At 31.6% G+C, this 115,343-nt stretch carries 113 protein-coding genes and 1 tRNA gene (2 of these 114 cut by a window edge); 49 read left to right on the top strand and 65 right to left on the bottom strand.

Going from position 1 to position 115,343, the window contains the following annotated elements:
* The 6 genes from G4D72_RS00755 to G4D72_RS00730 all read right to left on the bottom strand — a co-directional run.
* Window positions 1–473, bottom strand: partial view of a prolyl oligopeptidase family serine peptidase gene (locus G4D72_RS00755; protein WP_166075669.1) — the 5' end (the start) only. It extends 1,633 nt beyond the left edge of the window; only the first 473 of its 2,106 coding nucleotides appear in the window; its start codon is at window positions 471–473; its stop codon lies beyond the left edge, outside the window.
* 66 nt (window positions 474–539) lie between these two features.
* Window positions 540–1,100 carry a type 1 periplasmic binding fold superfamily protein gene (locus G4D72_RS00750; RefSeq protein ID WP_166075668.1) on the bottom strand — a complete coding sequence of 187 codons (561 nt, stop codon included), beginning with the start codon at window positions 1,098–1,100 and terminating at the stop codon, window positions 540–542.
* A gap of 8 nt (window positions 1,101–1,108) precedes the next feature.
* Window positions 1,109–3,487: a TonB-dependent receptor gene (locus G4D72_RS00745; protein WP_166075667.1), complete on the bottom strand. Its 2,379-nt coding sequence runs from the start codon at window positions 3,485–3,487 to the stop codon at window positions 1,109–1,111.
* Window positions 3,488–3,544: 57 nt separating this feature from the next.
* A complete protein-coding gene (locus G4D72_RS00740; protein ID WP_166075666.1) occupies window positions 3,545–3,883 on the bottom strand; it encodes a hypothetical protein in 339 nt (112 codons plus the stop codon).
* 85 nt (window positions 3,884–3,968) lie between these two features.
* The gene (locus tag G4D72_RS00735) at window positions 3,969–4,958 is read right to left on the bottom strand and encodes an aspartate-semialdehyde dehydrogenase (protein ID WP_166075665.1); all 990 of its coding nucleotides are present in this window, start codon (window positions 4,956–4,958) and stop codon (window positions 3,969–3,971) included.
* A gap of 140 nt (window positions 4,959–5,098) precedes the next feature.
* Complete coding sequence (locus tag G4D72_RS00730; protein WP_166075664.1) at window positions 5,099–6,094, bottom strand: TlpA family protein disulfide reductase; 996 nt, start codon at window positions 6,092–6,094, stop codon at window positions 5,099–5,101.
* A gap of 134 nt (window positions 6,095–6,228) precedes the next feature.
* Here G4D72_RS00730 and aspS point away from each other — a divergent pair, with 134 nt between their 5' ends.
* The 16 genes from aspS (at window position 6,229) to G4D72_RS00650 (ending at window position 21,295) form a co-directional block, all read left to right on the top strand.
* On the top strand, window positions 6,229–7,983 hold the full coding sequence (gene aspS, locus G4D72_RS00725; protein WP_166075663.1) for an aspartate--tRNA ligase: 1,755 nt from the start codon (window positions 6,229–6,231) through the stop codon (window positions 7,981–7,983).
* Between the two features lie 72 nt (window positions 7,984–8,055).
* Window positions 8,056–8,256: a cold-shock protein gene (locus G4D72_RS00720; RefSeq protein WP_091310371.1), complete on the top strand. Its 201-nt coding sequence runs from the start codon at window positions 8,056–8,058 to the stop codon at window positions 8,254–8,256.
* A 175-nt stretch (window positions 8,257–8,431) separates the two neighbouring features.
* Window positions 8,432–8,797: an NADH-quinone oxidoreductase subunit A gene (locus tag G4D72_RS00715; protein ID WP_166075662.1), complete on the top strand. Its 366-nt coding sequence runs from the start codon at window positions 8,432–8,434 to the stop codon at window positions 8,795–8,797.
* Between the two features lie 16 nt (window positions 8,798–8,813).
* A complete protein-coding gene (locus G4D72_RS00710) occupies window positions 8,814–9,362 on the top strand; it encodes an NADH-quinone oxidoreductase subunit B (RefSeq protein ID WP_166075661.1) in 549 nt (182 codons plus the stop codon).
* Window positions 9,363–9,364: 2 nt separating this feature from the next.
* Entirely contained in the window at window positions 9,365–9,892 is a 528-nt protein-coding gene (locus G4D72_RS00705; RefSeq protein ID WP_166075660.1) for an NADH-quinone oxidoreductase subunit C, read from the top strand.
* A 1-nt stretch (window position 9,893) separates the two neighbouring features.
* Window positions 9,894–11,132: an NADH-quinone oxidoreductase subunit D gene (locus tag G4D72_RS00700; RefSeq protein ID WP_166075659.1), complete on the top strand. Its 1,239-nt coding sequence runs from the start codon at window positions 9,894–9,896 to the stop codon at window positions 11,130–11,132.
* 93 nt (window positions 11,133–11,225) lie between these two features.
* Window positions 11,226–11,756, top strand: coding sequence for an NADH-quinone oxidoreductase subunit NuoE family protein (locus G4D72_RS00695; protein ID WP_166075658.1), 531 nt, complete (start codon window positions 11,226–11,228; stop codon window positions 11,754–11,756).
* Between the two features lie 4 nt (window positions 11,757–11,760).
* Window positions 11,761–13,125: an NADH-quinone oxidoreductase subunit NuoF gene (gene nuoF, locus G4D72_RS00690; RefSeq protein ID WP_166075657.1), complete on the top strand. Its 1,365-nt coding sequence runs from the start codon at window positions 11,761–11,763 to the stop codon at window positions 13,123–13,125.
* Between the two features lie 44 nt (window positions 13,126–13,169).
* Window positions 13,170–14,189, top strand: coding sequence for a 2Fe-2S iron-sulfur cluster-binding protein (locus G4D72_RS00685; RefSeq protein WP_166075656.1), 1,020 nt, complete (start codon window positions 13,170–13,172; stop codon window positions 14,187–14,189).
* Window positions 14,189–15,220: an NADH-quinone oxidoreductase subunit NuoH gene (gene nuoH / locus G4D72_RS00680; protein ID WP_166075655.1), complete on the top strand. Its 1,032-nt coding sequence runs from the start codon at window positions 14,189–14,191 to the stop codon at window positions 15,218–15,220. Before G4D72_RS00685 ends, nuoH begins: the two co-directional genes overlap by 1 nt.
* Before the next feature lie 7 nt (window positions 15,221–15,227).
* The gene (locus G4D72_RS00675; RefSeq protein WP_166075654.1) at window positions 15,228–15,773 is read left to right on the top strand and encodes a NuoI/complex I 23 kDa subunit family protein; all 546 of its coding nucleotides are present in this window, start codon (window positions 15,228–15,230) and stop codon (window positions 15,771–15,773) included.
* 2 nt (window positions 15,774–15,775) lie between these two features.
* Window positions 15,776–16,279 carry an NADH-quinone oxidoreductase subunit J family protein gene (locus G4D72_RS00670; RefSeq protein ID WP_166075653.1) on the top strand — a complete coding sequence of 168 codons (504 nt, stop codon included), beginning with the start codon at window positions 15,776–15,778 and terminating at the stop codon, window positions 16,277–16,279.
* Complete coding sequence (nuoK, locus tag G4D72_RS00665; protein ID WP_091310402.1) at window positions 16,279–16,599, top strand: NADH-quinone oxidoreductase subunit NuoK; 321 nt, start codon at window positions 16,279–16,281, stop codon at window positions 16,597–16,599. Before G4D72_RS00670 ends, nuoK begins: the two co-directional genes overlap by 1 nt.
* Window positions 16,600–16,606: 7 nt before the next feature.
* Window positions 16,607–18,484 carry an NADH-quinone oxidoreductase subunit L gene (nuoL, locus tag G4D72_RS00660; protein WP_166075652.1) on the top strand — a complete coding sequence of 626 codons (1,878 nt, stop codon included), beginning with the start codon at window positions 16,607–16,609 and terminating at the stop codon, window positions 18,482–18,484.
* Window positions 18,484–19,914, top strand: coding sequence for a complex I subunit 4 family protein (locus G4D72_RS00655; RefSeq protein ID WP_166075651.1), 1,431 nt, complete (start codon window positions 18,484–18,486; stop codon window positions 19,912–19,914). Before nuoL ends, G4D72_RS00655 begins: the two co-directional genes overlap by 1 nt.
* 13 nt (window positions 19,915–19,927) lie before the next feature.
* A complete protein-coding gene (locus G4D72_RS00650) occupies window positions 19,928–21,295 on the top strand; it encodes an NADH-quinone oxidoreductase subunit N (RefSeq protein WP_166075650.1) in 1,368 nt (455 codons plus the stop codon).
* Between the two features lie 75 nt (window positions 21,296–21,370).
* Here the strand turns inward: G4D72_RS00650 and G4D72_RS00645 are convergent, their stop codons facing one another.
* The 11 genes from G4D72_RS00645 to G4D72_RS00595 all read right to left on the bottom strand — a co-directional run bounded on the left by G4D72_RS00645 (window position 21,371) and on the right by G4D72_RS00595 (window position 38,106).
* Window positions 21,371–26,215, bottom strand: coding sequence for a choice-of-anchor D domain-containing protein (locus tag G4D72_RS00645; RefSeq protein ID WP_166075649.1), 4,845 nt, complete (start codon window positions 26,213–26,215; stop codon window positions 21,371–21,373).
* A gap of 379 nt (window positions 26,216–26,594) precedes the next feature.
* Window positions 26,595–27,743 carry a beta-ketoacyl synthase N-terminal-like domain-containing protein gene (locus G4D72_RS00640; protein WP_166075648.1) on the bottom strand — a complete coding sequence of 383 codons (1,149 nt, stop codon included), beginning with the start codon at window positions 27,741–27,743 and terminating at the stop codon, window positions 26,595–26,597.
* On the bottom strand, window positions 27,737–29,014 hold the full coding sequence (bioA, locus tag G4D72_RS00635) for an adenosylmethionine--8-amino-7-oxononanoate transaminase (protein ID WP_166075647.1): 1,278 nt from the start codon (window positions 29,012–29,014) through the stop codon (window positions 27,737–27,739). The genes G4D72_RS00640 and bioA overlap by 7 nt, the downstream gene beginning before the upstream one ends.
* A gap of 228 nt (window positions 29,015–29,242) precedes the next feature.
* Window positions 29,243–29,863, bottom strand: a complete 621-nt coding sequence (bioD, locus tag G4D72_RS00630) for a dethiobiotin synthase (protein ID WP_166075646.1) — start codon at window positions 29,861–29,863, stop codon at window positions 29,243–29,245.
* A gap of 89 nt (window positions 29,864–29,952) precedes the next feature.
* The gene (locus G4D72_RS00625) at window positions 29,953–30,360 is read right to left on the bottom strand and encodes a putative signal transducing protein (RefSeq protein ID WP_166075645.1); all 408 of its coding nucleotides are present in this window, start codon (window positions 30,358–30,360) and stop codon (window positions 29,953–29,955) included.
* A 7-nt stretch (window positions 30,361–30,367) separates the two neighbouring features.
* On the bottom strand, window positions 30,368–31,519 hold the full coding sequence (locus G4D72_RS00620; RefSeq protein ID WP_166075644.1) for an aminotransferase class I/II-fold pyridoxal phosphate-dependent enzyme: 1,152 nt from the start codon (window positions 31,517–31,519) through the stop codon (window positions 30,368–30,370).
* 68 nt (window positions 31,520–31,587) lie between these two features.
* Entirely contained in the window at window positions 31,588–31,869 is a 282-nt protein-coding gene (locus tag G4D72_RS00615; RefSeq protein ID WP_166075643.1) for a F0F1 ATP synthase subunit epsilon, read from the bottom strand.
* 74 nt (window positions 31,870–31,943) lie between these two features.
* Window positions 31,944–33,455, bottom strand: coding sequence for a F0F1 ATP synthase subunit beta (gene atpD, locus G4D72_RS00610; RefSeq protein ID WP_166075642.1), 1,512 nt, complete (start codon window positions 33,453–33,455; stop codon window positions 31,944–31,946).
* Window positions 33,456–33,607: 152 nt separating this feature from the next.
* Window positions 33,608–35,455 carry a glutamine--fructose-6-phosphate transaminase (isomerizing) gene (glmS, locus tag G4D72_RS00605; RefSeq protein WP_166075641.1) on the bottom strand — a complete coding sequence of 616 codons (1,848 nt, stop codon included), beginning with the start codon at window positions 35,453–35,455 and terminating at the stop codon, window positions 33,608–33,610.
* A 12-nt stretch (window positions 35,456–35,467) separates the two neighbouring features.
* Window positions 35,468–37,294 (bottom strand): DUF4270 domain-containing protein, encoded by a 1,827-nt coding sequence (locus G4D72_RS00600; protein ID WP_166075640.1) that lies wholly within the window; start codon window positions 37,292–37,294, stop codon window positions 35,468–35,470.
* Window positions 37,295–37,299: 5 nt separating this feature from the next.
* A complete protein-coding gene (locus tag G4D72_RS00595; protein ID WP_166075639.1) occupies window positions 37,300–38,106 on the bottom strand; it encodes a glycogen/starch synthase in 807 nt (268 codons plus the stop codon).
* Between the two features lie 96 nt (window positions 38,107–38,202).
* On the opposite strand from G4D72_RS00595, the gene panC reads away from it, so the two are divergent.
* The 5 genes from panC to radA are packed head-to-tail and all read left to right on the top strand — an operon-like array spanning window position 38,203 to window position 43,032.
* On the top strand, window positions 38,203–39,051 hold the full coding sequence (panC, locus tag G4D72_RS00590; RefSeq protein ID WP_166075638.1) for a pantoate--beta-alanine ligase: 849 nt from the start codon (window positions 38,203–38,205) through the stop codon (window positions 39,049–39,051).
* Window positions 39,052–39,087: 36 nt separating this feature from the next.
* Complete coding sequence (panD, locus tag G4D72_RS00585) at window positions 39,088–39,438, top strand: aspartate 1-decarboxylase (protein ID WP_166075636.1); 351 nt, start codon at window positions 39,088–39,090, stop codon at window positions 39,436–39,438.
* A gap of 38 nt (window positions 39,439–39,476) precedes the next feature.
* Window positions 39,477–40,400, top strand: coding sequence for a lysylphosphatidylglycerol synthase transmembrane domain-containing protein (locus G4D72_RS00580; protein WP_317165216.1), 924 nt, complete (start codon window positions 39,477–39,479; stop codon window positions 40,398–40,400).
* Between the two features lie 38 nt (window positions 40,401–40,438).
* Window positions 40,439–41,644 carry an alpha/beta hydrolase gene (locus G4D72_RS00575; RefSeq protein WP_166075635.1) on the top strand — a complete coding sequence of 402 codons (1,206 nt, stop codon included), beginning with the start codon at window positions 40,439–40,441 and terminating at the stop codon, window positions 41,642–41,644.
* Window positions 41,645–41,670: 26 nt separating this feature from the next.
* On the top strand, window positions 41,671–43,032 hold the full coding sequence (radA, locus tag G4D72_RS00570) for a DNA repair protein RadA (RefSeq protein WP_166075634.1): 1,362 nt from the start codon (window positions 41,671–41,673) through the stop codon (window positions 43,030–43,032).
* A 57-nt stretch (window positions 43,033–43,089) separates the two neighbouring features.
* Here radA and G4D72_RS00565 read toward each other — a convergent pair whose 3' ends face one another.
* Together G4D72_RS00565 and G4D72_RS00560 are read right to left on the bottom strand one after the other, a co-directional pair.
* Entirely contained in the window at window positions 43,090–44,808 is a 1,719-nt protein-coding gene (locus G4D72_RS00565; protein ID WP_166075633.1) for a hypothetical protein, read from the bottom strand.
* 12 nt (window positions 44,809–44,820) lie between these two features.
* The gene (locus G4D72_RS00560; RefSeq protein ID WP_166075632.1) at window positions 44,821–45,294 is read right to left on the bottom strand and encodes a T9SS type A sorting domain-containing protein; all 474 of its coding nucleotides are present in this window, start codon (window positions 45,292–45,294) and stop codon (window positions 44,821–44,823) included.
* A 194-nt stretch (window positions 45,295–45,488) separates the two neighbouring features.
* On the opposite strand from G4D72_RS00560, the gene G4D72_RS00555 reads away from it, so the two are divergent.
* From G4D72_RS00555 to G4D72_RS00530, 6 genes are all read left to right on the top strand, one after another.
* Window positions 45,489–46,004: a hypothetical protein gene (locus G4D72_RS00555; RefSeq protein ID WP_166075631.1), complete on the top strand. Its 516-nt coding sequence runs from the start codon at window positions 45,489–45,491 to the stop codon at window positions 46,002–46,004.
* Window positions 46,005–46,094: 90 nt separating this feature from the next.
* Entirely contained in the window at window positions 46,095–46,853 is a 759-nt protein-coding gene (locus tag G4D72_RS00550) for a hypothetical protein (protein ID WP_166075630.1), read from the top strand.
* A gap of 16 nt (window positions 46,854–46,869) precedes the next feature.
* Window positions 46,870–48,012 (top strand): vWA domain-containing protein, encoded by a 1,143-nt coding sequence (locus G4D72_RS00545; RefSeq protein WP_166075629.1) that lies wholly within the window; start codon window positions 46,870–46,872, stop codon window positions 48,010–48,012.
* A 4-nt stretch (window positions 48,013–48,016) separates the two neighbouring features.
* A complete protein-coding gene (locus G4D72_RS00540) occupies window positions 48,017–49,840 on the top strand; it encodes a DUF4139 domain-containing protein (RefSeq protein WP_166075628.1) in 1,824 nt (607 codons plus the stop codon).
* A gap of 88 nt (window positions 49,841–49,928) precedes the next feature.
* The gene (locus tag G4D72_RS00535) at window positions 49,929–50,318 is read left to right on the top strand and encodes a cupin domain-containing protein (protein ID WP_166075627.1); all 390 of its coding nucleotides are present in this window, start codon (window positions 49,929–49,931) and stop codon (window positions 50,316–50,318) included.
* Between the two features lie 91 nt (window positions 50,319–50,409).
* The gene (locus G4D72_RS00530) at window positions 50,410–51,789 is read left to right on the top strand and encodes a PQQ-dependent sugar dehydrogenase (RefSeq protein ID WP_235922415.1); all 1,380 of its coding nucleotides are present in this window, start codon (window positions 50,410–50,412) and stop codon (window positions 51,787–51,789) included.
* Window positions 51,790–51,791: 2 nt separating this feature from the next.
* On the opposite strand, the gene G4D72_RS00525 is transcribed toward G4D72_RS00530, so the two are convergent.
* The 4 genes from G4D72_RS00525 to G4D72_RS00510 all read right to left on the bottom strand — a co-directional run bounded on the left by G4D72_RS00525 (window position 51,792) and on the right by G4D72_RS00510 (window position 55,445).
* Window positions 51,792–52,829: an aldo/keto reductase gene (locus G4D72_RS00525; RefSeq protein WP_166075626.1), complete on the bottom strand. Its 1,038-nt coding sequence runs from the start codon at window positions 52,827–52,829 to the stop codon at window positions 51,792–51,794.
* A 77-nt stretch (window positions 52,830–52,906) separates the two neighbouring features.
* The gene (locus tag G4D72_RS00520; RefSeq protein WP_166075625.1) at window positions 52,907–53,362 is read right to left on the bottom strand and encodes a DUF1569 domain-containing protein; all 456 of its coding nucleotides are present in this window, start codon (window positions 53,360–53,362) and stop codon (window positions 52,907–52,909) included.
* Window positions 53,363–53,429: 67 nt separating this feature from the next.
* Window positions 53,430–54,395 carry an OmpA family protein gene (locus G4D72_RS00515; RefSeq protein ID WP_166075624.1) on the bottom strand — a complete coding sequence of 322 codons (966 nt, stop codon included), beginning with the start codon at window positions 54,393–54,395 and terminating at the stop codon, window positions 53,430–53,432.
* A gap of 288 nt (window positions 54,396–54,683) precedes the next feature.
* The gene (locus tag G4D72_RS00510) at window positions 54,684–55,445 is read right to left on the bottom strand and encodes an exodeoxyribonuclease III (protein ID WP_166075623.1); all 762 of its coding nucleotides are present in this window, start codon (window positions 55,443–55,445) and stop codon (window positions 54,684–54,686) included.
* 182 nt (window positions 55,446–55,627) lie between these two features.
* Here G4D72_RS00510 and G4D72_RS00505 point away from each other — a divergent pair, with 182 nt between their 5' ends.
* Window positions 55,628–57,433, top strand: a complete 1,806-nt coding sequence (locus G4D72_RS00505) for a GNAT family N-acyltransferase (RefSeq protein ID WP_166075622.1) — start codon at window positions 55,628–55,630, stop codon at window positions 57,431–57,433.
* 180 nt (window positions 57,434–57,613) lie between these two features.
* Here the strand turns inward: G4D72_RS00505 and G4D72_RS00500 are convergent, their stop codons facing one another.
* The 26 genes from G4D72_RS00500 to G4D72_RS00375 form a co-directional block, all read right to left on the bottom strand.
* Entirely contained in the window at window positions 57,614–58,075 is a 462-nt protein-coding gene (locus G4D72_RS00500; RefSeq protein ID WP_317165215.1) for a DUF2752 domain-containing protein, read from the bottom strand.
* A complete protein-coding gene (locus G4D72_RS00495; protein ID WP_166075621.1) occupies window positions 58,050–58,436 on the bottom strand; it encodes a DUF4234 domain-containing protein in 387 nt (128 codons plus the stop codon). The genes G4D72_RS00500 and G4D72_RS00495 overlap by 26 nt, the downstream gene beginning before the upstream one ends.
* Window positions 58,437–58,490: 54 nt before the next feature.
* Window positions 58,491–59,444 (bottom strand): 2-hydroxyacid dehydrogenase, encoded by a 954-nt coding sequence (locus tag G4D72_RS00490; RefSeq protein ID WP_166075620.1) that lies wholly within the window; start codon window positions 59,442–59,444, stop codon window positions 58,491–58,493.
* 179 nt (window positions 59,445–59,623) lie between these two features.
* Window positions 59,624–60,331, bottom strand: coding sequence for a DUF2490 domain-containing protein (locus tag G4D72_RS00485; RefSeq protein WP_207784830.1), 708 nt, complete (start codon window positions 60,329–60,331; stop codon window positions 59,624–59,626).
* Between the two features lie 43 nt (window positions 60,332–60,374).
* Entirely contained in the window at window positions 60,375–61,145 is a 771-nt protein-coding gene (locus G4D72_RS00480; RefSeq protein ID WP_207784829.1) for a carbonic anhydrase, read from the bottom strand.
* Window positions 61,146–61,317: 172 nt separating this feature from the next.
* The gene (dusB, locus tag G4D72_RS00475; protein WP_166075618.1) at window positions 61,318–62,319 is read right to left on the bottom strand and encodes a tRNA dihydrouridine synthase DusB; all 1,002 of its coding nucleotides are present in this window, start codon (window positions 62,317–62,319) and stop codon (window positions 61,318–61,320) included.
* A gap of 389 nt (window positions 62,320–62,708) precedes the next feature.
* Complete coding sequence (locus G4D72_RS00470) at window positions 62,709–63,974, bottom strand: murein hydrolase activator EnvC family protein (protein WP_166075617.1); 1,266 nt, start codon at window positions 63,972–63,974, stop codon at window positions 62,709–62,711.
* A gap of 21 nt (window positions 63,975–63,995) precedes the next feature.
* The gene (locus tag G4D72_RS00465) at window positions 63,996–64,775 is read right to left on the bottom strand and encodes a DUF4292 domain-containing protein (RefSeq protein WP_166075615.1); all 780 of its coding nucleotides are present in this window, start codon (window positions 64,773–64,775) and stop codon (window positions 63,996–63,998) included.
* A gap of 59 nt (window positions 64,776–64,834) precedes the next feature.
* Window positions 64,835–66,148, bottom strand: a complete 1,314-nt coding sequence (locus G4D72_RS00460) for a tetratricopeptide repeat protein (protein WP_166075614.1) — start codon at window positions 66,146–66,148, stop codon at window positions 64,835–64,837.
* Window positions 66,149–66,255: 107 nt separating this feature from the next.
* On the bottom strand, window positions 66,256–67,266 hold the full coding sequence (locus G4D72_RS00455; protein ID WP_166075612.1) for a sugar phosphate nucleotidyltransferase: 1,011 nt from the start codon (window positions 67,264–67,266) through the stop codon (window positions 66,256–66,258).
* A gap of 118 nt (window positions 67,267–67,384) precedes the next feature.
* A complete protein-coding gene (gene dut, locus G4D72_RS00450; RefSeq protein ID WP_166075611.1) occupies window positions 67,385–67,819 on the bottom strand; it encodes a dUTP diphosphatase in 435 nt (144 codons plus the stop codon).
* 55 nt (window positions 67,820–67,874) lie between these two features.
* The gene (locus G4D72_RS00445) at window positions 67,875–69,350 is read right to left on the bottom strand and encodes a lipopolysaccharide biosynthesis protein (protein WP_166075610.1); all 1,476 of its coding nucleotides are present in this window, start codon (window positions 69,348–69,350) and stop codon (window positions 67,875–67,877) included.
* Window positions 69,351–69,379: 29 nt separating this feature from the next.
* Window positions 69,380–69,820: a hypothetical protein gene (locus tag G4D72_RS00440; protein ID WP_166075609.1), complete on the bottom strand. Its 441-nt coding sequence runs from the start codon at window positions 69,818–69,820 to the stop codon at window positions 69,380–69,382.
* 2 nt (window positions 69,821–69,822) lie between these two features.
* Window positions 69,823–70,248: a GNAT family N-acetyltransferase gene (locus G4D72_RS00435; RefSeq protein WP_166075608.1), complete on the bottom strand. Its 426-nt coding sequence runs from the start codon at window positions 70,246–70,248 to the stop codon at window positions 69,823–69,825.
* On the bottom strand, window positions 70,248–72,593 hold the full coding sequence (locus G4D72_RS00430; protein ID WP_166075607.1) for a S9 family peptidase: 2,346 nt from the start codon (window positions 72,591–72,593) through the stop codon (window positions 70,248–70,250). Before G4D72_RS00430 ends, G4D72_RS00435 begins: the two co-directional genes overlap by 1 nt.
* Window positions 72,594–72,779: 186 nt before the next feature.
* Window positions 72,780–73,637, bottom strand: a complete 858-nt coding sequence (gene atpG / locus G4D72_RS00425; protein WP_166075605.1) for an ATP synthase F1 subunit gamma — start codon at window positions 73,635–73,637, stop codon at window positions 72,780–72,782.
* 78 nt (window positions 73,638–73,715) lie between these two features.
* Window positions 73,716–75,290 carry a F0F1 ATP synthase subunit alpha gene (gene atpA / locus G4D72_RS00420; RefSeq protein ID WP_166075604.1) on the bottom strand — a complete coding sequence of 525 codons (1,575 nt, stop codon included), beginning with the start codon at window positions 75,288–75,290 and terminating at the stop codon, window positions 73,716–73,718.
* A 25-nt stretch (window positions 75,291–75,315) separates the two neighbouring features.
* A complete protein-coding gene (gene atpH / locus G4D72_RS00415; RefSeq protein WP_166075603.1) occupies window positions 75,316–75,843 on the bottom strand; it encodes an ATP synthase F1 subunit delta in 528 nt (175 codons plus the stop codon).
* A 9-nt stretch (window positions 75,844–75,852) separates the two neighbouring features.
* Complete coding sequence (locus G4D72_RS00410; protein ID WP_166075602.1) at window positions 75,853–76,353, bottom strand: F0F1 ATP synthase subunit B; 501 nt, start codon at window positions 76,351–76,353, stop codon at window positions 75,853–75,855.
* 80 nt (window positions 76,354–76,433) lie between these two features.
* Entirely contained in the window at window positions 76,434–76,631 is a 198-nt protein-coding gene (gene atpE / locus G4D72_RS00405) for an ATP synthase F0 subunit C (RefSeq protein WP_014082777.1), read from the bottom strand.
* A 37-nt stretch (window positions 76,632–76,668) separates the two neighbouring features.
* A complete protein-coding gene (gene atpB / locus G4D72_RS00400; RefSeq protein ID WP_166075601.1) occupies window positions 76,669–77,814 on the bottom strand; it encodes a F0F1 ATP synthase subunit A in 1,146 nt (381 codons plus the stop codon).
* 384 nt (window positions 77,815–78,198) lie between these two features.
* Window positions 78,199–78,417: an AtpZ/AtpI family protein gene (locus G4D72_RS00395; RefSeq protein ID WP_166075600.1), complete on the bottom strand. Its 219-nt coding sequence runs from the start codon at window positions 78,415–78,417 to the stop codon at window positions 78,199–78,201.
* 33 nt (window positions 78,418–78,450) lie between these two features.
* Window positions 78,451–78,807, bottom strand: a complete 357-nt coding sequence (locus G4D72_RS00390) for a bactofilin family protein (protein WP_166075599.1) — start codon at window positions 78,805–78,807, stop codon at window positions 78,451–78,453.
* A 2-nt stretch (window positions 78,808–78,809) separates the two neighbouring features.
* Window positions 78,810–81,500, bottom strand: coding sequence for a type IX secretion system periplasmic lipoprotein PorW/SprE (gene porW, locus G4D72_RS00385; protein WP_166075598.1), 2,691 nt, complete (start codon window positions 81,498–81,500; stop codon window positions 78,810–78,812).
* A 100-nt stretch (window positions 81,501–81,600) separates the two neighbouring features.
* Complete coding sequence (mfd, locus tag G4D72_RS00380) at window positions 81,601–84,954, bottom strand: transcription-repair coupling factor (RefSeq protein ID WP_166075597.1); 3,354 nt, start codon at window positions 84,952–84,954, stop codon at window positions 81,601–81,603.
* A 76-nt stretch (window positions 84,955–85,030) separates the two neighbouring features.
* On the bottom strand, window positions 85,031–85,570 hold the full coding sequence (locus tag G4D72_RS00375) for a hypothetical protein (RefSeq protein WP_166075596.1): 540 nt from the start codon (window positions 85,568–85,570) through the stop codon (window positions 85,031–85,033).
* A 427-nt stretch (window positions 85,571–85,997) separates the two neighbouring features.
* On the opposite strand from G4D72_RS00375, the gene G4D72_RS00370 reads away from it, so the two are divergent.
* Window positions 85,998–86,951 carry an NAD-dependent epimerase/dehydratase family protein gene (locus G4D72_RS00370; protein WP_166075595.1) on the top strand — a complete coding sequence of 318 codons (954 nt, stop codon included), beginning with the start codon at window positions 85,998–86,000 and terminating at the stop codon, window positions 86,949–86,951.
* A 50-nt stretch (window positions 86,952–87,001) separates the two neighbouring features.
* Here G4D72_RS00370 and G4D72_RS00365 read toward each other — a convergent pair whose 3' ends face one another.
* The 5 genes from G4D72_RS00365 to rbfA all read right to left on the bottom strand — a co-directional run bounded on the left by G4D72_RS00365 (window position 87,002) and on the right by rbfA (window position 90,235).
* Window positions 87,002–87,592 carry a globin family protein gene (locus G4D72_RS00365; RefSeq protein WP_166075594.1) on the bottom strand — a complete coding sequence of 197 codons (591 nt, stop codon included), beginning with the start codon at window positions 87,590–87,592 and terminating at the stop codon, window positions 87,002–87,004.
* Window positions 87,593–87,610: 18 nt separating this feature from the next.
* Window positions 87,611–88,039 (bottom strand): hypothetical protein, encoded by a 429-nt coding sequence (locus G4D72_RS00360; protein ID WP_166075593.1) that lies wholly within the window; start codon window positions 88,037–88,039, stop codon window positions 87,611–87,613.
* A gap of 87 nt (window positions 88,040–88,126) precedes the next feature.
* Window positions 88,127–88,642 carry a nuclear transport factor 2 family protein gene (locus G4D72_RS00355; RefSeq protein WP_166076076.1) on the bottom strand — a complete coding sequence of 172 codons (516 nt, stop codon included), beginning with the start codon at window positions 88,640–88,642 and terminating at the stop codon, window positions 88,127–88,129.
* Window positions 88,642–89,841, bottom strand: a complete 1,200-nt coding sequence (locus tag G4D72_RS00350) for an ABC transporter permease (RefSeq protein WP_166075592.1) — start codon at window positions 89,839–89,841, stop codon at window positions 88,642–88,644. Before G4D72_RS00350 ends, G4D72_RS00355 begins: the two co-directional genes overlap by 1 nt.
* 1 nt (window position 89,842) lies before the next feature.
* Window positions 89,843–90,235 (bottom strand): 30S ribosome-binding factor RbfA, encoded by a 393-nt coding sequence (gene rbfA, locus G4D72_RS00345; protein ID WP_166075591.1) that lies wholly within the window; start codon window positions 90,233–90,235, stop codon window positions 89,843–89,845.
* 83 nt (window positions 90,236–90,318) lie between these two features.
* Between rbfA and mce the strand changes: the two genes are divergently transcribed.
* The 4 genes from mce (at window position 90,319) to G4D72_RS00325 (ending at window position 92,477) form a co-directional block, all read left to right on the top strand.
* Window positions 90,319–90,723: a methylmalonyl-CoA epimerase gene (mce, locus tag G4D72_RS00340; protein ID WP_166075590.1), complete on the top strand. Its 405-nt coding sequence runs from the start codon at window positions 90,319–90,321 to the stop codon at window positions 90,721–90,723.
* Window positions 90,724–90,809: 86 nt separating this feature from the next.
* Window positions 90,810–90,883 (top strand) — tRNA-Ile (locus G4D72_RS00335).
* A gap of 91 nt (window positions 90,884–90,974) precedes the next feature.
* Complete coding sequence (locus tag G4D72_RS00330; RefSeq protein WP_166075589.1) at window positions 90,975–91,184, top strand: hypothetical protein; 210 nt, start codon at window positions 90,975–90,977, stop codon at window positions 91,182–91,184.
* A 30-nt stretch (window positions 91,185–91,214) separates the two neighbouring features.
* Window positions 91,215–92,477, top strand: a complete 1,263-nt coding sequence (locus G4D72_RS00325) for a YCF48-related protein (RefSeq protein WP_166075588.1) — start codon at window positions 91,215–91,217, stop codon at window positions 92,475–92,477.
* A 1-nt stretch (window position 92,478) separates the two neighbouring features.
* Here G4D72_RS00325 and G4D72_RS00320 read toward each other — a convergent pair whose 3' ends face one another.
* Complete coding sequence (locus G4D72_RS00320) at window positions 92,479–93,069, bottom strand: riboflavin synthase (RefSeq protein ID WP_166075587.1); 591 nt, start codon at window positions 93,067–93,069, stop codon at window positions 92,479–92,481.
* A 46-nt stretch (window positions 93,070–93,115) separates the two neighbouring features.
* Between G4D72_RS00320 and pdxA the strand changes: the two genes are divergently transcribed.
* The 6 genes from pdxA (at window position 93,116) to accC (ending at window position 98,118) form a co-directional block, all read left to right on the top strand.
* Window positions 93,116–94,165, top strand: coding sequence for a 4-hydroxythreonine-4-phosphate dehydrogenase PdxA (gene pdxA, locus G4D72_RS00315; protein ID WP_166075585.1), 1,050 nt, complete (start codon window positions 93,116–93,118; stop codon window positions 94,163–94,165).
* Window positions 94,166–94,249: 84 nt separating this feature from the next.
* On the top strand, window positions 94,250–94,789 hold the full coding sequence (locus G4D72_RS00310) for a YceD family protein (protein ID WP_166075584.1): 540 nt from the start codon (window positions 94,250–94,252) through the stop codon (window positions 94,787–94,789).
* Between the two features lie 6 nt (window positions 94,790–94,795).
* Window positions 94,796–94,990, top strand: a complete 195-nt coding sequence (rpmF, locus tag G4D72_RS00305; protein ID WP_166075583.1) for a 50S ribosomal protein L32 — start codon at window positions 94,796–94,798, stop codon at window positions 94,988–94,990.
* Window positions 94,991–95,139: 149 nt separating this feature from the next.
* Window positions 95,140–96,129 (top strand): beta-ketoacyl-ACP synthase III, encoded by a 990-nt coding sequence (locus tag G4D72_RS00300; RefSeq protein ID WP_166075582.1) that lies wholly within the window; start codon window positions 95,140–95,142, stop codon window positions 96,127–96,129.
* Between the two features lie 32 nt (window positions 96,130–96,161).
* Window positions 96,162–96,653: an acetyl-CoA carboxylase biotin carboxyl carrier protein gene (accB, locus tag G4D72_RS00295; RefSeq protein ID WP_166075581.1), complete on the top strand. Its 492-nt coding sequence runs from the start codon at window positions 96,162–96,164 to the stop codon at window positions 96,651–96,653.
* 112 nt (window positions 96,654–96,765) lie between these two features.
* Window positions 96,766–98,118, top strand: a complete 1,353-nt coding sequence (gene accC / locus G4D72_RS00290) for an acetyl-CoA carboxylase biotin carboxylase subunit (RefSeq protein ID WP_166075580.1) — start codon at window positions 96,766–96,768, stop codon at window positions 98,116–98,118.
* A 44-nt stretch (window positions 98,119–98,162) separates the two neighbouring features.
* Here the strand turns inward: accC and G4D72_RS00285 are convergent, their stop codons facing one another.
* The 3 genes from G4D72_RS00285 to G4D72_RS00275 are packed head-to-tail and all read right to left on the bottom strand — an operon-like array spanning window position 98,163 to window position 99,850.
* The gene (locus tag G4D72_RS00285; protein WP_166075579.1) at window positions 98,163–98,990 is read right to left on the bottom strand and encodes a Rossmann-fold NAD(P)-binding domain-containing protein; all 828 of its coding nucleotides are present in this window, start codon (window positions 98,988–98,990) and stop codon (window positions 98,163–98,165) included.
* Window positions 98,991–99,338: a hypothetical protein gene (locus G4D72_RS00280; RefSeq protein ID WP_166075578.1), complete on the bottom strand. Its 348-nt coding sequence runs from the start codon at window positions 99,336–99,338 to the stop codon at window positions 98,991–98,993. It lies immediately after the preceding gene.
* Window positions 99,339–99,355: 17 nt separating this feature from the next.
* Complete coding sequence (locus G4D72_RS00275; protein WP_166075577.1) at window positions 99,356–99,850, bottom strand: DUF6265 family protein; 495 nt, start codon at window positions 99,848–99,850, stop codon at window positions 99,356–99,358.
* Between the two features lie 285 nt (window positions 99,851–100,135).
* Between G4D72_RS00275 and G4D72_RS00270 the strand changes: the two genes are divergently transcribed.
* The 3 genes from G4D72_RS00270 to G4D72_RS00260 are packed head-to-tail and all read left to right on the top strand — an operon-like array spanning window position 100,136 to window position 101,265.
* A complete protein-coding gene (locus tag G4D72_RS00270) occupies window positions 100,136–100,462 on the top strand; it encodes a single-stranded DNA-binding protein (protein WP_166075576.1) in 327 nt (108 codons plus the stop codon).
* Window positions 100,463–100,499: 37 nt separating this feature from the next.
* Entirely contained in the window at window positions 100,500–100,823 is a 324-nt protein-coding gene (locus G4D72_RS00265) for a single-stranded DNA-binding protein (protein ID WP_166075575.1), read from the top strand.
* Between the two features lie 7 nt (window positions 100,824–100,830).
* Window positions 100,831–101,265 carry an HRDC domain-containing protein gene (locus G4D72_RS00260; protein WP_166075574.1) on the top strand — a complete coding sequence of 145 codons (435 nt, stop codon included), beginning with the start codon at window positions 100,831–100,833 and terminating at the stop codon, window positions 101,263–101,265.
* Between the two features lie 46 nt (window positions 101,266–101,311).
* On the opposite strand, the gene G4D72_RS00255 is transcribed toward G4D72_RS00260, so the two are convergent.
* The 3 genes from G4D72_RS00255 to metG are packed head-to-tail and all read right to left on the bottom strand — an operon-like array spanning window position 101,312 to window position 104,693.
* Window positions 101,312–101,935, bottom strand: a complete 624-nt coding sequence (locus tag G4D72_RS00255) for a chloramphenicol acetyltransferase (protein ID WP_166075573.1) — start codon at window positions 101,933–101,935, stop codon at window positions 101,312–101,314.
* A 6-nt stretch (window positions 101,936–101,941) separates the two neighbouring features.
* Window positions 101,942–102,625, bottom strand: coding sequence for an HAD family hydrolase (locus tag G4D72_RS00250; protein ID WP_166075572.1), 684 nt, complete (start codon window positions 102,623–102,625; stop codon window positions 101,942–101,944).
* A gap of 10 nt (window positions 102,626–102,635) precedes the next feature.
* Entirely contained in the window at window positions 102,636–104,693 is a 2,058-nt protein-coding gene (gene metG, locus G4D72_RS00245) for a methionine--tRNA ligase (RefSeq protein ID WP_166075571.1), read from the bottom strand.
* Window positions 104,694–104,853: 160 nt separating this feature from the next.
* On the opposite strand from metG, the gene G4D72_RS00240 reads away from it, so the two are divergent.
* From G4D72_RS00240 to G4D72_RS00230, 3 genes are read left to right on the top strand one after another with little or no spacing between them, the layout of a single operon-like run.
* A complete protein-coding gene (locus G4D72_RS00240; RefSeq protein ID WP_166075570.1) occupies window positions 104,854–105,750 on the top strand; it encodes a S66 peptidase family protein in 897 nt (298 codons plus the stop codon).
* Window positions 105,751–105,791: 41 nt separating this feature from the next.
* Window positions 105,792–106,157 (top strand): YraN family protein, encoded by a 366-nt coding sequence (locus G4D72_RS00235; protein WP_166075569.1) that lies wholly within the window; start codon window positions 105,792–105,794, stop codon window positions 106,155–106,157.
* Between the two features lie 58 nt (window positions 106,158–106,215).
* Window positions 106,216–106,872, top strand: coding sequence for an aspartate kinase (locus G4D72_RS00230; protein WP_166075568.1), 657 nt, complete (start codon window positions 106,216–106,218; stop codon window positions 106,870–106,872).
* 8 nt (window positions 106,873–106,880) lie between these two features.
* Here the strand turns inward: G4D72_RS00230 and G4D72_RS00225 are convergent, their stop codons facing one another.
* The 4 genes from G4D72_RS00225 to G4D72_RS00210 form a co-directional block, all read right to left on the bottom strand.
* Window positions 106,881–108,011 (bottom strand): hypothetical protein, encoded by a 1,131-nt coding sequence (locus G4D72_RS00225; RefSeq protein WP_166075567.1) that lies wholly within the window; start codon window positions 108,009–108,011, stop codon window positions 106,881–106,883.
* Between the two features lie 4 nt (window positions 108,012–108,015).
* Entirely contained in the window at window positions 108,016–108,462 is a 447-nt protein-coding gene (locus G4D72_RS00220) for a hypothetical protein (RefSeq protein WP_166075566.1), read from the bottom strand.
* Between the two features lie 202 nt (window positions 108,463–108,664).
* Entirely contained in the window at window positions 108,665–109,390 is a 726-nt protein-coding gene (locus G4D72_RS00215; RefSeq protein ID WP_166075565.1) for a hypothetical protein, read from the bottom strand.
* A gap of 86 nt (window positions 109,391–109,476) precedes the next feature.
* Window positions 109,477–110,037, bottom strand: a complete 561-nt coding sequence (locus tag G4D72_RS00210) for a hypothetical protein (RefSeq protein WP_166075564.1) — start codon at window positions 110,035–110,037, stop codon at window positions 109,477–109,479.
* Window positions 110,038–110,436: 399 nt separating this feature from the next.
* On the opposite strand from G4D72_RS00210, the gene G4D72_RS00205 reads away from it, so the two are divergent.
* The 4 genes from G4D72_RS00205 to G4D72_RS00190 form a co-directional block, all read left to right on the top strand.
* Window positions 110,437–112,128: a helix-turn-helix domain-containing protein gene (locus tag G4D72_RS00205; RefSeq protein WP_166075563.1), complete on the top strand. Its 1,692-nt coding sequence runs from the start codon at window positions 110,437–110,439 to the stop codon at window positions 112,126–112,128.
* A 112-nt stretch (window positions 112,129–112,240) separates the two neighbouring features.
* Window positions 112,241–112,444 carry a hypothetical protein gene (locus G4D72_RS00200; RefSeq protein WP_166075562.1) on the top strand — a complete coding sequence of 68 codons (204 nt, stop codon included), beginning with the start codon at window positions 112,241–112,243 and terminating at the stop codon, window positions 112,442–112,444.
* 23 nt (window positions 112,445–112,467) lie between these two features.
* On the top strand, window positions 112,468–114,141 hold the full coding sequence (locus tag G4D72_RS00195) for a S8 family serine peptidase (protein ID WP_166075561.1): 1,674 nt from the start codon (window positions 112,468–112,470) through the stop codon (window positions 114,139–114,141).
* Window positions 114,122–115,343, top strand: partial view of a lantibiotic dehydratase family protein gene (locus tag G4D72_RS00190; RefSeq protein ID WP_166075560.1) — the 5' portion only. 995 nt of this gene lie beyond the right edge of the window; only the first 1,222 of its 2,217 coding nucleotides appear in the window; the start codon lies at window positions 114,122–114,124; its stop codon lies off the right edge, out of view. The genes G4D72_RS00195 and G4D72_RS00190 overlap by 20 nt, the downstream gene beginning before the upstream one ends.

Here is a 115,343-nt window from a genome sequence, read left to right as displayed (position 1 = left end):
TACGCCAAAATACTTCCATCTTTAGTAAAATTTAAACCGGCTAATGAGGTAGAACCATCTTTAGAAAAAGTGTTAGGATCTAAAAAAACTTCATCTTTTTGACCTTTTTTCCCTTTTTTGTAAAGAATAGATTGGTTTTGTAACCCATCATTTTTATAATAATACGTTTCAGTACCTTCTTCAAATGGAGCAGAAATTTTTTCGTAATTGAACAATTTAGTCAATCTATCTTTCAAATCTTGACGATAAGGAATTTTATCTAAATAATTGTAAGTGGTTTGATTTTGTGCAGCTACCCATGCTTCTGTTTCAGGGCTTCTGTCATTTTCCAGCCAACGATATACATCATTTACTTCTGTTCCAAAATATACATCTTTTTGATCAATTTTTTTTGTAACAGGATAGTTAATTTTATTTTGGGCATGCATTAAAAAAGAACTAGTTAAAGTTGTAAATAAGATAATTTTTTTCATAAGTGTTTGTTTTCTACAAATATAAAAAATCCCGAATAAATTCGGGATTTTTTTATCGAATAAGAATTACTGAATTGTTACAGGGAAAGTAACTTCTGCATCAGTACTTCCGCCTGCATTAGCAATGTTTCCAGAAGCCACACCATTTGCAGATTTATTTGGTAGATGTCTTAATGTTACAACTAAATTTCCAGACCCAACAGCGTTAGTTTGATAGGTAATCGCTAAACCAACTGGTTGGCTGTTTGAATCAACATCTGTATAAGAGATTGTCCCTAAACCTGAAGTCAACTGATAAAAAATTTGATGATCTTCATCTTCTGCTAAAATTTCAGCTGTGATGTTATCTGCTGGATTTACACTTTCATTTAAAAATTCTACTGAACCTGTGTAAGTGGTGTTTGCCAGTAAATTTCCAACAACAGTAACAACTGGAGCATTTGGTCCGTCTCCATCTAAATCTTTAGATTGTAACACAACAGAATTACTCCCATTAGTTAAAGTTACTTTTACAGTTGTAATTAATTCTTCTTCATTAGTAACTGGCGGCGCAACTGTATCGTCGTCGTTACATGAAATTACTAATAATCCTAATAAAGCTAAACTGATATTTTTTAAATTTTTCATAATTTGTTTTAATAATTAAATTTTATTTGTAATTGAAAATTTCTACCCATTTCGTCAACAAAAAAACGTTGTCTATTTAGGTAATCTCTATACGCTTCGTTTGTTAAATTATCGATACTAAATGCGATAACTAAATTGGTTTTTTTAGACGTTTCGAATTGTAACTCCGAATAAAAATGCCATAAGTTGTAGCCTTTTGGTGCTTCGCTAATAGGAATCTCAACCGCAACCAATTGGTTATTTTGAATGATATTTGCCGAAAAATTATAATTAGGAAATTGATTTTGAGTAAAAACCCATTCATTTTTAACTTCCGCTTTAAAATTGTACCAGTTTTTTTCATGCCATTTGAAACCATTCATAATTTTTAAAGGCGGCACATCTATTAAATGTTTTTGGTTTGATGTATCCCATCCATTCACATAAGCAGTACCTAAATTATACGACCCTTTTTTAAAAACAACAGCATTAAAAGCAATATCTATTCCAGATAAAACAGCATTGGTTTGCTGAAAAGACCAAACAGGAAATGCACCTCTAATTGTAGTTTCAAAACCAATAGGCTTTAAAAAAATAAAATCGTTGATAAAATTTAGATACGGATGAATTTCAAAACCAGTTTGCTGCCAAGATTTTGTCACTGTTGAGGCTATTTTAAACGATTTTTCTTGCTGAATTCTCAAATCGCCTAATTCAATTTGTCCGTTAGAATGGTGTAAACCATCGCTAAACAATTCAGAAACATTCGGATTTCTAGATGCTAAGTTCACGTTAAAATACCAAACATAATCGTGATGAAACGTTTTCTTAAATCCAATATTTCCTGAGAAATTAACATAATTAAATTTTGGTTTTGTGAAATACTGATTGCCAACTTCACTTTGAATAAAAGCGCTAAATGCTTCATTATAGTTGCGTTCATTCCATCTTGATTTTAAATAATATTTTGACGCTTCAATAGTACTGAAATCTAGTCTTCCACCTAACTCAAAAACTAACGATTCATTGAAATTATAGTTAGAAACTCCATAAAAACCTATTTCGTTTTTAGAAAAAGTTGGAATTAAAGGGCGAACACCTGTAAACGGATTGGCTTCATTGTTTTGCAAAAATAAATTCACTCCATTTTTAAGTTCAAATTTCCCTTTTTGAGTTTGAAAATCTACTTTAAAAATGTGTGTTTTCAAATCTAAATCTAAAGCCGCATTGGTATTCTGACTGTTTCTTCTTACATCAAATTCTTTTCTGTTATTCCATTGAAAAGAATACACTACCTCTAAACTTGAAAAATCAGTTAAAGAAATATGATCTTGAACCTTCAAAAAATGATGTGTAGCTTCTTGTTTTGGATGCGCTAAATTATAGGTAAAATCCTCAATAACTGCGGGTTGAAAATTCACAATAGCATTATACAAATCGTTAGTATTACCGATATGTGACGCTTTTAAAATTCCAACTTGAGAATTGTATAAACTGTAATAAGTAGACAAATTATGCTTGGCAAGTTGATACGACAATCCTCCAGAAAAATTTTGTTCTCTATTTCCCGAATTACTCAAAACATAATTTCTTGTTTCTCTGTCTCCAAAATACTTCAAGGAAGCATTAAAATTCCAATTTAAACCTTTTTCTTTAGCTCGAAACAAGCTAGTAGCCGCACTTCCTCCTCTTCCATTCGAATTTAGAGAAAGCATAGTTTTTCCAATTAGTGTATCTACTCGAATAAGATTTGGTTCTAACAATACTACACCGCCAATGGCATCACCTCCATATTGTAAGGCGGAAGCACCTTTTATAACCTTAATTTTTTGAATGGAATTGATGTCAATATTTGGAGCATGTTCGATACCCCATTGTTGATCTTCAATACGAATTCCCTGATTTAAAGTCACCACTCTATTACTGTGCAAACCATTAATAATAGGTTTTACAATTGAATTTCCGGTTTTTAAAGCACTTACACCCGCAATTTCTTTTAAAACATCACCTAAATTTTGACTACCATATCTTTCAATTGTACTTTTTGAAATCACATTTTCTTTTTGCGATTTGGTGACATTTGAATTTTTCGATTGTATGGCAACTTCTTCAATTTGAGTTTCGTTTATAATCATAACTGCATTGATTATCAAATTGCTTTTTAAGAAATACTTTTGTTTATAGGGTAAGTATCCTGAAAAAGAAAATTCAATAACATGGTTTCCTTCCTTCAAATTATAAATGGTGTAATTACCATTTACATCTGTAGAAGTGGTTTTGCCGTGGGTGTGTACATGAATGTTTTCCATTGGTTCGTTAAACGTATTTACAACTTTACCAGAAACTTGAAACTGAGAGTATGCAAATAGAGTAACCAAACCAAATAAAAAGCTAAAAATAAATCGCATTTTAATAGTTTAAATTTACAAACAAGCCCGTATAGAAAGGCTTTTATTTTAAAAATATTAAACTAAAGGTGGACCTCGATGTGAGAAACATAAAAATTCCTTTTCTTTTACAATTGATTCGTAAATATTAGAAAAATGGAAATTATGTTGAGGATTTATAAAGTCAAAAGTGAAAATTTCTGTAGAAAGAAAAGCTGCAAATTCGAAATCACAGACCGGACAATCTTCATGATTATCTTGTGACAAATACGTTTTCGAGGTATTTACAACAGTTAATTCATCATGAAATTGGTGAGATTTTTCGAAAAACACGTGCAACGATTGGTAGCAGAAAGCAAAAAGAATTGCAATCGCTAGAGTAACATTAAGTAGTATTTGTCTTTTACGAACAATCATTTTGCGAAAATACTAATTAAATCATCATTGTAAAATAAAAAATAAAAAAAAGAGCTTTTTTAAAGCTCTTTTATGTTTTGTTTAACTAAACTAAGTTTTGTGCTACTAAATACTCTGCAATTTGCACGGTATTAGTTGCTGCACCTTTTCGTAAGTTATCTGCAACTATCCAAAGGTTTAACGTGTTAGGTTGACTTCCATCTCTACGAATTCGCCCTACAAAAACATCATCTTTACCTTCTGCATAAAAAGGCATTGGATAGGTAAAAGTATCTAAATTATCCTGAACAGTAATACCTGGTGAGTTGTGTAAAATTGAACGCACTTCATTAACATCAAAATCGTTGTAAAACTCTACATTCACCGCTTCACTATGACCGCCAACAACCGGAATCCTTACTGCGGTAGCGGTAACACCGATAGTTTTATCGTTTAAGATTTTTTGCGTTTCACGAACCAATTTCATTTCTTCTTTAGTGTAATCGTTTTCTTCAAACACATCACATTGTGGAATCGCATTTCTATGAATTTGGTATTTATAAGCCATTTCGCCTTTAATACCTGCATATTCATTTTCTAATTGTTGCACACCTTTTACACCAGTCCCTGTAATAGATTGGTAAGTAGAAACAATAATACGTTTGATTTTATATTTTTTATGTAACGGTGCTAAAGCCATCACTAATTGAATGGTTGAACAATTAGCATTTGGAATAATTTTATCTTCTTTCGTTAAAATATCAGCATTTATTTCAGGAACTACTAATTTCTTAGTTTCATCCATTCTCCAAGCGGAAGAATTATCAATAACTGTTGTTCCGGCAGCAGCAAATTTTGGTGCCCAAGCTAAAGAAGTTTCTCCACCTGCAGAAAATAACGCTACATCTGCTTTCATATCTACAGCAGTTTGTAAACCAACTACTTTGTACTTTTTCCCATTGAACTCAACTTCTTTACCAACAGATTTCTCAGAGGCAACAGGAATTAATTCCGTAACCGGAAAATTTCTTTCTTTTAATACTTGAAGCATTACTTCTCCCACCATTCCAGTGGCTCCAACAACGGCTACTTTCATTTGATTTATGATTATTTTTGAGGTAATAAATTATTTATTTTACTAGGCAAAAATATAAAACTTATTGATAACAATTTTCACAAAAAAAGTTAATAAAATAAAAAAACTGCCCGAAAGCAGCCTTTTTATTTTTGTGTAAGTTATTTAACTAATGAGTCTAGCAAAGTTACTAATTCAGGAGAAGAAGGTCTTGGCGCATCTGCATTTACAATTTTACCTTCTGGACTTATTAAAATGAATCTTGGAATTCCATTAATTTTATATCCTTGTACGAAATCAGATTTCCAATCTTTATCTGCTAATAATTGAATGCCACCTAAGTTTTTTTCAGTAACAAATTTGTTCCATTTTTCTTTGTCTTTCATCACATCAATAGAAATACTTACAAACTCTATATTTTTTCCGTGATAAGCCGCTTCTGTTTTTTGCAAGAAAGGAATTTCCTGACGACATGGACCACACCAAGTTGCCCACACATCAACATATACATACTTCCCTTTTAAACTTTCTAAAGACGTAAAACCACCTTTATGATTTTCGTAATTGAAAGATGGTGAAACTGTTCCATTTAATTTTTTCATTTCGAAAGCAGCGGCTAAGTAATCAACCATACCTTTCATATCTTTCTCAACGATAGATTTGTATTTAGTTACAAATCCTGCCTCTAAATTTTTTGGCATTGAAGCAAAAACGCCTTCTTTAAACTTTGCAACTTCAGCATTCAAAACTTCTAAATTCTCGGCTTTAAGCATGGGTTCAAACTTTGTCTGATCGGCTTGTTTTAATGTCTCTGCTGCTAAAAAAGTATTTTCATTAGCACCTTTTCCTTTAAATTTTATAGTATTATCAAAGTCTTTATAATCTAAAGCTATTTGTAAATCTGAAGTGTTTGTTAGGTATAAGTCTGCATACTGCTCCTCAACTTCTAGTTTGTACATACCATCTGTAACATTAAAAGTAGCATTGAAATTCCCTTTTTTATCAGCTACAATCATTTGGCTAAAACCTCTAGCTTTAACATAAATGGTATCGGTTGGTTTATTTACAATTTTAGCTGAAAATTTAGCTTGAGCATTTGCTGACAATGAAAAAATACCCGCTACTATTAAAGATGTTAATGTTTTGTTTGATGTCATTTTTTTAAATTTAAAATACAAAGCGTAAATATAAAAGATTTAAAAATATAAATGACTAAAAAATTGTTAAGATTATTGAGTATTAAACTTAATAAAATTTAAATTTATTATACTTTTGCAAAAAATAAAAAATAATGTTTAGAAGTTTTACTTGTGGCGAATTAAATGCTACACATATTAATCAGGAAGTTACCTTAGCCGGTTGGGTGCAAAAAACACGTGATAAAGGATTTATGATTTGGGTGGATTTGCGTGACCGTTATGGAATTACACAATTAATTTTAGACGAAACCAGAACAGACAAAGCCATATTCGAAAAAGCAAAGTCTTTAGGCCGTGAATTTGTTATTCAGGTAAAAGGAACGGTAATTGAGCGTGAATCTAAAAATAAAAATATCCCAACTGGTGATATTGAAATTTTAGTTTCTGAGTTATCTATCTTAAATGACTCACAAACACCACCTTTCACCATTGAAGATGAAACGGATGGCGGGGAAGACATCAGAATGAAATACCGTTATTTAGACATTCGTAGAAATCCTGTTAAAAACAGTTTATTATTTCGTCATAAAGTAACACAAGAAGTTAGAAACTATTTATCGAACCAAGGTTTTTGTGAAGTAGAAACACCTTATTTAATTAAATCTACACCAGAAGGCGCACGTGATTTTGTAGTGCCAAGTAGAATGAATGAAGGTCAATTTTACGCGTTACCACAATCGCCTCAAACTTTCAAACAACTACTAATGGTTGGTGGAATGGATAAATATTTCCAAATTGTGAAATGTTTCCGTGATGAAGATTTACGTGCGGATAGACAACCCGAATTTACACAAATTGACTGCGAAATGGCTTTCGTAGAACAAGAAGATATTTTGAATCAGTTTGAAGGCTTAACCCGTCATTTATTAAAAGAAGTAAAAGGTATTGAAGTAGAAAAATTCCCAAGAATTACTTACGAATATGCCATGAAAACTTACGGTAATGACAAACCAGATATTCGTTTTGGAATGGAATTTGGTGAGTTAAACGAAGTAACCAAACATAAGGATTTCCCAGTTTTTAATGCCGCAGAATTTGTAGTAGGAATTGCTGCTCCTGGTTGTGCCTCTTACACCAGAAAAGAAATTGATGCTTTAATTGACTGGGTAAAACGTCCTCAAATCGGAGCAACTGGAATGATTTATTGTAAATATGAGTTAGACGGAAGTTTAAAATCATCTGTAGATAAATTTTTCGACCAGGATGACTTAAAAAAATGGGCTGAAATTACAGGCGCAAAGCCAGGCGATATGATTTTTGTGTTATGTGGAAATACTGATAAAACCAGAACGCAACTTTCTGCTTTACGTATGGAATTAGCTACTCGTTTAGGCTTAAGAAATCCAGAAGTTTTTGCCCCACTTTGGGTTTTAGATTTCCCGTTACTAGAATGGGATGAAGAAACGGAAAGATATCACGCAATGCATCACCCCTTCACATCTCCAAAACCAGAAGACATGCATTTAATCGCTACCGAACCAGGTAAAATTAGAGCTAATGCATACGATATGGTTTTAAACGGAAATGAAATTGGTGGAGGTTCTATTCGTATTCACGACAGAGATTTACAAGCTAGAATGTTCGAATTATTAGGTTTCTCTAAAGAAGAAGCAGAAAATCAATTCGGATTCTTAATGAATGCTTTCCAATATGGTGCCCCACCACATGGAGGTTTAGCATTTGGGTTAGACAGATTGGTTGCTATTTTAGGCGGACAAGAAACCATAAGAGATTTTATTGCGTTCCCTAAAAATAATTCTGGAAGAGACGTCATGATTGATGCTCCTTCGCAGATTGATGACAAACAACTAGAAGAATTAAGCATTAAGTTAAATATCACAAAATAAAAACACTATTTTCTTGCTTGTGTCGAATAAATGTATATATTTGCTCATTATTAATAATTAAATACGCATATAATGCAAACAGGAACAGTAAAATTCTTCAATGAAACTAAAGGTTTTGGTTTCATCACTAACGAAGATACAGGTAAGGACATTTTTGTTCACGCTACAGGAATCAAGGTTGAAAACTTAAACGAAGGAGACCGTGTTAGTTACGAAGAAGAAGAAGGAAGAAAAGGAATTGTAGCAACAAATGTTGTAATATTAAACGATTAATTTATTACCGTCTAAAAACGCTCCCATAAAGGAGCGTTTTTTTTGTGCTATTTTTTTATTTAGAATGATTATAAATGTATTCATTTTAATAAAAATACAATTCTTAATAGAGTTTAAATTTTGATAATACGGCAATACAAATTATTTTTGTAGCTATTTTCAAATTAAGACTAAAATGCAAAATTCTCAAATCGATTTTATTCCAATTTTAATGCAAGTTTTACTTGCAGTAGGGTTTGTTGCTTTAACCATATTTGGCTCAAGTCTTTTAGGCCCTAAAAGATCTTCTGCAAACAAAGATAAAAGTTTTGAATGCGGAATTGAATCTGTAGGAAACGCACGTATTCCTTTCTCAGTAAAATACTTTTTAGTAGCTATTTTGTTTGTACTTTTTGATGTTGAAGTTATTTTCATGTACCCATGGGCAGTAAACTTCAAAGATTTAGGTGCAGATGGATTAATTAAGATGATTATTTTTATGACTCTATTACTAATTGGTTTCTTCTATGTAATTAAGAAGAAAGCATTAGTTTGGGAATAACAACACATTGGAACATATGAAAAAGAATAAAGTAAATATGGTAGACGCTCCTGAAGGGCATGCTGGTGAAGGTTTCTTCGCAACGAAACTAGATCAAGTAGTTGGTTTAGCTCGCGCCAATTCATTATGGCCCTTGCCATTTGCTACTTCATGTTGTGGGATTGAATTTATGGCAACAATGGCTTCTCATTACGATTTAGCTCGTTTTGGTTCTGAACGTGTGAGTTTTTCTCCTCGTCAAGCCGATATGTTATTAGTAATGGGAACGATTTCAAAAAAAATGGCGCCAATTTTACGTCAAGTTTACGAACAAATGTCAGAACCGCGTTGGGTTATTGCTGTTGGAGCTTGTGCTTCTTCAGGCGGTATTTTTGACACGTATTCTGTGTTACAAGGAATTGATAAAGTAATTCCTGTTGATGTTTATGTGCCAGGTTGCCCACCACGTCCAGAACAAATTGTTGATGGCGTAATGCAATTACAAGAACTAGTGAAAAGTGAATCTCAAAGAAGAAGACATTCTGAAGAATACAAAGAATTGTTGGCTTCCTATAACATAGAATAATAATGGCTTTAGAATCATTAGACATACAAAACAAGTTGCAACAAACTTTTGGTGAACATGTAAAGTATTTCAGAACGGAGTACGATATGTTTGTTTTAGAAGCGAATGCAGATGTAGTGTATAACGTAATAAAATTTTTAAAAGAAGAACCTTCTTTAAACTTTAATTTTCTAACTGATGTTTGTGGGATTCATTATCCAGATAGTGAGGTGAACGAACAATATTGTGTTGTTTATCATTTACACAATTGGTTTGAAAACAAAAGAATTAGAGTTAAAACTTTTTTAAACGGTACTACTCCTGAAGTAAAATCTATCACATCTTTATATAAGTGTGCCGATTGGATGGAAAGAGAAACATACGATTTTTTCGGCATTCAATTCAATGGTCATCCAAATTTAGTTAGAATTTTAAATATGGATGAAATGGTTTCTTTCCCTATGAGAAAACAATTCCCAATGGAAGATTCAGGAAGAACAGATAAAGACGACCGTTTCTTTGGTAGAACTGTTAACAATACAACAATTTAACATGGGAAAAGTAACACTAGCAGCAGATCACAGATATTATAAATATATCGAAGAACGTCACAATGAAGACGGAAGTGAATTAGCAATTTTAAACTTAGGACCCACTCACCCTGCCACTCACGGAATTTTTCAAAACATCTTATTAATGGATGGAGAAAGAATTTTAGATGCAGAACCTACAATCGGATACATTCATAGAGCCTTTGAAAAAATTGCAGAAAACCGTCCGTTTTATCAAATTACACCACTTACAGACCGTATGAATTATTGTTCCTCACCAATTAACAATATGGCTTGGTGGATGACAATTGAAAAATTATTAAATATAGAAGTTCCTAAACGCGCACAATATTTACGTGTTATCGTTATGGAATTAGCCAGAATAACCGACCATTTAATTTGCAATTCTATCTTAGGAGTAGATACAGGTGCCTACACAGGTTTCTTATATGTATTCCAATTCCGTGAAAAAGTTTACGAAATTTACGAAGAAATTTGTGGAGCTCGTTTAACTACTAACATGGGAAGAATTGGCGGTTTCGAAAGAGATTGGTCTCCAAGAGCTTTTGAATTATTAGATACTTTCTTAAAAGATTTCCCTGTTGCATGGAAAGAATTTGAAGATTTATTTACTAGAAATAGAATTTTTATTGACAGAACTGTCAATGTTGGCGCTATTTCCGCAGAAGACGCTATGGCTTATGGATTTACAGGTCCTAACTTAAGAGCAGCTGGTATTGATTACGATGTTCGTGTAGCACAACCATATTCTTCATACGAAGATTTCGAATTTAATGTTCCTGTAGGAAAATCTGGAGATACTTACGACAGATTTTGTGTTAGAAATCAAGAAGTTTGGGAAAGTTTAAGTATTATTCGTCAGGCTTTAGATAAAATGCCTGAAGGGAATGTATATCATGCTGATGTTCCAGATTATTATCTTCCTCCAAAAGAAGACGTATACAATAATATGGAAGCTTTAATTTATCACTTTAAAATTGTAATGGGAGAAGTTCCAGTTCCAGTTGCTGAAGTATATCACCCAGTAGAAGGTGGTAATGGTGAATTAGGATTCTATTTGGTTACAGATGGAAGTAGAACGCCTTACAGATTACATTTCAGAAGACCTTGTTTCATTTATTACCAAGCGTATCCAGAAATGATTAAAGGCGCAATGCTTTCTGACGCGATTGTTATTTTATCAAGTCTTAACGTAATCGCAGGTGAATTAGACGCATAATATTGTATAAGATATATTGAATAAATGTATAATGAGATCCGTATAATGTAAACCAACATACAATTTACATTATACAATATACAAAAAAGAAAAATGGAAATATCAAATATCAAACAAGAGATAAATATAACTGAAGCGTTAATGACTCGTATTAACGAATTAATCAGTCATTATCCTGCAGATAAAAAGAAATCGGCTTTAATTCCAGTTTTACACGAAGTTCAAGACGCTCATGACAATTGGTTAAGTGTTGAATTACAACAAAAAGTAGCTGAAATCTTAGACATTCTTCCAATTGAAGTATACGAAGTAGTTACTTTCTATACTATGTTTAATACGAAACCTGTAGCCAAATACATGTTCGAATTTTGCAGAACATCATGTTGTGCCACTCGTGGTGTAGAAGATTTAATGGATTACGCTTGTTCTAAATTAGGGGTTAAAGAAGGAGAAATAACTTCAGACGGATTATTTCAAGTAGTTGGAGTAGAATGTTTAGGCGCTTGTGGTTATGCTCCAATGTTGCAATTAGGCGATTTTTATCATGAAAAACTATCAAAAGATTCTTTTGACAAATTGATAGAAGATTGCAAAGCTGAAAAAATAACTTTACACGATAAATAATATCATGGGAAAGAAAATATTATTAGACAAAATCAATATTCCAGGAATTAAAACCTATGAAGTATACCGCGAAAATGGCGGTTATAAATCAGTTGAAAAAGCGTTAACCATGCAACCAGACGATATTACTGAAGAGGTAAAAACTTCAGGACTTCGCGGTCGTGGCGGTGCAGGATTCCCAGTTGGAATGAAATGGAGTTTTATCGATAAAAAGTCGGGAAAACCTCGTCATTTAGTTTGTAATGCAGACGAATCTGAACCAGGTACTTTCAAAGACCGTTATTTAATGGAATTTATTCCTCACCTTCTAATTGAAGGAATGATCACTTCTAGTTTCGCACTAGGTTGTAACCTTTCTTACATATATATTAGAGGGGAATACATGTGGGTTTTCAAAATTTTAGAAAAAGCCATTAAAGAAGCATATGCCGCTGGTTGGTTAGGAAAAAATATCAAAGGTTCGGGTTACGATTTAGATTTATATGTTCATGTTGGCGCAGGAGCTTATATCTGTGGAGAAGAAACGGCTTTAATTGAATCTTTAGAAGGTAAAAGAGGAAATCCTCGTATCAAACCACCATTTCCTGCGATTTCAGGATTATGGGCTAACCCAACTGTGGTAAATAATGTAGAATCTATTGCCGCTGTGCCTTGGATTGTACTAAATGGAGGAGCTGAATATGCCAAAATTGGTTTAGAACGTTCTACAGGAACTAAATTAATTTCTGCCTCTGGACATATTAAAAACCCAGGAGTATACGAAATTGAAATGGGTATTACTGTTGAAGAATTCATGAATTCTGACGAATACTGTGGCGGTATGATTGACGACAGACCTTTAAAGGCTTTAGTTCCAGGAGGTTCATCGGTGCCAATTTTACCTGCACATTTAATATACAAAACTGCTGCCGGAACAGACCGATTAATGACTTACGAATCATTATCTGATGGAGGTTTCGCAACAGGTTCGATGTTAGGTTCTGGAGGTTTCATCGTATATAATGATACAACCTGTATCGTTAGAAATACTTGGAATTTCTCAAGATTCTACCACCATGAAAGTTGCGGACAATGTACACCTTGTCGTGAAGGAACAGGTTGGTTAGAAAAAATCTTATGGAGAATTGAAAACGGCCAAGGTCGTGAAGAAGATATCGATTTACTATGGAACATTCAATCTAAAATTGAAGGAAACACCATTTGCCCTTTAGGTGATGCTGCTTCTTGGCCTGTAGCTGCTGCAATACGTCACTTCAGAGAAGAATTTGAATACCATGTAAGATTCCCTGAAAAAATTAAAGATAGAAACCATTTTGTGAACGAACCTTTTGAAAAAGTACGTCACTTAATTGGAAAACAAACTGTTTAATAAAAACTCAAAAATGATTCCGCTAAGAATCAAACATTTATAACATGAAAGTAACCATAGACGGACAAAGCGTTGAAGTAGAACCAGGAACAACGATCCTGCAAGCTGCACGTATGATTGGAGGCGATTTAGTGCCACCAGCCATGTGTTATTATTCTAAATTAAAAGGAAGCGGTGGAAAATGTCGTTGCTGTTTAGTCGAAGTGGCTAAAGGTAGCGATGCCGACCCAAGACCTATGCCAAAATTAATGGCATCTTGTGTAACAGGATGTATGGATGGTATGGAAGTGAATAGTAAAAATTCAGAAAGAGTAACTGAAGCCAGAAAATCAGTAACAGAATTTTTATTAATCAACCACCCTTTAGATTGTCCAGTTTGTGATCAGGCTGGAGAATGTAATTTACAAGATTTAAGTTTCGAACACGGAAAATCAGAAACACGTTTCATTGAAGAAAAAAGAACTTTTGAACCAGAAAACATTGGTGATAAAATTCAATTACACATGAACCGTTGTATTTTATGCCAACGTTGTACAACTTTAGCTGATCAACTAACTGACAAAAGAGTTCACGGTGTTTTAAACCGAGGTGATCATGCACAAATTTCAACTTGTGTATCTGCGGCAATCGACAATGAATTTTCTGGAAATATGATTGATGTTTGTCCTGTTGGGGCATTAACAGACAAAACTTTCCGATTTAAAAGTAGAGTTTGGTTTAATAAACCTTTCAATGCACACAGAGATTGTGACAAATGTTGTGGAAAAACTACGGTTTGGATGTTCGGAAACGAAATTCAAAGAGTTACAGGAAGAAAAGATCAATATGGTGAAGTAGAAGAATTCATTTGCAACACCTGTCGTTTCGATAAAAAAGAAGTATCGGATTGGACAATTGAAGGTCCGAAAGTATTCAATAAAGATTCTGTAATCAATCAAAACAATTACAAACGTCCATTAGAGAAAGTAATTATTGAAACAGAGAAAAACATACTTTTAGGTCGCGATGAAGATCGTGTTAAAATTAGTATGTCTGGTGTACCATTAAAAAATAGTAATAAGTAATGGATAGCGTATTTATCATAGAAAAAAGTATAATTATCGTAGCGGTATTTGCTCTAACTATGCTTATGGCGATGTATTCGACTTGGGCAGAACGTAAAGTAGCTGCATTTTTACAAGATCGTGTGGGACCAAACCGTGCAGGTTGGGGTGGATTATTGCAACCACTTGCCGATGGAGCAAAATTATTTACTAAAGAAGAATTTTTTCCTAATACACCGAATAAATTTTTATTTATTTTAGGTCCAGCTATTGCCATGAGTACAGCATTAATTACAAGTGCAGTAATTCCATGGGGAGATCAAATTGAAGTTTTTGGGAGAAAAGTAGCCTTACAAGCTACAGATATTGATGTATCCATTTTATATATATTTGGAGTTTTATCAATTGGAGTATACGGAATAATGATTGGTGCATGGGCATCAAATAATAAATATTCTTTAATGTCTGCTGTGCGTGCTTCTTCACAAATGATTTCTTATGAAGTAGCTATGGGATTAGCGATGATATCTATTTTAATGATGTCGGGTTCATTATCTTTAAAAGACATTACAGTAATGCAAGCCAATGATGGATGGAATATCTTTTACCAACCACTTGCCTTCCTAATTTTCTTAATTTGTTCTTTCGCAGAAACAAATAGAACGCCTTTCGATTTAGCAGAATGTGAATCAGAATTAATTGGTGGTTATCATACCGAATATTCTTCAATGAAAATGGGATTCTATTTATTTGCTGAATATGCCAATATGTTTATATCATCAACGATTTTAGCAGTTGTATTCTTAGGTGGGTATCACTTCCCTGGAATGGCATGGGTAAATGAAAATTGGGGAATTAACATTGGAGCTTTGTTAGGTTTCTTAACTTTATTTGCAAAAATATGTTTCTTTATCTTTTTCTACATGTGGGTAAGATGGACGATTCCACGTTTCAGATACGATCAATTGATGCATTTAGGTTGGAAAATATTAATCCCGTTAGCGGTTATTAATATTATTATAACAGGAATTGTAATGGTTCTATTTAATTAATAAAGAAATGTCAATACAACAAATATCATTATCAGGAAGAAAAATGCAAGTTTCCAATAAGGAAATGTCATTTTTAGAACGAATTTACGTTTGGACGATTCTGAAAGGTTTATGGACCACTTTAAAACATTTGTTTAAAAGAAAAGTGACCATTAAATATCCAGAAGAAGTACGTGAAATGAGCAAAGTAGCTCGTTTACAACACATGTTAATGCGCGATGACCAAGGTAGAGAAAGATGCACCGCATGCGGATTGTGTGCTTTATCTTGTCCGGCCGAAGCTATTACCATGAAAGCAGCAGAACGTAAACCAGAAGAAAAAAATCTATACAGAGAAGAAAAATATGCAGAAATATATGAGATAAATATGTTGCGTTGCATTTTCTGTGGCTTATGTGAAGAAGCATGTCCGAAAGAAGCTATTTACTTAACAACTTCTAAAAAAATTGTTGCTTCAGGATACAAGAGAGAAAGCTTTATTTATGGAAAAGACAAATTGGTTATGCCTTTAGACATGGCTATTAAAAACACCCAATCTAATACAATACAGTAATTATGTTAGAAATAGTATTTTATATATTATCAGCCATAACACTGGGAACTGCTTTCTTAACAGTTGTTAGTAAAAACGCCATTCACAGTGCAATTTATTTGGTCATTTGCTTTTTTGCCTTAGCAGGACATTACCTATTATTTAATTCACAATTTTTAGCTATCGTTCATATAATTGTATATGCTGGAGCGATTATGGTATTGTTGTTATTTACCTTAATGTTAATGAATTTAGATAATGATGATGAAACTAAAAAACCATTATTTGCCAAATTGGCCGCAGTTTTTTCTGCTGGTATTTTAGGTTTAGTATTAATTGCTGCCTTACGTAAAGCACAACCAGAAAATATTGAATATGTGAATTCTGGAGTTGATTATCAATCTATAAAAGTATTAGGTAAAGTTTTACTTAACGAATATCAAGTTCCATTTGAATTTGCTTCTATCCTACTTTTAGTATCTATGATTGGTGCGGTATTAATTTCTAAAAAAGAAGAAAAAATATAATTATGAACATATTAGAACACGTTGGTATCGAAAACTATCTTACACTTTCAGCATTGCTGTTTTGTATTGGTGCGTTTGGTCTTTTATACAGAAGAAATGCCATAATCATGTTTATGTCTATTGAAATTATGCTAAATGCAGTAAACTTACTTTTAGTGGCTTTTTCTTCTTATCATGAAGATCCATCAGGGCAAGTGTTTGTATTTTTCACAATGGCAGTTGCCGCAGCAGAAGTAGCTGTTGGTTTGGCCATATTAGTTTCGGTATTTAGAAATATTGGGAATATTGACATCGATAATTTAAAAAATCTAAAAGGATAATTCTGAAATGAATACTACTATATTACTCTTATTATTTGCACCTCTTGCTGGGTTCTTAATTACACTTTTCTTTGGAAAAAAGTTAGGAAAAACAGTTTCTGGCGCAATTGGAACAGCTGCTGTTGCTATCTCATTTTTATGTACACTTAGCTTATTTTCACAGATTAATGCTGGTGAAACTATTGCTACTTTCAAACTTGCAGATTGGTTTTCAATCGGAAACATAAAAATAAATTTCTCTTTCTTATTCGATCAATTATCTGTTTTATGGTTATTGTTTGTAACAGGAATTGGATCTTTAATTCACTTATACTCTATCAGTTATATGCATGAAGACGAAAATATGCACAAATTTTTCTCTTATTTAAATTTGTTTGTATTCTTCATGATTGCATTAGTGGCAGGAAGCAACTTATTAATCATGTTCATTGGTTGGGAAGGCGTTGGATTATGTTCTTACTTACTAATCGGATTTTGGTATAAAAACCAAGATTATAATGATGCCGCAAAAAAAGCCTTCATTATGAACCGTATTGGTGATTTAGGTTTCTTAATTGGGATTTTTATCTTAGGTTTCCATTTTCAAACTTTAGAATTTTTAGAAATCAAAGCCTTATTAGGAAAAGATCTTATTACACCTAGCCTTTTATCAATCGCAGCTTTATGTTTATTCATTGGCGCTTGTGGAAAATCGGCACAATTACCTTTAGCTACTTGGTTACCAGACGCAATGGCTGGACCAACACCAGTTTCTGCCTTAATTCACGCGGCAACGATGGTAACAGCTGGTATTTTTATGATTACAAGAATGAATTTCTTATTTGATTTAACACCAGAAATTCAAAATGTTATTGCTATAGTTGGTGCGATCACTGCCATCGTAGCGGCATCAATTGGTTTAGTTCAAAACGATATCAAAAAAGTTTTAGCCTATTCTACAGTTTCGCAATTAGGATTAATGTTTTTAGCCTTAGGATTAGGCGCTTATGAAGTAGCCGTATTTCACGTAATTACTCACGCTTTCTTTAAAGCTTGTTTGTTCTTAGGTTCAGGTTCTGTAATTCATGCTTTACATGGAGAACAAGACATGAGAAACATGGGTGGTTTAAGAAAAGTAATGCCAATTACTTTCTGGACGATGATGATTTCAACCCTAGCGATTTCAGGAATTTTTCCTTTCTCAGGATTCTGGTCAAAAGACGAAATATTAATGACAGCTTTCCATGCAAATATTCCATTATGGGTTATAGGTTCGATAGCTTCAATAATGACAGCTTTCTATATGTTCCGTCTGATGTATTTAACATTCTTCAACGACTTTAGAGGAACGGAAGAACAAAAACATCATTTACATGAAAGTCCAGCTTTAATTACCATTCCATTAGTAATTTTAGCTGCTCTAGCTGCTATCGGTGGAGCCATTAGCTTACCAGGAAACAGTTGGTTAAACCATTATTTAGCTCCCTTATTCAAAAAACATGAAGCACATCATTTAGATGGACAAGCTTATATGTTAATGGCAATTGCAACAGTTGGTGCTTTAGTCGGAATTGGTATTGCTTATGCTAAATATTTGAAGAAAAAAGAAATTCCAGTAGCTGATTCTGAAGTACAAGGCTTACATAAAGTTTTATCGGACAAATATTATTTAGATGAAATTTATATGGCAACAATTGTGAAACCAATTTATATGATTTCCAATTTTGCTAAAAAATATGTGGAGAAATTCATTTCAAAAGCAGTTATTGGTTTAGGTGGTGCCACTTATGCATTATCTATAAAAGGAAAGAAAATTCAAAACGGTAATATTGGTGTGTATTTATTTGCATTCATATTCGGAATGGTTGGGTTTTTAGTTTATGTATTTGTAATTCGAGTAAAATAATGGATATTAGTATCGTTTTAATTGTATTATTAGTTGGCGCTTTAGTCACCTATTTATCTGGAAATAAATTCGCTTCTAAAACAGCTTTAATTTCAAGTATTGCCGCTTTTGGAGCAACAATAATTAGCTTAAACGCATTTCAAAATGGTGAAGATTTAGATGTAAACTTACCTTGGATTTCACAACTTAATATAAACTTCGCCTTACATGTTGATGGTTTATCTTTAGTAATGTTGGTGTTAACTACAGGATTATTACCATTAATTATTTTATCTGGATTTATCACCAAATTCGAAAATTCAAAATCAATTTATGCGTTGATGTTGTTTATGGGATTTGCAATGGCAGGAACCTTTTTAGCATCTGACGGGTTTTTATATTATATCTTTTGGGAGATTGCTTTAATTCCGATTTATTTCATTGCTTTAAATTGGGGTAATGGTGATGTTGAAGAACGTAAAAAAGCCATATTAAAATTCTTTATTTACACTTTTGCTGGTTCGTTATTTATGCTTTTGGCATTTATTTATTTGTACACTAAAGGTGGAAGTTTTGATATTACTAAATTGTATGCTTTACAATTAACCACAACAGAGAAAACCTATTTATTTATTGCTTTCTTTTTAGCATATGCGATTAAAATTCCTTTAATACCATTCCATACTTGGCAAGCGAATACATATAGCAAAGCACCAGCAGTTGGTACAATGTTATTATCTGGAATTATGTTAAAAATGGGATTGTACAGTGTTTTAAGATGGCAATTACCATTAACTGATGAAGTAGCAAAAGCTCATGTTCCATATATTGTTGGGATTTCTATAGCTGGAGTTATTTATGGAGCAATAGTTACTTTAAAACAAAAGAATCTTAAAAAATTCTTAGCCTATTCTTCATTGTCTCACGTTGGTTTAATTGCAGCAGGTTTATACTCTTTAACTTTCGAAGGATTTCAAGGTGCAGTATTGCAAATGCTTTCACACGGAATTGTAATTGTGGGATTGTTCTATGTTGTAGAATTAATATACAGCAGATATAACACGTATGAAATTAAAGAAATGGGTGGAATTAGAATTCAAGACACTTATTTCGCATCGTTGTTTATGATTATTATGTTGGCTTCAGTGGCATTACCAACAACTTTTAACTTTATTGGTGAATTCAATTTACTATACAGTTTATTCAAAGTAAATATTTGGTATGCTGTACTAGCAGGAACTACGATTATTTTGGGAGCATTTTATATGTTAAGAATGTTTCAGAAAGTAATGTTAGGTGGCGAAACAAAATCATTTAAAAAAATATCAAAACAAGAAAGTATTGTTTTAATAATTGTGGTAGGATTAACTATTTTCTTCGGATTATTCCCTCAACCAATTATCGATTTAATTACGCCAAGTTTACAATCAATTTTAACACAAATTAAATAATAATCATCATAAAATGACTACATTAATTGCAATAATAGGAATCGGTATATTTTGTTTATTAGCAGAAATAATGAATCTAAAAAAGATTATTATTCCTGTATCAATAGTGGCATTATTGACATTATTTAGTGTAAACTTAGCCGGTGAGTTACCTGAAATAACTGGTTATGAATCGATGATAATAAGCGATAAATTTGCCAAATACTTTTCAAGTTTATTTATAGTATTAACGGCTCTTTTAATTTTAATGAGCGCACCGAGCTATAAAAACAGTTCTAAATTATCTGACTTCATATCCATAAAAGTATTTATGCTTTCTGGCGCAGTAGCTATGGTAAGTTTTAGTAACATGGCAATGTTCTTTTTAGGAATCGAAGTGCTATCTATAGGTTTATACATTTTAGCAGGAAGCGACAGGTTAAACATCAAAAGTAACGAAGCAGGTATGAAATATTTCCTTATGGGTTCTTTCGCATCAGGAATTTTATTATTCGGAATTACAATGCTTTACGGAGCAACTGGAACTTTCGATGTAGGAACACTATATGAAGCCTCTATTTCAGCAAGTACAGAATTTTGGTTTTACATTGGTGTGATATTAATTACTATAGGAATGTTATTCAAAGTAGCTGCTACACCAATGCACTTTTGGGCACCTGATGTTTATGAAGGTTCTCCAACTCAAGTTACTGCAATTATGAGTACTCTGGCTAAAGTTGCAGCCATGGCTTCTTTTTTCAAGTTAATTACAATTTTAAACAGTACTATGGAGCACCGTTATACTGAAGTTATGATTGTGGTGGTTATTGCAACTATGCTTTTCGGAAATATAATGGCATTACGTCAGAAGAAAATTAAAAGAGTTATCGCATATTCTGGTATTTCTCATACTGGTTTTATGTTAATGACTCTACTTAATATCAATGCTGCAGAAAATAATTTATTGTTTTATGCTACTTCATATGCTATTGCTGGTTTAGCAGCATTTTCAGTAATTTTATTTGTAATAAAAAATGAAGATAACGATCAAATAGAAAACTTTAACGGTTTAGGAAAATCTAATCCATTAATGGCTTTTATCATGACAATCGCTTTATTATCTATGGCTGGAATTCCGATTTTAGCTGGATTTTTTGCTAAGTTTTTCTTATTAAATCAAATCATTACAAGCGGATTTATTGGTTTAGCTATTGTTGCTATAATTAATTCTATGATTGCAGTATTCTATTATTTCAAAATTGTAGTTGCAATGTATACAAAAGAACCAACTTATGGTAAAGAATTTGCCAACCATTCTGAATATTATATTGTAGGAATTGTTGCCACTGTTTTATTAGTTCTTATTGGTCTGTTTCCAGATGCAATTATGAATCTTATATAATTTATACTAGAAAATATAAAAAATCCCAACTTTTAAAATAGAAGTTGGGATTTTTTGTAGTGGTCAATTTAACATTTAATCTATACTAATTTTATGAGTTATACTTCCGTTAGTTGTAGTAACTTTTACAACATAAACTCCGGAACTAAAAGTATTCATTGGTATTTGCATATTGCTTTGCTCTTCGTTTCTAACATCCCAAAGATTTACTACTTGTCCAACCATATTGTATAAAGTTACGGTTGTTATTTGGCTGTTTCCAGTTGGATTTGAAATTTTAAATACTTTTTCAGTAGCATGATAGAAAACATCAAGTTCCAACGTATTAGTTTGCTCTAATGCTGAAGTTTCAACTAGATTTGTTCCAGTCGCTACAATACCATTTCTATTATTAAAAGTTAAATAGAATCGATTGTTATGTTCACCAGCAACTAATTTAACTCTAAAAGGCTGATTTTTAATATTATGATGCAAGCCTGTAAGATTATCAAAAATGAAAACTTTTCGGTTTAAGTCGAAATTTTCAACACCATCTAAAAGCAATTCAACAATACCTGTTTGGTCTACTTTGACCGAAATAGGATGTCTTTTGTATTCATCAAAAAAACCAACTCCTTGAATAATTAAATTCGTATTATTACATGAAAAATACATGTCGCTTGGTTGATTGTCAATATGTAAACCATCGTAACCTGCATCTATTCCGTCAGAGGCTTTTTCATTCATAAAACCAAGTAAAATTTGTCTGTGAAAGTTGTTAGCAGAATTAAAACCTATACGTATTTTGGCAAAATTATGTGTTATAAAAGTATCATCAGAATTAGTACTATTATTCGGATTTGATTCTGTAATTGGATTAGTAACTTTAAACATTTCGAAGGATGACGGAGCGTCTTCTTTTACAAATATTCTTTGCGAATTATTAAACGTAATATTTCCTCCTGAACTACTTCCAAAAACGAAAAAAGCTTGACCTACAGGGATAAATCGTTGTGCTAATTTAGTATTTCCACCTAAACCACTAATTCCAGGAGGAGCAATTGGCGGTGTACCTCCAACTTTTGTATATGCGGCATAGCCACCTTGATATCCTTGCAAAATATGAGTATTATTAACCGCTGCATGTTCCCAAAAATATAAAGTACCATTAGTAGCACCAAACGGACCCGCTAATGAACTAACATTGTCGTCTATAAACTTATCGGCATCTAGAGCAGATGCATATGGATTTCCACTTAAATTTAAATTATTTGCCGAAATAGGATTTGTTATAGGGCCGTTATATGGTTTTCCGATAAATGTATAATTTTGTTTTGGAGTAATAGCACCACTTCCTTTCATAGTGAATCCTTGTGAAGGACTTAATGCCCCGGTTTCTAATACTTGTGTCCAATTGGCATAATTACCTGAAATATTTTGAAATTTGTATATCCAAAAACGCGCTATACTAATTGGATTTGTTGGAGATCCATTATAACCAGCCACCCAATTAATGGCTGTGGGACTTGCCACATTTGTGCCGTCTCGCATTACAGTTGCTACCGTATAATTACTATTATTTACACTTGAATTAATTGGACCCACAGGCGAAGACCAATAATTGTAATTGAACAAATTTGAAGATCCTTGTTGGTCTCTTTCGATCCAACCTTCACTTGTAGGTTCAAGATCGCTAAGAGTAGTTTGTAGCAATTGAGAACGACCAGATAAATCGATACTTCCGTTTAACAACAAATACCAATCGTTTTGTAATTTCGTATCGTTATTCATAAAAATAGAAGCACCCGAATTTATTAGTAATCCTAAATCGGTAGAATTTGAAGTTTCGGTAATAGTATGAGATACATTAACAATAGACCAATCGTAATCCATGGCATCCATTCCTCTAATTTCTTTAGTTGGGCTGTTAATTGCTGTAGCAAAATCCCCATTTCTTTCTGTTAAAAAAGGCAATGGTGCTTGTTGTATATTTATCACTTTATGATTAAATATTTTTGTTCCAGTTAAGTCTATAGCTGGCGTAGTTAAATCGTCGATAATATCATCTTTGTATACATCCATTCTGTAGTATCTAATTAAATTAGAAAAAGGGAGCACGCCGATATCTTTGGGAATAATTTCTCCACGAACTTGTGAAGCGTTATCTTTAATTTCCTGATAAACCATTCTTTGTAGTTGCGTGTTGGATAACCCTATGTTAAACACACGCACTTCGTCTAATTTTCCTCTGAAAAACTCAGTGTTACTGGTAGGATTTTTTCCTAAAGTCAATAAAGATACATCTGGTGCGATATTACCCGCTAAAGCTTGTGAAGCAACTTGCAATCCGTTTAAATAAAGTCTCACACTTCCTCCAGAATAAATTGCAGCTACATGATACCACTGATTGGTGTTTAAAGCAGTATTAAAAGTAACAGTCGTACCGTTAACAGTTGCTTGTAACCTTCTTATATTTGATATTTTTAATTGGAAATTATTTTGTCCAATTATCACACCATCTGTATTAAATCCGTTGGCTAAATTAATCCAAGACATTAATGTAGCTGATGACAAACCACCTAAAACAGCTGTACTTTGTGCGTAATCGTTTCTACCATCAAATTCTAGTAAGAGCTTTCTATTTAAATCTCTTGGCGATCCAAAATAAGCAATGTTCGTATCAAAAGCATCTAAAATTCCATCTTTATCTATATCTGTATTTCCATCGATTATTCCATCGTTATTGGCATCTAAAGCAGCATAAAGCGTAGTTGAAATATCAAAGATTCCATTACTTGTAACGTCTAAATAATTTGGAAATAAATCGCCATCCGTGTCTAATACAAAATCTAAAAAGGGTGCAATAATAGAACCTTGATCTAAATTACCGTAACTATTTAAACCATAATCGTATGCATCTAAAATACCATCTCCATAACCTTCAACTACACCATCACCGTTAGTATCTTTACTTCTAAACGTTTCTGTATCTGCACCATCACCTTTTCCATCGCCAGTAATATCTCCATCACCATTAATAAAACCAGGAATTGCATTGGTATTTCCTGCACCAGATTCGTCAACATCAAAAACAGTATCGTTGTCTGAATCTAAATCCATATAATTTGGAGCACCATCACCATCAAAATCGGGAGTAATTAATAACCCTTCAGCAGCATCGTGTAAACCATTTATATTGGCATCTATCCAAGCTACATCCATTTTACCTTTACCATTACTTAAATTTCCTAAACCCACTTCAATAATATCTTCAATACCATCATTATCAGAATCTAAATCGAAAACATCGGCCACTCCATCTAAATCTAAATCACATAAAGCTTGTGTAATTAAGATATCATCTAACGCCAAATCGTTTCCTAAACCACCTGTTTCATTATTGATAAAAATTACATTAAAAGCATCTACATTTAAATTTAAACTTGCCGTAAATTGGTACCAATCGCCCGCCAAATTTCCAGCAGTAGTTGGTGCGATATTACCCGTACTAATTGAAGTTAAAAGATTATTATTTACATCTCTAAATTCAACTCTAACGTTAGGTCTTAAACGCGTAGCAATACCTGGAGCATCAGTTCTGTCCAAATTTAAAACCCAAAAACTATATGTAATTGGAATATTTGGCAAAGCACCAGTAATTGAAGCAGTATAAAAAATACCTGGAGTATAAGAAGCATTAAAAATGGCCATTCTCCCATTTGGATCGCCAGTATGATCACCTCCTAAATGCCAATAAGCGGCAGCCCAAGAGGCGATTTGTGAAGTAGAAAAAACACCATATTCTCCATCATTTAGATCGATAGAACTTAACGTAGGACAAGCAACAGTATTTGCAGCTCCAACCCCGTTTTCATAGCAATAGGTTGTAATAGCATTATAAGTTGTATTGATTGTAGTTCTTAGACCAGCTCCAAAAGTTTCATTTAAAAACTTATAATTGACTTTAGGACCGTTAGCATTATTACAATTTGTTTCCTCAATAGCATCGCGAATTCCGTCGTTATCATCATCGATATCGATATTATCAAAAACACCATCGTTGTCACTGTCAAAAAAGGTTTGTATACAAACGCCAGATAAAGAAAAGAGAAATGGATTTTCGTCTGAATCATTGTTTACAAAAGATAGAATTGCCGTTTTGGTTCCAATTATTGAGGGATTAAAAGTTACAGTAAAAGAAGTTGAACCACCTGGAGCTACAGAAGATGCTGGAGCTGTTGTGATGGAAAAATCACCAGGATTAGCTCCAGAAAAAATAATTCCACCTAAATTTAAGGTAGCAAATCCAGAATTACTTACTACATATGTTCTAGATACAGCCGCTCCTACTCCTGTTGTACCAAAATCAGTAAAATCTATTATAGACGGAGTAACATCTCCATTTACAATAGAATTTGCGTTACCTTGTACATCGATTTCTGGTTGAGAAATTGCAGTTCCTCTAATAGCATATACATAAGTTAAAACTCCTGCATTATTTGTATATCTTACAGTAACTGTAGCATTTTTAACTCCTACTGGTCCTAGTGGAGTAAAACGTACAACTAAATTTGGAGAAAAAACAGTACCTAAACCATTTAATGTATTTCCAGAATTGGGACCAGAAATAATGGAAAACTGGGCAGCATCTACTCCACTGATCACTACAGATGGATTAGCGAAAGTGATACGCCTTGAAGCATTAGTACCTCCAGTTCCAGAATTTCTTAATACAAATGTATTGTTTTGAAAAGAGCCAATATTTACATTTCCAAAATCTGTAAAATCAGTTAAACTTGGAGTAACATCTCCATTAGCAATTGGCAATGCATTTCCCAAAATGACTAAATTTGCATTTTGAGAATAACTTGTAACAGTAAAAATAAAAAAACTAATTATTAGAAATAGTTTTTTAGGTATAGTAGTAATTTTTTTTTTCATAATCTGAGGCGATTTGAGATTAAACTTAGGTCATTGCATTCATATTATTTTAGTGTTATTGAATAGTTAATTAAATGTATTTTTTTTGAAATTTATTCAAATATTATGTTAAAAGTATAAATTATATTCTAACTAAAAAACTTTAATATGTTAAATTGATAATATCATATTAATTTAAATGAATTTATAACAATTAAAATATTTTTTGTTAAGATTTTATATATTAATTTTTTTAATTAGGAAAACATCGCCCATCTGACATAAAAAACCGACACAAAACACTTAACAAGCAGATAACATATAAAAAAGAAGATTTTGTAAGAAATAAACTTACAAGTAAAGATTATTCCTAAAATAAAAAAGAAGTACTACTAAAAGACTACAACTCTACTAATACAGAAACTGCATTTCCGCCGAATCCTACTGCATTTACTAATATTTTATTAGGAATGTTAGAATTCGAATTTTTATAGAATGGAGTGGCTACAAAATGTTGTTTTTGCAACATTAAAATGGCTAATTCAATACTTAATAATCCTGAAGTTGCAAACGTATGCCCTACTTTCCATTTATTAGAAGTCAACAATGGTAAATGATTTCCAAAAACGGTTTTAATAGCCTCGAATTCGGTTGCATCACCTTGAATTGTTCCGGGTGCGTGCATGACAATTGCATCGATATCCTTGAGATCATTTGAACCGATTGCCATTTGCATCGATTTTTGAAAACATTTTGCATCAGCTGATATAGAAGTACTGCTTGATAAAACTTCTGTAGCATAACCTATTCCAATAATTTTTGCAATGGCATTTTTGGAAGAAAGTGACAAAGACAAACATGCTGCCGCTTCACCCAAAACCATAGTATTGCTAGTTTTCTGAAAATCTAAACTTCTGTTGGCTAAAACGTTTTCCTCTGTTGAGTATACTTTTAAAGCTGATAATTGGCTTAGTGTAAAGGGAGTTAAAGGCGCTTCACTAGCACCTACTAAAAAAGTTTCCGACATGCCCGATTGCAACCAAGCTATACCATTTAAAAGAGAATGCAAACCTGTGGAACAAGTGATTGAGTGAGAAATCTCAGGACCTTCAGATTGTAAATCGTGAGACACCCAACTAGAAATATTTCCTAAAGTTGTAGAAGGTGATGTGAATGTAGACACCATTCCATCGTTTATAAAATCAGCATGATGTTTTTCAAATAAAATTGTAGCACCACGAGAAGAACCAAAATTGATTCCAATATTTTTGTCCGTAAAACCACTATTTTTAAAACAAGTTCTTGCGACCAAAATAGCCATTACAACTGACTTGTCTAAATGTTTATATTTAGTATCAGATAATATTATTTCATCTAGAAGTTGATTTTCTTTTTTAGAAAACTCAGCAACCCAATAGTTTTTACTATTCGCATTAAGCTTATTAAACAAAGAATTTTCATGTAAATAATTATTCCAAATTTCTTCAGAAGTAGTTCCTAAAGCAGAAATAGAAGTAACAGAATGAATATAAACAGGTTGTTTTAACATGAAATCTCGTTTATGGCTTGTTCGATTGTAGAATAAATTTGTTGCAAACTTTCGTTAGAAATTATATAGGAAGGTAAAATATAAATAGTATTTCCTACTGGTCTTAAAATCACACCTTTATTTATAAAATAATTATAAAACTGGTTGCGTAAATCGCTATAATAGTCTTGTTTTTCGGAAACTTGAATTTCAAGAGCAAAAATTACACCTAAAACGCGTGTTGTTTTTACTTTAGAATGTTGTTGAATATGCTTTTCAAATTGAAGATGAGAAGCCTGAATTCTATGGATATTTTCTAAAGTGGTTGGGTTTTTTAATAATTCTATGCTCGCCAAAGCTGCTGCACAACCTGTTGGATTCGCTGTAAACGTATGCCCATGAAACAAGGCGTGACTTTTATTATCGCTAACAAAACCATCAAAAATAGCTTGAGTAAACGTTGTAATGGCCATCGGAATCGTTCCACCGGTAAGTGCTTTACTCAAACACATCATATCCGGTAAATTTTTCAGATAATTAGAGGCAAAAAGTTTTCCTGTTTTTCCGAAACCTGTCATCACTTCATCAGCAATAGTAAATACCGCATTTTGTTTACAAATGGCAATCAATGCATCTAATTCCGAAGCTTCATACATCACCATTCCTGCCGCACCTAAAACTAAGGGTTCGAAAATAAAGGCTGCGACTTCATTTTCAGCAATAGCTTTTTGCAAAGCAACTTTCGAACTTTCTTCATTGCCTTTTGTCGGAACTGGAATTCGAATTACATTTATTAGTGCATCTTGAAACGCTTCTGTAAACAAACCAATACCACTTACTGCCATCGCACCAAACGTATCGCCATGAAAAGCATCTTCAAAAGCAATAATGGTATTTTTTTTAATTCCTTTATTATAATGATACTGAAAAGACGCTTTAATAGCTACTTCTACAGCTGTTGACCCATTATCAGAATAAAAAAACTTTCTCTGATTCGCAGGTAAAATCTCTATTAATTTCTCCGCTAATTCTACTACAACATTATGAGTAAAACCACCAAACAACACGTGTTCTAAAGTAGTTAATTGTTTGTAAATCGCCTCCGCAATAAAGGCATTACTATGTCCGAACGGATTGACCCACCAAGAGGCAATTGCATCAATATATTGTTTGCCGTTTTCGTCCCACAAAAATTCGTCATTTCCTTTTACAATTGCTGGAAAATGCGAAAATATTTTATGTTGTGTATAAGGATGCCAGTTGTATAAAGCGTCTTTTTCTGAAAGTGTCATGGTTATGGTGACTAGTAATTAATAGTTAGTCGAGGATACAAAGATAAGCAAACATTTTTATCGGGCATTCCCTCGTTGTAGAACAATGAATTATAAATCATATAAATTTAAACAACGAGGTCGTGTGTTCCGTTATATCTTTTTTCCCTTTCTTATTCCCAACAAAAAAAAGGATGCCACTTCACCCACTAATGCAAAAGTAGCATTCAAAAGATCATCCAATAAAAATTAACCGAATAACTCTAAATTTTCTCGAAACAAATCGGCGTAATAGGTAATTACATTTTGGTCGAAATACGGTTCGTTGTTAATTCTCCCAATCATTGGAACATTAGTCTTACTTAAAATGATACTTTCAGTAGCTTTATTTTCATCACCAGAAAAAATAATCCCAGCTACATTTAAATTTCTAGATTTTAAAGCCTCTAAAGTTAATAACGTATGATTGATACTTCCCAAATAATGACGAGAAACTACAACGACTTTATAATCGGGTTGAATTAAATCGATCACACAATCTGTATCGTTTAAAGGAACAAAAACACCTCCAGCACCTTCTACTACTAAATGGTTTGTGGTTTCTGGAGTACAAATTTTTTGTATATCGATTGAAATTCCATCAATTTCTGCTGCTAAATGTGGACTTGCAGGAGTATGTAACGCATAAGCATTTTTATGAAATTTAGTTTTAGCGTTAGAAATATACTTTTCTACTTTATGAGAATCCGATTGCTCTAAATCTCCAGCCTGAATAGGTTTCCAATAATCAGCTTGTAAAGCTTCAACAATTATAGATGAGGCAATGGTTTTTCCTACATCTGTTCCAATTCCTGTTATAAATAGTTTCATATATAATATTTAACCACAAAGTTCGCAAAGAAATCGCAAGGTTCACAAAGAATTGGTCTTAATATTTTGTGAAATTTTGCTTGCTAAAATTAAAATTCAAAAGCACAATTTTCGCACTTGTATTTTTGCTTGGCAAATAAAGGCATAGACAAAGTAAGTAGACCGTACATAAAAGCTAAAAACGATTTCACATCTTTAATACTAGTTACCATACTGATAGTTGTAGCGCCACAATTCGGACAAGTTAGCAACTCACCTTTATCATTAACAGAATATTCAGGAATAGCTGCCAAAATTTGCTTGGCCTTCATAACATCTTCCGATTTTACAAACAATTTCACACCACCAACTGCATTACTTAATAAAGGATCGGTATTTATCGTATTTTCATTTTGCAAAAAAACTTCTACGCCTTCTGATTCCAATTTCCCTTTAAACAAATACGCTTCAGAAGTATATTGATAATTGGCAATTTGATTAAACTTTACACTTTCCATAAATGATTTATTTAAATACTAAGGTACTCAATTCTGTTAAAACCTCTTGCATTTCTTTTTCCGAATTAAAAGAATGCAAACAAAAGCGTAATCTTTCTTGCCCTTCAGGAACAGTTGGTGAAAGTATTGCTTTTACTTCAAAACCTTTCTCTTGTAGTTGAGCAGCAATTTGTTTCACTTTATTATTTCCTGGAATTATAGCAGAATGAATTGCCGATTTACTATATACAAACATCGACTTTAAACCTAACAATTGCTTTTGTTGATTAAAAATACTTATAACATCTTTTAATTTTTGAAGTTCAGCAGACGAATTCAAATTTTGATATGCGATTAAAATCGTAGCTACTGCATGCGGCGAAAGTCCAGTCGTATAGATAAAACTTCTTGCGAAATTTACCAAATATGCTTTTAAACTTGCACTCCCTAATATTGCAGCACCATGACAACCTAAGCCTTTTCCGTAAGTCATTATTCGAGCGAAAATTTTATTTTGAAGTTGATGCGATTGTACCAATCCTTCACCTTTATCACCAAAAACACCTAAAGCATGGGCTTCATCAACTACTAAAAGCCCCTTAAATTTATCAGACACACTCACTAAAGTTTCCATATTTGGAGCGTCGCCATCCATTGAAAAAACAGATTCTGTAACAATGTAAATAGTTGGAGGATGTGAGTTAGCAAGTGTTAGTTTTTGAAGTAATCTTTCTAAATCTTCATAATCGTTATGATGAAATTTATATGATTTGGCGTGACTCATTTGAATACCATCGCGTATAGAGGCGTGACATAATTCGTCATAAAGTATAATATCATTTCGTTGTGGCACTGCACTAAAAAATCCCACATTGGCATCGTAACCTGAATTAAAAATTAAAGCCGCTTCTGAGTGATGAAACTCGGAAATATAGTTTTCTGCAACAGCATACAGATCATGATTTCCTGAAATTAATCGAGAACCTGTGGCACCGTTTATTTTAATGTTATGATCCACTAAATATTGGTGAGTGGCATCGAATATGTCTTCATTTTTTGCGAAACCTAAATAATCATTAGATGAAAAATCGATATTGTTTTTAGAAATTGGTAAAACACGTAAAGCATTTGCCTCTTCACGAAGTAGTAATTTTTGCTGAAGATTTTGTGGAAGTTTCATAAAGTAAAAATAAAAAAATCCCGATAAGAAAACACTTATCGGGATTGTTATTTTAATAAAAAACTGAATTAGTCGGCTAAAACAATTACTTTATTGTTATTCATTTCTATAGTACCAGAGTTAATAGCTAACCAATACGTTTGCTCGTTTACTTTCGTAAATTTTGCTTCATTGGCTTTATCAATATTAAAACTTGTAGCATTGATTTTTACATTTCCTTTTTGTAAAATGGAAACCACTGCCGCGTGATTGTTTAACATTTGAAATTCTCCATTAATTCCTGGAACCGATACTGATGTAACTTCTCCTGAGAATAAGGTAGCTTCTGGTGATACTATTTCTAAAATCATAATTTTATTAGTTTTCAGTCTCAGTTATAAGTCTCAGTTACTGCTAACTGATACTGTATACTGAATACTTATTATTACGCTTCTGCTAACATTTTTTCTCCAGCTTCGATAGCTTCTTGGATACTTCCTTTAAGGTTAAAAGCAGATTCTGGTAAACGGTCTAATTCACCATCCATAATCATGTTAAATCCTTTGATAGTGTCTTTAATATCTACTAAAACACCTGGAATTCCTGTAAACTGTTCTGCTACGTGGAAAGGTTGAGATAAGAAACGTTGTACTTTACGAGCACGAGATACGACTAATTTATCTTCTTCAGATAATTCTTCCATACCTAAAATCGCGATAATATCTTGTAATTGTTTGTAACGTTGTAAAATTTCTTTTACTCTTTGTGCACAATCATAATGATCATCACCTAAAATTTCAGGAGTTAAGATACGAGAAGTAGAATCTAATGGATCTACTGCTGGATAAATACCCAACTCGGCAATTTTACGAGATAATACTGTTGTTGCATCTAAGTGAGCGAACGTTGTTGCTGGTGCTGGGTCAGTTAAGTCATCCGCAGGTACGTAAACCGCTTGTACAGATGTAATAGATCCTTTTTTAGTCGAAGTAATACGCTCTTGCATCGCACCCATTTCAGTTGCTAAAGTTGGTTGGTAACCTACTGCAGAAGGCATACGCCCTAAAAGTGCAGATACTTCAGAACCTGCTTGTGTAAAACGGAAAATGTTATCAACGAAAAAAAGTACGTCCTTACCTTGTCCAGTTCCAGCTCCATCACGGAAATATTCTGCAATAGATAATCCTGATAAAGCTACACGAGCACGAGCACCTGGTGGCTCATTCATTTGTCCGAAAACGAAAGTAGCTTTAGACTCTCTCATCCCTGGCATATCTACTTTAGATAAATCCCATCCTCCATTTTCCATAGAGTGCATGAAATCATCACCATATTTAATAATACCTGACTCTAACATCTCACGAAGTAAGTCATTTCCTTCACGCGTTCTTTCTCCTACTCCTGCGAATACAGAAAGACCACCGTGACCTTTTGCGATATTGTTAATTAATTCTTGAATCAATACTGTTTTACCTACTCCAGCACCTCCGAATAAACCAATTTTACCTCCTTTTGCATAAGGCTCAATTAAGTCAATTACTTTAATACCTGTAAATAAAACTTCAGAAGAAGTTGCTAAATCTTCAAATTTTGGTGCCGCACGGTGTATAGACATTCCATTATCTCCGTCTTTAGGCAATTCACCTAAGCCATCGATAGCATCACCAATAACATTGAATAAACGACCATAAACATCTGGTCCAATTGGCATTTTGATTGGATTTCCTGTTCCAACCACTTCAGTACCTCTTGATAAACCATCAGAAGAATCCATTGAGATAGTACGAACTGTATTTTCCCCAATGTGAGATTGTACTTCTAATACTAATTTAGTACCGTCTTTTTTAGTAATTTCTAATGAATCATAAATTTTTGGAAGTTCGCCGTTAGTAGTGTCAAACACTACATCTACAACTGGTCCAATAATTTGTGCAACTTTCCCTGTAACTTTAGACATTGCTTATGTATTTATTTAATAGCTATTTATTAATGAAAAAAACATACTTTTTTCAGAGTGAAAAGATAGTTTTTTTAGATGCAATTATGCAATATATTTTTTGAATTTTTTTCAATAAAAAAGCGAAATAGTAATTATTTCGCTTTTTTATGTTATTCTACAGTAACTGATTTTGCCAAATTCCTAGGCTGATCTACATTACAACCTCTTAATACTGCAATATGATAAGACAATAATTGCAATGGTATTGTAGTTAATAATGGCGTTAAGGCTTCAGAAGTTTCCGGAATTTCAATTACGTGGTCTGCCAACGCTTTAACTTGAATATCACCTTTAGTTACAACAGCGATAATTTTTCCACTTCTTGATTTTATTTCTTGAATATTACTCACTACTTTGTCGTAATGTCCTTTATTTGGTGCAATTACAATAACTGGCATTTGCTCGTCAATTAATGCGATTGGCCCATGTTTCATCTCAGCAGCTGGATAACCTTCTGCATGAATGTATGAAATTTCTTTTAATTTCAACGCGCCTTCTAATGCTACTGGAAAATTATATCCTCTTCCTAAATATAATGCATTAGGTACATTTTTATAAATATCAGCGATCGTTTTAGCAACATCATTAGTTTGTAAAGCTTCCTGAACTTTTTCTGGAATCATTTCTAATTCTAACAAATAACGTTGGTAATCCGTGTGATTCATCGTTCCTTTCGCTTTTGCTAAACGTAAAGCTAAAAGCGTAAGAATTGTAATTTGAGTAGTAAATGCTTTGGTAGACGCTACACCAATTTCTGGACCAGCATGAGTGTAAGCTCCGGCATCCGTTTCTCTAGAAATTGAAGACCCTACCACATTACATACTCCAAAAACAAACGCTCCGTTTTCCTTAGCTAATTTTATGGCTGCTAAAGTATCTGCTGTTTCACCAGATTGAGAAATAGCAATTACCACATCATCTTTATTAATAATTGGATTTCTATATCTGAATTCTGATGCGTACTCAACTTCAACAGGAATCCTTGCAAATTCTTCAATTATATATTCCGCCACTAAACCAGCATGCCATGAAGTTCCACAAGCAATAATTAAAATTCGTTTGGCGTTAGTGAATTTTTCTAAATTATCTTCTACACCAGACATCTGAATAATGCCTTTGTTTGCTAACAATCTACCTCTATATGTATCTTTAATTACGTTTGGTTGTTCGTAAATTTCTTTCAACATAAAATGTTCGTAACCACCTTTTTCAATTTGCTCTAAATTCATTTGTAATTCTTGAACATAAGGATCAACTAAAGAATCATCTTTAATTTTACGAACTTTCATTGGTTTATTCAAACGAATAACAGCCATTTCTTCATCTTCTAAATAAATAGCATTTGAAGTAAATTCTATAAATGGAGAAGCGTCTGACGCTACAAAATATTCTTCTTCACCAATACCAATTGCCAATGGCGAACCTAAACGCGCACAAACAATTTCATCTGGTTTATTTACATCAAAAACCACAATTGCATAGGCTCCAACCACTTGGTTTAAGGCAACTTGAACTGCTTTTCCTAATTTTAAATTATCTGTCTTCTGAACATCTTCAATTAAGTTAATCAAAACTTCTGTATCTGTGTCCGAATGAAAAACATACCCTCTTTTAATTAATTCTTTTTTTAATGGTTCATAATTTTCAATAATTCCATTATGTACAATGGCTAATTTTCCAGAGTTAGAAAAATGCGGATGCGAATTTACATCATTAGGCACCCCATGTGTTGCCCAACGTGTATGTCCAAAACCAATATGTCCTTCTGTAGATATTTCTTTCGCTACTTTCTCTTCTAAATCGGAAACTTTTCCTTTAGTTTTACAAAGTTTTAAATCTTTACCATCATATAAAACAAGACCAGCACTATCGTAACCACGATATTCTAATCTTTTTAATCCTTTAATTATAATTGGATATGCGTCTCTATGACCAATATAACCTACGATTCCACACATATATATAAGAGTTTAGTTTGGTTTTGTAAAATGAATTGTTAATTTTAATTTTTTATCTGCTTCTGATGGTAAAGAAGGATTAGTTCCATACAATACCACACCTTGTTGCGCAATAATTGAAGATGCCGGGAAAAATTTAATATCATCTTCAGTATTAGAAGGTGTATTACTAATATCTAAAGGATTTTTATAGTAAAAATTACCTGTAATTGAAATGTTTTCTGTAATACACAAACCTAGTCTCACATTTTTATTAATATTAACATTACTACTATTAATAAGATTGTTAATATGTTGAGAAATTCTTATTTTATATTTAACGGCTTTCCTATCAGCAGTTTCGTCTCTTTGTACAATTCCATCAAAAATAAGCTTATTTCTTTTACTATTTGAAGAAGTACTAGCATCAAAAGCATAATCTACCAATACCTTTTGGTTAGTAGCATCAAATAAATATAATCTTTCTGCCTCTTGGTATTTAGAATTACCGATCATTTTAGACTTATCTACATAAAATTCCAAATAAGCATCATTAATTAGCCATCCTTTAAGCCTTAATTCTTCTAATTCATCTGGTACCTGATTAGACCCAGGAACGAAAACTCCATTAATAATTTGTTTTACATCTGTATCGCCAAAAACATCCATATAAACTACAGAGCCTTTTCCACCTTTTATATACAATCTTTCATTCTGACCGAATATTGGGCTAGAAGAATTAGTAAAATCATTCGCAGGATTAGACAAACCTGTATTGTAATCACCTGCATAAGTGTAGTCTTGTAACGAAACCGTATTACTTGATGCGTTTGTTCCTAAGCTTAACAAAAGCGTTTTAGAAGTTGCCGTGGTTGCACCTGCATCAATCGAACTGTAATTAATGTTAAGTTTTGCATTGTTAAAATTAAGCATAGCCATTGCGCCTTGTTGCCCAGGTAATTGTTCCATTTTGAAATACAAACCCTTAAAGTATTGTTTAAAATTGTTATTATTAAACAAGTTTGTACTTGAAGCTTCTAAAATAGTTTTCTTAAAGAAAGCTTTGTTTAGTGTTAAATAAATTCCTGGTGACAAACGCTCTTTCACAACTCGTAAAGCAATAGCACTCGGGCTATCCGATTGATCTGCTAAAGGAACATCATTTACGTCAACAAATTGTAAAATACCTAATGTAGTATTAAATTTTTGTTTGTAAATTACAATTTCAGCATTGTTAAAAAAGAATTGGTCGTTTTCAGCAGTATTTGGACTATCATTTAATCTTGTCCCATTGGCTGTTGAATTACCAGCACCATCATGACCTCGTTTCTGATTTTCGATTAAATTACCCATATCTGAATAGTATTTTGCCATCTCATCTTGGTTTGCACCTCCAAAAGAACTTAAAAAATAACCATTTTCATAGACATTCAATCTCATTTTGCTGATTTTTCCTGTTTCATTTTTAGAGTATATAGAATCTAATGTATATTCTCTAGAACCATCATTATTAGTAGTTTTTACAGTACTAAAATATGGCACATACAACGTAACATTTTCTACCTGAACATTTGTTCCAAATGTTGGCTTTTCTGTTCCTAAAGCAACTTGAGTAACAAAATTTGCCTTAGTTTCTCCGAAATACGGATTGTCGTAAAAACCAAGTGGATTTATAGGTAAATTATTAGTTTGAACTTCTCCTGTTCGAACAGAATATGCTTTTAAACCTTGTACTTCGTACGTGTCAAAATCAAAATGTTCATTACCAACTAAATCGGCTCCAATTGTATTAAAATCTTGATCACAAGAAATAAAAAACACGGAAACGGTTGCAAATAAAAGTGCTATTTTCTTTTTCATTATTGTTATTCTACTTTATTTTTTAAAAACTCTAAATATGCTTCTTTAAACATTTCTTTCGGTGTGAAAGGTAAAAAAGGTTTTTTCGAAGTTTCTATATATTTTGTTAAATCTGACGACAAGTCATTTGAAGCAATAATAATTCCATCTGAATGATCAATTGTTGCTTTCATTAAATTATTAAAAACCGGTTCTTTATAAATGGAAATTGCCGATTCTGGTAAATTATCATAAGCTAATTTAGTTATCATTTCTTTATCTAACGCACCTTCAAAATCGGTTGCATAAACAGAAGTAATAATTTTAGTATCTTCAAAAATACCTTCGTCTTTATAATAATGTTTCAAATAAACAGGAAGCAATGAAGCCAACCAACCATGAACATGAATAATATCTGGTACCCAATTTAATTTTTTAACTGTTTCAACAACGCCTTTTGCAAAGAAAATGGCTCTTTCATCATTATCAGGATACAAAACACCTTCTTCGTCAGAAAAAGTGGCTTTTCTTTTAAAATATTCATCATTATCTATAAAATAAACCTGAATTCTTTCTTTGGGTATGGATGCTACTTTAATAATCAAAGGCATATCCATATCATTCACTACCAAATTCATCCCAGAAAGTCGAATTACTTCGTGTAATTGATGTCTGCGTTCGTTAATATTCCCATATCTAGGCATAAAAATTCTTATCTGCCCCCCAACTTCGTTAATCATTTTTGGCAGTTCATAAGAATGTAATGACACTTCATTTTCAGCTAAATAAGGCACTACTTCAGATGATACATATAATATCCTCTTGTCATTCATAAAAAAAATGTTATATTTTTGTTTAATATGCAAAATTATAAAAATTTATGGACTTATCTACTAAAATAGTAAGTTTGCACTTTATTATATTATCCTATGTACGTTTTTCAAACACAAAAAGAACTTCAACACGAGCTAAACAAAGTAGAAAATAAATCTAAAAACATTGGTTTTGTTCCTACTATGGGCGCTTTACACAAAGGACACCTTTCGTTATTAGAGCAATCTTTATCTCAAAACGAAATTACTGTTTTAAGTATTTTTGTTAATCCCACGCAATTTAATAATGCAGAAGATTTAAAAAAATACCCAAGAACTTTAGAAAAAGATGTTGAATTAGTTGAAAAATTAAACAAAAATATTCTCATTTACGCACCAAGTGTATCTGACATTTACGAAGGAAACACCATTTCTACAGCGTTCAACTACGATGGACTTGAAAATCAAATGGAAGGCAAACACCGTCCTGGTCATTTTGATGGGGTCGGTACGATTGTAAAAAAACTTTTCGAAATTGTACAACCTACAAATGCTTATTTTGGAGAAAAAGACTTCCAACAACTTCAAATTGTAAGAAAGTTAGTTGCGAAACATAAAATTCCTGTTACTATTGTCGGTTGCAAAATTTTCAGAGAAACAAGTGGTTTAGCGATGAGTAGCAGAAATGAAAGACTTTCTGAAAGCGCAAGAAAAGAATCTAAACTAATATATGAAATACTTTCTCGAGCTAAAGAAAAATTTGAAACTAAATCGGCAAATGAAACAGTTTTATTTGTGGAAAATGAATTTAAAAAACATCCCAATTTCACCTTAGAATACTTCGAAATCGCTGCAGAAGACACACTTTTAACCTGCAAAAGAAAAATTAAGAATAAAAAATACAGAGCTTTTATTGCCGTATTTATTGAAAATATTCGTTTAATTGACACTATTTCGTTAAAATAAATTATTATTTTTGTGTGAAATAATTAACTTTGCAAAATGCAAATACAAGTAGTAAAATCTAAGATACACAGAGTTTCTGTTACTGGAGCCGATTTAAATTATATTGGAAGTATTACAATAGACGAAGCTTTATTGGAAGCAGCAAATATTGTAGAAGGTGAAAAAGTAGCTATTGTTAACGTTAATAACGGAGAACGATTAGAAACCTACGCCATCAAAGGCCCAAGAAACACTGGAGAAATTACATTAAATGGGCCTGCTGCCAGAAAAGTTCACCGTGGCGACATCATCATCATAATCGCTTATGGAATTATTGACTTTGAAGAAGCTAAAACATTCAAACCTTGTTTGGTTTTCCCTAATGAAAAAGACAATTCTTTAACGTAGTTTTGAAGGCGAGTTTAAGTAAAATTGCCTCGTTATTTGTGCCGTTACTTCTAGGTTTCGGACTAATATATTATCAATACACTACCTTATCTGAGGAAGAACTCTATAAAATAAAATCGTGTTTTGAACAAGCCGATTATTTTTATATTTATCTTTCGCTGTTTATTGCTTTGTTCGGCTATTGGGCTCGTGCTTATCGTTGGAAGTACTCTTTATTACATTTAGGTTATCAAACCGATTTTAAAAATGATTTAATGTCTGTTTGTGTTTCCTATTTTATGAATTTAACGATTCCAAGATCTGGAGAAATAACAAGAGCAGCCTTACTAAAAAAATACGAAAATGTTCCATTTGACAAAGGTTTTGGAACTATAGTAGCCGAAAGAATTGTTGATTTGCTTATCTTTTTTCTGTTTGTAGGATTAGCTTTTATCCTTCAATTTGAAAAATTATATGGCTTTATTAAAGAGAAAATCGCCTTCGAAAAAATTATGCTTTATGCTGGTGTTGGAATTATTTTTTCCCTACTATTTCTTTTAATTTGGATTTATGCAGAATGGAACATCATAAAAAAATTAAAAAATAAATTATCAGGCTTGATAGAAGGCATGCTAAGCATCTTAAAAATGAAAGACAAATGGAAATATATTTTCTTTTCTTTCTTTATTTGGCTTTCTTACTTATTAATGTTCTACGTAACCATATTTGCCTTACCAGAAACTACAAATATTAGTTTTGACATTGTAATTATGGGTTTTATCTTTGGAAGTTTAGCAGTCGGTTTTACCAATGGTGGATTAGGAGCTTATCCATTGGCCATCGCAATGATTTTTTCTATTTATGGAATTTCAAATGATATTGGAACAGCATTTGGTTGGTTGATTTGGACTTCACAAACTATTTTAACCATTTTACTTGGTTTATTATCTTACGCTTTTTTACCACTATACAATAAAAAATAATTAGTATATTGCTGCTTTATTTACAAAACCAATAACACATGAAAATTAAAGCTCTCCTACTATTTATAATGGTTTCGCTTGCTACTTTTGCTCAAAAAGTAGATGAAAAAATTCAGTCTAAAAAACTCAATGAAGAAAGAACTTTTTCAATCATACTCCCAGCATCTTATGAAAGTAATCCTGAAAAAAAATATCCAGTTTTAGTACTTTTAGATGGTGAATATTTAGCAGATCCTTTTTCAGGAATATTGAAATACGGAAACTATTGGGATGATCTACCGGAAATGATTATTGTAGCCATAAATCAAAATTACGGTGAAGCACGTTTTAACGATAGTAATTTTGGAGAAGAAGGCTTACCTAAAGATTCAGGGGCAAAATTTTTCGAATTTATCGGTTTCGAATTGTTACCCTATGTACAACAAAAATATAGAACTTTACCTTTTAGAATCATTGCCGGACACGATACAACTGCAGGGTTTTTGAATTTTTACATCTATAAAGACGACCCTATTTTTAATGCATTTATTTCTCTTTCACCTGAAATGGCACCATCGATGGAAGAAAGAATTGCTGAAAGATTATCAAAAATTCAACAACCTATTTTTTATTACCAAGCAACTTCAAAAGCTGATTTGGAGGAAATTCAAGAGAACACTAAAAAGTTAGACGATTTTGTTAAAGAAATAAAAAATCCAAATGTAACTTACAGATACGATGTGTTTCAAAATACTTCACATTACTCTTTAGTTGCAGAGGCTATTCCAAGTGCTTTTTACTTCATTTTTAAGGGTTACCAACCGATTTCAAAATTAGAATTCAATGAAAAAATTTTAAAACTAGAAAGCGGATATGCGCAATATTTAATAGACAAATACGATTATATCGAGAAAAAAATCGGATTAAAAATGCAACCAAGATATTCTGATTTTAAAGCTATTGAAGCAGCCATCATGAAAAACAAAGCGTACTCAGATTTAGAAATTTTGGGTGATTATGCCGACAAACAATATCCTAAAACTATGTTAGGAACTTACCACAGAGGGTTATACTTTGAAAAAATCGGACAATATAAAAGAGCAGCTAAAGAATATCAGAACGCTTATACCAAATCTGAAATTGGTGACTTAACAAAAAACTATATTCTAGATCGTGCAGAAGCCTTAAAATCTAAAAAAGAAGTAGAAGTAAAAGAAGAAAAACCAGCGGAAACTCCGGCAGAAGAACCAAAAAAAGACGAGTAACCCTCAAATTAATCCAACAAAAATAAATGGCTAAACTAAAAACTTCTTTCTTTTGTCAAAGTTGTGGCACTAACTATGCAAAATGGTTAGGACAATGTACTTCTTGTAAACAGTGGAATACCATTGTAGAAGAAATTATTCAAAAAGAAGAAAAACAAGCCTGGCGAAGCGCTTCATCTGAAGCAAAAAAAGTGGCCAAACCTTTGAAAATTAATGAAATTTCGACATCAGAGGAAGTAAGAATGAACACCACTGATGGCGAATTAAACCGCGTATTAGGTGGTGGTTTAGTTCCAGGTTCTTTAACACTTTTAGGTGGCGAACCTGGTATTGGAAAAAGTACGCTTTTATTACAAATTTCATTAAAATTACCTTATAAAACGTTATATGTTTCTGGAGAAGAAAGTCAGAAACAAATAAAAATGCGTGCCGAAAGAATTACGGGTCAAACGGATAATTGTTTCATTTTAACCGAAACCAAAACTCAAAATATTTTTCGTCAAATTGAAGAAATTGAGCCAGAAGTGGTAATTATTGATTCGATTCAGACCTTACATACCGAATACATAGAATCTTCAGCAGGAAGTATTTCTCAAATTAGAGAATGTACTGCCGAACTGATAAAATTCGCTAAAGAAACCAATGTTCCTGTAATTCTAATTGGTCATATTACCAAAGACGGAACTATTGCAGGTCCGAAAATTTTAGAACATATGGTCGATACCGTTTTACAATTTGAAGGCGACCGAAATCATGTATACAGAATTTTAAGAGCGTTAAAAAACCGATTTGGTTCTACAGCCGAATTAGGTATTTATGAAATGTTAGGCAACGGATTAAGAGAAGTTTCAAACCCGTCTGAAATATTAATTTCTAATAAAGACAATTATTTATCTGGAACCGCAATTGCTACTACAATAGAAGGCATGCGACCGTTAATGATAGAAATTCAGGCCCTTGTTTCTACAGCCGTTTATGGTACACCTCAACGCAGTACTACGGGTTATAATCTGAAAAGATTGAACATGATTTTAGCCGTTTTAGAAAAACGCGCAGGCTTCCGTTTAGGTGCGAAAGATGTATTTTTAAATATCACTGGCGGAATCAATGTTGATGATCCTGCGATTGACTTAGCGGTTGTAGCAGCCATTTTATCCTCTAACGAAGACATTACGATTGATAAAGATTTTTGTTTTGCTGGCGAAGTAGGTTTAACTGGCGAAATACGTCCAGTGAATAAAGTCGAACAACGCATTCATGAAGCAGAAAAATTAGGTTTTTCAACCATTTTCGTATCGAAACACAATAAAATCAATCCAAAAGATTTTAAAATTGATGTACGAATGGTAAGCAAAATTGAAGATTTAGTGGAACAATTGTTTGGGTAAAATAAAAAGGAGACTAACTAATAGTTACTCTCCTTTTGTCTATAAAATAAATGATTATTACTTAACTTCTTTACTTGTTCGCACTACTTTAGATAAACTCTCTGGCATAGTTCCAAACTGAATGCTATTTCCATTCCACCAAATTCCTGTTCCTTTACTTTGTAAATTTGATCCGTCATTAAATAATACTTGTTGAATATTTTTGTCGAAATTTTTATCCTCAACCATTTTTGTTGCAGCATCTAAACGACTATCAATTCTATTCCCTACTGATATCCATGAAATTGCTACATCACTATTTCCATTATTCAATTCTTTTACAGTAAATCCATTTTTATCTATTGAAGCGATATATATTCCATTACAATTTCCTTTTGGTGAAACCGTAACTTCTGGTTCTTCACCCAATAATTTTTTATATGAATCATTGAATGCAATATAAACTTCACCATTCACTAACTGCGCCTTCCCTTTAGCATATATTGTTGATTCTGTACTAGTTACTGAATAAACAGCCGTTTTAGTTTGATCCACATTTTCAACCAATTCGATATTTTTACCTAGAGTATAAACATTTCCAGAATTGTATGAAGAAAATAAATCTCCTGCATTAATTTGACCAATAACATTTCCTTTAGTCATAGAACCAATCATACCAAAAAATCCACCTCCAACTCCTTGAGTTAAATTATTTGCTAATCGCCCAGTTCCACTGTTAAAAGCATTAGAACCATATACTCCATAAGTAACAGTACTAGCAGCTTTGTATCCTAAAGACCCCCAATAATTACCATAAATTTCTCCACCAACTACTCCTCCTGTACGAGAAAAGTCATTATAATTCCATCCTCCTACACCAAATGAATAATCATCGCCCCAAAATGACATACCTGTTAGTCCTGTATTACTTCCATTTTGTCCATAGCTAGCTCCCACATTTTGATTATTTCGATCACGATATCCGTATATAGTTGACTGACCATCCCCGTTTGCTGTCAATTGTTGACGATATACAAATAATTGAGAATTCGATTGAACAGGATAGTTGATACTTACTGAAGTTCCATTATCTTGAATCATCGAGTTACCTATAACACCAGCCGGTCCATTAACAAATTTAGTGTGATAGTTGGTATTACCAGTTCCTGTAGCACCTGTAGCACCTGATACAGTTAAATTTCCAGAAGCATCAGTTAAAACGACACGAGTTCCTAATCCAGCCAAAGAAGAGACACGTTCGTTTGTAGTTACAGAAGTACCAACAACAGTATGCGTGTTCGTTACATTATCCCAAGTATTATTAACGCTACCTGAAGCTACACCTGAATTATTAAAAGTTATTTGAGTATCTGTACCTGCAGCTGCTGAAGACCCTGCTTTTACAGCATATAAAGCATAAGGAACACTCAAAATTTGCGCTGTACCTGTAATACTGTATGATGTGCCTCCTGTAGGATCAGTTTCTGTTTTAATGAAATAAGGCCCCGCTGTCCAATCTAAAGTTGCCAAAGAACCCGAAACCACAGATCCTCCACCTACATTTAGTGTCAACAACCCATTTCCATTTGTATTACTAACATGAGTTTCAACATAAACTGCCGAACCTGATACTGAACCTTGTAAAACACTTATTCGCATACCAACTGAAGCATTTGCTACAATTGCATCTGACGCGTTTCTTATGACTGCTTGGTATGAAAAACCTTGTGGAGCTTGTCCAAATGAGACAAATCCAATTAAAAGAAGTATTAAAAATAAATTTTTGCTTTTTTTCATAATAGTTTTAATTTAGTTGTTTTTGATTATTTTAAAAGTTTTAATTAACTTCCCACCATCTAACATATTTAAAAAATAAGTTGCAGAAGCTAAGTCAGACACATTAATAATAGTTTCATTATTAGTAAGTTTTCCATTTCTTACTAACTTACCAGTAACATCAAACATTAAATAAGTAATTTGATTTAATTCCTCGTATTTGTCTAATGTTAAAGTAATTGAATGAATTGCTGGATTTGGAAATAAACCAATCTGATAATCCAACATAAATTGTTCACTAGATAAGGTGTAAATTTCAATTGGCTGCTGAACCCCTTGTGACATTTTTCCATTAGTCCCTGAAATTTCAGTTACAGCAATTTGTCCAAAAGTAAAACTCACTGATCCACCAGGACCGGAACCATTACCTCCCGAAAAAACAATATCTTTTTGTGCGAAACCGATACTGCTAAAAAGCAGAATCAAATAAATAATTTTTTTTTTCATATAATTAGTTTTTATTTGTTTCAAATTTAAAAAAAATATCTTTTTGAGTAATAATTTTTTTATTAATAAATTATTAATTTAACATTTTTTAATTTAACATCTATTTTTTAGGTTGTTTTTTTTGAATATAATTTAAACAATATGACATTTTGTAATTATTAATTATCTGAAAAATTATTTTTTTATCAATAAAAATGAAAACCAAAGCAGAAATAGTTCAAATTCTTCAATCTTATCACGAATTAGGACAAACAGAAGCTGCCGCTTTATTTCTATTAGAAGAGTTCGACATCAAACATCCCAACTTTAAAGGCATCGAATTCAGAGAAAAAGCCGAGCCTAATTTCATTTTGTTCACTGCTGAAGGTGAAATTGGTGATTCTCAAATTATTAGAATTCCAGAAAATACATTCGAATTTCCATTTGAATTAATCATTAATCTTTTGGCACACGAAATGGTTCATGTAATTCAGAAATCTGCCGAATATAAAATTCTAGACCGAAACGAACGAGAATGGCAAGCCTATTACGAAATGTGTTTCCATGAAATCTTTCCAAAAGTACCAAATGCTTCTAAATTTCAGAGAAAATTTTTTGCAAACAAAGCTCTCGAATATTACAACCGAATGGAAAAAGATGGTGAATTACAAAAAAAATATTCCCGTCAAAAACTTGAAATTGAGCAGTTTATTGAAAACTTAGAAAAATAAATCCCAACCTTTCCAACCTTTTTCATAATTACATCATCTATATAAATATGACATATATACGATGGCTGTTTCAACTTAAAAAAAGTAATTATGAAAAAACAATTTTCTTTAGAAATACAAAACCCATGCACTGCCAAATTTAGCGAAATGACTCCCAATACAAATGGTTCATTTTGTAAATCATGTGCAAAAAATGTCATCGATTTAAGTTACAAAACAAATTCTGAAATTGCCAAAATTTTAGCGAATTCCAAAGACACTTCTATTTGTGCACGTTTAAAAACCTCTCAATTAGAACAGGTTTTCGAACATAACGAAACTTCAAAATTAAAGACATTAAAATATACAACTGCCATTGCTGCTTCTGTTTTGTTGACTACAAATGTAGTTGCTCAAGAAAAAGAACCTGCAAAAACGGAAGTAGATGCAAAAAGTAATCAAGGTTTTAAAGTTGGCAAAATAGCATATAAAGAACAAACGATAAAAATCTTATCATTTAACATTAAAGGAAAACTTTTAGATCATAAAACCAAAAAACCAATTTCTGAAAAATTATATCCAAACTTAACTATCTTCATCAATGGAGCTTCGAAAAACATGAAAATTAATCCAAAAACAGGAGAATTTGAAGTTCCTGTTTTACTGAATGAAAACACTAAAGAAATAAGTGTTAGCATTAGTACAGATTCCAAAAACTATACCAATACGTTTCAAATTGATTTAAAAAACATCAAAAACAACACCTTAGCTCTAAACATCTACATCAATCCAGAAAAAGAATTACAAAATTATATGATTATGGGCGGTTTAGGTATTATTAATCAAACACATAAAAAAAACAATTCCTAATTTTAAAATGGTACTTATGAAAAAAATATTTTTAAACATTTGTCTGTTATTGACAACTTTTAGCCTAATGAGCTTTAATAGTGTTGCAGCAACTAAAGCTTCAAAAATTGAAGAAAACACAAAAATTCAGGTCGCTATTTTACTTGACACATCAGGTAGTATGGATGGTTTAATTGAACAAGCCAAATCGCGATTGTGGAATATTGTGAACACTCTTACAACTTTAAAATATTCTGGTAAAACGCCAACCATTGAAATTGCTTTGTACGAATATGGCAACGACGGAATTGCAGCAGAAAAAAACTACATCCGACAAGTTGCACCTTTAACAACAGATTTAGATTTAATTTCTGAAAAATTATTTTCCTTAAGAACAAATGGTGGATCAGAATATTGTGGCGCTGTAATAAGCGATGCGACTAAAGAATTAAAATGGGACGACGGAAAAAACAACATGAAATTGGTGTATATCTGTGGCAATGAAGGCTTCAACCAAGGACCAATTCAATATAAAGAAGCGATTAGTGAGGCTTTAAAAAAAGGGATTTATATCCATACGATTTTCTGTGGCAATCAAAATGATGGCATACAATTATTATGGAAAGATGGCGCTGATGTAGCACAAGGAAAATATTTCAACATCAATAGCAATGAAACCATAAGATATATTGTAACACCTTACGACGTTAGAATAAACGAATTGAACATCAAAATTAATGCAACATATATTGGATACGGCGCAGAAGGAGAAATGAAAAAAATGAACCAAGCGGTACAAGATAAAAATGCAGAAAGTATTTCTGTAGCTAATATTACAGAAAGAGCTGTGAGTAAATCAAAAGCCGTTTACACCAATACCAATTGGGATTTAGTGGATAGAGTTAAAGCAGATTCAACTGCGCTTTTGAAAATAAAACCCGAAGAATTACCCGAAGAATTAAAAGGGAAATCGGCAACAGAAATTAAAACAATTGTAGCTGAAAAAACAAAAGAAAGAGAAACCATTCAGAAAGAAATTTCCGAATTAGCCAAACAACGTCAAGCGTATATAGACGCTGAAGCAAAAAAAGAAAATACGAAAGACGATTTAGGAAACGCCATTAGCAATTCAATTATCGAGTTAGCCAAAACAAAAAATTATACTCAAGAAAAAAAATAAAAACATGAAAAAACTACTTCTAACCATAACTTTATTGGTAACTGCTATTTCACTAGCACAAAAACCGATTTTTACTTCGGCAAAAACTAAAGCGGCAACTGTATATTTTTCTGGAGCCGAATTGTTTCAAACCACATCCGTTAATTTACCCGTTGGAACTAGCGAAATCGTTATAAAAAACGTGGCTGATTACTTAAACGAAGGAACCATTCAAATCGGCGCTCCAAGTAGTGTTACCGTTTTATCTACTCAGTTTACACAAAATTACATTTCAGAATATGAAATTGACGAAAGTAATCCGACCATTAAACGCGTTCGTGACAGTATTGCTTTTGTTCAAAAAGAAATTAAGAAAATACAAATTGACAAGTATTCGCATCAACAAACTATAGAAATGTTGGATCAAAACAAAGCAGTTGGTGGTGCCAATTCTGGTCTAAATGTAACAGAATTAATGAAACTAGTCGAGTATTATAAAGCCAAAAGAACGGAATTAGACAATGCCATTGTTATTTTAGAAGAGAAAGAATCGAAATGGAACAAAACACTTACCGATTTAAATAACAAATTGGTGATCAATACCCAAAAAGAAGATAAATCATCTAAAGGAAAATTAATTTTACAGGTGATGAATGAAGTGGCTGGAATCGTAAATTTAGATGTGACGTATATTACTAACTCCGCTTCTTGGCAACCCTTTTACGATTTACGTGCGGAAAATATCAACTCGCCAATTAACTTAATGTACAAAGCCAAAGTTATGCAAAGCACAGGAATTGATTGGAAAAAAGTCAAACTAACCCTTTCCAGTGGCAATCCAAATCAAAACAATGTGGCGCCATTGTTACAAGCATGGTTTTTGAGATATGAAAACAGATTTAAAGAGTTTGATAACAGACCTAACGCGTCTACTATAAATACACTTCAAGGAGAGCTAGCTGGTTTAAATATTACTTCTGCAAACGGTCAACCAGGAGCTAATCAAAAAGTGATAATTCGCGGTGTTGGTACCAACAATGCTGATATTGACCCATTATATGTGATTAATGGTTTCCCAACAAATGCTGATGATTTTAAAAAACTATCTCCAAATAGTATTAAATCTGTATCCGTTTTAAAAGATGCAAATGCAATTGCTCAATACGGAAATCGTGGGTCAAATGGCGTAATTCTTATTTCAACAAAAAACATGGACGATTATACTACAATCGAAGAGCAAGAACTAAACGTTTCTTTCGATATTGATATTCCCTACGACATTTTGTCAAACGGAAAAGCGCATAGTGTGGCGTTGAAAGATTTAAAATTGCCTGCCACTTACAAATATTACGCTGTACCTAAAGCAGAAAATGAAGCCTTTTTATTAGCCGAATTGAACGATTATTCTAAGTATAATTTATTACCTGGTGAAGCAAATATCATTTTCGAAGGCATGTATGTAGGCAAAACCGTAATCAATCCTAACCAAACACAAGACACGTTAAATTTAAGCATGGGAAGAGATAAAAAAATCTCTATCAAACGTGAAAAAGTGGTAGATAAATCGGGAACGAAATTTTTATCTTCTTATAAAGAACAAACTTTTACCTATGACATTACTGTTCGAAACAATAAAAAAGAAGAAATTAACATGTTGCTAAAAGATCAATATCCGTTAAGTTCTGATAAAGAAATGACGGTAGAGCTTTTAGAAAAAGACGGCGCTAAAGCGAATGAAGAAACAGGTGTTTTAACTTGGGAAATCAAACTAAAACCCAACGAAACCAAGAAATACAGAATTAGTTATAAAGTAAAATATCCTAAAGATAAAGTGATTGGAAATCTTTAGTTAAGTCAATTGTTATGCATGTTTCTTTAAACCCAATAAGTTTTACTACTTGTTGGGTTTTTTATTACTTTTGAATAAAACTAAATCTATGAACCAGCCTTTTATTATTCCAACCATAACCACTAACGAAAATGGGATTTCTGTTTTTGAAAATATAGACTTTTCGGCACAACAACGCGGCGGTTTATTTTTAACCGAACAAATTGGTTCGAAAAACTTCAGAATACGAAAAAGTGAAGTTGGTTATGCCACTGATTTTCATTTAGCTGGTGATGCTACTTTTATTATCATCCAAAAAGGAAGTTTAAAAATTGAATTGCAAAACGGCGAGTATAAAATATTCAATATTGGAGATTGCTTCATTGCGAAAGATAATTTACCTGAAAACATAGAATTTGATGCTAAAATCCACGGACACAAAGCCCGTGTGGTTGGTAACGAGTCGCTTCAAGCTATTCATATAAAATTAAATTTATAAACTCATCAAAAAAAACATAACTATATGATTTTAAAATAATTACATAACAAGTTGTTGGAATTTTTGATTATTTTTACTAAAACTAAAAACTATGTCAGTTATGAAAACAACTATTTCAATTATCTTGCTTTTTCTTTTCAATTTGACTTTTGCTCAAACCTTAAGTCTTCAATCTTTTAGTACAGGTTTCACTTCACCAGTTGAAATTACACACGCTGGAGATTCCCGTTTATTTGTGGTTGAACAAACGGGTAGAATTAAAATTCTAAATTCAAATGGATCGGTAAACGCTACTCCTTTTTTAAATATTTCTTCTTTAATTAGTACAAATGCCTTTGAGCGAGGCTTATTAGGATTGGCCTTTCATCCAAATTATGCTACAAATGGTTTTTTCTTTGTGAATTATACCAATACAGCTGGAAATACTGTAATTGCAAGATATTCCGTGTCTGCAAATCCGAATGTTGCCAATACAACAGGTACCATTTTACTTACCGTAAACCAACCCTTCGACAATCATAATGGTGGAAGTTTAAAATTTGGACCAGACGGATACTTATATATCGGCATGGGCGACGGCGGTAGTGGCGGCGACCCCGGAAATAGAGCCCAAAATATCAATGAAAATTTAGGAAAAATGTTACGAATTGATGTCAATTCAACCGTTGCGCCATTTTATACGAATCCACCAACCAATCCTTATGTTGGTATAGCAGGCAATGATGAAATCTGGGCAATTGGACTAAGAAATCCATGGAAATTTACATTCGATAAATTGACTGGCGATTTATGGATTGCCGATGTAGGCCAAAGTGCATTTGAAGAAGTGAATAAAGTAGCACCAACTTTGGCGAATGTAAATTATGGTTGGCGTTGTTTTGAAGCCAATTCAGTATACAATAACGCTGGAAATTGCGCTACGATTACTGGCACTACTGCTCCATTAGTGGCTGTGAATCATACTACCGGAGCTTGTTCTATAACAGGTGGTTATGTATATCGAGGTACAACCTATCCCAATTTAGTAGGAAAATATTTGTTTTCCGATTATTGTTTGGGTAAAATTGGAATTACAACCTCAACAGGAACCACAACATATAGCGCAACGTTTCCTGGAAATTTCGCGAGTTTTGGAGAAGATGTTACAGGAGAATTATACATTTCAGATATCACCAGTGGAACCATTTACAAAATAGTTGACACATCATTAAGCCATGAAAGTTTCGATAAAAATTTGTTTACGATTTACCCAAATCCAGCAAAAAACATACTTTTTATAGATACATCACAATCGAATTATCCCACAAAAGTTGAAATTTACGATGTCAATGGAAAATTAGTTTTACAACAAGAAACCGAAAAAATTATTCAAAATAAAATTGATATTAGTCCACTTTCCAAAGGCTTATACTTCGTTACAATACAAAATGAAAGTAATGAATATTCGCAATATAAATTAGTAGTCGAATAAGTTTATGGTGCAGGATTAGGAATTAATTCCTGAATTTTATTAATTTCTTCTAAAACCGCATCAGTTAACATCACATCAAATGCATTGATATTTTCTTCTAATTGGTCGATAGTTGTGGCGCCAATTATCGTGGAAGAAACAAACTCTTGGTGGTTGACAAAGGCAATTGCCATTTCGGTTAGGGTTAAACCTAAACTATGCGCTAAATCTTGATATAATTTTGTGGCTTTGTAGCAGTTTTCATTCGTGTATCGTACAAAATTCGGAAACATTTTCATTCGGGAATTTTCAGGCATTCCGTTTAAGTATTTCCCAGATAAAAATCCGAAACCTAATGGCGAATAGGCCAATAAACCTACATTTTCTCGCATTCCAATTTCTGATAAACCCACTTCATATAGCCTGTTTAATAACGAAAATGGATTTTGAATCGTTGCAATTCTAGGCAAATTATGCTTCTCACTTTCATTTAAAAATTTCATTACGCCCCAAGGATTTTCGTTAGAAACACCAATATGTTTGATTTTCCCTTCTTTAATTAATCCATCAAAAATGGTTAATACTTCGAAAATATTTTCTTTCCAATTCGTATCAATTTTCTCTAAACCTCTTTTTTGAAACATGTTCATCACTCGTTCTGGCCAATGCGTTTGATACAAATCGATATAATCCGTTTGGAGGTTTTTCAAACTTAATTCGACAGCTTCCGTAATACTTTTCTTAGAGAAATCAAGTGGTTGACGAATGTATGTCATACCTCTATTGGGTCCTGCAATTTTTGTAGCTACTACTAAATCGTCACGTTTGTGTTTGTTTTTGGCTAACCAAGTTCCGATATAACGTTCTGTACTTCCAAAAATGTGTTCGTTCCCACCAATAGGATACATTTCTGCCGTATCAATAAAATTAATACCACGTTCTACTGCATAATCTAATTGAAAATGTGCTTCAGCCTCAGTATTTTGATTACCGAAGGTCATGGTTCCTAAACAGACTTTACTAACTTTTAAATGAGTATTTGGAAGGGTTGTGAATTTCATTATAGTGAACTATTTTTTTTGAATGGCGAAGTTACGAAGTTTAGTAAAAAGAAGGATTGTAGTTGAATAGATTTTATTTATTTCAAGATATCTTCAATAATTTTTAAATGATGTTTCGTATGAATGCATAAGAATTTTTCCGTTTGTTTTTTACTTAAATCACCAAAATAAGGATGTTTGAAAAATAATTTATCAGAAAAAGTGGGAAGTTTTGAAACATTATTTATTGCTAAATCGATTTTTAATTTCAATTCTTCTGAAGTGGCCACTTCAATGGGCGTTACAATTTTTGGAGCTCTTGCTTTTCCTCTAGGAATTTTTTTAAACGTAAGAATTAAAAACTTTAGAAAATTAAATTTGGATTGAAATTCAGATGGGTTTGAAATTTCTAATTGTTTAATCACGCCATTTATCACCATTAAACAATGGTCTATTTGCCAGCCAATAGTGCTTTTGGAAACGTTAGTATTGGTTTTGTCTAAATTAGGAAGATGTTTTTCTAACTGCAGAAGATGATTGTGAAGTGCGTTCATGATGGTTTGATTTAAAAAAACCTAACAACTTGAAAATTGTTAGGTTTAAATTATATTAATTAGAAAATTACATTTCATTTAACAATTTAGACAATTCGTCTAATTTTGGTGTTAAAATAATTTCAATTCTACGATTTTTTGCTTTTCCTTCAGCAGAATCGTTGCTTAATAAGGGTGCAAATTCACTTCTTCCTGCAGCAGTTAAATTCGCTTTATTTACTTTTGGATTAGCCGTTAAAATGTTTACAATTGAAGTCGCACGTTTTGTTGACAAATCCCAATTGCTTTCTATTCCACCTGCTAAAGTACCTGTAATTTTATCGTTATCGGTATGCCCTTCAATTAAAACAGATAAATCTGGATTGTCCCCTAAAACTTTACCAACTAAATCAACTGCTTTTTTACCTTCACTTCCAACTGTATAACTTCCAGATTCGAAAAGTAATTTATTTTCCATAGAAACATAAACTTTTCCATCTTTTTCTGTTACGGTTAATCCTTTTCCTTCAAACGCTTTTAACGATTTAGACAAGGTTTCTTTTAATTTTTTCATAGCCGCTTCTTTGTCGGCCATAATTTTTTCTAATTCTGCTAATCGAGTTGATGATTTTAACAAATCAGCTTTCAATTTGTTTAGTTTATCTTGCTCAGCATTCATCGCTTTTTGTTTGGCTTCTAATTCTGCTAACAATTCACGATTTTTTTTAATATTCGCATCCAACGCTTCATTACTATCTTTTTCAAGTGCCGCGTAAGACGATTTTAAATTGTCTAAACTCTTTTTTGTTGCAGCATAATCGGCAGCTAGTTTATCACGTTCCGCTTTTAATTTTTCGGCTTCGGATTTATACTTTTCTAAATCCGTTTTTAACGTTCCATTTTCTGTTTTTAAACCATCATTTTCATCCGCTAATGTGTTACGCTCTTTTTTTAGTTCGGCAAACTTGTTTTCTAAATCTTGATAGATTTTTTTAGAAACACATGAAGTACTCACGGTTAATACCAATACGGCTAGGGCTACTCTTCTTATCATGTTATAAATATTGTAAATATATGATTCCGCTGGAATCTGGTTTGTGAATAATTCTTTTTATTTATAAATGTTTGATTCCGCTAGAATCATTCCTCTATTTTAGACGTTTATTTTTAATAACTGGTTGTATGACTCAAACTTACACCTGAATCTTTATACTTTGTACTTGGCTCTTTTTACTTGGCTCTTTTACTTGGCTCTTTATACTTGGCTCTTTATACTTGGCTCTTTAAACTTGGCTCTTTATACTTGGCTCTTTATACTTTGTACTTTTACCTTGCTCTCACATTATTCAATTTCAACCAAAACCGGACAATGGTCTGAATGTTTCGCTTCTGGTAAAATTAAAGCTCTTTTTATTTTATCTTTTAACGGTTCGGCCGCTAAACAATAATCGATTCTCCAACCCTTATTATTATTTCTGGCGTTGGCTCTATAGCTCCACCAACTGTAATGATGGGGTTCTTTGTTCAAATGACGAAAAGTGTCAATCATTCCTGTTTTCATAAAACCATCTAACCAAGCACGTTCTTCAGGTAAAAAACCTGATGTTTTTTCATTTCCTTTAGGATTATGAATGTCAATCGCTTCATGACAAATGTTATAATCGCCACAAACGACTAAATGTGGAATTTCATTCCTTAAATTTACAATATATTGTTGAATATCGTCCATATATTGAAACTTATATCCTAATCTTTCCATATTTGTTCCTGAAGGTAAATACATACTCATAACAGATAAATTATCGTAATCTACACGTAAATTTCTACCTTCAAAATCCATTGCATCTATTCCAGTTCCATAAACTACATTTTTAGGCTCCGTTTTACATAAAACAGCTACACCGCTATATCCTTTCTTTTGAGCAGAAAAATAATATTGAAAAGGATAACCTGCAGCTGCAATTTCTTCCGTTGGAATTTGATCTTCGGTAGCTTTAATTTCTTGCAAACAAATTACATCTGGACTGGCACTTTGTAACCATTCAATAAAACCTTTGGTTATGGCAGCTCTAATACCATTTACATTGTAAGAGATAATCTTCATTTTTGTTTTTTCTAATTCTCAAAAATAGAAAAAGTTTTCAATAAAACGGCTTATAGAACAAGTATTTTATAAAATTTTTAGGAAACTTTACTAATTTTTAAAATGTTAGCAATTGTGTATTTTTGATGACTCTTAATTCAATAGAATTGTTATCTTTGTTACTTGCTCAAAACACAATATAGATGGGATTAGTTACTGCAAAAGAAGTAGCCAAAGCAATAAATACGGATAAATATGGAATTTTAGGAACTTTTTCTGGGTGGTTACTCATGAAAGTACTTAAGATTTCTACCTTAAATAAAATATACAACCGAAACAAACATTTCAGCGATTTAGAATTTTTAAATGCGATTTTAGATGAGTTTCAAATAAAATTTGAAATTCCGGAAGAAGATTTAAAACGTTTACCAAAAGACGGCGCTTACATTACCATATCAAATCACCCTTTAGGTGGAATTGACGGAATTTTATTATTGAAATTAATGCTAGAACGCGAACCTAATTTCAAAATAATTGCCAACTTTTTATTACACAGAATTGAACCGATGAAACCGTACATTATGCCGGTAAATCCGTTTGAAAATCATAAAGATGCGAAATCAAGTGTGATTGGCATTAAAGAAACCCTACGTCATTTAAGTGATGGAAAACCATTGGGTATTTTCCCTGCAGGTGAAGTTTCCACTTATAAAGACGGAAAATTAATTGTCGACAAACCATGGGAAGAAGGTGCTTTAAAAATTATTAAAAAAGCAAAAGTTCCTGTTGTACCCATATATTTTCATGCCCAAAACAGTAAATTATTTTATCGTTTATCTAAATTAAATGACACTTTAAGAACTGCAAAATTACCAAGTGAATTATTGACACAAAAACACCGAGTAATTAAAGTTCGTATTGGAAAACCTATTTCTGTAAATGAATTAAATGAGCATGAAACTATTCCTGAATTTGGAGAGTTTTTAAGAAAGAAAACTTACATGCTTTCTAAATCTTTTGAAGAAAAAGAAGAAGAAAACTTCCGATTAACATTTCCAAAATTTACTAGTAGTCCAAAAGCAGCCAAACAAATTGTAAAACCTGCTAATCATGAGCAAATTATTGAAGAAATCAATTTCTTAAAAGAAGGCGATTATCAATTATTACAAAGTAAGAATTACAGAGTATTTTTAGTTACCGCTGAAAAAATCCCTAATATTTTACACGAAATTGGTCGTTTAAGAGAAATTACCTTTAGAGAAGTCGGAGAAGGAACTAACGAAGCCATTGACTTAGACAAATATGACCAATATTACCATCACATGTTTTTATGGGATGAAGACGCTCAAATGATTGCCGGTGCTTACAGAATGGGATTTGGATCGAAAATATTTCCAAAATATGGTTTAGAAGGTTTTTATTTGAATGAACTTTTCAAATTCGAACCAGAATTAAATGACATGATGAGCCAATCTATTGAAATGGGTCGCGCTTTTATCATTTCGGAATACCAACAAAAACCTATGCCTTTGTTTTTACTTTGGAAAGGAATTGTACATACCACATTACATTATCCTGAACATAAATTTTTAATTGGTGGTGTGAGTATCAGTAATCAGTTTTCGGAATTTTCAAAATCATTAATGATTGAATTCATGAAATCAAATTATTATGATCCTTATGTGGCACAATACATCAAACCAAAGCAAGAATACAAAGTAAAACTTAAAGATGCTGATAAAGATTTCGTTTTTAACGAAGCAGAAGCAGACTTAAACAAGTTCGACAAAATTATTGATGAAATTGAACCAGGTTCGTTACGATTACCTGTATTAATTAAGAAATACATCAAACAAAACGCTCGAGTGGTAGCTTTTAACGTTGATCCAATGTTTAACAATGCGATAGACGGATTGATGTATATTAAAATTTCTGATATTCCTGAAAGTACTGTAAAACCAGTTATGGAAGAATTTCAAGCAGAATTAGAAAGAAAGCACAAAGGGTAATTATTTGGATTGTAAGTTTTGGAGTTTGAGAAGCAAAAACGATTTGAACATATTTCAAGACATTCTCTTTTTACTTGACTCTTTGTAATTTGTACTTGGCTCTTTTTACTTTTTACTTGGCTCTTTTTACTTTTTACTTGGCTCTTTTTACTTGGCTCTTTTTACCTGACTCTTTTTTAATTATTGCCAAATAGATTGCTTCAAAACAGCATCTAAATTATGGTCTTTGATGTAAAAAAACAATCGGATTAGATGATAAATTCCTAAAGCTAGTCCCATAATGTAGCCTAATTTCATGCTGTAGAATATTTTATCAAAAAAAGGTTTGTTGTAGATTATTTCTGCAATAAGTTTCAATAAAACCAGCACACAGAATACTACAAATAGAGGTCCAAACAAGTGATGTAACATACTCCTATAAAGATCACCTTCATAGAAGTATACAATTGATTTTGTAATTCCGCAACCCGGACAAGGAAATCCAGTAAGCATTTTAAACGGACAAAATGATTGTTCGTTATCTAAATTTCCAGAATTAGTTTGTTGAATAAAAAAAGGAACAATCAGTGTAACGAGTACACCAATTATTCCTAAAATTCTATTTTTTATAAAAGGCTTAATTGTATAATTTATTAATATCACCTTGAATAATCATGGCAGATACCATTGGGAAGAAAAATCCTAATACCAATAAAAGTACAGATTCATCTTTTTGTGGCTGACCTGTTAATTCATAAATTTTTGGCAAAGCTTCTTTACCTGCTACCCAGTAGTAATACAAGTTAATTGGCATACAACATCCAGCTAAAATAGCTACTGGTGAAGAAATAACTTCTTTTCCTGTTACAGCATTCATTACTTCTGCTGCTTTAATGTTCCAATAAATTAAGTATAATCCGCAAGTTAATATTCCGAAAATTAATACCATTACTGGATCTACTTTGAATACTGGAATATTTGGTTTTGGATTATTCCATTCTTCGTGGTTTGTAACTTCATTCATAATTTTGATAGTTTTTAGTTTTAGTTATGATTAGTTGATTATTTTTTATTTTTGTTACACATATAAACTGATTATTTTGTTTACAATTACTTGGGCAAGTTTTTCCTTGCTTTCGAAGGTCCATCCCGCAATATGTGGCGTCAACAAAACGTTAGTCGCATGTAATAAAAAATCGAAAGCTGCTGGCTTATCACCTTCAAATAAGGTTTCAAACGATAATTTTTCGTATTCTAGAACATCTAAACCAGCTCCTAAAATTTTTCCAGATTTCAATGCAGTTACTAAATCGGCAGTTACTACACTTTTTCCTCTAGCAGTATTAATTAGCCAAAACGACTTTTCGAATTGATTAATAAAATCTTCATCTACCATTTTATCGGTTTCTGGAGTCCAAGGAATGTGCAAACTCAACACATCTGTTTTCTGCTGAAGTTCTTGTAAAGTAACTTGTTTCGCATTTTCATCGCCCAAGTTTGGTAAAATATCGTAGCATAAAACTTCCACATCAAAACCTCGTAATTTTTTTGCGAACGATTTTCCCATATTTCCGTAACCAATAATTCCGACGGTTTTTCCATCTAATTCGGTACCGCGGTTACTTTCTCGGTTCCATTGTCCGGATTTGACTTCTTTATCTGCGTTGTTTAATTTGTTAAAAAGCGACAAAATCATACCTAAAGCATGTTCTCCAACAGCATTACAATTTCCTTCTGGAGCGGCAATTAGATTAATGTTTTTGCTTTCTGCATACTCACAATCGATACTTTCTAAACCAGCACCAACTCTGGCAATAAATTGTAAATTTTTAGCTTTATCGAGGAACGCTTTATCAATTTTGAAACGGCTTCGGATGACAATTCCGTGGTAGTTTTCGATTTTATTTTCGACTTCTTCTTTGGTTGAAGAAAAATCGGCTTCGTTAGTAAAACCAGCATGTTCCAATTGTTCCCAAAGTAAAGGATGATTGGAATCGATATGAAGGATTTTAACTTTAGATACATCTGACATGTTGCTGAATATAAAAGTGGAAAGTTAGGGTTTTACACAGAGATTCGCAAAAATGAATGCTATTAAAAACAAATTAAAAAAACATTTGAATTGTTGCTTAATTTTTTGTCATAGAATTCAAAAAATAAAAAAACCATCTCAAAATTATGAGATGGCTTCTTGAAGTATCAAAACAAAGCTTAAAAATTTAAAATTGTATTCAGAATAAATCCATTATTGTTTTGGAAAACGTTTTGTTGATTTACTTCTCGACCGAGTTGCAAGGTTTGGTTTAAATATCCTGCTTCTAAACGAAGATTAGAATTAAATTTATAACCAAGCAAAAGACCAATTCGATTTTGATCGAAAACATTTTCATTAACATTTGGACCAAAACCTATAAAAATCTCATCATACACAGCGGCATATGGAGTGTGATTTCCTATGGTATTTCCTTTTAAAGGCATTTGCATCCTGAACATATAGCGAAAACGGTTTAGCATCGGGAAATCGTCTTCTGATACTACGTTTGGTGTAGAATATCTTCCTACGAAGCGTTGTTCTAACATAAAACGATGCGATAATTCTACTATCGAAATTTTATCAGAAAGAGTAACAGCTTGAAAAATGCGATGTTCGGTAAAATCTCTTCCCATACTATTTATAGGTATTTCACCATATGGAGCTGTTTCAATCCATGCATATCCAAGTCTAAATTGAACTTTAGCATTCAATTGATAATTTAAACCTATTCGCAATAATCCTTGTTGCTGTTCTGTAATGTATTCCGTTCGACGCCATTGATATTCTGAGTGAATACTAAATTGATCGTTTAATTTAAACGTTCCGAAATAATTGTACCAACCAATTTGATTGGCATCATTCCAACGGGTGTTTTGTGCAAACAAAAATGTACTATTACAAAAAAACAAGAATATAGAAAATACTATACTATTTTTCATCATCTTTTTTTGGTTGTGGTAAATTGATTAAGGTTTCTTCTAAAAATTCTACTTTACCTGTGTGAATGTCATATACTGCTCCAACAATTAATATTTCACCATCAACATACTTTTTATGCAAAATTGGTTCTAAATCTCTTAAATTATTCACTTGATCGATAACATTTTGTCTTACTGCATTATTAACTTGATTTCCAGGTAAATGCGAACATTTAGCAACTGCAGGTTTAATTTCATTAATAAGTGTCACAATATGTCCAGGTACATTTTCAGGACGTTCAACAGCAGCTGCTACTGCACCACATTCTGTGTGTCCCAATACTACGATTAACTTTGTCTTTAACTTTAAAGTTGCAAATTCCATACTACCATAAGATGCTGCAGCAGAAACTTGACCTGCAGTTCGTATGATGAATAAATCACCAAGACCTTGATCAAAAATCATTTCGTTTGGTACTCGCGAATCACTACAACCAACAATAGTTGCAAAAGGTTCTTGACCATCTTCTAATTTTTTAACGACATTCATGTCTTGTCGTGGTTTAATCGTTTTTCCTTCAACAAATCGTTTATTTCCACCCATTAATTTCTTCAAACCAATTCTTGGATCAGCGTAAGCAGAATCACGATCTACTACGTAATGGTCTTTTTTCCATGCTACAGAATCGGTTATCATTTTAGTGGTTTTTTTTTCTTTTTTTTGGGAAAAAGACAGTAAGGTAAAAAATAAGGTTGCGGATAAGAATACTAAATTTTTCATTTCACAATTAATTTTAATATTTATACTATTTTTATTAATACAAATATACACAAATTTGATAGCTTTACTATTAGTTTTGTGTATTTAACTTTTAATTATAATTTGTTCAAAAAAAAGACCCAACGAATTGAGTCTTATAATATAAAATTGATTTTTAAAAAAATTTAGATCGCTAACTAATAGATGTAACATCATAATCCGCATACACTTCTTTTATTTGATTAAAAACTTCAAATAATTCGTTGTGACCATCAGTGGTTACTAAGCGTTGTTTGTATTGTTTAAAATCATGGATGCCTTTGAAGTAATTGGTGTAGTGTCGGCGCATTTCTACGATTCCAACGCGTTCGCCTTTCCATTCCATAGACCAAATTAAATGGTTTTGAGCTGCTTCTACTCGATCTGCAACCGTTGGTGGCGCTAATTTTTCTCCTGTTTTGAAAAAATGTTTGATTTCATTGAAAATCCAAGGATAACCAATGGCGGCACGACCGATCATCATACCATCTAAACCAAATTTGTTTTTGTATTCTAAAGCTTTTTCTGGAGAATCGATATCACCATTTCCGAAAATTGGCATGGTGATTCTTGGATTATTTTTAATACGTTCTATATGCGTCCAATCCGAATGCCCTTTATACATTTGTGCACGCGTTCTAGCATGAACCGTTAAAGCTTGCACACCAATATCTTGTAAACGTTCGGCCACTTCGTCGATATTAATAGAATTCTCATCCCAACCCAAACGCGTTTTTACTGTAACGGGAAGACTAGTGCCTTTGATAACAGCTTTCGTAAGACGAATCATTAAATCGACATCTTTTAAAACGCCAGCGCCAGCGCCTTTACAAACTACTTTTTTTACTGGACAACCAAAATTAATATCTACCAAATCAGGCTGAACGGTGTCTACAATTTTAGCAGATAGTTCCATCGCTTCTTCATCACCACCAAAAATTTGAATACCTACTGGACGTTCGTAATCGAAAATATCCAGTTTCATTCGGCTTTTCATGGCATCACGAATTAAACCTTCAGAAGAAATAAATTCCGAATACATCAAATCGGCACCGTGCATTTTACACAAACGGCGAAATGGTGGATCACTTACATCTTCCATTGGAGCAAGAAGTAAGGGATAATCAGGTAAGATAATGTTTCCTATTTTTGGCATGGTGCAAAGATAATACAAAGTTAGAAGTTGGAAGTTGGAAGTTGGGATTTTTTTTTAAACATATAGACACATAGATTTTTAGAATGTGTTGACACGTATCGCTTAAAATCAGAACATATAGAATATACTTAATAAAACCTATTTTGGGTATTTTAAAAACATAGGCACATAGGTTTTAAACATAGATGGAGACGCTTCGCTTAACAAGAGAGCACATAAAAAACGCTGATGAAACGGATTTTTGTACAAATGTCTTATAAAAACTACAGTTGAATTCTAGCCCCGATAGGAGCGGCATCTCCCGATTTTTCTTCGGGAATATAGCGGATAGCGGGACCAATTGTCTTTTGAAAAACTAATTTTCTGCTTCTAATCCCGAAGCGTCGGGACTATCTTGGTTTTAACCAACTTTTTGGATTAAGAACCGTCGTGTTTTGATTGATTACAAATTTTAAAACCGAATTTCCTTTTGCATTGGTTTTGATTTTACCTAAAGTTTGTTTCGCTGTAACTTTGTTTCCTACGGCTACCGAAACACTACTTAAATTGCTGTAGGCTGTAAAGAAATCTCCGTGACGAACCAGAACAGTATAAGTATTAGTGGTTTGAGATATTTGTACACCTGAAACCTCTCCAGCAAAAACAGCTCTTGCTGAAGCTCCAGAATCGGTTGTAATATCGATACCGCTATTATGTATTACGATATTTTTGAATTCTGGATGCGGAACATCACCATATCCTGTTGAGATGTAACCCGTTTCTGTTGGCCAAGGCAATTGTCCTTTATTAGCTTTAAAACTATCAGAAGACAATTTACCTTCTGGAGTCAATTCGATTTTAGTAGAGGAAACTGGCGTAGTTTTAATTGGTGTTGTTGAACCCGATTTTTTAGCAGCTGCTAGCTGTTCTGCTTTTCTTTTTTTATTTTCTGCTGCAATCGCATCGTTAATCATTTTTTTGATTTTCTTATCGATAGCTTTAGATTCTTTTTGTTTGGCTGCTATTTCTGCGGTAATTTTTTTCTTATCTTTTTGAATCAGTTTCGCTGTTTTTTCTTTTTCTTGTTTTAATTTTTCGTGTTCTTCTTTAATTTTTGTTTTCTCAACAATTACTACTTCTTTTTCTTTTTTATTCGTTTGTAAACTAGCAACTGCAGTGCCTAATCGGGCTTGTTTGATTTTAATTTCTTCCGCTTGACGTTTTCTGTAACCTGCGTATTGCTTCATGTATTGCACTCGTTTATAGGCTTGTAAAAAACTTGAAGACGACAACACAAACATCACACGACTTTGCTCGGAACGACTTTTATATGATTTTACTATCATTTTAGCATAATCTTCCTTCATGATTTTTAAATCTCTATTTAACTTATTGATTTCCAATTGCGTTAAATAAATATTATCATCTAAAATTCTGGCTTGCTTGGCGATAGTAGAAATAATTTTTTCAGAAATTTTAATTTGCGCTTCTTGACCGGCAATCTCTTTTAAAACAGATTTTTCTTTTTTCTTTTCGTTTTGAAGTTTGGCTTTTAACTCAGCTTGTTCTCTTAAAAGTTGTTCTTTTCTTTGTTCCAATTTTTCTTTCTCGTCTATTTGCGCAGAAACAGATAAGGTAAAAAATACAACGAATAGGGTTAAAAGAAATTTGTTCATGCTAGAATTTTTTTTGCAAAATTAATCTATTTTTATTTGAGAATAACCATCTGGAATAGAATAAGGATACGATAATTCTTCATTAAACGTAATTTTCTTATATTCTACTTCAATTTTCACTTGATCTTTCTGATTGGCTAAAATAAAAACGCCAGTTGGCAAGAACATATTGTCTTGATTGGTAAAAGAAGGATAATTTATCAATACATTTCTGTTTTTAGAAGGTTGATTGATATATTGTTTCTTCAACAAATAATTAGCCGTTTCGAAACTAAAGGCTTTTTCTATATCTGATTTGTTTTTCGATTTTAGTTGGAACAAATTATCGGCAATTTCTGCGATAAATTCTTCTTTGGTTAAGTTGTCAATTGGTCTTCCCAAAAGTAAGTTTTGTACTTTTTGAAAATCTAAATCGGTTCCCAACATTTTGGTTAAAATTGAATAATCCCCATCAAAATAAGAATTATTAACTTTTTCATAATAACTTACACGAGTTGGCGTGATGAAAGCTTTTGCCATAGGAATTCCAAAGAATTTTAAATTGATCCAAATGATTTCATCTTTTTTAATTCTGATATCGGCGTTAATAGAAATAGATTGTTTTTTATCTTGATATTCTGCAGAAGATCGAATAGAAGCCGTTTGAAAACTAAGTCCATTTTCATAATGCTTTTGAATGATTTCTTTAGCTTTTTTATCTACAACAACTTCCTGAGATACAGCTTGTTCTGTAACCGTTTTTTTGGTTTTACAAGAAGCCAAAGTAAAGACAATTAATGTATATGTGATGATTTTTTTCATTAAAAATGGTTGTTATGTTTTTTGAGATTCTGAAACAGTTCAGAACGACAAACTTAGTGTTATTTTTTAGAAATTATATCTAATCGTTTTTGATAGGTTTGTTTCATTTTGGCATCAGCTAATCCGTCGGCACAAATTATAAATTGTTTACAAAAACCAGATTCTAAATTTGGGTCGTCAATTACATATTCGATACCCATTTCCAGAAAGTCTTTTGCTTTTTTATAATTTTTTAGATTGTTATAGCCTTTCCCAGCATAATAATACAAATTGGCTTTGGTTGGAAATAAGTCGATAAATGCTTCAGATTTTTTGGCCATTTTTTCATACTGCTTATTGAAATCGTATATATTTAGTAGCAAATCGATGGCTTCAATATCATTTGAATTGGATTTTTCCACATACTTTTGTGCCAATTCGAAATTGTTTTTATTGTAAAAAAACTTGCCTAATTCTTTATTGACATCCATTCCTGAACTCGCATCAAAATACGTTAACGTATTGTCGATTTCAGTAAGTAATTGTGGGTTTTTGGTAGCAAAAATTAGATATTCATTTAAAACTCTTTGTTTAATTTTAAAATCAATTTTAGTGCTTTTAACCACTCGTTTGTATGATTCTGTAGCTTTAGAACTGTCGTTGGCATTGATGTGAAATTTCACTAAACTTACATGGGCTAAATCGGAATTTGGAATTACTTTTTCCAATAATAAAGCGGTTTCAAATGCTTTTGCTTCCTGATTTGTAGTAGAATAATAAAGAATTAAATCGATATAATTTTGTTCTACGTTTGGATAGTTTTTTATGGCAGCTTCTAATTCAGTAACTTTTGGTTTTCCGCCTTTTTGCATGCTTTGAATTTGCATTTGGTAGGATTCCATAGCTTTTGTAAGCGTACCTTTACTTTCGATATCATCAATTACAGTTTTTGCTTTATCGAATTGCTGAGTAGTCATATATAAAGAAACTAAATCTTCTTTCATATTGGCATCAAAAGTGACTAATTTTTCAACAATTGGAATCGATTTAGTATAATTTTTACTTTGGTAATACACATCGTACAAACCGTTCCAATACCAACGTTGTTTAGGTTCTAAATCGACAGCTTTTTGAAAGGCATTTTCTGCTTCCACATAATTTTTTTGATTGAGATAATTGACTCCTAACTGATAATGAATTTCAGGATTATTGGGTTGCTTTTGCAAACATTTATCTAATGAAATAATAGCTTTGTCATAATTTTCAATAGCTTTTTGTTTCAAGGCTTCATAAAAATCAGATTCAAATTCATTGTCTACAGGTTCTACTTCTTCTGGATTAACTTGTCCGAAAGAAAGTTGAAAAAGGAAAAGAAAAGCTACTATTTTTTTCATGTTTTTGTTGTTACGCAGAGATACACAAAGCCTTAAGCAAAGTACCGCAAAATTTATTATTTATCTAAAAATTATGAAAACCTCATGCGATTTATGAGTATCAAAAATTATTCCATTGTTGAATAGTCGCCTAAACTTACACTGGTGAATTCGCCATTATAGTTTACGTGATTTCCAATCATCGCATGATCTAAATTTGCGTTTTTAATGTGCACGTGTGTTTGAATTAAACTGTTTTTAATAGTACTATTTACAACGTGGCACCCTTTCCCTAATGAAACATTTGGTCCGACAGTTGCGTTAACCAAAACTACATCTTCACCAATATAACAAGGCGGAATGATGGTTGCATTTTCTATTTTTACATCATAATCCACTAAATGTTCTCCATCATTATGCAAAAAGCCTAACATTCTGTTGTTGGTATCAACCGTAACATCTTTATTTCCGCAATCCATCCATTCGTCTACTTTTCCTGGTACAAACCTCATGCCTTTTGCCATCATTTGTTTGATTCCATCATTAATTTGGTATTCACCACCATGAATAATGTTGTTATCTAAAACCGCTTGCAATTCACTTTTTAGTACTGCAATATCTTTGAAATAATAAATTCCGATTACGGCTAAATCTGAGACAAACTCTTTTGGTTTTTCAACTAATTCAACAATTTCTCCGTTAGCATTTAAGTTGACTACTCCAAAAGCTTCTGGTTGATCAACTTGTTTCACCCAAATTACTGAATCGGCAGTCGCGTCCAATTCGAAATCGGCACGAATTAATGTATCTGCATAAGCAATTACTGCAGGACCGGATAAAGAATCTTTAGCACACATGATTGCATGACCAGTTCCTAAAGCTTCATTTTGGTAATAAATAGTTCCTTTTGCTCCAATTTTTGTTGCAATGGCTAATAAATCTTTTTCAACAGTTGCACCAAAACTTTCGTGAATGATAAAAGCCACTTCATCAATTGGTTGATTGATTACTTTGGCAATATCTTCTACCAAACGGTGTACGATTGGTTTTCCTGCGATTGGAATTAATGGTTTTGGAATGGTTAAAGTATGTGGACGAAGACGTGAACCACGACCTGCCATAGGTACAATTATTTTCATATGTTAGCCCCCTAACCCCCGAAGGGGGAATTCCTATTAGGGGTAAATAGGATTTTATTAATTCAACTTTCTATTTTTCTGCAATCTTGTCGGTTCCCCCTTTGGGGGTTAGGGGGCTTTATTTAATTCCCGTACTACCAAATCCACCTTCACCTCTTGAGGTTTCGGTTAATTCTATAGCTTCTTGCCATTCAGCACGTTCATGTTTGGCAATAATTAGTTGGGCAATTCTTTCACCATTTTCGATGATAAAATCTTCATTGGATAAATTTACTAAAATTACTCCAATTTCACCACGATAATCGGCATCAACAGTTCCTGGTGAATTTAAAACCGTAATTCCTTTTTTAAAGGCTAAACCGCTTCTTGGTCGAACTTGTGCTTCGTAACCAATTGGTAATTCTATAAAAAGCCCGGTTTTTACTAGCGTTCTTTCTAATGGTTTTAAAGTTACTGATTCGGTTAAATTGGCACGTAAATCCATTCCAGCTGAAGCGTTTGTTTCATAGTTTGGTAAAGGATGTTGCGATTTATTGATGATTTTTATTTGCATTTTTATATTGTTTTACCGCAAAGTTGCGAAGGTTTTTGGAAAAGTTCGCACGATTTTATTTTCGCTTAATAATTTTTAAAATTACTTCTTTTTCATTTTTGTAAATATAATAACTAAACCCAATGATTGCAAGAATTCCGAATACGAAAGTTTCTCTTAAAACGTTTACATAAAAGGAAATACAAGCTAAAAGTATCGAAGCGAAAAGGTAGGTTAGTATCTTTTTCATTTCAAAAGGAATGGGATATTTTTCTCTTCCTAAATAATACGAAATTACCATCATACTTCCATAAGCGCAAATGGTTGCAATAGCAGATCCTAAGTAACTCATGTTGAATGTTACTATTAAAACATAGTTTAAACTTAGCGTAATTATGGCGCCAATTACAGAAATGTAAGCACCAATGATGGTTTTATCAATTAACTTGTACCAAACGGATAAACTTGTATAAATTCCTAAAAAGAAATTGGCAATAATAATTAACGGGACAATTTTCATAGCTTCCCAGTATTCAGGCTGTCGTACTAAAAAGAATTTTATAATATCTGCAAAAACAATAACTACTAATAAAATCAATGAACCTAAAATCACAAAATATTTCGTAATGGTGGCATACGTTTGTGGTGCATTTGCATTTCCAGCTTGACTGAAGAAAAACGGTTCGATTCCTAGTGTATAGGCAGTTCTGAATAAAACCATAAACAATCCGATTTTATAACACGCTGAATAAGCTCCAACAGCTGCTTTTGCCGTTTCAGGATCTAACCATTCTGAAAGTAATATTTTATCTAAATGCTCATTGATTCCAAAAGCTAAACCTGCGAATAAAATAGGCCAACCGTATGTAAGCATTTGTTGCCATAGTACTTTATTAAACAACCAATTAGGCCGAAAATAATGTGGCATGAATAAGATAAAAGTAAACAAACTTGCAATTAAATTTGCTAAGAAAACATAGCCAATTTGGTAATCTTCAAAATAAAAAGTACTCCAAAATCCTTGCGGATTAGTTAGCGCTAAATTCGGTAAAATAGCCAATAAAAATACGTTCAGCAACATATTAATAATGACATTTGAAATTTTAAAAACAGAATATTTAATTGGTTTTTGTTCGGCACGAAGCTTTGAGAAAGGAATAATTACTAAAGCATCTAAAGCTAAAATCCAAATGGCGTAGTTTACATATTCTTTATCTACATTTAACAATCCGGCTAATGTTTTTTGAAATAAAAGTGTGATACACAAAAATAATATCGTACTCCAAAATATAGAAACAGTTGCTGTACTAATTACTTCCTTTTTATTTTCTTCTTTATGATAAAATCTGAAAAAGGCAGTTTCCATTCCGTAAGACAACACAATGTTAAAAAATATCATATAAGCATACAAAATTGTAACCTCTCCATACATTTCAGTTTTAGGCATGTAATTTGTGTGTAAACCAACCAACAAGAAACTGATAACACGAGGTAATACAGTAGCTATTCCGTAAATTAGAGTTTGTTTTAAAAGGCTTTTTTTGGCGCTCAATTTGTAATTTTTAGTGGTAACAAAAATAGTTAATTTCTTTTATTAATTGTAGGGTAAGCTAACATTGGAATTTCTTTTATATTATCGATAATAAGGAAACTTTCTTTACCGTCTATTTTAAAAAACACCTTTGCTTGATTCGGTTTCAAATCTGTTTTAATTGTTGGAGTTGGAATGGTTTCTTCTTTATTATCGAATGTTTTAATGGAAGCTTGATAAGATAAATCGTTCACTTTCATTATGGTTTCCTCTCTGTTTTGAAATTGAATTTTTATCAATTCCATATTAGATGGTAAACTCTTCAATAAGGTAATATCTAAAATGGTTCCGCCTCCAGCTCCCTTAACTCCACCTACCCAATTTTGATAGGTAATTTTTTCTATGTACTGTTTTTTATCTTGATTTATTTTACCTGTTGTACAGCTATTTAAGTTAAAAAAAGCAACTAAAACTAATGCAATTACCTTCATAATTACGGATTTAAAAATTTAACAAAATGAAAACCTTTAGGAACAAAACCTTGATTAATATAAAACTTTCCTGCTGTAAAATTGTTCGTATAAGCATCTAAACAAATTTGTGTTGCGCCTACGGTTTTAGCGATTTTATTGACTTCATTAATTAATAAATTCCCTATTTTTTTTCCTCTGTAAGCTGCCGCAACTATAAAATTATCAATTTCTACATACTTATCGCACCATAATTTTGTTCCAATCCAAACTCCAGTTAAAGCAATTGTTTCGTTGTTTTCAGTAACGATAATTTGACTATAATTTCCTTTAACTATTTCATCTAAAAGCGTGCTATATTTTTCAAGGGTATAATCAGGATATAACTCCTTGATAATTGGAAATTGCGCTAACATTTCTGTTTTTTGAGTTAATGTATGTATTTCCATTACTTCTTACCTAATAAGTTTTCATTAAATAATTCTAAAATTCTTCGGTATTCGTCTGTCCAAGAATACGATTTTTGGAAACCATGAGCTTCAACTGGAAATACAGCTAAATCCCAATCTTTTTTACCTAATTCTATAAAGCGCTGAGTGATTCTTATGATATCTTGAAATTGCACATTATCGTCTACCATTCCGTGCAACATTAATAATTTGTCTTGTAAATTATCAGCGAAATAAATCGGAGAACTTTTTTGGTAAGCTTTGGCATCTGTTTCAGGAAAATTCAGAATATTTGCGGTGTAACCTTGATTGTAATGTGCCCAATCGGTTACCGAGCGCAATGCTGCACCAGCTTTAAATTCTCCAGGTTTGGTTAATAATCCCATTAAAGTGATAAATCCACCATACGAACCTCCGTAAATTCCAACTCTATTTGCATCAATTCCTAATTTTTCGACAAGATATTTTTTTCCATCTAACTGATCTGATAAATCTAAACCACCCATATGTCGGTAAATTCCTGTTCTAAAATCTCTACCGTAACCATCACTTGCTCTGTAATCTATATCCAAAACCGTGTACCCTAAATCAGATAACAAGTTATGAAACATATATTCTCTATGATAAGTACTCCAATACTTATGTGCATTTTGTAAATATCCCGCACCGTGTACGAAAATGATAGCCGCTTTATTTTTATTTTCAGTTTTCGGATTATATACTCTGGCATAAACATCCGTTCCGTCTGCAGCTTTAAAGGAAATTACTTCTGGTGTTTTCCAATTGTACTTTTTGAATTCATTATAAGTTGAAAATGTAATTTGTTTTAATGATGGATTAGGTTTATTATCTGCTACATACACTTCCCAGGGTTTGTTGATGTAAGAATAACGAATTGCCAATTTCGTTTCATCTGGAGACAGCTCTACTTCAAAAGCACCGTCTTTCGTTAAAATAGGTGTTTTTTTACCTGACTGAATATCCAATTTGTAAAACGATCGATTACCAGGATGTGTTTCTGTAGTTGTAATATAAAAAGCATTACTTAAATTCGATAAAAGCACCTCACGAACTTCCCATTTACCCGATGTTAGTTGTGTTTTCTTTTTGGTTTCTAAATTTAAAGTATACAAATGAGAAAAACCAGTAGCTTCCGATTGAAAATAAATGGTTTTATTATCTGCTAAAAAACCTAATGTCCCGTTTCCGAAATTATAACCTGGAATACCTGGCCCACCAATCCATGCTTCATCATGTTGATAGTCTAACTCTGTAATTGTAGCAGTTTCTAAATTCAATTGAATAATCCAACGGTCTTTATTATCAAGACTTCTGGCTTCAAAAACCGCTAAGTTTCCTGATGCATTGTATATAGGTGCTTGCATGGTTATCGGTTTTTCAACTGGTTCCAACTCTTTTAAATTATCATATTCTTGATAATACTTAGGAAAAGTTTTAATACCTGTTAACTTTGAAAACGAAACTTGCAGTATAGTATCTTTTGCGACATTGTATACAAACATTTTGTGTTTACTAAGATTATTAACAGATACTTTTTCACGTGCAGATTTATTTTTTGTATAACCGTCAGCAGTAATAAAATTTTCTACTTTAGTATCTTTTGTAGTGGGATATTCTGATACTCTATAAGTTACATATTTACCATTTGGATTGATTTTTACTGCTTCTAAAGTATTCGAACCATAAAAGATTTCAGAGGGGAATTTTAGTTTATTAGCTTCTGATTGTTTTTTATTCCAATCCGATTTCGCATTTTCTTCATTTACATAAAGAAATAATTCTTTTTGTTGAGAAGTTAGAAAATTTTCATTTGATTTATCAGTAGAAGCTGTTCCGTTTTTGAAATTAGTTAATTGCACCAATTGGAAATTCATTACATTCAACTGATAAATATTTCTATTTTGTTGAAAAAAAATCACATCAGGATTGACACTTCTTTGAATGGCGTTAATAGTTGAAGTAGTTTGATATATGATTTTATTTTCTCTTGTCTTTTTATTATACGAAAACAAAGCACCTTGATTGGTATAATAAACGATTTCAAATTTATCTTGTCCTTGAAACTGAATGTCTGAGAATTGAAATTCTGATTTTGGCAAAAGCTTCGGTTCTGAAAAACCTGGTTGCCAATAATAAGTTTGATCACCTAATTCGTTTTTCGGATTCCAATCGAAATAAATTGTTTTTCCATCAACAGACCAACGTTGATTTGAAGGTTGTTGACCAATAAATTCATTTCCTTTCATGATTTCTTCAAGTTGAAGAGACTGCGAAAATAAAAAGAAAGAAAATAGTAAAAGAGAAGCGGTAAGAATGTTTTTCATGTTTATCAGTTTATACAAATATATAATTTTTTTTTGCCAAGATTTATACAGATTAACAAGGATTTTTGAATTACTGAAACAAAATTTGAAATTGTATCTCTTTAAATAGTAGAATTTATATCAAAAAAAAAGCCTCAATAAATTGAGACTTTTAGTTTATATAAAAATTAACTTTAATTAAGAATATTAATTATTCAAGGCTTCAGCACCACCTACAATTTCTAAGATTTCTCCAGTAATTGCAGCTTGACGTGCTTTGTTATAGGTTAACTTCAATTGGTTTCTTAAATCAGTTGCGTTGTCAGTTGCTTTGTGCATAGCTGTCATACGAGCACCGTGTTCTGCAGCGAAAGAATCTCTAACTGCTTTGTACAATTGAGTTTTTAATGATTTTGGTATTAATTCTAAAACAATTTCCTCTTTTGATGGTTCGAAAATATAATCTGATGAATTAGTGCTACCTCCTTTAATTGGTGCTAAAGGTAAAAACTGTTCGTTAACAACTATTTGAGTAGCTGCATTTACAAACTGGTTGTACACTAATTCGATTTTGTCATACTCACCATCTAAAAATAAATGTGTTAATGATTGCGCTATATCAGCAGTATTGTCAAAAGTTAAATCGTCGAAAATATCACTTCTGTTGGCAATTACATAATTGGTTTTGTGTAAACCATCATTAGCTTTTTTACCAATGGCAAAAATACCAACATTATCGTGACCGTATTTTTCAGTTAAAACTTTAACTTGTTTTAATACATTTGAATTTAAAGCACCACACAAACCTCTGTTTGACGTAATTGCTACTACTAAAACTTTTTTTACTTCTCTTTGAGTTGTATATTCAGCAGCTACATCACCTTCTAAAGAAGCACTTAAACTTTGAATTAACTCTGTTAATTTTTCTGAATAAGGTCGCATTGCAGTAATAGCATCTTGTGCTTTTTTTAATTTAGCAGCCGAAACCATTTTCATAGCAGAAGTGATTTGCATCGTTGACGATACAGATACAATTCTATTACGTATTTCTTTTAAGTTTGCCATTTTATTAATGTGTCAATTTGACAATTATCAATGTGCCAATTAGTTGACTAATGGGCACATTGGCTAATCGAAAATTAATTAGTATTTTGCAGAAATTTCTTTTGCAGCAGCTTCTAATACATTTGTGATGTTGTCATCAAATTTACCTGCCTTTAGTGCATCTAAAACATCTCTATGTTTTAAGTTTAAGAATTGAATATAATCTTTTTCAAATTCTTTAACTTTATTTACAGGAACATTTCTTAATAAGTTTTTAGTTCCAGCATAAATAATTGCTACTTGGTTTTCAACAGCAAACGGATCATTTAAACCTTGTTTTAAGATTTCCACGTTACGTTTCCCTTTTTCAATTACGTTTAAAGTAACTGCATCTAAGTCAGATCCAAATTTCGCGAAAGCTTCTAATTCACGGAATTGTGCTTGGTCTAATTTTAATGTACCAGATACTTTTTTCATTGATTTGATTTGCGCGTTACCTCCAACACGAGATACAGAAATACCAACGTTAATTGCAGGACGAACTCCAGAGTTGAATAAATCTCCATCTAAGAAGATTTGACCGTCAGTAATCGAAATTACGTTTGTTGGGATATAAGCAGAAACGTCACCCGCTTGTGTTTCGATAATTGGTAAAGCTGTTAATGAACCACCACCTTTTACAATTCCTTTTAAAGAATCTGGTAAATCATTCATGTTTTTAGCAATTTCATCATCGTTAATTACTTTACATGCTCTTTCTAATAAACGAGAGTGTAAGTAGAAAACGTCTCCTGGGTATGCCTCACGACCTGGAGGTCTTCTTAATAATAAAGATACTTCACGGTAAGCAACTGCTTGCTTAGATAAATCATCATAAATAATTAAAGCAGGACGACCTGAATCACGGAAATATTCTCCAATTGCAGCACCAGCCATAGGAGCATATACTTGCATTGGAGCTGGATCAGAAGCATTAGCTGCTACAATAACTGTGTAAGCTAAAGCACCTTTTTCTTCTAATGTTTTTGCGATAGCAGCAACTGTAGACGCTTTTTGTCCGATGGCTACATATATACAGAATACTGGTTGACCAGCATCGTAAAATTCTTTTTGATTTAAGATAGTATCTAAACAAACTGATGATTTACCAGTTTGACGGTCACCAATTACTAACTCACGTTGTCCACGTCCTACAGGAATCATGGCGTCGATAGCTTTGATACCAGTTTGTAATGGTTCAGTTACTGGTTGACGGAAAATAACTCCAGGTGCTTTACGCTCTAAAGGCATTTCATATAATTCACCACCGATTGGTCCTTTACCATCTATTGGGTTACCTAATGTGTCAACCACACGGCCAACCATTTGTTCACCAACTTTTAAAGAAGCAATTCTGTTAGTTCTTTTTACGTTAGAACCTTCTTTGATACCTGTTGATGGTCCTAATAAAACCACACCAACATTGTCTTCTTCTAAGTTCAATACGATAGCTTCTAATCCGTTGTCGAATTGAACTAACTCTCCGTATTGAGCATTTGATAAACCATATACACGAGCAATACCATCACCAACTTGTAGTACAGTACCTACTTCTTCTAACGTAGCACCAGATTGAAAATCTGATAATTGTTTCTTTAATATTGCTGAAATTTCAGCTGGTTTAATTTCTGCCATTTTATATATATTTAATGGTATTTATTTAATATGTAAATTCTCTTTTTAACTGTTGTAATTTATTAGCAACAGATGCATTATATTGTTTGTCTCCAATTCTTATTACAAAACCACCAATAATTGAAGCGTCTATTATGTTAGTTATTGATATAGAATTAGAAGAAAACTCTTTTAACTTATTCAAAACTTGAGCTTCTAATTCGGCAGTTAAAGGAACAGCAGTAGTTACTACAGCTTGTTCTACACCACTTTTTAGATCAAATAAATTATTAAATTGTAGGGCAATAGCACCTAAAATTTCAAATCTTTTGTTGGCTAATAACAGTTGAAACAAACCTTTAGTTTCAGTTTGCAATGATGGAAATATTTCGCTTAAAGCGTTCATTTTTACTGCATCATTCACAATTGGGTTAGATAAAAAGTCTTTTAACTCTTCACTTTCATTGATTGCAGTAACAATAGTTTTCATATCGTTATTTACGGCAGAAGTAGTATTACTTTCTGTAGCGATATCTAATATTGCTTTTGCGTATCTAATCGCAGCTCTTGACATAACTTAAGATTAGTTTAATTTAACATCAGCTAACATTTTCTCTACTAATTTAGTTTGAGATTCAGTGTTAGATAATTCTTCTTTTAATAATTTCTCAGCGATTTCTAAAGATAAAGAAGAAACTTGATTTTTAATTTCAGCAACTGCATTATTTTTTTCGCTTTCGATTGTTGCTTTCGCTTGTTCAATCATTTTTGCACCTTGAGCTTGCGCATCTTCCTTAGCGTCTGCAATCATTTTATCTTTGATAGCAGTAGCTTCTTTAATCATAGCATCTCTTTCAGCACGAGCTTCATCTAATAATTTTTGATTATCAGATTTTAAAGCCATCATTTCTTTCTTTGCGTTTTCCGCAGAAAGTAAAGCATCTTTAATACCTTCTTCACGTTCTGTGATAGTAGTCATGATTGGTTTCCAAGCAAATTTAACTAAAAGAAGTATTAAAACTACTAAAATTATTGCTTGCCAGAAAAATAATCCGAATGAAAAATCGTTAATTAACTTATCCATTTTATATTTGAGTTGATATTAATTTAATTTTTGAATAAAACAAACCTGCAACCAACCGTTACAGGTTTTGTTCTTTTTAATTAAGCTTTACCTAAGATTAAAGCAGCGAATGCTAAACCTTCTAATAATGCAGCAATAATAATCATTGCAGTTTGGATTTTACCTGCAGCTTCTGGCTGACGAGCAATTGCATCCATTGCAGAACCACCGATTTTACCTAAACCTAAACCAGCACCGATTACTACTAAACCTGCACCTACTAACATTGGAATGTTCATAATATATATATTAAAATTAAACTTGAATTAAATTTGATTAATGGTGATCATCATGATCGTGATCTTGAACTGCCATCCCAATAAATAATGAAGACAACATAGTAAAAATAAAGGCTTGTAAGAAAGCTACTAAAATCTCAATAATTGAAATAAACAAAGTTAAACCAATTGAAATCGGCATATCAGAAGCTAAATTTTTACCCACGAATATCATAGCAATTAAACTCATAATTACAACGTGGCCCGCTGTAATATTTGCAAATAAACGTATCAATAATGCGAAAGGCTTAGTTAGTGTTCCTAATAATTCAATAGGCATTAAAATGATTTTCATTGGAACAGGAACTCCTGGCATCCAGAAAATATGTTTCCAATAGTCTTTGTTAGCACTAAATTGAGTAATTAAAAATGTAAATAAAGCCAAACAAACCGTTACAGCAATATTTCCAGTAACATTAATTCCTAGCGGAGTCATTCCTAATAAGTTTAAAATCCAAATAAAAAAGAATACAGTTAACAAATAACCCATAAACTTTCTATATTTTTTTTCACCAATATTCGGAATAGCAATTTCATCTCTGATAAAAATGATAAGCGGCTCTAAAACACGACCGAAACCTGAAGGCAAACCACCATTCTTTTTATATGCTTTTGCTAAGCTAGTAAACATAAAGAAAACTAGAAAAGCAGCAAAAAGCATTGACACAACATTCTTTGTTATTGAAAAATCTAATGGCTTCACATTTGTTGGATGATCATGACCGTCAAGGGCTAAAGAGCCTTCTGCATCTGAAACATAAATTTTACCGTGGTGTAACTTGTAGAATGTACCGTCTACATTAGCTACCTCCTTATCATTATGGAATTGAGAAGAAGAAAAAACCTTCAAACCATTATCCCATAATATAATAGGTAATGAAAATCCATAATGCACACCTTTTTCTCCATCTGAGAAAAAATTAAAATCATAAGAATCTTGTAAGTGATGTTCAATGTAAGCATTTACAGCATCTTTTGTTTTTACAGCTCCTTCAACCTTGTGTTCAGTTGCCGCATGACCAGCTTCTGCTGCATGTTTTTCAACTGTAAGACTATCTTTCTCTGCATTTGAGAAACCAAGAAAAGGCATAGTTAAAATTACTATAGCTAAAAATAAATTCAGTGGCTTGTTGGAAATCACCATTTGATTATTAGATTTTATTGTTTAATTTTTTGCAAAAGTACAATTTTTATTAATATTACAAGATTCAAAATAATTTTTTTTTAATAATTTTTAATTTAAACGCTTAATTTTGATTTTTCAATAATTTTGACACGTAATAAACTTCCAAAATAAGGAAAAACATGTATATAGCACAAACAAATAATTTTGAATTAAAATCAAATACATATTGAACCTGAAGGAAATACACTAAAAATAAGTAAAAAAACACCATTTTTAAAGTAATAAAAAAAATAAACCAAAAACCTAAATTATCATTTTTGGCTAAATTCAATTTAGACAGAAAAATCAAATTGAAGACTGTTGTTGCTGCAAGAAAAAGAAAACTGAGTAGATAAAACATGCTTATTTAGTTTTAGAATTGATTTGATTTACTTGTCGAATTACGTTATAAAGTGAAAGCGCTACACCCAATAAGGTTAAAACTAGAAACCAAAGATTAGATTCGTTTGGATATTGTTCATCTACATACATCCCTATTTTCGCAAATATAAAAATAATACTCCCCATTTGAAAAGGAATACTTATTAGCTGCAACCAATGATTTATGGGTTTCTTCGCCATACAACTTTAAGTATTTTAAAATAAATTTAAAATTTACTTCGATTTCATTTCACAACTTGCTTCAAAAATCGCACCTGGTTCGATGGCTAATTTTCCAACTGTTACTTCGCCAGAAATTTTAGCCGTTTTTTTAATCCCAAGTAATTCTTCAACTACTAGTTTGCCGTTAAATTTACCTTCAATATCAATATTTTTGCAAGTAATATTTCCTTGCACTTTACTTTTCGGACCTAAAACAATTTTTCCTTTACATGTAATGTCTCCAATTAATTCACCATCTAGGCGAAAATCGGCAGCACAAACAATATTACCAAGAATTGTAGTTTGTTCTACTATTCGGTTTGTTTTTCCTAATAAATCGTACTCTGATTTTTGTTTTTTATCTAGCATTTTTACTTGATTTTAGCTAAATATTCCTCTAAGTTTTTCTTTACTTGCACCACTTTATAATCTTCATTAGAAATAATTATTGGCAAGTCTTTTAACTTGTAATCTTTGTGTTCTTTTAGGTAATTAACAATTGATTCTGCTGTCATTTTATTTATAATTCCGTGTAAAACTATCATGTTTTTATCTACATTATAAATATCATTGGAGACTTTTATTTTAACATCACCTGATTCTTTAGCATATTTATTTAATTTATCCAATAAATTTTTATGCGTACTTTCATTTGGATAATTCGTAACAAAAACCAAATTAAAACTTTTAGCAGGAGATCCAAAATCCAATGCTTCTAATGCTGGAATATCTGTAGCCAAAATCGCTTCAATTTTTTTTGTTTCTTCTCCTTTTGGATAATTTTTAACCACTTTTTGCAATGCTATTTTGTAGGCTGAAAGTCCAAATAAACGTGCTGAAATTTTCGCTTTTAACACATCAAATTTTGCATTCAATTCGTCGCCATCATACTTTTGAACTAAGGCATCAACCTCAGCATTAGCTTCCCTAAACAAGCCTTTTTCTATTTTAGCATACAAAGCATTAAATTCAGAATCCGCCGTTACATCTGCATTTATAGTTGTATTGTTAAAAGAAGATGCGTATCGGCTTTCTGGATATTCTGAAATAATCTTTTGTTTGTAAACAGTTGCTTTCCCATCTTTCTCCAAGTCATATAATTGGTATAAATTATAATACGTTGGCAAAATTAATTTTCTTTCAGGTTGGTTTACTAAAATATCTTCAAAAGAAGTTATTGCTAATTTATTTTCTTTTAACTTTTCTTTAAAAATAGAACCTAGTTGAAATCGTGCATAATTAGCTTCAAGGGTTAAACTGTCTAAAACTTTTACATCTTTTGGTAATTTTTCTATATAAAAAGCAGTTGTATATTTTGGCGCTACACCTTCTTCTTTTGTAGAAATAATTTCATCTTCTATTACATCACCAGAAGTAATATTGTCTGAATTTTGATTAGAACTACCAGAAATTTTCCAGTTGTCGCCAAGTACTTTTTCACCCCATTTCTTCTTGAAATTTAATTTCCCTTGCGCAACTGTTGCGGGATTGTAAAAATAAAAACTACTTTGTAATCCGCCAGTATTAGCTTGAATTGAGGCACTTGGCAAGGTTGGCGTGCTTGGTACGTTTATTTTTTGAGGTGCAATTGCATCTTGTTTGGCTTGAGATTTTCCACCTGAAGGAGGACCACCAGGACCAGGAGGCAATAACATATTTTCATTTGGCTTATCCGGCGACATCATATCCATTTTTGGATTTGAATTTTGACCAATGTCGATTTTATTTTCAACGATTTTTTTAGCAGCAATAGAATCGGAAATTTTCAATCTATTAATATAATCTTGAAAATATTTCACCTTATCCGATGATGACATTTTTGATATCACAATAACACTATCCGCTTGCTTTATAATGTCTTGATATTTGACTACATCTGCTAAAATATCTAATTTCTTTTTTAAGGGTTTAAACTCTTTACTCTTTTCAGTCAAGTGAATTAAAGTAGAATCTAAATACTTTTTTGAAGCATGAAAATTTTGATTCTTATAATAAATACTAGAAATGTTTCTGTAATTTGAGGCTGCTAAATACCTATCTGTTGACATGTTTCTTAGCGATTTATTATAATTTGAAATGGCTAAATTATCATTCCCTTTTTTGTCATAAAAAACAGCTCTTTGATGATGAATTGCATCTCTAAACGTTTTGTTTTCAATATTTTCTAATAATTTATCTAATTTTTTATGAAAAACAATTGTGTCACCCGTTTCAAAATCGAATTGAAGTGCTTGTCGTAAGTGTGCATAAATAGTATAATTACGTGGCGATTTACGCTTCATGTCAATCACTTCTTGATACGCTACGAAAGCGCTGTCTTTATAATTTAACTTCTCGTACAACTGAGCTAAAATAAAAGTATAACGCGCTCTTTCTTCTTTTAACTTAGTTTCTTTTTTCGAAATTTTAACAGAAGCTATTGCACTATCCAAAACATTTGTAGTAATGTAAGCTTGTGCCAATACGGAATGCACATCTGCCAAGTCTTGGGCTTTAATTTTAACTTGACCTTTAAGAGTTCGGTTAAGATTTTTTATAGCTAATTGTTCGTTCTCTAATTTTAAATTTACTTTTTCTCTCCAAACTTGAGCTTGATACACATTATTGCTGTTCGGATATTTGTACAAAATGTAATTAAATGCTTCCATTGCTGGTAAATACCTGTGCTCATAGTATCTAGATTTACCCAACATTAAATACGATTCATCAATTTGACTGTTTTTTTCAAAACCACCAATATTCATAGAATGTTTTTGAATCGCTTTGGTTGCTTTAGTTTCAGCACGTTCAAAATTTGCATTTTTAGTATCGCCTGGTTTTTGTTCTTCTTCTGTAATTTGCATTCTTTCTAAAGGAAGCACTTCCCAAAAATTGTCAGAATAAGTTGCTTTAACATCTAAAATTCCTTTTTGTAAAGCTAAATCACCATTATAAAGCGTATTATATTTTGTGTTTTTAGTATGCCAAGTTCTATTTACAAAACTGTCTTTTTTTGTCGAACAAGCCAAAAGAATAGCTATTATCCCGAAAGAAAGTATATATTTTAAATTTTTCTTTTTCAATGTATTATGATTTTTATAAATAACTTTAAATTTGGTTATTTAGTATGCAAACGTGTAAAAATAAGTTTTTTTTTTGAAAGATAGTCACAACTTTTTAAGATTATATCATTTCAATTAATTCCAAAGCTTTGTTGATACTTTTTACGTTTTCGAATGTAATTAAAAGTCGCAATCCATTTTTGGTTTCTTTTTCTTTTACTTTACATAAATTTCCGTTTTGTTGCGCGAATTTCATCACATGCATAAATCGGTTGCTTTGGTAAAAATTAGATTGTTGATCGCCAATAAAATAACCAACCATTTTGTTTTGCTTTAGAATCAATCTTTCTAAACCTATTTGTTTGGCTTTCCATTTGATTCGAACACTATTTAATAACGAAACCGCTTCTTTTGGCAACGGTCCGAATCGGTCAATTAACCTTTGTTCATAAGCCTCTAATTCTTCAATATTTTTAACCGAACCTAATTCGTTATACAAACTTAATCGTTCTGAAATGTTATTAATATATTCATCTGGAAACAGCAATTCGAAATCAGTGTCAATTTGAAATTCTTTTACAAACTCTTTGGTTTCGATATCATTTTCTTCTTGGTATAAATCGGCGAATTCGTTTTCTTTTAATTCGTCAATAGCTTCGTTCATGATTTTTTGATACGTATCGAAACCAATTTCATTAATGAAACCACTTTGTTCTCCACCCAATAAATCTCCAGCACCACGAATTTCTAAATCTTTCATGGCGATGTTGAAACCACTTCCTAAATCTGAAAATTGCACTAAAGCATTGATTCGTTTTCTTGCATCATCTGTCATTACCGAATCTGGCGGTGTAATGTAATAACAAAAAGCTTTTTTATTACTTCTTCCCACTCGACCACGCATTTGATGCAAATCAGACAATCCGAAATTATTGGCATTATTGATAAAAATAGTATTCGCATTAGGTACATCTAAACCACTTTCGATAATGGTTGTCGCCACTAAAACATCAAAATCACCTTCAATAAAAGCTAGCATCAATTCTTCTAACTTTTTTCCATCCATTTGTCCGTGTCCAATTCCGACTTTGGCATTTGGTACCAAACGCTGAATCATTCCAGCAACTTCCTTAATATTTTCGATTCGATTATTGATAAAAAACACTTGTCCACCACGTTCAATCTCGTATGAAATCGCATCACGAATGGTTTCTTCGTTAAAGCGAATGACGTTCGTTTCAATAGGATACCTATTTGGCGGCGGCGTTGTAATTACTGATAAATCTCGCGCTGCCATTAACGAAAACTGTAGCGTTCTTGGAATCGGTGTGGCTGTTAAAGTTAAAGTGTCGATGTTGGCAGCAATCGTTTTTAGTTTGTCTTTTACGTTTACTCCAAATTTTTGTTCTTCATCTACAATTAGCAAACCTAAATCGCGGAATTTTACGTTTTTATTCACCAATTGATGGGTTCCAATTACGATATCCACTTTTCCTTCTTCTAAATCTTTTAAAGTATCCGCTTTTTGTTTCGCCGTTCTAAATCGATTCAAATAACTTACAGTTACAGGCATGTCTTTTAGTCTATCAGAAAAAGTTCTATAATGTTGATAGGCCAAAATAGTTGTTGGCACTAAAACAGCCACTTGTTTTCCGTTATCAACAGCTTTAAATGCGGCACGAATGGCGACTTCTGTTTTTCCGAAACCCACATCACCACAAACCAATCTGTCCATTGGCCTGTCGTTTTCCATATCCATTTTCACATCGTGAGTTGCGGTAATTTGATCAGGAGTATCTTCATAAATAAATGAACTTTCTAATTCTTTTTGCATGTAAGAATCCGGACCAAAAGCATAGCCTTTATCCAAACGACGTTTCGCATACAATTGAATTAAATTGAATGCAATATGTTTTACTCGAGCTTTAGTTTTTTGTTTTAATGCTTTCCAAACGCCACTTCCTAATTTGTATATTTTTGGTGGCGCGCCATCTTTACCCGTATATTTTGAAATTTTATGAAGCGAATGAATACTTACGTATACAATATCATTATCGGCATACACCAACTTTATCGCTTCTTGTGTTTTCCCTTCCACTTGAATTTTTTGCAAGCCTCCGAATTTCCCAATTCCGTGATCAATGTGCGTGACATAATCGCCAATAGACAAAGCCGTTAATTCTTTTAACGTAACCGTTTGCTTTTTGGAAGCATTATTTTTGATAGAAAACTTATGATAGCGTTCAAAAATTTGATGATCGGTATAACAAGCAATTTGCATTTCTTCATCAATGAATCCAGAAAACAATGGAAAAACGATAGTTTCGTATTTATCTTTTACATTTTTAGCGGCATCTTCATCAATATCTTTAAAAATTTCTTTGAATCTTTTGGCTTGATTTTCGTTCGAAGAAAACAAGAAGTTTTTAATGCCGTTATGGTAATTATCATTCAAATTATTTAGCAACAAATCGAATTGTTTGTTGAACGACGGTTGGGGTTGAGTATAAAATTCGAATGTTTTTTCCGATTTAAAAACAGGACTTTTATCTAATTCGATAACCGAAAAATCTAAGGCTCTTTTTAAAAAGGTTTCCTGATTGATAAATAATTCTTCTGGTTTAGAATGATTGATGGTTAATGTTAAATTCGAATAGGCTTCTTTGGCTTTATCGTACAATCGGTCTAATTTACTTCCAGTTGATTCTGTATTTTGCAGTACAAGTACTGTTTTTTCTGAAATGTAATCCAAGAAATTTTCACGTTTTTCTTGTAAAACTTTATTTTCTACATTTGGAATAATGGCAATTTTAGACACTTTCTCTTTCGACAATTGGGTTTCAATATCGAAGGTTCGAATGCTGTCGACTTCATCACCAAAAAACTCTATTCTGTAAGGAATATCATTTGAAAAAGAAAATACGTCAATAATTCCACCACGAACTGAAAATTCACCAGGTTCTGAGACAAAATCGACACGTTTAAAATTATATTCGAACAACGTTTCATTGATAAAATCGATAGATAATTTATCGTTTACTTGGACTTTTAGCGTGTTTTTGTCTAATTCTTTTCTGGTTACTACTTTTTCGAAAATAGCATCTGTATACGAAACAATTATGGCAGGTTTTTTTCTAGAATTGATTCGATTTAAAACTTCAGCACGTAACAAAACATTAGCATTATCCGTTTCCTCAATCTGATACGGTCTTCTAAAAGAACCTGGATAAAATAAGACATCTTGATCGTTTATAAGCGCTTCTAAATCGTTTAAATGATACGCGGCTTCCTCTTTATCATTAAACAACAATAAAAAAGGCAATTCCGATTTTTTAAACAAGGCATCTACAACAAATGATAAGGAAGAACCTACTAAACCGGTAATATTTATTTTTTTACGAGACGCAAAAAATTCAGCAATTTGTCCGATTTTAGGATTTTGCTGATATTTTTGAAGGATTTCTGATTTACTCAATGTTTTTAGTTTTTAGCCAAAAGTCATTAAGTACGAAAGCAGAAAGTTAAATGTTTAACTATTTACTTGTTACTAATTACTTTTTACTATTTGATTTATCTTTTTCTAATATATCTTTTTGCTCTAACTCGTCAAAATTTATAGCTTTTGCATTTCTAGTAGTATCGCTAATGCTAATAATTTTTGGCTCGCCAATTTCTGTAGGAATGTTACTTTTTACTATAATTTCCTCACATTGCATATGAAAAGCTATAATTTCCTTGTTGATAGCTGCTATTAAATTCTGCACTTTATCTTCTGGTACAATATCTAAAGAAAAATACGTGTCTAAGGCTAAAATTTTGGTTTGTAGCGCCACTATTCTACTTCTTACTTGAGGTAAATTAAATCTTGGTGGCACATTTAAATGCAAACTATCGGATTTAGAAACTAAATTTAAAACTTTTAATTTAAAAGCACTGATAGTAGATTTAGGCTTTTGTTTGATTTCTTGTTCGAAACTTTGCCAATCTTGCCATGAATTCAAAACCATGTTTACCTCTGGACTAGAAGCTGGAACATTTAACACCCAAGCTTTATCTATTTGATTGAAAGATTCCAATCTTTTTTTTTCCATTTTTTCGATTAAAAGTTGCTGCTCATTTTCATCTTTACATGAAAAAACCAAAAAACTACAAAAAACAGATAGTATAAGTATTTTAAAAAAATTCATTTTTTTGAAATTGTGAATTGCAAATTTACAAATGTTTATAGGATTTTTTAAAAAAATACGTTAAATATATAGACAGTTCAATTCCTTATTTTATTGATAGGAAAATTTGCTACGAATTCATTAATAATTAACTATCCAAAAAATTAAATTCGAATCATTTGACTTTAAAAATCGATGCCATTATTTTAAACAAAACTAATTCATTCAAAAATTCGCAACTTTAGACATTCTATTAGTATGAGGATATTTTTTTATGGAATTCGAAAAAAACAGTCAAAATAATGGGTTATTATTGTCAATATTTTATCTTTGTGAAACAAAACTACTATCTATGCAAACCAAAATATTAATTATAGGTGCTTGTGGACAAATTGGCACAGAATTAACTGCGAAATTACGCGCTACTTATGGCGTTGAAAATGTAATTGCTTCCGACATTAGAAAATTAGAAAATGATGTGGTAAATAATGGCATTTTTGAAGTAGTAAACGCTTTAGATTACAATCAGATTGAGCAACTAATCGAAAAATATCATATTACTGACGTCTATTTAATGGCAGCTTTATTATCTGCAACTGCCGAGAAAAACCCAGCTTTTGCTTGGGATTTGAACATGAATTCTTTGTTTCATGTTTTAAATTTAGCCAAAGCAGGGAAAATTAAAAAAATATTTTGGCCTTCAAGTATTGCGGTTTTCGGACCAACTACTCCTAGAGAAAATACGCCACAATACACCGTAATGGAACCAAGTACGGTTTACGGAATTTCGAAACAAACTGGTGAACGCTGGGCAGAATATTACCACAATCAATATGGTGTTGATATTAGAAGTATTAGATATCCAGGTTTAATTAGTTGGAGTACAGAAGCTGGTGGCGGAACTACAGATTACGCAGTTGATATTTATCATAAAGCAATTACAGATGGAAAGTTTACAAGTTTTTTATCTGAAAATTCTGCGTTACCCATGATGTATATGGACGATGCTATTAAGGCAACCATCAGTATTATGCAAGCGGATGCTGAAAACATTAAAATTCGTTCTTCGTATAATTTATCTGGAATGAGTTTTACACCGAAACAATTAGCTGAAGAAATTACCAAACATTACCCGAACTTTACCATCAATTACGAACCAGATTTCCGTCAGAAAATTGCCGACAGTTGGCCTGCGAGTATTGATGACAGTGCTGCAAGAACAGATTGGGGATGGAAAAACGATTTCGACATTGAAAACATGACGGTTGATATGTTTAAAAATTTAAAAGAAACGATTTACAAATAAAAAAAGCTACCCAATGGGTAGCTTTTCTTTTGCTTACATTTTAATAAAACTTATTGCTGTACGATTGGAGCTCTTAAAGACTCTAAAACCGCAACTACATCAGTAAATAATTCTGAGTTAGCTGGTACGCCATTTTGAACAGCAGCTGCTCCAACATAACCTACAAATTTATCGTAGTTTGCGTTTGTTGATTTCACTCCCATTCTTGGGTTTGTTGCAGGGTTGTGAGCATTTACCATGTCTAATCCTGAATACGTGTTAACTGGATTTGTTCCTCCTGTATTGAAAGAGAAAAAGTCAGTTAAGTTGTCCACTAAAATACCTAAATTTGTAGTGTTACCTGCACCAACTTCACCTAATACTGGTGCGAAATGTGCGCCTAAGTTTCCTGAAGCACCGTTTTGTACATCAGCTACTATTAAGCCTACAGTAGTGTTAACTACTTTTCTGTAGCTTAATCTACCTTGTTCAATCATTTGTCCAGCATTGTCTGGATCAGCTACTAGTGTAGTCCCACCTAATCTCGCGTAGATTGAAGGTTTTTCTGGCGTTGCAGCAACTGTGTCATCATCATTACATGATGTCATCAATAAAGCACCTAAAAACAAGGCTAAAATCGATGATTTTGAAAATTTGGTCATAGTAAAAATATTTAAAGATTAATTAAAAACAGATTGAACGAATTTGGTAAACTTATAACTAAGTCCATCCTTTTGTATAACAGGACATACTTGTTTATTGGCAAGACTAGCAGGTAAAACAAAACGTGACGCTTTATAATTGTCTTTTTTCATCAATTGATTGAAAACTTTTTTGGAATCTGCCAATCTGTTATCATGAAAATAAACAACCACGTTATTTTTCACAATAATGTCGCTTTTCACTCCATCAATAGATAATAAATGTTTTTTTACTTTTTCTGTAGATAAGGAGTCGAAAGGTTTATCAAAATCTATGCGACTAATTTGAATAGTGGCATTTTCGATTGGTCTGGCATTGGCAATATGATACACCAATATGGCAAAAAGCAAGAAGGCAATCCCGAATATGGAAAGCAGAATAATTTTAATTTTTTTGTTAATCTTCATAATTTTTTCGTATTAGTTTAGTATCATATACGAGAAAAATTGAAACACGGTTTTTTTTAAAACAAAAAAAAATCCCAAAACTGGGATTTAATTATTATTTTTTTGTTTTTCTATAAGTTGATCTTCGAGAAAAGATTTTATTTTAACTACTTCATTTGTATTTTCATTAGGAATCGTCATAGACAACACATATTGTTTGATTTTCCAATTCCCATTTTCATCAAGAACTAAAACGCCACTTCCCCGACATATTTTCATTTGTGTATTTAATAATTCATCAAACCAAGCTGTTTTCAAATCGGATGAAAAATAAATATTTCTTTCTAAAGCTGTAAAATTCCATGCTTTCCCTTTATCAAAAAAAGGTTTGGCAAATTTTATAAATTCTTGTTTGTTCCAGTTTTCTGTTGCATCCGTTCCGATAAAAATCGCATCATCTGCCATAGTATTGAAATAATTATTGAAATTCGTTTCAGCAGCAGCTTGATGCCAATTATTCAAAACAAAATTAATTTCTGATTTAGATTTTTCACTACTTTTTGGTTGCACAGATTTACATCCAAGTAAAAACAATCCAAAACATATAAAAACTACTTTTTTCATCATTCTAGTAACTTCTTAGATACTGTACTACTTGCTATTTTAGATGCAATAAAACCTAAAACCACGATAGTGAACAGTACGATTAAAATATTTTTTGCTTCGAAAACTACTGGATAGGCTAGTGTTGGCGTAATCATAATTAATTCAAATTGTTGTTGAATTAACACTACAATAATCCCTAAAATCAAACCCAATATTCCACCAAAAACAGATATGATATTTCCTTGAAATAAAAAAATATTTTTTAGATATTTAATTTCAGTTCCTAAATTATACAACGTTTTCAAATTGCTTTTCTTTTCAATAATCATCATAATAATCGCACCAATTAGATTGAATAAAGCGATGATAATTACTAAAGTAAAAATAAGATACACTGCAATGTTTTCCGTATTTAGCATTTTATACAAAGCGTCGTTCAATTGGGCTCTGTTTTTAACCTTTACCTGATTGGGAAATATTTTATTAATAGTTTCAATAGCATCTGATTCGGAAATATTTGGCGCCAATTTAAAATCAATATACGTTAACTGATTGGGTTTATAATTTAATAAACTTTGCGCTAAGGGCATCCCAGTAAAAATATATTTTTCATCAATATCTTCACTAACTTGAAAAATTCCAGATGTCAGTAATGGCGCTTTATTAAAGTCGTCTTCAGGATTTTCGATCATACCCGAACCAGGTTTTGGAACATATACTTCTAATATATTATTGAAGTCGAAAAGACCTAAAGCTAATTTCCTAGAGATTCCAGAACCTACAACTACTTGATTGGTATTTGGTTCTAACCAATTCCCAGCATATAAAAATTTACCGAATCCGTTGACTTTAATGAAATTAGCATCAACACCTTTTAAATAGGCAATGTGCTCCTTGTTTTTATAGTAAAACAACGCACGTTCTTCTACAATTTTAGTGTATTTTGTGAAATTTTTTGATGTTTTTAACTGATTTTCTTGAGATTCAGAAATGAAAAAAGACTTACCATTTAGTGTTTCAATTCTTAAATCTGGATCTGTAGCATTAGTGAAACTCAAACTAAAATCTCGTAAGCCACTAAATACAGAAAGCACTACAAAAAGTGCCATAGCTCCAACAATAATTCCGAAAGATGCAATAAAAGTAATAATATTTATTGCGGTAGTTTTAGACAAACTAAAAGCGTATCTTTTGGCTATGTAAAACGGAAAATTCAATTTACGATTTTTTTCTTTTTTCTAATAAATCTGGATTTTCAATTGGATTTTCTTTTCCAGAAAGGGCGTTGTCAATTTTTTCGATATAATCTAAACTATCATCAATAAAGAAAATTAAATTAGGCACACGGCGTAACTGTAATTTCACTCTTTGAGATAAGTCATGTTTAATTAAAGGTGCATTTGTTTTAATGGCAGCTAACAATTCTGGTCCTTTTTCTGAAGGAAATACACTTAAATAAACCTTTGCTATTGATAAATCTGAAGTTACATTTACTTTTGAAACAGAAATGATTAGGTTAGAAATAGCGTTTCTTCTAATCTCACCTTGTAAAATATCTACTAAATCTGTTTGCAATAATGCGCCAATTTTTTTTTGTCTGTTTGTTTCCATTTGGCAAAAATACAATTTTTAGATACAAAATAAACACAAATACGTTTTTGAATGATTATTTTTGCACTTTAATATTTATTCAAATGAGAAAAATAGAACATATTGGTATTGCAGTTCACGATTTAGAAAATTCAAACGCGTTATTTTCAAAACTTTTTGGACAGCCTGCATACAAAATAGAAGAAGTAGAAAGTGAAGGTGTAAAAACCTCCTTTTTTATGTGTGGTCCAAATAAAATTGAATTATTAGAAGCTACTAACGAAAATAGCCCAATTGCTAAATTTTTAGAGAAAAAAGGAGAAGGGATTCATCATATTGCTTTTGATGTTGAAGACATACATACAGAAATAGAACGTCTTAAAAATGAAGGATTTACAGTTCTAAATGAGATTCCAAAAAAAGGAGCAGATAATAAATTGGTAGCATTTTTACATCCAAAAAGTACAAATGGAGTCTTAATAGAACTGTGTCAAGAAATTCCTATTTAACAATAAGTTATCGTTAATTTTAAAATATCTTTTAAAAAAAATTTGCACCTAAAACAAATAAGCCTTAATATTGCACTCTCAAAACTGGTCCTATAGCTCAGTTGGTTAGAGCACCTGACTCATAATCAGGTGGTCCCTGGTTCGAGCCCAGGTGGGACCACTTTTTTTTAAAAAAAAAGTAAAAATTAATTGCTTTTATCAATTTATTTTATATTTTCGTAAAATCAATTGTTAAAAAAAACAAAAATAACATGAAAAATAATTTTGCCCAAATCTTTTTTCTTATAGTTACGGCTTTAAGTTCAGTGCAAATGTTTGCTGCTGGCCCACCGCCGCCGCCGCCTGCGCCGCCGCCGCCAGGTTTACCTATAGACAGCGGAGTTGTAGTGTTATTTTTTATAGCGTTGATAACTGGATATTTTATTACTCAAAAAATATATAACAAGAAAACTCCTAATTAGGAGTTTTTTTTTGTTTCAAAATACTTGATGATGAAAAAGCTCACTTTACTCTTTATATTGGTTTCAAATTTATCACTTTCACAAACTTGGCAACCTTTAACTTCCATTTTAGTGAATGGCAACAACCAACGTTTTGATGATGTTTTTTTCTTAAATGAAAATTTAGGATGGGCAGCTAACGGCTACTATTCGGCAGTTTACAAAACCATAGATGGTGGTGTTAATTGGACATTACAAACCTCAGGTACTTTGCTTGGAAGTTCCCATTATTTTAGAAATATCGAATTTTTAGATGAAAATATTGGCTTCTTAGGAACTTTAAATCAAAAATTTTACAAAACTGTAGACGGTGGTACCACCTGGAACTTAATAACAAATATCACTCCAAATCCAGTAGCAATTTGCGGTTTAGATTGTGTTGGAACTTCAACTGTTTATGGATGTGGCGCTTATTTTACGCCAGCTCATGTGATTAAATCAACCGACAGTGGAAATACATGGCAATTTATCGACATGTCTGCTTACGCTACTGCTTTAGTAGATATTAATTTTATAAATGAAAATGTCGGATTTGTTTCTGGAAGCAATGCAACTGGAGGCGTTATCTTAAAAACTACTGACGGTGGAATTACTTGGACTCCAATACTAAACTCTGGAACAAATGGAGATTATATTTGGAAAATTCAAATCTTAAATTCTAACCAAAATGTAATTTTCGGATCTGTTGAAGCTGTCGCTCCAAACCCAGGAAGATTAGCAAAAAGCACTGATGGAGGAATAACATGGACCTTCACCAATGCTCCAGAAACCATTGTACAAGCCGTTGGCTTTTTAGATGAAAACCATGGTTGGATGGGCGGACACACAACTGGTTTTTATGAAACTTTTAATGGCGGTTTAACCTGGACAAACACCGGAGTTGGTAGCAATTTAAATAGATTATTTTTTGTTGGAAATACAGCCTACGCCAGTGGTACAACAATATACAAAATGAGTTCTACTCTATCAAATACGAGTTTTGAAGAGCAAGATCGAATCAACTTAAACATCAAAGTTTCACCCAATCCTTTATCCGACAAATTAAATATAGAAATAGACTTTTTAGCCGAAGATCATCTTTTAATTGATTTGTACGATAACAATGGAAAATTAGTTAAAAAACTAATTAAGGACGATATCAATTTTGTTGGAGTCAAAAAATACACTTTCGACTTTCCTTATCCATCAGGAACTTATTTTATCGATTTTCACAACAATACCGGAAGACAATCTTCAAAAATTATAAAAAAATAATTTATTTCTGAAGTTCGTACATTTTGGCAATATATTTTCCTACAACATCAAATTCTAAATTCACTTTTGTACCTATTTCAAAAGTATGAAAAATAGTGTTTTCGTATGTATATGGGATAATTGCCACACTAAAACTGTCTTTTTTAGAATTTACAACTGTTAAACTTGTACCATTTACTGTAATTGAACCTTTTTCAATGGTGATATTATTTAAAGAAGAATCGTATTCGAAAGTATACTCCCAACTACCCTCTTTATCAATAATACTCGAACAAACTGCCGTTTGATCTACATGACCTTGCACAATATGCCCATCTAATCTGTCGCCCAATTTCATAGCTCTTTCAATATTAACCTTGTCACCTATTTCCCACGATCCTAAAGTTGTTTTATCAATTGTTTCTTTTATTGCAGTAACAACATGTTTGTTGTCAAATAAATCTACAACCGTTAAACACACACCATTATGCGCTACACTCTGGTCGATTTTCAACTCATTTGTAATATTTGTTTGAATTGTTAAGTGTACATTTTCCTGATCTTTTTTAATATCTGAAATTATTCCAAGAGTTTCTATGATACCTGTAAACATATGACGGTTTATTTTTATAAATTTGCATCAAAAATAAGAAATAAAAATGGTAAAACATTCAGAAAATATAATTGTTGGTGTTTCTATTGGTGACATGAACGGCATTGGACCAGAAGTAATATTAAAAACATTTGAAGACACCAGAATGTTAGAAATATGTACGCCGGTTATTTTTGCTAATGCTAAAATTGTTTCGTTTTTAAAAAAATCGTACCATTTAAATGCTTTCATACAAGGAATTGATAAAATAGATCAAATTGTAGTCGGAAAAATAAACGTGCTAAATGTATGGCGAGAAGGTGTGAATTTAGAAAGTGGAAAGTTAGATGAAGAAATTGGAAAATACGCCATTAAATCATTTCAAGCAGCAACAAATGCTTTGAAAAACAATCAAGTTGACGTATTAGTTACCGCACCAATAAACAAATATAACATTCAAGCTGAAGATTATAAATTCGCAGGTCATACCGATTTTTTAAATGAACAATTAGATGGAGACGCTTTAATGCTTATGATTCATGAAGACATAAAAGTAGGTTTAATAACAGATCATGTGCCTATTGCAGAATTATCAAAACATATCAATTCGAAATTAATTGAGAAAAAAATAACAACCATCAACAACAGCTTGAAAGCAGACTTTAAAATTAACAAACCTAAAATTGCAGTTTTAGGACTTAATCCTCATAGTGGTGATAATGGCGTAATTGGAAAAGAAGACGATGAAATTGTGAAACCAAGTTTAGAGAAAATTTTTAAAAGTGGCATCCAAGTTTTTGGTCCGTTTTCAGCGGATAGTTTTTTTGGCTCGAACCAGTATAAAAATTTTGATGCTGTTGTAGCCATGTATCACGATCAAGGATTAATTCCTTTTAAAACACTTTCTTTTGGTGAAGGTGTAAATTTTACAGCAGGTTTAAACAAGGTAAGAACCTCGCCAGATCACGGCACAGGTTTTGACATTACAGGAAAAAATAAAGCGAATGAAAGTTCGTTTAGAGAAGCGGTTTATAGTGCGATTGATATCTATAAAAACAGGATCGAATATAAAGAACTAACCAGCAATCCTTTGAAAAAAGCCTCAGGAAAAGTTTAATTTAAAAAAAAGCAAAGAAAAGTATTGTAATTACAATATTTTTGTATCTTTGCACACCCTTATAAAAAGGGGAAAACTGATAGTATGGAAAAATTAAAAGATTTTTTAATCCCATTTTCAGGATTAAAACTGGGTAAACACCAGTTTGAGTTTCAAGTAAACAATACGTTCTTTGCTCATTTTGGATATGATGAATTTAACGATTCTGACATCAAAGTGAAGACCATATTAGAGAAAAAAAGCAACATGCTTTTATTGAGCTTTTCACATAAAGGAACAGTTAACGTACCTTGTGATTTAACCAATGAAGATTTTGATTTACCTGTCAAGGGAAAAATGAAGTTGATTGTTAGATTTGGTGATGAATTCAATGATGAGCACGATGAATTTATCATTTTACCCCATGATGAGTTTCAAGTAGATGTTGCCCAATATATTTATGAAATGATTGTATTGTCTGTTCCAACTAAAAGAATTCATACCGGCATAAAAGACGGAACATTACAAACAGAAGCATTGCGAAATTTGGAAAAATTTTCTCCAGCTGAAACAAAAAAAGAAGAAATTAAAGAAATAGACCCAAGATGGGACGGTTTAAAGAAACTATTAACGGATAAAAAATAGAGTAAAATGGCACATCCTAAACGTAGACAGTCATCGACTAGAAGAGACAAAAGAAGAACACACTACAAAGCATCTGCACAACAAATTGCAACTTGCGTAGTAACTGGTGAAGCTCACTTATACCATAGAGCTTACTGGCATGAAGGTAAAATGTATTACAGAGGTCAAGTTGTTATCGACAAGACTGAAGCAATGTTATAATTACATCAAAATAATTGAGAAACTCTCACTCACGTGAGAGTTTTTTTATTTTAAGTAAAATTATATAATAGTATTTTTAGAAAATTCCGAAATATTTCGTAATTTTCGCCTCTTTACGCACATAAATTTGCAAAGAAAATTATTTATTTATGAATAAAATTACTGCCGCAATTACTGCAATTGGCTCGTATGTACCAGAATACGTATTATCAAATCAAGTTTTAGAAACTTTAGTTGATACTAATGACGAATGGATAACATCTAGAACCGGAATAAAAGAAAGAAGGCTTTTAAAAGAAGACGGAGAAGGAACCTCATTCCTTGCCATCAAAGCCGCTCAAAATCTCTTAGAAAAAGCAAAACTTGATCCTAAAGAAATAGATTTAATTATCATGGCAACTACAACTCCTGATATGCCTGTGGCAGCAACTGGTGTTTATGTAGCTACACAAATTGGTGCAACAAATGCTTTCGCTTACGATTTACAAGCAGCTTGTTCAAGTTTTCTTTTCGGCATGTCTACAGCCTCTGCTTTTATTCAATCTGGAAAATATAAAAAAGTATTACTAATTGGAGCAGATAAAATGTCTTCTATTATAGATTACACTGACCGTGCAACATGTATTATCTTTGGAGATGGTGCAGGATGTGCGCTGTTTGAACCTAACTACGAAGGTTTAGGATTACAAGATGAAATTCTAAGATCTGACGGAATTGGTAGAGAGTTTTTAAAAATTGAAGCAGGTGGATCTATTATGCCTCCATCTGAAGAAACCATTAAAAACAAACAACATTACGTATTTCAGGATGGAAAAACCGTTTTCAAACATGCGGTATCAGGAATGGCTGATGTTAGTGAAAAAATAATGGAACGCAATAATTTATCGCACGAAGATGTAAATTGGCTAGTAGCACATCAAGCCAACAAACGAATTATTGATGCAACGGCTAGTAGAATGAATGTAGATGAGTCTAAAGTTTTAGTAAACATTCATAAATATGGAAATACAACTTCTGCCACTTTACCCCTGCTTTTAGCCGACTTCGAAAATAAATTTAAAAAAGGAGATAATTTAATTTTTGCCGCATTTGGTGGAGGATTCACATGGGGATCTATCTATTTAAAATGGGCCTATTAACAATAACATACTATAACTAAAACCACTTAATTATGGATTTAAAAGAAATTCAAAACCTAATCAAATTTGTATCTAATACTGGTGTAGCAGAAGTAAAATTAGAAACTGGTGACGTAAAAATTACAATTAGAACAACTTTAGAAGGCAATACTCCAGATGTTACTTATGTGCAACAAGCACCAATACAACAAGCCATTCAAGCCGCACCAGTAGCTGCGCCAGTTGCGATTGCGCCAGTTGCAGCACCAGCAGCTGACACAGCAGCGACAGAAGACAATTCTAAATACATTACAATTAAATCGCCAATGATTGGTACTTTATACAGAAAACCAGCACCAGACAAACCAATGTTTGTTGAAGTTGGAAGTACAATCAATAAAGGTGATGTAGTTTGTGTAGTTGAGGCTATGAAATTATTCAACGAAATTGAATCAGAAATTTCAGGTAAAATTGTAAAAGTTTTAGTTGATGATTCTTCTCCTGTTGAATTTGATCAACCTTTATTTTTAGTTGATCCATCATAAAAAGTTAGAAGTTAGAAATTAGAGGTTAGAAGTTTTCTGCCTTCATTAATAGTCTAATTGACACAACTTTTCCCGACAATTCGGGGTTGTCTAATTATCTAATTAAAAAAATATGTTTAAAAAAATATTAATTGCCAATAGAGGTGAAATCGCTCTACGTGTTATTCGTACATGTAGAGAAATGGGAATTAAAACAGTTGCTGTTTATTCTACTGCTGATGCAGAAAGTTTACACGTAAAATTTGCTGACGAAGCAGTATGTATCGGACCGCCTCCAAGTAATTTATCTTACTTGAAAATGTCAAATATTATTGCTGCAGCTGAAATCACAAACGCTGACGCCATTCATCCAGGATACGGTTTCTTATCTGAAAATGCTAAATTTTCAAAAATCTGTCAAGAACACAATATCAAATTTATTGGTGCCTCACCTGAAATGATTGACAGAATGGGAGATAAAGCTACTGCAAAAGCTACAATGAAAGCTGCAGGAGTTCCTTGTGTACCAGGTTCTGATGGTTTGATTGAAAATTTTGAAGCTTGTGAAAAACTAGCCCTTGAAATTGGCTACCCTGTTATGCTTAAAGCTACAGCCGGTGGAGGTGGAAAAGGAATGCGTGCCGTTTGGAAACCAGAAGACTTATTAAAAGCTTGGGAAAGCGCTCGTCAGGAATCTGCTGCTGCTTTTGGAAATGACGGTATGTACATGGAAAAACTTATCGAAGAACCAAGACATATTGAAATTCAAGTAGTTGGAGATTCATTTGGTAAAGCTTGTCACCTTTCTGAAAGAGATTGTTCTGTTCAAAGACGTCATCAAAAGTTAACTGAAGAAACACCTTCTCCTTTTATGACAGACGAATTACGAGATAAAATGGGAGAAGCAGCTGTAAAAGCAGCCGAATTCATCAAATATGAAGGAGCAGGAACTGTAGAATTTTTAGTAGACAAACATAGAAATTTCTACTTCATGGAAATGAATACTCGTATTCAAGTAGAACACCCAATTACTGAACAAGTTATCGATTACGATTTAATTCGTGAGCAAATTATGGTTGCTGCAGGAATTCCAATTTCAGGAAAAAACTATTTACCTCAATTACACTCTATAGAATGTCGTATTAACGCTGAAGATCCTTACAATGACTTCAGACCTTCACCAGGAAAAATTACAGTATTACATTCGCCAGGTGGACACGGAGTTCGTTTAGACACTCACGTTTATGCTGGTTATACTATTCCGCCAAATTATGATTCAATGATTGCTAAGTTGATCACAACTGCGCAAACTAGACAAGAAGCTATCAATAAAATGAAACGCGCTTTAGATGAATTTTATATTGAAGGAATCAAAACAACTATTCCATTCCACAGACAATTGATGGATCATCCGGATTATGTTGCTGGAAATTACACCACTGCCTTTATGGACACTTGGGTAATGGATACTAAGAAAGAAGATTAAAAAAAAGAGTTGGTACAAAAAGTACCAACTCTTTTTTTTAAAAATCATATTGAAGTTTTGAAAGTATAAGGTAAAACCTGTTGTAATTTAGCTGAAGAAATAATTTTACCCAACGGTTTTTGTTGCACTGTAAAAATTGGCACAGTTAAGTTATTAGCTAAGGCTAATTTTGTATAGTATTCTTTCCTTGTTGGATGGTAAGGAAAAACAGCATTAAATGTCTCGTTAAATAAATTTTCTAACTTACTCTTTTTTACTATCTCACCAATAATATTTATACAATCAAATTGATGAATTAAATTTATTGGAGCATCTGGATTGGAAATATTAGATTTTCCAGCTAACATAAAAATTGGATTGCGATCTTCTCCTATTAAACCTCCAAAACGAATAATAACGGTTTGAAAACATAAATTGGCCTTAAGTAAATGTTCAACTTCCACTAATTGTTTACCACTTTCTGTATCCGGTTGTAAATCGCTAAGTTCTGTAATAGTTGGAATCGAATCAGTATCACCATAAACAGAAGTCGAACTAATAAAAATTACCTTTTCAATAGTTGAATTCTCAATAAATGGAAGTAATGTTTTAATTTTATTTACAAATGTTTTTTCTGAACTCGTTGTTGTAACTTTCCTTAAACCAGGCGGAATATCAATAACTAATATTTCAGAATCGTTTAAAAATTCAGTTATATTTCCTGTGATTTTATCTTCGGAAAGTGCTATTAAATAAGGTTCAATTTTATGAGATTTTAAAAGTTCTAATTTATTCTCAGAAGTCGTAGAACCTTTGACTTTGTAACCTGTATCAATAAATTTTTGAGCCAAAGGAAATCCTAACCAGCCACAACCTAATATACTTATTTTCATTTAAATTTCTTTTTTCACCAACACATATCCTTCATTTTCCACTGCCAAATAACCTTGATCGTAAACAAAACGATAATTATTTCCAGTTTTTGTAGTGTAGAAGGAAGTCATAAATTCAAAATCAAAACCTTTACTAATTAACTTATTTTTAGTGGTTTTTGTTTTTCCTTCTGGATTTAATTCGTTTAAAACCCTGTAATTTTTTCTTAGTTTGTTGTTGATGTTGCGCATTAAATTGGTATGGTCTTTATTCATCTTATTATTGTAGGCATTTCGACATCCGTCACTACAAAATTTTTTATCTTCTCTTCCAACAATTTTTTCGTGGCATTCTAAACAGTTTTTCATGGCTTTTAAGTTATTATTTATTTTGTAAAACTAAATTTTATTTCTTCTTTGCTTTCTTCAAAATAGACATAAACATTTAATATTTTATCTCCAATTTTCTCATAAGTAATTCCGTCAAAATATAATTTATTATCTTCTATTTTTATGAAACGAAAAATTTCTGGTTTTTCACTTTCCCACGGTTTTAAGTCGCCGCTAAAATGTCTTATTTGCAATTGAATCGTTTTATCTTTTTCGATGATTTGACCAAATTCATAAAAAGAAACTTTGTTGTCACTTATCATTTTGAAGCTAAACATCATCGTTTTACCACTGGGTTCGTCCCAATTTTCTTGACAAATTCCGAAAGGAGAAGTGCCTTTCCAATTACCAGCCAACCATTTTACATCTTCTAAAGTTGCATTTGGTGAACCTTTTTCGTCATTGTATTGCAACGTATTTTGAGAAAAACCTATTGAAGTTATAAAAACCACAAAAAGTAATATGATTTTTTTGATCGTGTTAGTTTTCATAATAGTATGTTTAATTTCAAGTAAATATAAACTTTATTTTATAATTACAAACGACAACAAACATTTACAATCGATAGTAAATGAATAACTACCGAATAATAATTAGCACACATCACATCTTTGCACTGTCGAAATGAAACACTTTTAATTCTAAGTTAAATGATTACAACATATTTCAGTTCGTAAAAAAAATAAACAATACATTTTTAGATCATGCAAATTCACTAAATCTGTGTTTTTAAAAAATTATAATTAAGTATAACCTTTAAAATTTTACACGCCATTATGAAAAACAGAGTACAATTAATCGGACATGTTGGGCAAGACCCAGAAATCAAAAATTTAGAAAACGGTAAAGTAGCGAATTTATCTATTGCAACCCATGAAAATTACACCAATGCAAAAGGTGAGAAAGTGGAGCAAACTGAATGGCACAGAATCTCAGCTTGGGGAAAAACTGCCGATATTATTGAAAAATATGTAACCAAAGGAAAAGAAATTGCCGTTGAAGGAAAATTAACACATAGAAACTATGAAGATAAAGACGGAATTAAACGTTATGTTTCTGAAATTATCGTTTCCGAAATTCTTTTATTAAAAGGAAATAAATAATATTATATATAAACCAAATTTAAAATTACACGCCATTATGAAAAATTCAGTACAATTAATTGGACACGTTGGTCAAGAACCAGAAATTAAAAATTTAGAAGCAGGAAAAAAAGTTGCCAATATTTCCATTGCCACAAACGATACATATTACAAAGAAAATGGAGATAAAGTTGAAAAAACCGAATGGCACAAAGTAACGGCTTGGGGAAAATTAGCGGAATTAATTGAAAAATATGTTACTAAAGGTAAAGAAATTGCCATTGAAGGAAAATTAACGCATAGAAGTTACGATGATAAAGACGGAAATAAACGTTATATCACTGAAGTCATTGCGAATGAAATTTTATTATTAAGCAAGTAGCTATACTATGAAGGTTAAAGTGTTTTCTATCGGATTAGAAGCAGATATGTTGGAAAAAGATCAAATGGTATTGAATGAATTTTTAACAACTGTAACATTTAAAAAATCTAGTACACAATTTGTTGAAAAAGGAAATTATTGGTCCTTATTAGTACATTATGATGACAATGAGATAACAAATCCAGTGAGTTTGGAACGTATATCGTTTGAAGATTTAAGCACAAAAGACCAACAAGTTTATCTGTACTTAAAGGAATGGAGAACGACTAAAGCAGAAAAATTACAGCAAAAAAACTATATGATTTGTCATAATTCAGAACTGATTGACTTAGCAAGATTCAAGCCAAGTAACCTCGACGAATTAAAACAAATTAAAGGTTTCGGTCCGCAAAAAGCTGAAAAATTTGGAGATGATATTTTAGCCATTTTAAATGCCGTCTAACTTATAACTAAACAAGTAGAGTAACTGTTTTGTTGCTCTACTTGTTTTATAAGTTCATCAAGCGTTGAAATTCTTCAAAAAACAGGCCTAGATGATAGCCGTCAACTAAACCATGATGCACGTGCACAGACATAGACATGAATTTTTTGTCGTTTTCTGTAATCATTTTTCCAAATGAAAATTTTGGACAACTATCTGGAAATGTAAAACTTCTAGAATGTGAAATTGAAGTAAAATTGATCCAAGGTAAAGCCGAAAAGTGCACGATATTTTCATTGTAATCTCTAGTGAAAAGACCTGGTGTATTTTTTACTCGAGTGGCCTCAGTATTATAATTTTCAATAAATGTATTTAGGTTTTCATGGTATTCAATTTCTGAAAAACCAAAGGTTTTGTCTTCTCTTAATATTGTTGATGAAACATTTATGGTGTCGTAAATAAATACTTTTCCATCATGAATTCTATATCTAAAATTCTCTATAGTATTCACCGCTACTAATGTTTTATGCAGGTAATAAGCGAAAAAACTAACTCCTAATTCTTTAGATTTAGCATAAGCTTTTGTACAATCCAACTGAATGGTAGTCCCAAAAAAAGGTTCTTCAAATTTACTAAAAAACTCAAAGTGTTCTCTTCTATTCCAAGTTGATACATCTAATTCTTTTTTCATTTTTAGTTATAATATTTGAAAAATCTCATTTAAATCAGCAATCGCTTTAAAATTATCGTGTTGAATTTCGAAATCAATTTTTTCATATTCCCAAGTAGTATGATAAGGTATGTGAATTCCAGTTCCACCTATGTTTAAAACAGGTAAAACATCAGATTTTAACGAATTTCCAATCATTACAAAATCTTTTGGATCACATTCTAAACGCTTTAGCATTTTGGTGTAATCTATTTCCGTTTTATCACTCATCACTTCAATATGATGAAAATAATGACCCAAACCTGAATCGTGTAATTTTCTGTGTTGGTCTTTTAAATCGCCTTTTGTGGCTACCACTAATTTGTATTTACCTTTTAATTGTTCTAAAACAGCTGTAACATTAGGCATTAACTCAACTGGTTTTTCCAATAATTCTTTACCAATTGATATAATTTTTTCAATTACTGCTCCATTGATTTGATGGTTAGTCAACTCTAATGCTGCTTCAATCATAGAAAGTGTAAAGGCTTTAATTCCAAAACCATACAAAGGCAAATTCTTAACTTGGTGATTTAAAATCAACTGTAAAATTTCTTGTTTCGACGCAAAATCCTGAAACAATTCGCAAAATTTTGCTTGCGCTTCATCAAAATAAGGTTCGTTGTGCCAAAGCGTATCGTCAGCATCAAATGCGATTATTTTTTGTGTCATGATATTGGTCTTATGCAATTACAGCTCCATTACTCACACCATCCGTATCTGGATTAACGAAAACTAATTTTCCTTCTGGTGTATTCGTTAGTAAAAGCATGCCTTCGCTTTCTACACCGCGCAAAGCTCTTGGTGCTAAGTTGACTAAAACCGTAACTTTTTTCCCAATAACTTCTTCAGGTGTAAAATGTTCTGCAATTCCGGAAACGATTGTTCTTACATCAATTCCAGTATCGACTTTTAAAACCAATAATTTGTTGGCTTTTGGCATTTTCTCTGCTTCGATAATCGTTCCAATTCGTAAATCAATTTTTGCGAAATCTTCAAAAGAGGCTGTTTCTTTTTGCGGGGTTACCGTTGCGTTTTCTATTTGATTGGCTGTTTTTGTAGCTTCCAATTTGTCAATTTGTTTTTGAATTTCTACATCTTCAATTTGAGCGAATAATATTTCAGCTTGACCTATTTTATGATTTGGTTCCAATAAATCAGATTTAGAGGAAACATCATTCCAAGATGAAATAGTACTCTGTAAAATCTTACCTAATTTTTCAGAAGTGAAAGGTAAAAAAGGTTCGCATAAAATTTGTAAAGCTGTAGCTATTTGTAGCGCCACATACATTTGAGTTTTTACACGTTCTGGATTTTCTTTAACCATTTTCCATGGTTCTTCATCCGCTAAATATTTGTTTCCTAAACGCGCTACATTCATCAATTCTCCTAAAGCTTCTCTGAATCTATATCTTTCAATAGAACTTGCAATTACTGCTGGATAAGCTTTTAACTCCGCTAATGTTTGTATGTCTACTTCAGAAAATTCGTTTGGAGTTGGTACAATTCCGTCGTAATATTTATTCGTTAAAACGACAACACGGTTAATGAAATTTCCGAATATAGCAGCTAATTCATTATTATTTCTGGCTTGAAAATCTTTCCAAGTGAAATCGTTATCTTTTGTTTCTGGCGCATTCGCGGTTAATGCATAACGCAATGCATCTTGTTTTTCAGGGAAATCTTGTAAATATTCGTGTAACCAAACCGCCCAATTTTTAGAAGTTGAAAGTTTGTTTCCTTCTAAATTTAGGAATTCATTAGCGGGCACATTATCTGGTAAAATATAACTTCCTTCGGCTTTTAACATCGCAGGAAAAATGATACAATGGAATACAATATTGTCTTTTCCGATAAAGTGAACCAATTTTGTGTTTTCATCTTTCCAATACGGTTCCCAATCTTTTCCTTGTTTGGCCGCCCATTCTTTAGTTGATGAAATGTATCCAATTGGAGCATCAAACCAAACGTATAATTTTTTTCCTTCGGCACCTTCTACGGGAACATCAATTCCCCAATCTAAATCACGTGTAACGGCTCTTGGTTCTAAACCGCCATCAACCCATGACTTTACTTGTCCGTACACGTTAGGTTTCCAATCGTTTTTATGACCTTCTAAAATCCACTCTCTTAAGAAAGATTCGTACCTATTTAAAGGTAAAAACCAATGTTTTGTAGCTTTTAAAATCGGAGTTTCTCCAGTTATTGTACTTTTCGGATTAATTAAATCCGTTGCATTTAAAGTCGAACCACATTTCTCACATTGGTCGCCATACGCTTCTTCGTTCGCACATTTAGGACACGTTCCAGTTACGAAACGATCAGCTAAAAACTGATCGGCTTTGGCATCATATAGTTGTTCTGTAGTTTCTTCAATGAAATCTCCATTATCGTATAATTTTCTAAAAAATTCAGAAGCCGTTTTATGATGAATTTCAGAAGAAGTTCGCGAATAATTATCAAACGAAATTCCGAAATCAATAAACGATTTTCGGATAATTCCATCATATTTATCAATCACTTCTTGAGGTGTGATGCCTTCTTTTTTAGCTTTCATTGAAATCGCCACACCATGTTCGTCACTTCCGCAAATGAATGCCACATCTTTCCCTTGCAAACGCAAATATCTTGCATAAATATCTGAAGGAACATAAACACCTGCTAAATGACCAATGTGAATTGGACCGTTTGTATATGGCAAAGCCGCTGTGATGGTATATCTTTTTGGATCTTGTAACATTTGAAATAATATTTATTGCAAAAATAAGTTTTTACGGACTAATAGGCGAATTTATTTTGATTTTGTTTATTTTTGAATTCAAGATTTTTTAATAAAAAACTTAATGTTTAAATATTCACTAGTACTTTTCTTATCACTAATTTCATATTCACAAAATAAAATGAAAATTCCTCCTTATTTAAAAAAAGGCGACACCGTTGCTATAGTTTGTACTGCTCGTAAATTTTTTCCAGAAGATGCTAAACCCGCTATTGATTTACTAGAATCATGGGGTTTAAAAGTCAAATTAGGAAAAACAATTGGTTTAGACAGTTGTCAACTCGGCGGATCAGACGCCGAACGTGCGGCAGATTTTCAGGAGCAATTAGACAATGATAATATTAAAGCGATTTGGTGTGCACGTGGTGGTTACGGAACCGTTCGAATTATAGATTTGATAGATTTCTCGAAATTTAAAAAACAGCCAAAATGGGTAATGGGATTTAGTGATGTCACCGTTTTACATAGTCATATCAATACTTTGAACGTGGCGACTTTACATTCTATTATGCCTTTTACTGTGCCAAAAGCTCCAGAAGAAGTAAAACAAACTTTTAAAAATGCTCTTTTCGGAATTAAAAATTCTTACACTATTCCTTCCAAATCGTATGATAAAAAAGGAATGGCTCAAGGCGAATTAGTTGGAGGGAATCTATCAATCATTTACAGTTTATTAGGTTCAAAATCTTCTATTGATACAAAAGATAAAATACTTTTCATTGAAGATTTAGATGAATATTTATATCACGTAGATCGCATGCTACAAAATATGAAACGTAATGATTATTTTAAAAATGTTAAAGGAATTATTGTAGGAAGTATGCGAGACATGCACGATAATGAAATTCCTTTTGGTCAAAATGAAGTACAATTAATTACTGAAATTGCTAAAGATTTAAACATTCCAATTGCTTTCGAATTTTGTGCCGGACATCAAAAAGACAACAGAACTTTAGTTTTAGGAAGCCAAGTTTATTTTGAAGTCAATGAATCTGAAATCAAATTAACTTTTGAATAGGTATTGACACATCGACACATCGATAATTCAAATTTGAAATCATGGCAGCACACAACGAATTAGGAAAAATTGGCGAGGAATTAGCTGTTGATTTTCTTACAAAAAAAGGATATGATATTTTAGAAACAAATTGGGTTTTTCAGAAAGCGGAAGTAGATATTATCGCGCAAAAAGATAATATTTTAGCGGTTGTTGAAGTGAAAACAAGAAGCAGTATCACTTTTGGTTCGCCACAGGATTTCGTAAAACCAAAAAAAATAAAGCTATTAGTGAAAGCCATAAATGAATATGTGCTCGCAAACGATTTAGATTTAGATGTTCGATTTGATATTATTGCCATTCAAGTTAAAGGAAAAGAATCTGAAATAGAACATTTAGAAGAAGCTTTTTATTATTTTGACAATTAGTTTAAATTATAACAATTTGTTTATATATTTGTAGCTAACACACACACACTGAAAATATATGAAAACTGTAGCATCCGTTGTAGAAAAATACTTAAAAACAAAACCATTTTTATTAAGTTCTTTATCTGAAGGAATTATAAATTTAACTTCTTTAGCAAGAATTATCATGCCTGAAATTGAAATGCATCTTGGCAAAGATATCAAGCAAGGCGCAGTGGTTATGGCCTTAAAAAGAATTTCAGAAGAGTTAGACTTTAAAATTAGCAATAGAGTTGCTAAAGTACTTCAGAATTTAGGGGAAATTACAGTTCGATCGTCCCTTACCGATTACACTTTCGAAATTTCTGAAACATTATTGGAAAATCAATCCAAATTAATGTTTGAAATTAAAACAAACAAAAATGTATTTTATACCTCATCACGTGGTGTTAATGAAACAAATATTGTTGTAAGTTCGGAAGTTAATGCAATTGTGGAAGAATGCATGAAAAATGAAAAATTGTTAAGCAAAAACGAAAATTTATCTTCAATTACCATAAAACTTCCTCATGAAAATGTTTCAGTACCAGGAGTTTACTACTATATTTTTCAATCGTTAGCTTGGGAAGGAATTACAATAGACGAAGTAATTTCTACTAGCAATGAATTTACAATAATTGTAAATGAAAATCAAATTGACATTGCTTTTAGCGTCATAAAAGACTTAAAAAAATAACACCTTTTTTAATCAAACTCATTTAAGCCATAAAGAATTTCTTTCATTTTTGTACCGTTAATTTCTACAGGCTTATATGCAATATTAAACTTATCAATTGCAACATCTATATCTGTCTTTAGTTTTTTATATTCTAGAGGCAGTTTAGAATCGCATTGTTTTTCGTTTTCATAACTATTTAAAATCACTTTAAATTTTTCGTAGAATTTACCACCTTGATCAATAAAATTATTGTACAAAGTAATAAATTGTAACAACCTATCTATAGGAAATTCTAAATTCACTTGCATTTTATATTGTGCTTGTCCAGTAGTGGTTTTCATTTTAGATAAATATTCATCCATTTTAGAGGTCACATTCTCCCAATCATCATTGGTTCTACAAGCTTCTAATGTGGTAAAATAAGTAATTGGTTTCGTATAATCTTTAAAAAGAATTTCGATTTCACTTTTCATTTTCTCATTACTTTTTTGAAGAAATGCGGTTTCAAAATAAATCGTATTCAGATCATTTTGCATGCGAAGTGTAAAATCTAAAATACACTCAATATTAGCAAGTTCCTTTTCTTTTTCCTCTTTCGTTAAAGAAGAACTCAACATGTTTGTAAAAGTTTGGATGACTGAAACTATAGTATTAGTTCCTAAAACAGAAGTTAAATCGTAACCAGACTTCTTATCTTTTTTTGCAGCAACCAGATTTTTCATTTTTTCAAATTCTGGATATTGATTTGGATTCGCAATTTTGTTTATTTCACTAAAAGTCCGAATTGAAGCAAAATGATGATCCAAACTTAATACTTTCTCGTACAAAATTTTAATTATTTGTAAACCTTTAATGTATCTAATTTTAGAAATATCACTTGAGTTATCTGTAATTAATTGCTTAATTTCACTTTCCAACAAGTCTTTTGAAATAAGTAAATTAACCTTTTTTTTAGTATTCAGAGAAGTATGTAGCGTGTAGTTAATTTTGTCTAATTCAGCATGTTTTTGATATATTAAAACTTCATATTTTGAATTAACAACATTAATTTCTTTAAGCAATTCATTCAAAAGAGCATTTGGATCATTTAATACATCATTTGAAAAGGCAAAACCTGAAAAAAAAAGCAATAGAAAAGCCAGATTACGTTGTACCATAAGTTTAAATTTTAGTCGACATCTTTAACACTACAAAAGCGGTATTTTTCTCAAACTTAATTGGATAATTACCTGTTTTAATAATTGCGTTTTTAGAATTCAAATCTAAGGCATTACTACAATTTGGACTTAGTTCGTAATCATAATCCTGAGTAAATATAAATACTTCATTTTCAGAAAAATCTTCAATATTTTTTTTGAAAATATACTTTTGTTCCTCTAAAGACAATTCATTTAACGGTATAACCAACTGTAATTCTGTTTCTGATAATTTTACTAATGTAAACTTTGAAGAAATTGAAGTACCTTTAGAATTAATTTCTACTGTACATAAACTCAATCCTCCCTTACAATCTCTACCTCGAATGTCTGCATTTAATTTTGTTTCATTACTTTGTGCTGTAAGAAAAGAACTTATTAATAGTATTAAAGTGATACTTATATTTTTCATTTGTTTTGTTTTTGATTTTAAAAAAGCGGCAAATAAATTTACCGCTTTAAATAATTAACTAACTAATAGTAGATATGACAAACTAAACTTATTAAAAAAAAAGACCCATTTTTGTGTTTAATGGCTTATAAAAAATTATTGTTTTTGGCTTGGGTCTTTTTTTAAAGTATAAATTGAAAATTTAAATTAAGAATGAAATCTATTATTTAATTTCTGTCCAAGTAGAATCTCTTTCTTGTAGTATTTTTAAAATACCACTATAATGATTTTCCCCATAAACAATAACTAAATTCTCACTGGTATTTAGATAAATTTCACGAACAATTTTTTCATTTCTAAAGTCAAGAATTGATTTGTCTAACTTTTTTTTATCCAATTTCACATTGCTACATTTTGACATTTTATTAATTGGAGTATCATAATCACATTTTTCTAAAACAATTTCACCATTTTCAGCTTCATAATGAGCAATTATTTGTTGTAAAGTAACATCAACATTTTTAGATTTATTCTTATTAAAACCAAGCTCCATTTGATCTTTGGGTTGGTCAATTAATTTTTTCTTGTACTTTATTTTCTTAAAAACTGAATCTAATATTTCTAAGTATCCTTTATCATTTTCTGGAAGACCTGAAATCTTTCTAAATTTTTTTGAGGTTATAGAATCTTCTTCACCAGTAACTAATTCATAAAAGAAAAAATGATTTTGCTTATCTAGAGAGTCAATTTTAGCTCTTACATCATCATAAAAACTCTCAGTACCAATATGTTTCATTGGAATAAAAACTATTTTTTTATTTGCATTTGAAATAATTTTAATTTTTACTTCATCATCGTAAACACCTACTTTTTCAAGTGCTTTATTGATTAAAAAAGATTTACATCCAAATAGTAAAAATGATAACGATAGTAAAAAAAGTTTTTTCATGCTATTAATTATTATTAAATTAATTTATTAAAATGTTTAACTTGTCTTTCTTTAGACTAACACAAGTAAAAAGATTCATTTATAGTTTATCTTTTCGAAAGATTTTTTACGAAAGTAACAATCGCCTCAACAATAGCATCTAAAATTACATCACCAGCTTCTTCACCAAACACAGTTTGTAAATGACATCTAAAACAAAAAAAGCAACATCTAAAATTTGAATTGTTTACAACTGTACTATTAAAAGCATTTACATTTTTAGTTACATCTGATTTTATTCCGAATATACTCCCTTCTGATAAAGATGGATTTTCTTTTAAGTATTTAAAAACGTTGCCAATTTCTAAGCCATTATAAGTTTGAACTATTTTATCATCAGAAACTTTCTCTAACATAAAAGTATAAGCAACTTTTAAAACGTCATGTCCAACATTTGTAATTTTTCCCTGAGGATTGTAAGGTCCAGTAACATTTTTGATAAACTCCTCAAAACTTTTCGACTCATTAAAAGCAGGTTGTAATGTGTTTTTAAACTCCACCATTACTTTTGCAGAATATAATCTGGCTTCTTCATTAGAAATCTTTTGAGCATTTCCACTTACACTCATCATAACTGTGGCAATTAAGCCAAATAACATTTTTTTCATTACATTTGTATTTTTAAGATTAATTGCAGTCAGCTTTAGTACGCCAATACTAGTTAAAAGTTTGACTGCTTTTTTATAGTTGGTAATTTCAATATTAAAAGCAAAGCCAACTTTTTCTTTACTTCTAATAATCAGTTTTTAAGAATCTGACACTTCTATTGTTCATCAATTTGTACTTGCAAGTTTTTGATTTCAGAACATTGCAAAGAAATGAGAATTTTAATATTACATGCAAATGTTAGTGTGGTAAATTCGGGAATTTCGGTACTTATATTCCCGAATTTTTAAAAAGATAATATGTAAATAATTGATTTTTAAAATGTTAATAAATGTTAAATTTTATTAATATTTTCACAATAAAATTATTAATTTTGATATTTACTTCTATAAAGATTCAAAATGAGCAAATTTCTTAAGATCGTATTATTTTATTTTATTTTTTTACCTATCACAATTTTATCACAGAACGTAAAACACAAATTAGATTATAAATCTTTTGATGAATTATGGATATCTTTTTTTGAAAATGATAAAACAAACAGAATAAAATATGCAGAAACTTATCTCAAAAAAGCAAAAAAAGAAAATTTGGATCTTGAAATCGGCAGAGGATTATACTTATATGCATACAATTGTCTTGAAATAAATAACTCTAAAGCAGTTTATTATTATAATAAATCTTTAAAATTTGCAAAAAAAAGTAAAGACAACAATATTATTGTAAAAATATATTTTGACATTTCTGGAATTAAAAGTAGACAATTTAAATATAAAGAAGCAATAGACAATCTTATTTTAGCTGAAAAATATAACAATGACTCGGATTATGAATATATCATAAAATTAAATATTGCAATAATTAAATCTGAAAACTTAGGTGAGATTGAACAAGCTTTAAAATTATACAAAAAATGTCATAATTATTATATATCAAAAGGAGTAAGACTTACCAAATATAACGGATATTACAAAGAAATTTTGTTTGATATAGCAGACGCCTATAAAGCTAAAAAAGCAATTGATTCTTCTTCTTTTTATAATAAACTTGGATACGAAGAAGCAAAATATAGCAATGATGAAGAAATGTTAAGTTTATTCATACTCAATGAAGGTGCAAATCAAGTCATTAAAAAAAATTATACTGCAGCTTTTGATAGTGTAATGAAAGCACTACCAGTATTAAAAAAATTTAATAATCAAAGTAACATTTTAGCAAGTTATTTCTACTTAGGAAAAATACATGAAGGTTTAGGGAACAAAAAAAAAGCAGTAGAAAATTTTAAAAAGGTAGATTCTTTATATGAAAAAAATAAAGATATAACACCAGAGTTTATTAGCGGGTATCATTATTTAATTTCATATTACAAAAGTAATGGTGATAATGTTAATCAATTAAAATATATAAACTCTTTAATGAAAATTGACAGTACTTTCCAAAAAAACTATAAAGAAATTTATAAAACCATACAAGAAAAATATGAAATTCCAATTTTATTTAAAGAAAAAGAAAAACTCATTAACAATCTAGAACAGAAAAGTCTATTATTTTATATTAGTTTTTTTTTATTGATTGCACTTGTTGTTTTTTTAGTTTACAAACAATTTAAATTAAAAAAGCTATATAAAAATAGATATAAGGAAATCATGGATACAGACTCCGAAAAAAACAAAATACTTTTTGATTCAAACAAAGAAAAATCTTTAAATAATACTGGAATATCTCAAGATATTGTTTTACAGATATTGGAAAAACTTGATCATTTCGAAAAAACAAAAGGATTTTTAAATTCAAATATTTCAATAAATTTATTATCAATTGAATTCAACACAAACACAAAATATTTATCTAAAATCATTAATGAGTATAAAGAAAAATCTTTCATTAATTATATAAATGATTTAAGAATTGAATATTCTTTGAAGCAATTAAAATCAAACCCTATTTTAAGAAAATATACCATAACTGCTTTAACTAAAGAGTTTGGATTTAATAGTTCTGAATCTTTCACATCAGCATTTTATAAAAAAACTAAAATTAAACCAACATTCTTCATAAAAGAACTAAATAAAAATACGTCTGATTTTCAATAATTTATTTTTATTTAAACTTCGAAATTCGTGAATTTCGTGAAATTCTGTTTTATTTATAAATTTTATTAGTAATTAACTTTATACTTTTGAATCTGTAATTAAAATTAATATTATGAAACAAATTAAAAACAAAAAATTTTCAATAGAAAAATTTGAAGTAGCAAAACTAGAAAATTACAAAAAAATTACTGGCGGAACAGGAGTAGGTGGAGATCCAGAGACTGTAACTAGAACAAGTAATGATTGTTCCAACAAACCAAACTGTAAAGATAAAACAACAGTAGGTGATGTTCCAGTAAGACCGACAACAATTTAAAAACTTTTCAGTTACTAAATTACATGAAACACTTACTTTTTTTTATCATTATTTTTTGTACAAGTTGTAAAACTTTAGAGAAAAACAATTATGATAATTGGTACTATTTAGATTTTCAAAAAGACAAAATCCCGGGTATTTCTTTAAATAAATGGTATGCAGAAATTAAAGATAAAAAAGTAAAACAAAAAGAAATTATTGTTGCTGTACTTGATACTCAAATAGACATTTCTCATGAAGATTTAAAAGACCAATTATGGATAAACAAAAAAGAAATTCCTGATAATTATATTGATGATGATAAAAATGGATTTATAGATGATATAAATGGTTGGAATTTTTTAGGAACTAAAAGTAGTAACTATATTGTCTGGACAAACTTTGAATATATCAGATTTATAAGAAAGTGGAAATCAAGTTTTGAAAATAAAACAGAATCTGAAATTGATTCTAAAAACTTGAAGAATTTTAAAATTTATAATTGGTCAAAAAAAATGCAAGAATATTATCTTAATTTTTACAAAACTAAAATTAACACTTTTAGCTTTATATCTAAGATGTACCCTAGAGCTAAAGACACATTAAAACATTACTTCCCTAACGAAAATTATAGTATTATACAATTAGACAGTATGTATGAAAGATATAAACTAAATGACAAAACTTTTAAACAACGTATGTTTGATTTAGATGACGATTTTGGTGCTTTAATAGAATATACTTCAATTGCACATTCATACAATATTAAATCTGTTTATGAAATAAAAAACAAAATTATACAATTTGACTCTATCATAAATAAAAATTTAAATTTAGATTATAACGAAAGAGTTTATATTGATGAAAATAATCAAAAATTTGATAACAATTATGGCACCAATAAACTAAATATGAATATAAAAAACATTAGAAGTTTAAATTATCATAGTACGAAAGTTTCTGGTATAATTGCATCAAATAGAAACAATAAAAGAGGAACAAAAGGTTTTTCGAATCAAATTAAAATAATGCCACTAGTAATTTCAGCTTCTGGAGATGAACATGACAAAGATATAGCTAATGCAATTTATTATGCTGTAGATAATGGGGCTAAAGTTATTAATATGTCTTTTGGTAAAGAAATCACATTAGAAAAAGAATGGGTAAATGACGCCATTAAGTACGCAGAAAAAAATAATGTATTAATAATACATGCTGCAGGTAACGAAGCTTTAAACACTGATAAATTCCAAGATTATCCTGATGACTATGACTTTGAAAAAAAAGAAGAAATATGTAATAACTTTATTTCAGTAGGATCTATTTCCGAAAAAACAGATAGTTTATTTGCATCAACATTTTCAAACTATGGAAAAGTAAACGTTGATATTTTTGCTCCTGGTGAAAATATTTACACTTGTATTCCAAACAATAAATACGAATTGGACAGTGGTACTTCACTAGCCGCACCAATGGTCTCTGGAACTGCTGCACTCATTTGGTTGTATTACCCTAAACTAACTGCTAAACAAGTAAAAGATATCATCTTAGAATCAAGTGTAAAATATGATTTAGATGTTATTGTTCCTGGAACTACAGATAAAAAAGTAAAATTTTCTGAACTATCAAAATCAGGTGGTGTACTTAATGCATACAACGCCATGCTATTAGCCGAAAAAGTAAGTAAACAGAATCAAAATGAAACCAAACTCAATTAACTGTTTCGATACTTTTGTTTTGCGAACACCATTATATCCTATTCATTTTTATACCAATTTGCTTAATGAATATTCAACAGAAAAATTATTAAATGCATACAGAGAAAAATTTGTTAAAGAAGCCATACAAATTGCTTCTCCTGAACTAATATCACAATTTGATAAACTCATTAAGAATCCAGAAGGTTTTTCAACTAATAAAAAAATTAAACTAGAACTAGCCTTGTTAAAATATATTGCAAGGCTTTCTTCTAGAGCTACTCCATTCGGAATTTTTGCTGGTTGCACTACTGGTAAACTAACTAACACAACAACTATTGCGCTTGATGCAATTGAAAAACATGAAGTTTATACGCAATTTGACATGCAGTATTGGATCAACTTACTTCAAGATATTTCTAAGAAAAAAGAAATTCTAAAGGAATTAGTTTACTATCCAAATTCTTCTCTTTATAAAATCGCTAATTTTTACAGATATATAGAATACCAACACGTAAATAAAAAAAGAGAACATAAATTATCTTCTTTTAAAAGTAATGAAATTTTAGAAACTATTATAAATGCTACAAAATTAGGACTTCATTTCAACGAGATACTGAATTTAATTATCAAAGATGAAACCGAAATAAGTGAAGCAGAAGAATTCTTATTAGAACTAATTGATAATCAAATTTTGGTAAACGAAATTGATGCCTGTGTAACTGGAGATTTAGAAAGTAAAAGAGTAATGACAATTCTCGATAAAATTTCAAACTTTACTGTAGAATATGGAATTCTTGAAGAAATATCATCTCAAATAGAAAAAAGATGTTTAATTACAAATTCTGCAACTACTTTCCTTAATGTAAAAAATTTAATTGAAAAATTTGAGACTCCTTTTGAGGAAAAATATATTCTTCAAACAGATTTGTATAAAAAAACAAAAACTTCAACTTTAAATAAAAACATAAGTAATAAAGTAACGAAAGCTTTAAAATTTTTAAGTAAAATTAGAAAAAATAGAGAAAACAGTAATTTAACAGAATTTAAAAAAACCTTTCAAAGAAGATACGAAACCAGAGAAATGCCTCTTTCAATTGTATTAGATTCAGAATTAGGAATTGGTTATCTGCAAAATAATTACTCAAATGACTCACATCCCATATTAGACTCATTTTCTTTTCAAAACATTAATGACACAATTATTTTGTCGGAAAATTGGA

The organism is Flavobacterium difficile, assembly GCF_011392115.1.
In the GTDB taxonomy this organism is placed as follows: Bacteria; Bacteroidota; Bacteroidia; order Flavobacteriales; family Flavobacteriaceae; genus Flavobacterium; species Flavobacterium difficile.
The sequence above is the reverse complement of the archived record's forward strand: the minus strand, read 5'-3'. Positions and strand labels throughout refer to the sequence as shown.

What these genes read in the sequence shown, in the direction of transcription:
- G4D72_RS00370 (WP_166075595.1), top strand. Translation starts at nt 85,998, where the DNA reads ATGCAAACCAAAATATTAATTATAGGTGCTTGTGGACAAATTGGCACA.
- G4D72_RS00505 (WP_166075622.1), top strand. Translation starts at nt 55,628, where the DNA reads ATGGGATTAGTTACTGCAAAAGAAGTAGCCAAAGCAATAAATACGGAT.
- G4D72_RS00655 (WP_166075651.1), top strand. Translation starts at nt 18,484, where the DNA reads ATGGATATTAGTATCGTTTTAATTGTATTATTAGTTGGCGCTTTAGTC.
- G4D72_RS00470 (WP_166075617.1), bottom strand. Translation starts at nt 63,974, where the DNA reads ATGAACAAATTTCTTTTAACCCTATTCGTTGTATTTTTTACCTTATCT.
- atpE (WP_014082777.1), bottom strand. Translation starts at nt 76,631, where the DNA reads ATGAACATTCCAATGTTAGTAGGTGCAGGTTTAGTAGTAATCGGTGCT.
- G4D72_RS00750 (WP_166075668.1), bottom strand. Translation starts at nt 1,100, where the DNA reads ATGAAAAATTTAAAAAATATCAGTTTAGCTTTATTAGGATTATTAGTA.
- atpH (WP_166075603.1), bottom strand. Translation starts at nt 75,843, where the DNA reads ATGTCAAGAGCTGCGATTAGATACGCAAAAGCAATATTAGATATCGCT.
- G4D72_RS00705 (WP_166075660.1), top strand. Translation starts at nt 9,365, where the DNA reads ATGGCTTTAGAATCATTAGACATACAAAACAAGTTGCAACAAACTTTT.
- G4D72_RS00620 (WP_166075644.1), bottom strand. Translation starts at nt 31,519, where the DNA reads ATGAAACTTCCACAAAATCTTCAGCAAAAATTACTACTTCGTGAAGAG.
- radA (WP_166075634.1), top strand. Translation starts at nt 41,671, where the DNA reads ATGGCTAAACTAAAAACTTCTTTCTTTTGTCAAAGTTGTGGCACTAAC.
- G4D72_RS00740 (WP_166075666.1), bottom strand. Translation starts at nt 3,883, where the DNA reads ATGATTGTTCGTAAAAGACAAATACTACTTAATGTTACTCTAGCGATT.
- G4D72_RS00640 (WP_166075648.1), bottom strand. Translation starts at nt 27,743, where the DNA reads ATGTTAAAACAACCTGTTTATATTCATTCTGTTACTTCTATTTCTGCT.
- G4D72_RS00325 (WP_166075588.1), top strand. Translation starts at nt 91,215, where the DNA reads ATGAAAAAGCTCACTTTACTCTTTATATTGGTTTCAAATTTATCACTT.
- aspS (WP_166075663.1), top strand. Translation starts at nt 6,229, where the DNA reads ATGTTTAGAAGTTTTACTTGTGGCGAATTAAATGCTACACATATTAAT.
- metG (WP_166075571.1), bottom strand. Translation starts at nt 104,693, where the DNA reads ATGTTACAAGATCCAAAAAGATATACCATCACAGCGGCTTTGCCATAT.
- G4D72_RS00645 (WP_166075649.1), bottom strand. Translation starts at nt 26,215, where the DNA reads ATGAAAAAAAAAATTACTACTATACCTAAAAAACTATTTCTAATAATT.
- dusB (WP_166075618.1), bottom strand. Translation starts at nt 62,319, where the DNA reads ATGCCAAAAATAGGAAACATTATCTTACCTGATTATCCCTTACTTCTT.
- G4D72_RS00200 (WP_166075562.1), top strand. Translation starts at nt 112,241, where the DNA reads ATGAAACAAATTAAAAACAAAAAATTTTCAATAGAAAAATTTGAAGTA.
- bioA (WP_166075647.1), bottom strand. Translation starts at nt 29,014, where the DNA reads ATGACACTTTCAGAAAAAGACGCTTTATACAACTGGCATCCTTATACA.
- G4D72_RS00535 (WP_166075627.1), top strand. Translation starts at nt 49,929, where the DNA reads ATGAACCAGCCTTTTATTATTCCAACCATAACCACTAACGAAAATGGG.
- G4D72_RS00265 (WP_166075575.1), top strand. Translation starts at nt 100,500, where the DNA reads ATGAAAAATTCAGTACAATTAATTGGACACGTTGGTCAAGAACCAGAA.
- atpA (WP_166075604.1), bottom strand. Translation starts at nt 75,290, where the DNA reads ATGGCAGAAATTAAACCAGCTGAAATTTCAGCAATATTAAAGAAACAA.
- nuoL (WP_166075652.1), top strand. Translation starts at nt 16,607, where the DNA reads ATGAATACTACTATATTACTCTTATTATTTGCACCTCTTGCTGGGTTC.
- atpG (WP_166075605.1), bottom strand. Translation starts at nt 73,637, where the DNA reads ATGGCAAACTTAAAAGAAATACGTAATAGAATTGTATCTGTATCGTCA.
- atpD (WP_166075642.1), bottom strand. Translation starts at nt 33,455, where the DNA reads ATGTCTAAAGTTACAGGGAAAGTTGCACAAATTATTGGACCAGTTGTA.
- G4D72_RS00460 (WP_166075614.1), bottom strand. Translation starts at nt 66,148, where the DNA reads ATGAAAAAAATAGTAGCTTTTCTTTTCCTTTTTCAACTTTCTTTCGGA.
- G4D72_RS00215 (WP_166075565.1), bottom strand. Translation starts at nt 109,390, where the DNA reads ATGAAAAAACTTTTTTTACTATCGTTATCATTTTTACTATTTGGATGT.
- G4D72_RS00495 (WP_166075621.1), bottom strand. Translation starts at nt 58,436, where the DNA reads ATGAATGAAGTTACAAACCACGAAGAATGGAATAATCCAAAACCAAAT.
- G4D72_RS00625 (WP_166075645.1), bottom strand. Translation starts at nt 30,360, where the DNA reads ATGGAAAGTGTAAAGTTTAATCAAATTGCCAATTATCAATATACTTCT.
- G4D72_RS00490 (WP_166075620.1), bottom strand. Translation starts at nt 59,444, where the DNA reads ATGTCAGATGTATCTAAAGTTAAAATCCTTCATATCGATTCCAATCAT.
- G4D72_RS00700 (WP_166075659.1), top strand. Translation starts at nt 9,894, where the DNA reads ATGGGAAAAGTAACACTAGCAGCAGATCACAGATATTATAAATATATC.
- G4D72_RS00360 (WP_166075593.1), bottom strand. Translation starts at nt 88,039, where the DNA reads ATGAAGATTAACAAAAAAATTAAAATTATTCTGCTTTCCATATTCGGG.
- G4D72_RS00395 (WP_166075600.1), bottom strand. Translation starts at nt 78,417, where the DNA reads ATGGCGAAGAAACCCATAAATCATTGGTTGCAGCTAATAAGTATTCCT.
- G4D72_RS00540 (WP_166075628.1), top strand. Translation starts at nt 48,017, where the DNA reads ATGAAAAAACTACTTCTAACCATAACTTTATTGGTAACTGCTATTTCA.
- G4D72_RS00205 (WP_166075563.1), top strand. Translation starts at nt 110,437, where the DNA reads ATGAGCAAATTTCTTAAGATCGTATTATTTTATTTTATTTTTTTACCT.
- G4D72_RS00715 (WP_166075662.1), top strand. Translation starts at nt 8,432, where the DNA reads ATGCAAAATTCTCAAATCGATTTTATTCCAATTTTAATGCAAGTTTTA.
- panC (WP_166075638.1), top strand. Translation starts at nt 38,203, where the DNA reads ATGTACGTTTTTCAAACACAAAAAGAACTTCAACACGAGCTAAACAAA.
- G4D72_RS00250 (WP_166075572.1), bottom strand. Translation starts at nt 102,625, where the DNA reads ATGACACAAAAAATAATCGCATTTGATGCTGACGATACGCTTTGGCAC.
- pdxA (WP_166075585.1), top strand. Translation starts at nt 93,116, where the DNA reads ATGGTAAAACATTCAGAAAATATAATTGTTGGTGTTTCTATTGGTGAC.
- G4D72_RS00675 (WP_166075654.1), top strand. Translation starts at nt 15,228, where the DNA reads ATGTCAATACAACAAATATCATTATCAGGAAGAAAAATGCAAGTTTCC.
- G4D72_RS00710 (WP_166075661.1), top strand. Translation starts at nt 8,814, where the DNA reads ATGAAAAAGAATAAAGTAAATATGGTAGACGCTCCTGAAGGGCATGCT.
- G4D72_RS00230 (WP_166075568.1), top strand. Translation starts at nt 106,216, where the DNA reads ATGAAAACTGTAGCATCCGTTGTAGAAAAATACTTAAAAACAAAACCA.
- G4D72_RS00365 (WP_166075594.1), bottom strand. Translation starts at nt 87,592, where the DNA reads ATGACCAAATTTTCAAAATCATCGATTTTAGCCTTGTTTTTAGGTGCT.
- G4D72_RS00685 (WP_166075656.1), top strand. Translation starts at nt 13,170, where the DNA reads ATGAAAGTAACCATAGACGGACAAAGCGTTGAAGTAGAACCAGGAACA.
- G4D72_RS00260 (WP_166075574.1), top strand. Translation starts at nt 100,831, where the DNA reads ATGAAGGTTAAAGTGTTTTCTATCGGATTAGAAGCAGATATGTTGGAA.
- G4D72_RS00390 (WP_166075599.1), bottom strand. Translation starts at nt 78,807, where the DNA reads ATGCTAGATAAAAAACAAAAATCAGAGTACGATTTATTAGGAAAAACA.
- G4D72_RS00465 (WP_166075615.1), bottom strand. Translation starts at nt 64,775, where the DNA reads ATGAAAAAAATCATCACATATACATTAATTGTCTTTACTTTGGCTTCT.
- G4D72_RS00575 (WP_166075635.1), top strand. Translation starts at nt 40,439, where the DNA reads ATGAAAATTAAAGCTCTCCTACTATTTATAATGGTTTCGCTTGCTACT.
- G4D72_RS00695 (WP_166075658.1), top strand. Translation starts at nt 11,226, where the DNA reads ATGGAAATATCAAATATCAAACAAGAGATAAATATAACTGAAGCGTTA.
- G4D72_RS00530 (WP_235922415.1), top strand. Translation starts at nt 50,410, where the DNA reads ATGTCAGTTATGAAAACAACTATTTCAATTATCTTGCTTTTTCTTTTC.
- G4D72_RS00300 (WP_166075582.1), top strand. Translation starts at nt 95,140, where the DNA reads ATGAATAAAATTACTGCCGCAATTACTGCAATTGGCTCGTATGTACCA.
- glmS (WP_166075641.1), bottom strand. Translation starts at nt 35,455, where the DNA reads ATGTGTGGAATCGTAGGTTATATTGGTCATAGAGACGCATATCCAATT.
- G4D72_RS00430 (WP_166075607.1), bottom strand. Translation starts at nt 72,593, where the DNA reads ATGAAAAACATTCTTACCGCTTCTCTTTTACTATTTTCTTTCTTTTTA.
- G4D72_RS00275 (WP_166075577.1), bottom strand. Translation starts at nt 99,850, where the DNA reads ATGAAAACTAACACGATCAAAAAAATCATATTACTTTTTGTGGTTTTT.
- G4D72_RS00455 (WP_166075612.1), bottom strand. Translation starts at nt 67,266, where the DNA reads ATGAAAATAATTGTACCTATGGCAGGTCGTGGTTCACGTCTTCGTCCA.
- G4D72_RS00520 (WP_166075625.1), bottom strand. Translation starts at nt 53,362, where the DNA reads ATGAACGCACTTCACAATCATCTTCTGCAGTTAGAAAAACATCTTCCT.
- G4D72_RS00355 (WP_166076076.1), bottom strand. Translation starts at nt 88,642, where the DNA reads ATGAAAAAAGTAGTTTTTATATGTTTTGGATTGTTTTTACTTGGATGT.
- G4D72_RS00550 (WP_166075630.1), top strand. Translation starts at nt 46,095, where the DNA reads ATGAAAAAACAATTTTCTTTAGAAATACAAAACCCATGCACTGCCAAA.
- rbfA (WP_166075591.1), bottom strand. Translation starts at nt 90,235, where the DNA reads ATGGAAACAAACAGACAAAAAAAAATTGGCGCATTATTGCAAACAGAT.
- panD (WP_166075636.1), top strand. Translation starts at nt 39,088, where the DNA reads ATGCAAATACAAGTAGTAAAATCTAAGATACACAGAGTTTCTGTTACT.
- G4D72_RS00255 (WP_166075573.1), bottom strand. Translation starts at nt 101,935, where the DNA reads ATGAAAAAAGAATTAGATGTATCAACTTGGAATAGAAGAGAACACTTT.
- G4D72_RS00285 (WP_166075579.1), bottom strand. Translation starts at nt 98,990, where the DNA reads ATGAAAATAAGTATATTAGGTTGTGGCTGGTTAGGATTTCCTTTGGCT.
- G4D72_RS00560 (WP_166075632.1), bottom strand. Translation starts at nt 45,294, where the DNA reads ATGAAAAAAAAAATTATTTATTTGATTCTGCTTTTTAGCAGTATCGGT.
- G4D72_RS00235 (WP_166075569.1), top strand. Translation starts at nt 105,792, where the DNA reads ATGGCAGCACACAACGAATTAGGAAAAATTGGCGAGGAATTAGCTGTT.
- atpB (WP_166075601.1), bottom strand. Translation starts at nt 77,814, where the DNA reads ATGGTGATTTCCAACAAGCCACTGAATTTATTTTTAGCTATAGTAATT.
- G4D72_RS00600 (WP_166075640.1), bottom strand. Translation starts at nt 37,294, where the DNA reads ATGAAAAAGAAAATAGCACTTTTATTTGCAACCGTTTCCGTGTTTTTT.
- accB (WP_166075581.1), top strand. Translation starts at nt 96,162, where the DNA reads ATGGATTTAAAAGAAATTCAAAACCTAATCAAATTTGTATCTAATACT.
- G4D72_RS00480 (WP_207784829.1), bottom strand. Translation starts at nt 61,145, where the DNA reads ATGAAAAATTTAGTATTCTTATCCGCAACCTTATTTTTTACCTTACTG.
- accC (WP_166075580.1), top strand. Translation starts at nt 96,766, where the DNA reads ATGTTTAAAAAAATATTAATTGCCAATAGAGGTGAAATCGCTCTACGT.
- G4D72_RS00545 (WP_166075629.1), top strand. Translation starts at nt 46,870, where the DNA reads ATGAAAAAAATATTTTTAAACATTTGTCTGTTATTGACAACTTTTAGC.
- G4D72_RS00735 (WP_166075665.1), bottom strand. Translation starts at nt 4,958, where the DNA reads ATGAAAGTAGCCGTTGTTGGAGCCACTGGAATGGTGGGAGAAGTAATG.
- G4D72_RS00555 (WP_166075631.1), top strand. Translation starts at nt 45,489, where the DNA reads ATGAAAACCAAAGCAGAAATAGTTCAAATTCTTCAATCTTATCACGAA.
- dut (WP_166075611.1), bottom strand. Translation starts at nt 67,819, where the DNA reads ATGCAAATAAAAATCATCAATAAATCGCAACATCCTTTACCAAACTAT.
- G4D72_RS00720 (WP_091310371.1), top strand. Translation starts at nt 8,056, where the DNA reads ATGCAAACAGGAACAGTAAAATTCTTCAATGAAACTAAAGGTTTTGGT.
- G4D72_RS00410 (WP_166075602.1), bottom strand. Translation starts at nt 76,353, where the DNA reads ATGGATAAGTTAATTAACGATTTTTCATTCGGATTATTTTTCTGGCAA.
- nuoF (WP_166075657.1), top strand. Translation starts at nt 11,761, where the DNA reads ATGGGAAAGAAAATATTATTAGACAAAATCAATATTCCAGGAATTAAA.
- rpmF (WP_166075583.1), top strand. Translation starts at nt 94,796, where the DNA reads ATGGCACATCCTAAACGTAGACAGTCATCGACTAGAAGAGACAAAAGA.
- G4D72_RS00280 (WP_166075578.1), bottom strand. Translation starts at nt 99,338, where the DNA reads ATGAAAAACTGTTTAGAATGCCACGAAAAAATTGTTGGAAGAGAAGAT.
- G4D72_RS00440 (WP_166075609.1), bottom strand. Translation starts at nt 69,820, where the DNA reads ATGAAGGTAATTGCATTAGTTTTAGTTGCTTTTTTTAACTTAAATAGC.
- G4D72_RS00330 (WP_166075589.1), top strand. Translation starts at nt 90,975, where the DNA reads ATGAAAAATAATTTTGCCCAAATCTTTTTTCTTATAGTTACGGCTTTA.
- G4D72_RS00745 (WP_166075667.1), bottom strand. Translation starts at nt 3,487, where the DNA reads ATGCGATTTATTTTTAGCTTTTTATTTGGTTTGGTTACTCTATTTGCA.
- bioD (WP_166075646.1), bottom strand. Translation starts at nt 29,863, where the DNA reads ATGAAACTATTTATAACAGGAATTGGAACAGATGTAGGAAAAACCATT.
- G4D72_RS00310 (WP_166075584.1), top strand. Translation starts at nt 94,250, where the DNA reads ATGGAAAAATTAAAAGATTTTTTAATCCCATTTTCAGGATTAAAACTG.
- G4D72_RS00240 (WP_166075570.1), top strand. Translation starts at nt 104,854, where the DNA reads ATGAAAATTCCTCCTTATTTAAAAAAAGGCGACACCGTTGCTATAGTT.
- G4D72_RS00225 (WP_166075567.1), bottom strand. Translation starts at nt 108,011, where the DNA reads ATGGTACAACGTAATCTGGCTTTTCTATTGCTTTTTTTTTCAGGTTTT.
- G4D72_RS00510 (WP_166075623.1), bottom strand. Translation starts at nt 55,445, where the DNA reads ATGAAGATTATCTCTTACAATGTAAATGGTATTAGAGCTGCCATAACC.
- G4D72_RS00375 (WP_166075596.1), bottom strand. Translation starts at nt 85,570, where the DNA reads ATGGAAAAAAAAAGATTGGAATCTTTCAATCAAATAGATAAAGCTTGG.
- G4D72_RS00730 (WP_166075664.1), bottom strand. Translation starts at nt 6,094, where the DNA reads ATGACATCAAACAAAACATTAACATCTTTAATAGTAGCGGGTATTTTT.
- G4D72_RS00320 (WP_166075587.1), bottom strand. Translation starts at nt 93,069, where the DNA reads ATGTTTACAGGTATCATAGAAACTCTTGGAATAATTTCAGATATTAAA.
- G4D72_RS00615 (WP_166075643.1), bottom strand. Translation starts at nt 31,869, where the DNA reads ATGATTTTAGAAATAGTATCACCAGAAGCTACCTTATTCTCAGGAGAA.
- G4D72_RS00670 (WP_166075653.1), top strand. Translation starts at nt 15,776, where the DNA reads ATGTTAGAAATAGTATTTTATATATTATCAGCCATAACACTGGGAACT.
- G4D72_RS00220 (WP_166075566.1), bottom strand. Translation starts at nt 108,462, where the DNA reads ATGAAAAATATAAGTATCACTTTAATACTATTAATAAGTTCTTTTCTT.
- G4D72_RS00595 (WP_166075639.1), bottom strand. Translation starts at nt 38,106, where the DNA reads ATGAATGACAAGAGGATATTATATGTATCATCTGAAGTAGTGCCTTAT.
- G4D72_RS00210 (WP_166075564.1), bottom strand. Translation starts at nt 110,037, where the DNA reads ATGAAAAAAATGTTATTTGGCTTAATTGCCACAGTTATGATGAGTGTA.
- G4D72_RS00515 (WP_166075624.1), bottom strand. Translation starts at nt 54,395, where the DNA reads ATGATAAGAAGAGTAGCCCTAGCCGTATTGGTATTAACCGTGAGTACT.
- mce (WP_166075590.1), top strand. Translation starts at nt 90,319, where the DNA reads ATGAGAAAAATAGAACATATTGGTATTGCAGTTCACGATTTAGAAAAT.
- G4D72_RS00270 (WP_166075576.1), top strand. Translation starts at nt 100,136, where the DNA reads ATGAAAAACAGAGTACAATTAATCGGACATGTTGGGCAAGACCCAGAA.
- G4D72_RS00565 (WP_166075633.1), bottom strand. Translation starts at nt 44,808, where the DNA reads ATGAAAAAAAGCAAAAATTTATTTTTAATACTTCTTTTAATTGGATTT.
- G4D72_RS00195 (WP_166075561.1), top strand. Translation starts at nt 112,468, where the DNA reads ATGAAACACTTACTTTTTTTTATCATTATTTTTTGTACAAGTTGTAAA.
- G4D72_RS00525 (WP_166075626.1), bottom strand. Translation starts at nt 52,829, where the DNA reads ATGAAATTCACAACCCTTCCAAATACTCATTTAAAAGTTAGTAAAGTC.
- G4D72_RS00435 (WP_166075608.1), bottom strand. Translation starts at nt 70,248, where the DNA reads ATGGAAATACATACATTAACTCAAAAAACAGAAATGTTAGCGCAATTT.
- nuoH (WP_166075655.1), top strand. Translation starts at nt 14,189, where the DNA reads ATGGATAGCGTATTTATCATAGAAAAAAGTATAATTATCGTAGCGGTA.
- G4D72_RS00650 (WP_166075650.1), top strand. Translation starts at nt 19,928, where the DNA reads ATGACTACATTAATTGCAATAATAGGAATCGGTATATTTTGTTTATTA.